Annotated in this window: 108 protein-coding genes and 1 riboswitch (2 of these 109 only partly in view); of the genes, 47 read left to right on the top strand and 61 right to left on the bottom strand. The window is 71.2% G+C overall.

All coding sequences use genetic code 11. The annotated features are described in order from the left end of the window. From ACZ7OU_RS41480 to ACZ7OU_RS41500, 5 genes are all read right to left on the bottom strand, one after another. Window positions 1–2,073, bottom strand: the 5' portion of a protein-coding gene (locus tag ACZ7OU_RS41480; protein WP_470259498.1) for a restriction endonuclease. It extends 153 nt beyond the left edge of the window; the window shows 2,073 of its 2,226 coding nt (coding positions 1–2,073); the start codon lies at window positions 2,071–2,073; the stop codon falls past the left edge of the window. 92 nt (window positions 2,074–2,165) lie between these two features. Then, on the bottom strand, window positions 2,166–3,395 hold the full coding sequence (locus tag ACZ7OU_RS41485; RefSeq protein ID WP_470259499.1) for a serine hydrolase domain-containing protein: 1,230 nt from the start codon (window positions 3,393–3,395) through the stop codon (window positions 2,166–2,168). A gap of 10 nt (window positions 3,396–3,405) precedes the next feature. Next, window positions 3,406–4,218: a siderophore-interacting protein gene (locus tag ACZ7OU_RS41490; RefSeq protein WP_470259500.1), complete on the bottom strand. Its 813-nt coding sequence runs from the start codon at window positions 4,216–4,218 to the stop codon at window positions 3,406–3,408. A 29-nt stretch (window positions 4,219–4,247) separates the two neighbouring features. Beyond that, entirely contained in the window at window positions 4,248–4,619 is a 372-nt protein-coding gene (locus ACZ7OU_RS41495) for a hypothetical protein (protein ID WP_470259501.1), read from the bottom strand. Then, window positions 4,616–5,032: an SgcJ/EcaC family oxidoreductase gene (locus ACZ7OU_RS41500; protein ID WP_470259502.1), complete on the bottom strand. Its 417-nt coding sequence runs from the start codon at window positions 5,030–5,032 to the stop codon at window positions 4,616–4,618. The genes ACZ7OU_RS41495 and ACZ7OU_RS41500 overlap by 4 nt, the downstream gene beginning before the upstream one ends. Window positions 5,033–5,114: 82 nt before the next feature. Between ACZ7OU_RS41500 and ACZ7OU_RS41505 the strand changes: the two genes are divergently transcribed. Then, window positions 5,115–5,819: a TetR/AcrR family transcriptional regulator gene (locus ACZ7OU_RS41505; RefSeq protein ID WP_470259503.1), complete on the top strand. Its 705-nt coding sequence runs from the start codon at window positions 5,115–5,117 to the stop codon at window positions 5,817–5,819. Here ACZ7OU_RS41505 and ACZ7OU_RS41510 read toward each other — a convergent pair. The 3 genes from ACZ7OU_RS41510 to ACZ7OU_RS41520 all read right to left on the bottom strand — a co-directional run bounded on the left by ACZ7OU_RS41510 (window position 5,816) and on the right by ACZ7OU_RS41520 (window position 8,448). Beyond that, window positions 5,816–6,736, bottom strand: coding sequence for an NADP-dependent oxidoreductase (locus ACZ7OU_RS41510; RefSeq protein ID WP_470259504.1), 921 nt, complete (start codon window positions 6,734–6,736; stop codon window positions 5,816–5,818). The two genes, ACZ7OU_RS41505 and ACZ7OU_RS41510, sit on opposite strands and share 4 nt — an antisense overlap. 63 nt (window positions 6,737–6,799) lie before the next feature. Continuing rightward, on the bottom strand, window positions 6,800–8,017 hold the full coding sequence (gene hemW, locus ACZ7OU_RS41515; RefSeq protein WP_470259505.1) for a radical SAM family heme chaperone HemW: 1,218 nt from the start codon (window positions 8,015–8,017) through the stop codon (window positions 6,800–6,802). Between the two features lie 14 nt (window positions 8,018–8,031). After that, the gene (locus ACZ7OU_RS41520) at window positions 8,032–8,448 is read right to left on the bottom strand and encodes a VOC family protein (protein WP_470245962.1); all 417 of its coding nucleotides are present in this window, start codon (window positions 8,446–8,448) and stop codon (window positions 8,032–8,034) included. A gap of 75 nt (window positions 8,449–8,523) precedes the next feature. On the opposite strand from ACZ7OU_RS41520, the gene ACZ7OU_RS41525 reads away from it, so the two are divergent. From ACZ7OU_RS41525 to ACZ7OU_RS41560, 8 genes are all read left to right on the top strand, one after another. Continuing rightward, window positions 8,524–9,099 carry a TetR/AcrR family transcriptional regulator gene (locus ACZ7OU_RS41525; RefSeq protein WP_470259506.1) on the top strand — a complete coding sequence of 192 codons (576 nt, stop codon included), beginning with the start codon at window positions 8,524–8,526 and terminating at the stop codon, window positions 9,097–9,099. Window positions 9,100–9,112: 13 nt separating this feature from the next. After that, window positions 9,113–9,247, top strand: a complete 135-nt coding sequence (locus tag ACZ7OU_RS41530) for a putative leader peptide (protein WP_360672267.1) — start codon at window positions 9,113–9,115, stop codon at window positions 9,245–9,247. A 106-nt stretch (window positions 9,248–9,353) separates the two neighbouring features. Next, window positions 9,354–11,042, top strand: a complete 1,689-nt coding sequence (locus ACZ7OU_RS41535) for a nitrite/sulfite reductase (protein ID WP_470259507.1) — start codon at window positions 9,354–9,356, stop codon at window positions 11,040–11,042. After that, window positions 11,039–11,194 carry an Insertion element protein gene (locus ACZ7OU_RS41540; protein WP_155545716.1) on the top strand — a complete coding sequence of 52 codons (156 nt, stop codon included), beginning with the start codon at window positions 11,039–11,041 and terminating at the stop codon, window positions 11,192–11,194. Before ACZ7OU_RS41535 ends, ACZ7OU_RS41540 begins: the two co-directional genes overlap by 4 nt. After that, window positions 11,191–11,886, top strand: coding sequence for a phosphoadenylyl-sulfate reductase (locus ACZ7OU_RS41545; RefSeq protein WP_470259508.1), 696 nt, complete (start codon window positions 11,191–11,193; stop codon window positions 11,884–11,886). Before ACZ7OU_RS41540 ends, ACZ7OU_RS41545 begins: the two co-directional genes overlap by 4 nt. Before the next feature lie 11 nt (window positions 11,887–11,897). Then, window positions 11,898–12,818 carry a sulfate adenylyltransferase subunit CysD gene (cysD, locus tag ACZ7OU_RS41550; RefSeq protein ID WP_360469894.1) on the top strand — a complete coding sequence of 307 codons (921 nt, stop codon included), beginning with the start codon at window positions 11,898–11,900 and terminating at the stop codon, window positions 12,816–12,818. Beyond that, complete coding sequence (locus ACZ7OU_RS41555) at window positions 12,818–14,080, top strand: sulfate adenylyltransferase subunit 1 (protein ID WP_470259509.1); 1,263 nt, start codon at window positions 12,818–12,820, stop codon at window positions 14,078–14,080. The genes cysD and ACZ7OU_RS41555 overlap by 1 nt, the downstream gene beginning before the upstream one ends. After that, a complete protein-coding gene (locus ACZ7OU_RS41560; RefSeq protein ID WP_470259510.1) occupies window positions 14,077–14,814 on the top strand; it encodes a sirohydrochlorin chelatase in 738 nt (245 codons plus the stop codon). Before ACZ7OU_RS41555 ends, ACZ7OU_RS41560 begins: the two co-directional genes overlap by 4 nt. A gap of 108 nt (window positions 14,815–14,922) precedes the next feature. On the opposite strand, the gene ACZ7OU_RS41565 is transcribed toward ACZ7OU_RS41560, so the two are convergent. Next, on the bottom strand, window positions 14,923–15,411 hold the full coding sequence (locus ACZ7OU_RS41565; RefSeq protein WP_470259511.1) for a hypothetical protein: 489 nt from the start codon (window positions 15,409–15,411) through the stop codon (window positions 14,923–14,925). 297 nt (window positions 15,412–15,708) lie between these two features. On the opposite strand from ACZ7OU_RS41565, the gene ACZ7OU_RS41570 reads away from it, so the two are divergent. Then, window positions 15,709–16,338 carry a cyclase gene (locus ACZ7OU_RS41570; RefSeq protein WP_470245953.1) on the top strand — a complete coding sequence of 210 codons (630 nt, stop codon included), beginning with the start codon at window positions 15,709–15,711 and terminating at the stop codon, window positions 16,336–16,338. Between the two features lie 85 nt (window positions 16,339–16,423). Beyond that, complete coding sequence (locus tag ACZ7OU_RS41575; protein ID WP_470259512.1) at window positions 16,424–17,197, top strand: enoyl-CoA hydratase family protein; 774 nt, start codon at window positions 16,424–16,426, stop codon at window positions 17,195–17,197. 3 nt (window positions 17,198–17,200) lie between these two features. On the opposite strand, the gene ACZ7OU_RS41580 is transcribed toward ACZ7OU_RS41575, so the two are convergent. The 3 genes from ACZ7OU_RS41580 to ACZ7OU_RS41590 are packed head-to-tail and all read right to left on the bottom strand — an operon-like array spanning window position 17,201 to window position 18,251. Further along, window positions 17,201–17,569 carry a barstar family protein gene (locus tag ACZ7OU_RS41580; protein ID WP_470245951.1) on the bottom strand — a complete coding sequence of 123 codons (369 nt, stop codon included), beginning with the start codon at window positions 17,567–17,569 and terminating at the stop codon, window positions 17,201–17,203. Further along, entirely contained in the window at window positions 17,566–18,036 is a 471-nt protein-coding gene (locus ACZ7OU_RS41585; RefSeq protein ID WP_470245950.1) for a guanyl-specific ribonuclease, read from the bottom strand. Before ACZ7OU_RS41585 ends, ACZ7OU_RS41580 begins: the two co-directional genes overlap by 4 nt. Before the next feature lie 11 nt (window positions 18,037–18,047). Next, entirely contained in the window at window positions 18,048–18,251 is a 204-nt protein-coding gene (locus ACZ7OU_RS41590; RefSeq protein ID WP_086676857.1) for a hypothetical protein, read from the bottom strand. Between the two features lie 59 nt (window positions 18,252–18,310). On the opposite strand from ACZ7OU_RS41590, the gene ACZ7OU_RS41595 reads away from it, so the two are divergent. The 3 genes from ACZ7OU_RS41595 to ACZ7OU_RS41605 all read left to right on the top strand — a co-directional run bounded on the left by ACZ7OU_RS41595 (window position 18,311) and on the right by ACZ7OU_RS41605 (window position 21,984). Then, a complete protein-coding gene (locus ACZ7OU_RS41595; protein ID WP_470259513.1) occupies window positions 18,311–19,276 on the top strand; it encodes a quinone oxidoreductase family protein in 966 nt (321 codons plus the stop codon). A gap of 137 nt (window positions 19,277–19,413) precedes the next feature. Continuing rightward, entirely contained in the window at window positions 19,414–20,445 is a 1,032-nt protein-coding gene (locus ACZ7OU_RS41600; protein ID WP_470259514.1) for an alpha/beta fold hydrolase, read from the top strand. A gap of 93 nt (window positions 20,446–20,538) precedes the next feature. Then, window positions 20,539–21,984: an amino acid permease gene (locus ACZ7OU_RS41605; protein WP_470245947.1), complete on the top strand. Its 1,446-nt coding sequence runs from the start codon at window positions 20,539–20,541 to the stop codon at window positions 21,982–21,984. Here ACZ7OU_RS41605 and ACZ7OU_RS41610 read toward each other — a convergent pair. The 3 genes from ACZ7OU_RS41610 to ACZ7OU_RS41620 are packed head-to-tail and all read right to left on the bottom strand — an operon-like array spanning window position 21,981 to window position 23,965. Further along, window positions 21,981–23,030, bottom strand: coding sequence for an NAD(P)H-dependent flavin oxidoreductase (locus ACZ7OU_RS41610; protein WP_470259515.1), 1,050 nt, complete (start codon window positions 23,028–23,030; stop codon window positions 21,981–21,983). The genes ACZ7OU_RS41605 and ACZ7OU_RS41610 overlap by 4 nt on opposite strands. Window positions 23,031–23,049: 19 nt before the next feature. Next, on the bottom strand, window positions 23,050–23,406 hold the full coding sequence (locus ACZ7OU_RS41615) for a nuclear transport factor 2 family protein (protein ID WP_470259516.1): 357 nt from the start codon (window positions 23,404–23,406) through the stop codon (window positions 23,050–23,052). A 49-nt stretch (window positions 23,407–23,455) separates the two neighbouring features. Continuing rightward, the gene (locus tag ACZ7OU_RS41620; RefSeq protein ID WP_470245944.1) at window positions 23,456–23,965 is read right to left on the bottom strand and encodes a MarR family winged helix-turn-helix transcriptional regulator; all 510 of its coding nucleotides are present in this window, start codon (window positions 23,963–23,965) and stop codon (window positions 23,456–23,458) included. A gap of 159 nt (window positions 23,966–24,124) precedes the next feature. Here ACZ7OU_RS41620 and ACZ7OU_RS41625 point away from each other — a divergent pair, with 159 nt between their 5' ends. Further along, window positions 24,125–25,897 (top strand): family 20 glycosylhydrolase, encoded by a 1,773-nt coding sequence (locus tag ACZ7OU_RS41625; RefSeq protein ID WP_470259517.1) that lies wholly within the window; start codon window positions 24,125–24,127, stop codon window positions 25,895–25,897. A 25-nt stretch (window positions 25,898–25,922) separates the two neighbouring features. Here ACZ7OU_RS41625 and ACZ7OU_RS41630 read toward each other — a convergent pair whose 3' ends face one another. After that, window positions 25,923–29,033 (bottom strand): NACHT domain-containing protein, encoded by a 3,111-nt coding sequence (locus ACZ7OU_RS41630; RefSeq protein ID WP_470259518.1) that lies wholly within the window; start codon window positions 29,031–29,033, stop codon window positions 25,923–25,925. A 177-nt stretch (window positions 29,034–29,210) separates the two neighbouring features. Between ACZ7OU_RS41630 and ACZ7OU_RS41635 the strand changes: the two genes are divergently transcribed. Beyond that, a complete protein-coding gene (locus ACZ7OU_RS41635) occupies window positions 29,211–29,657 on the top strand; it encodes a pyridoxamine 5'-phosphate oxidase family protein (RefSeq protein WP_470259519.1) in 447 nt (148 codons plus the stop codon). Window positions 29,658–29,683: 26 nt separating this feature from the next. Then, complete coding sequence (locus tag ACZ7OU_RS41640) at window positions 29,684–30,259, top strand: PH domain-containing protein (RefSeq protein WP_470259520.1); 576 nt, start codon at window positions 29,684–29,686, stop codon at window positions 30,257–30,259. A 10-nt stretch (window positions 30,260–30,269) separates the two neighbouring features. On the opposite strand, the gene ACZ7OU_RS41645 is transcribed toward ACZ7OU_RS41640, so the two are convergent. Next, window positions 30,270–30,839 (bottom strand): Uma2 family endonuclease, encoded by a 570-nt coding sequence (locus ACZ7OU_RS41645; protein ID WP_470259521.1) that lies wholly within the window; start codon window positions 30,837–30,839, stop codon window positions 30,270–30,272. A 132-nt stretch (window positions 30,840–30,971) separates the two neighbouring features. After that, on the bottom strand, window positions 30,972–32,822 hold the full coding sequence (gene lepA / locus ACZ7OU_RS41650) for a translation elongation factor 4 (protein WP_470245938.1): 1,851 nt from the start codon (window positions 32,820–32,822) through the stop codon (window positions 30,972–30,974). Window positions 32,823–32,937: 115 nt separating this feature from the next. Here lepA and ACZ7OU_RS41655 point away from each other — a divergent pair, with 115 nt between their 5' ends. Further along, window positions 32,938–33,558, top strand: coding sequence for a class I SAM-dependent methyltransferase (locus ACZ7OU_RS41655; protein ID WP_470245937.1), 621 nt, complete (start codon window positions 32,938–32,940; stop codon window positions 33,556–33,558). Here ACZ7OU_RS41655 and ACZ7OU_RS41660 read toward each other — a convergent pair. Next, window positions 33,555–33,929, bottom strand: coding sequence for a VOC family protein (locus tag ACZ7OU_RS41660; RefSeq protein ID WP_470259522.1), 375 nt, complete (start codon window positions 33,927–33,929; stop codon window positions 33,555–33,557). The two genes, ACZ7OU_RS41655 and ACZ7OU_RS41660, sit on opposite strands and share 4 nt — an antisense overlap. Before the next feature lie 23 nt (window positions 33,930–33,952). After that, window positions 33,953–34,816: a DMT family transporter gene (locus ACZ7OU_RS41665; RefSeq protein ID WP_470245935.1), complete on the bottom strand. Its 864-nt coding sequence runs from the start codon at window positions 34,814–34,816 to the stop codon at window positions 33,953–33,955. Window positions 34,817–35,148: 332 nt separating this feature from the next. On the opposite strand from ACZ7OU_RS41665, the gene rpsT reads away from it, so the two are divergent. After that, window positions 35,149–35,409 carry a 30S ribosomal protein S20 gene (gene rpsT / locus ACZ7OU_RS41670; protein WP_360672178.1) on the top strand — a complete coding sequence of 87 codons (261 nt, stop codon included), beginning with the start codon at window positions 35,149–35,151 and terminating at the stop codon, window positions 35,407–35,409. A gap of 72 nt (window positions 35,410–35,481) precedes the next feature. Here rpsT and holA read toward each other — a convergent pair whose 3' ends face one another. Then, entirely contained in the window at window positions 35,482–36,462 is a 981-nt protein-coding gene (gene holA / locus ACZ7OU_RS41675; RefSeq protein ID WP_470245934.1) for a DNA polymerase III subunit delta, read from the bottom strand. Between the two features lie 136 nt (window positions 36,463–36,598). Then, a riboswitch (SAM riboswitch) is annotated at window positions 36,599–36,732 on the top strand. Window positions 36,733–36,744: 12 nt separating this feature from the next. Here holA and thrC point away from each other — a divergent pair. Next, on the top strand, window positions 36,745–38,010 hold the full coding sequence (gene thrC, locus ACZ7OU_RS41680; protein ID WP_470259523.1) for a threonine synthase: 1,266 nt from the start codon (window positions 36,745–36,747) through the stop codon (window positions 38,008–38,010). Window positions 38,011–38,013: 3 nt separating this feature from the next. On the opposite strand, the gene ACZ7OU_RS41685 is transcribed toward thrC, so the two are convergent. The 7 genes from ACZ7OU_RS41685 to nadD form a co-directional block, all read right to left on the bottom strand. Continuing rightward, complete coding sequence (locus ACZ7OU_RS41685; RefSeq protein ID WP_470259524.1) at window positions 38,014–40,395, bottom strand: ComEC/Rec2 family competence protein; 2,382 nt, start codon at window positions 40,393–40,395, stop codon at window positions 38,014–38,016. Beyond that, window positions 40,392–41,114, bottom strand: coding sequence for a ComEA family DNA-binding protein (locus ACZ7OU_RS41690; RefSeq protein WP_470259525.1), 723 nt, complete (start codon window positions 41,112–41,114; stop codon window positions 40,392–40,394). Before ACZ7OU_RS41690 ends, ACZ7OU_RS41685 begins: the two co-directional genes overlap by 4 nt. 258 nt (window positions 41,115–41,372) lie before the next feature. Continuing rightward, window positions 41,373–42,230 carry a DegV family protein gene (locus ACZ7OU_RS41695; protein WP_470259526.1) on the bottom strand — a complete coding sequence of 286 codons (858 nt, stop codon included), beginning with the start codon at window positions 42,228–42,230 and terminating at the stop codon, window positions 41,373–41,375. A 4-nt stretch (window positions 42,231–42,234) separates the two neighbouring features. Next, window positions 42,235–42,963 carry a diglucosylglycerate octanoyltransferase gene (octT, locus tag ACZ7OU_RS41700; protein WP_470259527.1) on the bottom strand — a complete coding sequence of 243 codons (729 nt, stop codon included), beginning with the start codon at window positions 42,961–42,963 and terminating at the stop codon, window positions 42,235–42,237. Between the two features lie 3 nt (window positions 42,964–42,966). Continuing rightward, on the bottom strand, window positions 42,967–43,581 hold the full coding sequence (locus ACZ7OU_RS41705; protein ID WP_470245928.1) for a histidine phosphatase family protein: 615 nt from the start codon (window positions 43,579–43,581) through the stop codon (window positions 42,967–42,969). Then, window positions 43,578–43,973, bottom strand: a complete 396-nt coding sequence (gene rsfS / locus ACZ7OU_RS41710) for a ribosome silencing factor (RefSeq protein WP_470259528.1) — start codon at window positions 43,971–43,973, stop codon at window positions 43,578–43,580. Before rsfS ends, ACZ7OU_RS41705 begins: the two co-directional genes overlap by 4 nt. A gap of 59 nt (window positions 43,974–44,032) precedes the next feature. Then, on the bottom strand, window positions 44,033–44,626 hold the full coding sequence (gene nadD / locus ACZ7OU_RS41715) for a nicotinate-nucleotide adenylyltransferase (RefSeq protein ID WP_470259529.1): 594 nt from the start codon (window positions 44,624–44,626) through the stop codon (window positions 44,033–44,035). 174 nt (window positions 44,627–44,800) lie between these two features. On the opposite strand from nadD, the gene ACZ7OU_RS41720 reads away from it, so the two are divergent. The 5 genes from ACZ7OU_RS41720 to ACZ7OU_RS41740 all read left to right on the top strand — a co-directional run bounded on the left by ACZ7OU_RS41720 (window position 44,801) and on the right by ACZ7OU_RS41740 (window position 50,750). Further along, entirely contained in the window at window positions 44,801–46,912 is a 2,112-nt protein-coding gene (locus ACZ7OU_RS41720; protein ID WP_470259530.1) for a RecQ family ATP-dependent DNA helicase, read from the top strand. Between the two features lie 93 nt (window positions 46,913–47,005). Further along, a complete protein-coding gene (locus ACZ7OU_RS41725; RefSeq protein ID WP_470259531.1) occupies window positions 47,006–48,277 on the top strand; it encodes an MFS transporter in 1,272 nt (423 codons plus the stop codon). A 69-nt stretch (window positions 48,278–48,346) separates the two neighbouring features. Continuing rightward, window positions 48,347–50,068: an arginine--tRNA ligase gene (argS, locus tag ACZ7OU_RS41730; RefSeq protein WP_470259532.1), complete on the top strand. Its 1,722-nt coding sequence runs from the start codon at window positions 48,347–48,349 to the stop codon at window positions 50,066–50,068. Window positions 50,069–50,079: 11 nt separating this feature from the next. Then, complete coding sequence (locus ACZ7OU_RS41735) at window positions 50,080–50,469, top strand: PPOX class F420-dependent oxidoreductase (RefSeq protein WP_470245922.1); 390 nt, start codon at window positions 50,080–50,082, stop codon at window positions 50,467–50,469. Then, a complete protein-coding gene (locus ACZ7OU_RS41740; protein WP_470245921.1) occupies window positions 50,466–50,750 on the top strand; it encodes a putative quinol monooxygenase in 285 nt (94 codons plus the stop codon). Before ACZ7OU_RS41735 ends, ACZ7OU_RS41740 begins: the two co-directional genes overlap by 4 nt. On the opposite strand, the gene ACZ7OU_RS41745 is transcribed toward ACZ7OU_RS41740, so the two are convergent. Next, window positions 50,720–51,319, bottom strand: coding sequence for a TetR/AcrR family transcriptional regulator (locus ACZ7OU_RS41745; protein ID WP_470259533.1), 600 nt, complete (start codon window positions 51,317–51,319; stop codon window positions 50,720–50,722). The two genes, ACZ7OU_RS41740 and ACZ7OU_RS41745, sit on opposite strands and share 31 nt — an antisense overlap. A gap of 61 nt (window positions 51,320–51,380) precedes the next feature. Here ACZ7OU_RS41745 and ACZ7OU_RS41750 point away from each other — a divergent pair, with 61 nt between their 5' ends. Continuing rightward, a complete protein-coding gene (locus tag ACZ7OU_RS41750; protein WP_470259534.1) occupies window positions 51,381–52,094 on the top strand; it encodes an SDR family oxidoreductase in 714 nt (237 codons plus the stop codon). 239 nt (window positions 52,095–52,333) lie between these two features. Here the strand turns inward: ACZ7OU_RS41750 and proB are convergent, their stop codons facing one another. From proB to ACZ7OU_RS41775, 5 genes are all read right to left on the bottom strand, one after another. After that, entirely contained in the window at window positions 52,334–53,443 is a 1,110-nt protein-coding gene (gene proB, locus ACZ7OU_RS41755; protein ID WP_470259535.1) for a glutamate 5-kinase, read from the bottom strand. Continuing rightward, window positions 53,440–54,891 (bottom strand): GTPase ObgE, encoded by a 1,452-nt coding sequence (gene obgE, locus ACZ7OU_RS41760; RefSeq protein WP_470245917.1) that lies wholly within the window; start codon window positions 54,889–54,891, stop codon window positions 53,440–53,442. Before obgE ends, proB begins: the two co-directional genes overlap by 4 nt. A 109-nt stretch (window positions 54,892–55,000) precedes the next feature. Beyond that, complete coding sequence (gene rpmA / locus ACZ7OU_RS41765; protein WP_470245916.1) at window positions 55,001–55,261, bottom strand: 50S ribosomal protein L27; 261 nt, start codon at window positions 55,259–55,261, stop codon at window positions 55,001–55,003. 41 nt (window positions 55,262–55,302) lie between these two features. Then, window positions 55,303–55,617, bottom strand: a complete 315-nt coding sequence (rplU, locus tag ACZ7OU_RS41770) for a 50S ribosomal protein L21 (protein ID WP_003067132.1) — start codon at window positions 55,615–55,617, stop codon at window positions 55,303–55,305. Between the two features lie 160 nt (window positions 55,618–55,777). Continuing rightward, window positions 55,778–58,774: a translation initiation factor IF-2 N-terminal domain-containing protein gene (locus ACZ7OU_RS41775; protein WP_470259536.1), complete on the bottom strand. Its 2,997-nt coding sequence runs from the start codon at window positions 58,772–58,774 to the stop codon at window positions 55,778–55,780. Window positions 58,775–59,319: 545 nt separating this feature from the next. On the opposite strand from ACZ7OU_RS41775, the gene ACZ7OU_RS41780 reads away from it, so the two are divergent. Then, the gene (locus tag ACZ7OU_RS41780) at window positions 59,320–60,762 is read left to right on the top strand and encodes a S8 family peptidase (protein ID WP_470259537.1); all 1,443 of its coding nucleotides are present in this window, start codon (window positions 59,320–59,322) and stop codon (window positions 60,760–60,762) included. 68 nt (window positions 60,763–60,830) lie between these two features. Here ACZ7OU_RS41780 and ACZ7OU_RS41785 read toward each other — a convergent pair whose 3' ends face one another. The 7 genes from ACZ7OU_RS41785 to ACZ7OU_RS41815 all read right to left on the bottom strand — a co-directional run bounded on the left by ACZ7OU_RS41785 (window position 60,831) and on the right by ACZ7OU_RS41815 (window position 69,763). Continuing rightward, the gene (locus tag ACZ7OU_RS41785) at window positions 60,831–61,661 is read right to left on the bottom strand and encodes an ABC transporter permease (protein ID WP_470245913.1); all 831 of its coding nucleotides are present in this window, start codon (window positions 61,659–61,661) and stop codon (window positions 60,831–60,833) included. After that, window positions 61,661–62,467, bottom strand: a complete 807-nt coding sequence (locus ACZ7OU_RS41790) for an ABC transporter permease (RefSeq protein WP_470245912.1) — start codon at window positions 62,465–62,467, stop codon at window positions 61,661–61,663. The genes ACZ7OU_RS41785 and ACZ7OU_RS41790 overlap by 1 nt, the downstream gene beginning before the upstream one ends. A gap of 106 nt (window positions 62,468–62,573) precedes the next feature. After that, window positions 62,574–63,530: an ABC transporter ATP-binding protein gene (locus tag ACZ7OU_RS41795; RefSeq protein WP_470259685.1), complete on the bottom strand. Its 957-nt coding sequence runs from the start codon at window positions 63,528–63,530 to the stop codon at window positions 62,574–62,576. A gap of 30 nt (window positions 63,531–63,560) precedes the next feature. Then, on the bottom strand, window positions 63,561–66,860 hold the full coding sequence (locus tag ACZ7OU_RS41800) for a phosphodiester glycosidase family protein (RefSeq protein ID WP_470259538.1): 3,300 nt from the start codon (window positions 66,858–66,860) through the stop codon (window positions 63,561–63,563). 111 nt (window positions 66,861–66,971) lie between these two features. Next, on the bottom strand, window positions 66,972–67,691 hold the full coding sequence (locus ACZ7OU_RS41805) for a maleylpyruvate isomerase family mycothiol-dependent enzyme (protein WP_470259539.1): 720 nt from the start codon (window positions 67,689–67,691) through the stop codon (window positions 66,972–66,974). A gap of 52 nt (window positions 67,692–67,743) precedes the next feature. Further along, on the bottom strand, window positions 67,744–68,154 hold the full coding sequence (gene ndk / locus ACZ7OU_RS41810; RefSeq protein ID WP_470245909.1) for a nucleoside-diphosphate kinase: 411 nt from the start codon (window positions 68,152–68,154) through the stop codon (window positions 67,744–67,746). A gap of 61 nt (window positions 68,155–68,215) precedes the next feature. Then, window positions 68,216–69,763, bottom strand: a complete 1,548-nt coding sequence (locus ACZ7OU_RS41815; protein WP_470259540.1) for an alkaline phosphatase D family protein — start codon at window positions 69,761–69,763, stop codon at window positions 68,216–68,218. A gap of 124 nt (window positions 69,764–69,887) precedes the next feature. Here ACZ7OU_RS41815 and ACZ7OU_RS41820 point away from each other — a divergent pair, with 124 nt between their 5' ends. After that, entirely contained in the window at window positions 69,888–72,245 is a 2,358-nt protein-coding gene (locus ACZ7OU_RS41820) for a penicillin acylase family protein (RefSeq protein ID WP_470259541.1), read from the top strand. A 1-nt stretch (window position 72,246) separates the two neighbouring features. Here ACZ7OU_RS41820 and ACZ7OU_RS41825 read toward each other — a convergent pair whose 3' ends face one another. Both ACZ7OU_RS41825 and folC read right to left on the bottom strand, forming a co-directional pair. Further along, window positions 72,247–72,606 carry a DUF4233 domain-containing protein gene (locus ACZ7OU_RS41825; RefSeq protein ID WP_470246483.1) on the bottom strand — a complete coding sequence of 120 codons (360 nt, stop codon included), beginning with the start codon at window positions 72,604–72,606 and terminating at the stop codon, window positions 72,247–72,249. A 32-nt stretch (window positions 72,607–72,638) separates the two neighbouring features. Continuing rightward, on the bottom strand, window positions 72,639–74,294 hold the full coding sequence (gene folC / locus ACZ7OU_RS41830; RefSeq protein ID WP_470259542.1) for a bifunctional tetrahydrofolate synthase/dihydrofolate synthase: 1,656 nt from the start codon (window positions 74,292–74,294) through the stop codon (window positions 72,639–72,641). A gap of 74 nt (window positions 74,295–74,368) precedes the next feature. Between folC and ACZ7OU_RS41835 the strand changes: the two genes are divergently transcribed. Together ACZ7OU_RS41835 and ACZ7OU_RS41840 are read left to right on the top strand one after the other, a co-directional pair. After that, complete coding sequence (locus tag ACZ7OU_RS41835) at window positions 74,369–75,004, top strand: class I SAM-dependent methyltransferase (RefSeq protein ID WP_470259543.1); 636 nt, start codon at window positions 74,369–74,371, stop codon at window positions 75,002–75,004. Window positions 75,005–75,076: 72 nt separating this feature from the next. Next, window positions 75,077–75,937 (top strand): SGNH/GDSL hydrolase family protein, encoded by an 861-nt coding sequence (locus ACZ7OU_RS41840; RefSeq protein ID WP_470259544.1) that lies wholly within the window; start codon window positions 75,077–75,079, stop codon window positions 75,935–75,937. Here ACZ7OU_RS41840 and ACZ7OU_RS41845 read toward each other — a convergent pair. Together ACZ7OU_RS41845 and ACZ7OU_RS41850 are read right to left on the bottom strand one after the other, a co-directional pair. After that, window positions 75,921–76,697 (bottom strand): alpha/beta fold hydrolase, encoded by a 777-nt coding sequence (locus tag ACZ7OU_RS41845; protein ID WP_470259545.1) that lies wholly within the window; start codon window positions 76,695–76,697, stop codon window positions 75,921–75,923. The two genes, ACZ7OU_RS41840 and ACZ7OU_RS41845, sit on opposite strands and share 17 nt — an antisense overlap. A 1-nt stretch (window position 76,698) precedes the next feature. Continuing rightward, a complete protein-coding gene (locus ACZ7OU_RS41850) occupies window positions 76,699–77,460 on the bottom strand; it encodes an alpha/beta fold hydrolase (protein ID WP_470259546.1) in 762 nt (253 codons plus the stop codon). A gap of 74 nt (window positions 77,461–77,534) precedes the next feature. Between ACZ7OU_RS41850 and ACZ7OU_RS41855 the strand changes: the two genes are divergently transcribed. Further along, window positions 77,535–78,431: a LysR family transcriptional regulator gene (locus ACZ7OU_RS41855; RefSeq protein ID WP_470259547.1), complete on the top strand. Its 897-nt coding sequence runs from the start codon at window positions 77,535–77,537 to the stop codon at window positions 78,429–78,431. Between the two features lie 47 nt (window positions 78,432–78,478). On the opposite strand, the gene ACZ7OU_RS41860 is transcribed toward ACZ7OU_RS41855, so the two are convergent. Beyond that, the gene (locus ACZ7OU_RS41860; protein WP_470259548.1) at window positions 78,479–81,100 is read right to left on the bottom strand and encodes a valine--tRNA ligase; all 2,622 of its coding nucleotides are present in this window, start codon (window positions 81,098–81,100) and stop codon (window positions 78,479–78,481) included. Between the two features lie 56 nt (window positions 81,101–81,156). Between ACZ7OU_RS41860 and ACZ7OU_RS41865 the strand changes: the two genes are divergently transcribed. From ACZ7OU_RS41865 to ACZ7OU_RS41885, 5 genes are all read left to right on the top strand, one after another. Next, window positions 81,157–81,459 carry a hypothetical protein gene (locus ACZ7OU_RS41865; RefSeq protein WP_470245899.1) on the top strand — a complete coding sequence of 101 codons (303 nt, stop codon included), beginning with the start codon at window positions 81,157–81,159 and terminating at the stop codon, window positions 81,457–81,459. Between the two features lie 43 nt (window positions 81,460–81,502). After that, window positions 81,503–82,504, top strand: coding sequence for a hypothetical protein (locus ACZ7OU_RS41870; RefSeq protein ID WP_470259549.1), 1,002 nt, complete (start codon window positions 81,503–81,505; stop codon window positions 82,502–82,504). A 73-nt stretch (window positions 82,505–82,577) separates the two neighbouring features. Continuing rightward, window positions 82,578–83,015, top strand: a complete 438-nt coding sequence (locus tag ACZ7OU_RS41875) for a MarR family winged helix-turn-helix transcriptional regulator (RefSeq protein WP_470259550.1) — start codon at window positions 82,578–82,580, stop codon at window positions 83,013–83,015. Between the two features lie 80 nt (window positions 83,016–83,095). After that, window positions 83,096–84,397: an MFS transporter gene (locus tag ACZ7OU_RS41880; protein WP_470259551.1), complete on the top strand. Its 1,302-nt coding sequence runs from the start codon at window positions 83,096–83,098 to the stop codon at window positions 84,395–84,397. A 42-nt stretch (window positions 84,398–84,439) separates the two neighbouring features. Beyond that, entirely contained in the window at window positions 84,440–86,749 is a 2,310-nt protein-coding gene (locus ACZ7OU_RS41885; protein WP_470259552.1) for an FdhF/YdeP family oxidoreductase, read from the top strand. Here ACZ7OU_RS41885 and ACZ7OU_RS41890 read toward each other — a convergent pair. The 4 genes from ACZ7OU_RS41890 to ACZ7OU_RS41905 form a co-directional block, all read right to left on the bottom strand. Beyond that, window positions 86,737–87,312 carry a hypothetical protein gene (locus ACZ7OU_RS41890; RefSeq protein ID WP_470259553.1) on the bottom strand — a complete coding sequence of 192 codons (576 nt, stop codon included), beginning with the start codon at window positions 87,310–87,312 and terminating at the stop codon, window positions 86,737–86,739. The genes ACZ7OU_RS41885 and ACZ7OU_RS41890 overlap by 13 nt on opposite strands. A 299-nt stretch (window positions 87,313–87,611) precedes the next feature. After that, on the bottom strand, window positions 87,612–89,018 hold the full coding sequence (locus ACZ7OU_RS41895; RefSeq protein ID WP_470259554.1) for an LCP family protein: 1,407 nt from the start codon (window positions 89,016–89,018) through the stop codon (window positions 87,612–87,614). Window positions 89,019–89,075: 57 nt separating this feature from the next. Continuing rightward, window positions 89,076–89,207, bottom strand: a complete 132-nt coding sequence (locus tag ACZ7OU_RS41900; protein ID WP_470245892.1) for an MFS transporter small subunit — start codon at window positions 89,205–89,207, stop codon at window positions 89,076–89,078. Next, complete coding sequence (locus tag ACZ7OU_RS41905) at window positions 89,207–90,562, bottom strand: L-lactate MFS transporter (protein WP_470259555.1); 1,356 nt, start codon at window positions 90,560–90,562, stop codon at window positions 89,207–89,209. Before ACZ7OU_RS41905 ends, ACZ7OU_RS41900 begins: the two co-directional genes overlap by 1 nt. Window positions 90,563–90,665: 103 nt before the next feature. Here ACZ7OU_RS41905 and fdhD point away from each other — a divergent pair, with 103 nt between their 5' ends. Further along, on the top strand, window positions 90,666–91,490 hold the full coding sequence (gene fdhD, locus ACZ7OU_RS41910; RefSeq protein ID WP_470259556.1) for a formate dehydrogenase accessory sulfurtransferase FdhD: 825 nt from the start codon (window positions 90,666–90,668) through the stop codon (window positions 91,488–91,490). Here fdhD and ACZ7OU_RS41915 read toward each other — a convergent pair. Further along, entirely contained in the window at window positions 91,487–92,926 is a 1,440-nt protein-coding gene (locus ACZ7OU_RS41915; RefSeq protein ID WP_470259557.1) for a carotenoid oxygenase family protein, read from the bottom strand. The two genes, fdhD and ACZ7OU_RS41915, sit on opposite strands and share 4 nt — an antisense overlap. Before the next feature lie 73 nt (window positions 92,927–92,999). Here ACZ7OU_RS41915 and ACZ7OU_RS41920 point away from each other — a divergent pair, with 73 nt between their 5' ends. Next, the gene (locus tag ACZ7OU_RS41920; RefSeq protein ID WP_470245888.1) at window positions 93,000–93,707 is read left to right on the top strand and encodes a TetR/AcrR family transcriptional regulator; all 708 of its coding nucleotides are present in this window, start codon (window positions 93,000–93,002) and stop codon (window positions 93,705–93,707) included. Window positions 93,708–93,824: 117 nt separating this feature from the next. Further along, a complete protein-coding gene (locus tag ACZ7OU_RS41925; RefSeq protein ID WP_470246481.1) occupies window positions 93,825–94,757 on the top strand; it encodes an alpha/beta hydrolase in 933 nt (310 codons plus the stop codon). Window positions 94,758–94,904: 147 nt separating this feature from the next. Here the strand turns inward: ACZ7OU_RS41925 and ACZ7OU_RS41930 are convergent, their stop codons facing one another. From ACZ7OU_RS41930 to ACZ7OU_RS41960, 7 genes are all read right to left on the bottom strand, one after another. Then, entirely contained in the window at window positions 94,905–95,825 is a 921-nt protein-coding gene (locus ACZ7OU_RS41930; protein WP_470245887.1) for an anti-sigma factor RsbA family regulatory protein, read from the bottom strand. A gap of 53 nt (window positions 95,826–95,878) precedes the next feature. Continuing rightward, window positions 95,879–96,286: a hypothetical protein gene (locus ACZ7OU_RS41935; protein ID WP_470245886.1), complete on the bottom strand. Its 408-nt coding sequence runs from the start codon at window positions 96,284–96,286 to the stop codon at window positions 95,879–95,881. A gap of 50 nt (window positions 96,287–96,336) precedes the next feature. Continuing rightward, the gene (gene clpX, locus ACZ7OU_RS41940) at window positions 96,337–97,632 is read right to left on the bottom strand and encodes an ATP-dependent Clp protease ATP-binding subunit ClpX (RefSeq protein WP_155545639.1); all 1,296 of its coding nucleotides are present in this window, start codon (window positions 97,630–97,632) and stop codon (window positions 96,337–96,339) included. Window positions 97,633–97,861: 229 nt separating this feature from the next. Further along, window positions 97,862–98,515, bottom strand: a complete 654-nt coding sequence (locus ACZ7OU_RS41945) for an ATP-dependent Clp protease proteolytic subunit (protein WP_155545638.1) — start codon at window positions 98,513–98,515, stop codon at window positions 97,862–97,864. A 26-nt stretch (window positions 98,516–98,541) separates the two neighbouring features. Further along, window positions 98,542–99,147: a ClpP family protease gene (locus tag ACZ7OU_RS41950; protein ID WP_360470060.1), complete on the bottom strand. Its 606-nt coding sequence runs from the start codon at window positions 99,145–99,147 to the stop codon at window positions 98,542–98,544. A 138-nt stretch (window positions 99,148–99,285) separates the two neighbouring features. After that, window positions 99,286–100,677, bottom strand: coding sequence for a trigger factor (gene tig / locus ACZ7OU_RS41955; RefSeq protein ID WP_470259558.1), 1,392 nt, complete (start codon window positions 100,675–100,677; stop codon window positions 99,286–99,288). Between the two features lie 128 nt (window positions 100,678–100,805). Further along, window positions 100,806–101,396, bottom strand: coding sequence for a TetR/AcrR family transcriptional regulator (locus tag ACZ7OU_RS41960; RefSeq protein ID WP_470245884.1), 591 nt, complete (start codon window positions 101,394–101,396; stop codon window positions 100,806–100,808). Window positions 101,397–101,534: 138 nt separating this feature from the next. Between ACZ7OU_RS41960 and ACZ7OU_RS41965 the strand changes: the two genes are divergently transcribed. Further along, window positions 101,535–103,634, top strand: a complete 2,100-nt coding sequence (locus tag ACZ7OU_RS41965; RefSeq protein ID WP_470259559.1) for a fatty acid desaturase — start codon at window positions 101,535–101,537, stop codon at window positions 103,632–103,634. An 18-nt stretch (window positions 103,635–103,652) separates the two neighbouring features. Here the strand turns inward: ACZ7OU_RS41965 and ACZ7OU_RS41970 are convergent, their stop codons facing one another. Continuing rightward, the gene (locus ACZ7OU_RS41970) at window positions 103,653–104,231 is read right to left on the bottom strand and encodes a hypothetical protein (protein WP_470259560.1); all 579 of its coding nucleotides are present in this window, start codon (window positions 104,229–104,231) and stop codon (window positions 103,653–103,655) included. A 189-nt stretch (window positions 104,232–104,420) separates the two neighbouring features. On the opposite strand from ACZ7OU_RS41970, the gene ACZ7OU_RS41975 reads away from it, so the two are divergent. From ACZ7OU_RS41975 to ACZ7OU_RS41985, 3 genes are all read left to right on the top strand, one after another. After that, complete coding sequence (locus tag ACZ7OU_RS41975; protein WP_470259562.1) at window positions 104,421–105,959, top strand: sensor histidine kinase; 1,539 nt, start codon at window positions 104,421–104,423, stop codon at window positions 105,957–105,959. A gap of 4 nt (window positions 105,960–105,963) precedes the next feature. After that, window positions 105,964–107,862: an ArnT family glycosyltransferase gene (locus ACZ7OU_RS41980; RefSeq protein WP_470259563.1), complete on the top strand. Its 1,899-nt coding sequence runs from the start codon at window positions 105,964–105,966 to the stop codon at window positions 107,860–107,862. Between the two features lie 99 nt (window positions 107,863–107,961). Beyond that, complete coding sequence (locus ACZ7OU_RS41985) at window positions 107,962–108,519, top strand: GNAT family N-acetyltransferase (RefSeq protein WP_470245879.1); 558 nt, start codon at window positions 107,962–107,964, stop codon at window positions 108,517–108,519. On the opposite strand, the gene ACZ7OU_RS41990 is transcribed toward ACZ7OU_RS41985, so the two are convergent. Together ACZ7OU_RS41990 and ACZ7OU_RS41995 are read right to left on the bottom strand one after the other, a co-directional pair. Next, on the bottom strand, window positions 108,505–109,626 hold the full coding sequence (locus ACZ7OU_RS41990; protein WP_470259564.1) for a hypothetical protein: 1,122 nt from the start codon (window positions 109,624–109,626) through the stop codon (window positions 108,505–108,507). The two genes, ACZ7OU_RS41985 and ACZ7OU_RS41990, sit on opposite strands and share 15 nt — an antisense overlap. Then, window positions 109,623–110,681 carry a helix-turn-helix domain-containing protein gene (locus ACZ7OU_RS41995; RefSeq protein ID WP_470259565.1) on the bottom strand — a complete coding sequence of 353 codons (1,059 nt, stop codon included), beginning with the start codon at window positions 110,679–110,681 and terminating at the stop codon, window positions 109,623–109,625. The genes ACZ7OU_RS41990 and ACZ7OU_RS41995 overlap by 4 nt, the downstream gene beginning before the upstream one ends. Window positions 110,682–110,916: 235 nt before the next feature. Between ACZ7OU_RS41995 and ACZ7OU_RS42000 the strand changes: the two genes are divergently transcribed. The 4 genes from ACZ7OU_RS42000 to ACZ7OU_RS42015 form a co-directional block, all read left to right on the top strand. After that, complete coding sequence (locus tag ACZ7OU_RS42000) at window positions 110,917–111,534, top strand: hypothetical protein (protein WP_470259566.1); 618 nt, start codon at window positions 110,917–110,919, stop codon at window positions 111,532–111,534. Window positions 111,535–111,556: 22 nt separating this feature from the next. Next, window positions 111,557–112,219: a Crp/Fnr family transcriptional regulator gene (locus ACZ7OU_RS42005; RefSeq protein ID WP_470259567.1), complete on the top strand. Its 663-nt coding sequence runs from the start codon at window positions 111,557–111,559 to the stop codon at window positions 112,217–112,219. Window positions 112,220–112,299: 80 nt separating this feature from the next. Then, window positions 112,300–112,572 (top strand): hypothetical protein, encoded by a 273-nt coding sequence (locus tag ACZ7OU_RS42010; protein WP_470245874.1) that lies wholly within the window; start codon window positions 112,300–112,302, stop codon window positions 112,570–112,572. Further along, window positions 112,569–112,808 carry the start of a hypothetical protein gene (locus ACZ7OU_RS42015; RefSeq protein WP_470245873.1) on the top strand. 378 nt of this gene lie beyond the right edge of the window, so 240 of the gene's 618 nt are visible here — the first part of the coding sequence; the start codon lies at window positions 112,569–112,571; its stop codon lies beyond the right edge, outside the window. The genes ACZ7OU_RS42010 and ACZ7OU_RS42015 overlap by 4 nt, the downstream gene beginning before the upstream one ends.

A 112,808-nucleotide genomic window follows, 5' to 3' on the forward strand; every position in this document is an offset into this window, starting at 1 on the left:
GATCGCGATGATCGTTCCGATCGCGAAAAAGGCTGTGAACAGCCACAACGCGATCCGGACAGTCCATCGCCACGATGCCCGTCCCTTCGCCTTGTAGGACTGGGCGCGCACTTCCTTCGGGGTCATCAACCCCTGGGGTCGCGCCGGCGAACCAGTCGTCTGGGCCAGCCAGTGGCTCAGCACGTTCACATCACCGGGCACAAATCCTCGCTGGACCAGCGAGACCCAGACCTCGCGCAGCCCGGCCGAGAAGCCGAGCACGTACGAGGGCGTCGGAGTGAAATGCGATTCAAGCGTCTCCTCCGGAGCCGCGTAGGAGCCGAGGTGATGGGCGATCGCCGGGAGCCAGTCGGGCAAGACGGCTTGAGATGCCTGACCGGAGGCGATACCTTGCCAATACTCTCGCAGAGGCTTCAACCAGCGCGCAACATCGAAACTCACTTGCACGGCTCCTTCAAGGACGTGCAGCGGAAGCTTCTCCGCCAGAGCGATCGCTTCGCGCTCACCTCGACGGCGATCGGCGAGCCGCGCATCATCGGACACCGATTGAGCGCTCGACGCGGCACCGGAGCCGACTATAGGAGACGCTTCCACGACTCGTCGGCTTCTCTGCAGGACTTCGGGAACAGGCTTGGTCTCCCGCACAGCCGGAGCAGTACTTTCTTTGCCGGCGACGGCACCGGTCACCAAGTCAGGCGGCAGCCACTCTCCTTCAGCGCGCACGCACATCAGGGAAACTCGGCTCTTGCCTCCTGGACCACGATAACGAACTGCAACGTGAACGGAGGACGAAGAAGCCCTCGCCACTTGGCCGTCGAGCATCTCGATATCTTTAACTCGGCCGAGAAGAGCACTGTGCCCATTGCGGACGTCGGTCACCCACAGCGACGCGTCCTTGGCGAGCGATACGGTGTGCGAGGCATCGACCGCCACCGTCGTCACTGGATGCGAACTTGGCAGAGCCCATCGCCGCGGCGAATCACTTGCCTTCGATACCAGGACGAAGTCCGGTTCTCCAGCCAGGACCAAATCAGCATCGTTCACCCATGTGGCACCGGTCGCTGCAGCTGGATGGTAGGGAACTTCACGTTCGCTCTCCGTCCCGAGCCGGCCGCAGATCGCGATAACTGTGGCCGGCGCACCATGATTCTTGCCGACCGACCCTGGATCGAAGCACCACACCGCCCCTCGACTGTCGTGCACCAACTGCGCATTCTCGCTTGCGGCCCCACCCATAGACACGACTTCCACCGCGCCGTCCTCGCAACGCGCTACTCCGTGAGCACGGTGCACCACGACCGCGGTTCCGGATCGCAGCGCGGCGCCGTCGCAGCCGCTGACCGCTGCTGCCCAAGTGGCTGCGCGGTTCTCGAGGTCGACCGAGAAGACGCCATACTCCGCCGTGACGAGAACCTTGTCGTTGTGATCCGGAGAAATGCCCAGGCGCGTGGACTCGAAGTCGACCGCGCCTTCCTCGGCTCGGACGTGACCTGCCTCAGACGTGAAAGTCGGGAGACTCGGCATCTCTTGTTGGCCGAAACTCAAAACTGGCACCGGTGTCTTCTGGTCGAGAAGAGCGCGCAGCGGCGTGTAGGCGCTTCCGTCGAAGGAAGCCTTTTCGGTGACCAGATCCAGCAATTCCGCTGGTGGGACGAACCCACTGAGCATCGCCTCCCAGTGCTCCTGGTCCAAAAGAACCAAGTCCAGCCGCCTGCCCTTGTCGATCTCTTCGAGCGCAGCCGGGGTATACCCACCCATCGACAGGAAGACGCCGGTGACCCCCATCATCCGTTGTTCCACACGCCGCTGCAGCTTGGCGATGGGCCCGGTCGAAGTCTTGCGCTGCTCCCACTTGGCTTCGAGGATGAAGTGCCGTCCCGCATGTTTGAACGTCACATCGATTTCGCCCACGCTTCGCTGGTCCGCCTTGGCCCTGATACCGAACGCCGTGAACAACTCCGCGATCAGCCCGTTGAAGCGCTGACCGCGAGTCTGCCTTCGGTCCGGCGGCGACTGCGTCAACGTCGCGTATTCGCGGACCAACTTTCGCCAGTGGATCGGGTCTTCGAGCACGGGTCACACTTTGCCTCATCAGCACGTCCGCCAAAAGCGGTACCGGCTTGACCAGGTCAGCCGATACCGCCCGTCACCCGAATGGACGCCGATCAGTCCAGCAGTGCCTGGTAAACCAGCTGCCGCAGCTGCGACCGCAGCCGATACGTGCTCGACGGCAGCAGCTGCGTGTAGAACGCCACCGTCACGTCCTCGTCCGGATCCACCCAGAACGCCGTCGACGCCGCGCCGCCCCAGGCGAACTCCCCCGCCGACGACAACGTCCGTGCCTTCACCGGGTCCTCCAGTACCGAGAACCCCAACCCGAACCCGTGCCCGTCGAACGGCATCTCCGCGAACAACGGCCGGCCGTACTCCTCCAGGTCCACGTGGCCCGGCAGGTGGTTCGACGCCATCAGCGCCACCGTTCGCGGGGAGAGCAGCCGGACGTCGTCCAATGCTCCGCCGCGCAGCAACATCTCCGTGAAACGCCAATAGTCCGATGCCGAGGAAACCAGACCGCCGCCGCCGGAAAGGCAGTCCGGGCTGGACTTTCCGAGAGCGCCGAACGCTTCGTTCCGCGTAGCACGGCCGGTAGCGGGATCCGGCACGTACAGCGCGGCCAAGCGAGCGACCGAAGAAGCCACGAACCCCGTGTCCGTCATGCCCAGCGGCGTGAAGATCCGCGACGAGAAGAACTCGTCCAAGGACTGCCCCGAAACGACCTCGACGAGCCGCCCCAAGACGTCCGTCGCGATCGAGTAGTTCCACTCCGCGCCCGGCTGGAACAGCAGCGGCAGCGACGCCCACTGCTCCGAACACGCCGCCAGGTCCAGACCCGGCGGCGTCCCCCACTCGAACCCCGCCGCCCGGTAGATCGCGTCGACCGGGTGGCCGTGGTGGAAGCCGTATGTCAGACCGGCCGTGTGGGTCAGCAGGTGCCAGACGCGGATGGGCTGCGTAGCCGGTTCGGTCACCGGCCGCAGCGCCGAGCCCTTGACGAACACCCGGGGCGACGCGAACTCCGGCAGCCACCGCGAGATCGGGTCGTCCAGCTCCAGCAGGCCGTCTTCGACCAGCATCATCGCCGCGACGGACGTGATCGGCTTCGTCATCGAGAAGATCCGCCACAGCGTGTCGGTCTCCACCGGCGTGCCCGCTTCGACGTCGCTGTGCCCGCCGCTGCCGACGTGCACGATCCGGCCGTGCCTGCTCACCACCGCGAGCCACCCCGGTAGCCGTCCATCCTCGACGTACCGGTCGAAATGGGTGTCCATCCGGGAAAGCCGGTCCGCGTCGAATCCGGCTTCGGCCGGGTCGACGTCCACCTTGAGGTTCGCCATGTCGGCGAGATTACTTCTCGCGAGCCCGTTCGGCCGCTTTCTCTTCACGCCAGGCTTCGTCGTTCTTCCCGGCGCGCCAGTACCCCGAGATCGACAGCAGCTCACGCTGCATCCCGCGCTCGTCGAGCAGGTACCGCCGCAGCTCGCGGACGAACCCCGCCTCGCCGTGCACGAACGCCTGGACCACCCCGGAGCGCCACGGCAGCTCCCGCACCGCCGCGGCGACGTCGCCACCGGACGAGCGGTGCAGCCACGTGATCTGCGCGTCGGCCTTCGTGGAAAGCGGCTGCTGCTCGTCGGCGTTCTCGACGAGGATCACGGCGTGCGCCGCGACGCCCGCCGGGAGCGCTTCGAGCGACGCCGCGATGGCCGGCAACGCGCTTTCGTCGCCGGCCAGCAGGTGCCAGTCCGCCTCGGTGCCCGGCGCGTACGCGCCCCCGGGGCCGGACAGCAGCAGCTCGTCACCGGGCTGGGCCGCGGCCGCCCACGGGCCGGCGATGCCTTCGTCGCCGTGGTGGACGAAGTCGAAGATCAGCTCGCCGGCCTGCGGGTCGAACGCCCGGACGGTGTAGGACCGCATCCGCGGCCAGTGCTCCCGCGGCAGCGTGGCCCGGCACTCCTGGACGTCGAACGGCTCCGGGTACTCGACGCCCGGGACCTTGAACAGCACCTTCACGTACGCGTCGGTGAACTCGTTGGGCTGAAAATCGGCGATGCCCTCGCCGCCCGCGACGATCCGGATCATGTGCGGGGTCAGCCGCTCGGTGCGCAGCACGCGCAGTTTCACCGCGGGCCGTCCGGACCGCCGGGGTGCTTCGGCCATCGGCCAACTCCTCGCTCAGGTACTAAGGGTTACCTAAGCACCGTACGCGCAGATTCCGGCTCCTGGCCATCGGGCCGCCCCAGTTCTTCGATCATCCGGGCAAAACCGGCGGCTGTCTTCGCGCGGAACCCGACGAAGAACCGGTTGGCCAGCGGGACTCCCCAGCGTCCCCAGGTGGCCGCGTTGACCACGCGGTGCTCGACGCGCGCGCCGCCCGGATGGGGCGTGACGCGGTACTCCCCGCGGTACCACCAGCCGCCCTGCACCGCGAGGAACCCCCGTTCGGCGTCGACCTCCGTCCGCATCGGATGGCCGCCCCCGGTCACCCGACGCCGCACGTCCTCGAACACCTCGGCCGGCGGGCGCGCGACGACCCCCGACGCCTCCGCAAGCGTTTTCACCCGCGCGGATCCGATACGCGCGTGTTCTGGAACGCCGTGATCAGCCACTCGCCGTCCTCCTGGACGAGCACGAAGCTGACGGTCGACTCGCGGCCCGCGTCGGTGGTGTCCGCCCCGGTGACCGAAGAGCCGCCCCCGGCGACGACCACGGCGACGTCCGGACGGACGAACCGCACCTTCGCCGCCGCGCCGAGCTGCCCGGTCAGCTTGGAGCCCTTGAGCGGCCCCTCGAAGAGGGCCCGGTGCGAGCTTTCGATCGCTTCCCGGCCGGGGAAGTTGAGCCCGAAGAACGTCACGTAGTCCGCGTCCTCGGTGAAGAGCCGTCCGTACGCGGTGGCGTCGGCGGAGTTCCAGGCCTCGGTGAGGCGGCCGAGCACGGCGCGGACGTCGGCTTCGGCGGTGGTCGTGGTCATGAGATCCCCTTTTGCGAACGCTGTTCGTCTTACGAACACCGTTCTACATACGAACGGCGTTCGCGTCAAGTACAGTGTTCGCGTGACCGTTCCCCCACCGCCGTGGCGCAGCGCACCGCGCCGTCGCGCCGCGAAACCCGCGCTCTCCCAGGAGCTCGTCGTGAAGACGGCGTTGGAGATCTTGGCCAAGGAGGGGCTCGAAGCGGTCACGATGAGACGGGTCGCGCAGGAGCTGGAGACGGGACCCGCGTCGCTCTACGCGCATGTCGCCAACAAAGACGAGCTGGCGGAGCTGATGCTCGACGCCGTGCTCGCCGAAGCGCCGATCCCGAAGCCGGACCCGGCGCGCTGGGACGAGCAGGTGAAGGAACTGGTCCGCGGTCAGATCCGGGTGATGGTCGCCCACCCCGGCATCGCGCGGGTGGCGTGGGACATCGCCGTGCCGGTCACGCCCAGCTCATTGCGGCAGGGCGAGGCGATGCTGGCACTGCTGCGCGCGGGCGGCCTGACGCTCAAGCAGGCGACCTTCGCCGGCGACGCCCTGGCGCTCTACGCCAAGGCGTACGCCTACGAAGCCAGCGGCTGGACCTGGGGCGACATCGACGAAGCCGACACCGCGAAACGCGGCGAGCAGATGGTGGCGTACATGCGGTCGCTGCCGCCCGAGGCGTTCCCGAACATGCTGCACGTCGGCGAGTTCTTCTCCGCCGAGACCGCGACCGAACGCCTCGAGTTCGCCCTCGACATCTACCTCGCCGGCCTGAAAGTCGTGGCGGCCAAGAACTAGGGCCGCAGGACGATCTTGCCGCGCGTGTGCCGCTGCTCCAGCTCGCGGTAGGCGTCGTGCACCTCGGCGAGGGGATAGACGCGCGCGATCGGCACCTCGAGAAGTCCCTTGCCCACCAGCAGGCTCAGCTCGCGCAGCACCTCGGCCGACGCGCCGGCCATGTTGCCCTCGGTCTTGACGTTGTACTTCGCGGCGGCTTCGTAGTCGATGATCGTGTCGATCCGGCCGGGGTGGATGCCCAGGTGCAGCGCCAGGTCGACGTAGCCGGAGCCGAAGGTGTCGACGAACGCGTGCACGCCGTCCGGAGCGGCTTCCTTGATCCGCTCGAGGACGCCGTCGCCGTAGGAGACCGGGACCGCCCCGACCGAGCGCAGCCAGTCGTGGTTCGCTTCCCCGGCCAGGCCGATCACCGTGGCGCCGGCCAGCTTCGCGAGCTGGACGGCCAGCGATCCGACCCCGCCGGCCGCACCCGAGACGACGACCGTGTCCCCCTCGCGCGGGCACACCGCGGCCACCGCGGCGTAGGCGGTGGTGCCGGCGACGAACAGCGAGCCGGCGGCCTCCCACGACACCCCGTCCGGCCGCGGCGTGAGGTCCGAAGCCTCCGCCACGACGTAGTCCGCGTGGCTCGATCGCGTGTGGACGAAGCCGATCACCTCGTCGCCGACCGCGATCTCCTCGACGCCTTCGCCGAGTTCCGCGACGACGCCGGCGAAGTCGCTGCCCTGCCCGGACGGGAACGTCGCCGGGAACCGCTCGTGCAGGAGCCCGCGCCGGATCGAAGCCTCACCCGGGTTGATCCCGGCGGCGCGGACCTCGACGAGCACCTGCCCCCGTCCCGGTGCCGGCCGCGGCACGTCCTCGACCCGCAGGACCTCCACGTCGCCGTACTCGTCGAACCTGATCGCGCGCGCCATGGGCCCTCCTGGAAAAGTCGTTGCTCTATACAAGCAACCAGGAGGTCCCCGGATTTAATCCCGTCAGCCCGCGAGCCGCCGCACGACGCCGTCGGCCAGCAGCCGTCCGCGGTCGGTGAGCACCGCGCGGCCGCGGGAGTCCAAAGCGGCCGGATCGAGCAGGCCCTCGGCCGCCGCCGCTCTGGCCTCCGCGAGGCCCGGCTCATCCAGGACGTCGAGCGGAAGTCCTTCGGCGACACGCAGTTCGAGCATGATCCGCTCGAGGTGCTGGTCGTCGTCGGTGAGCACCTCGCGCCCGCCCGCGGGCGACTCGCCGGCGGCCAGCAGCGCGGTGTAGCGCGCCGGGTGCTTGACGTTCCACCAGCGCACGCCGCCGACGTGGCTGTGCGCGCCCGGCCCGGCGCCCCACCAGTCGTCGCCGCGCCAGTAGCCGAGGTTGTGCCGGCAGCGGGCGGCGTCGTTCGCCGCCCAGTTCGACACCTCGTACCAGCGCAGCCCGGCCGCCGACAGCGTGGCGTCGATCATTTCGTAGTCCGCGGCCAGCACGTCGTCGTCCGGCGCGGGCAGCTCCCCGCGGCGCACCCGGCGGGCCAGCGCCGTGCCCTCCTCGACGATCAGCGCGTACGCCGACACGTGGTCGACGCCGGCGGCCAGCACGGCGTCGAGCGTCGCGAGGAGATCGTCCGGGCGCTCGCCGGGCGTGCCGTAGATCACGTCGAGGTTCACGTGCTCGAACCCGGCCGCGCGCGCTTCGGCGGCGGCCTGGCCCGGCCGGCCCGGGGTGTGCACGCGGTCAAGGATCTTCAGCACGTGCCGCGCCGCCGACTGCATGCCGAGCGAGACGCGCGTGTAGCCGGCTTCGCGGATCCCGGCGAAGAACTCCGGCGACGTCGACTCCGGGTTCGACTCCGTCGTCACCTCGGCGCCCGGGGCGAGCCCGAAGACGTCGCGGACGGCGTCGAGCACCGAGCCGAGGCCCTCGGCGCCGAGCAGCGACGGCGTGCCGCCGCCGACGAACACGGTGTCCGCGGCGGGCGGCACGACCAGGACCTTCGCGGCCAGCTCCAGCTCGCGCCGCAGCCCTTCGAGCCAGGACTGCGGCGACGAGCCGGAGTCGAGCTCACCGGCCGTGTAGGTGTTGAAATCGCAGTAACCGCAGCGTGTCGCGCAGAACGGGACGTGCACGTAGACCCCGAAGGTTCTGCTGCCGAGCCCCTTCAGCGCGCTCTCCGGCAAGGCCGGATCGATCGAGGTGGCGGAGTCGGAACGCAGTACGGGCACCCTCGAATTGTCCCCTACGACGCCGGGAGGTTCGCCGCCGCCCAGTCCGGGTCGAGCGGGATCATCTCGATGACGTCGAGCAGCACACCGTTCGGATCGGCCACGTAGAAGTGCCGCTGACCGAACGCCTCGTCGACGACCGGTGTGACGAGGTCGACACCCGCGTCCACCAGCCGTTTCGCCTCGGCCGCGGCGTCCTCGACGACGAGCCCGAACATCAGCCCCGCCGTCTCCCGCGCCCGGTAGGCCGGCGGGACGGAGTCGTGCCCGCGCTGGACGAAGCTGATCTCGTAGCCGGGCGCACCGGCGTTGACGCTGGCGAACCAGTCCAGCTCGACCGTGACCGGCAGCCCGATCACGTCCCGGTAGAAGCGGGTGGTCGCGGCGACGTCGTCGACCAGGTACCCCGCCCCGAACCCCTTGACCTGCATCGCCAGTTCCTCTCCGTCAAACCACTGTACCTGTAGTACTCTAATCATAGTGGTTTGAGTCGGCAAGGAGGATTCGTGCGGCAGAACACCGAACGGCGGACGGCGCTGACGGACGCGGCCATCGAGGTCCTCGCCCGCGACGGCGCGCGCGGGCTCACCTACCGCGCGGTGGACACCGAGGCCGGCGTCCCGCCCGGGACGACGTCGAACTACTTCCGCGACCGCGACCAGCTGCTGGCCGAGGCCGGCGATCGCGTGCACGTCCGGCTGTCCGCACTCGAGGAGGTCATGGCCGATCCCCGCGCCGAAGAGCCGTCGACCGGGCGGGTCGCCGCGCTGCTCGGCGACGTGATGAGCCGGCTGACCACCCGCCGCAGCTCCTACCTCGCCCTGCTCGAACTGCGCCTGGAGGCGAACCGGCGGCCCGGGCTGGCGGCGGCGCTGACCGCGACCGTGCGGGAGAGCTTCGACCTCAGCGTGGGCTTCCACGAAGCCGCCGGACTGCCCGGCGGACGCGACGACGTCCTGCTGCTCTATCTGGCCCTGACGGGACTGACCGTCGAGCGGTTGACATTGCCCGAGGCGTTCGCGGAGTACTCCGATGCGCAGGTCGTGGGCCTGCTGGTCGACCGCATTCTCCCAGGCGAGTGACCCTTCTCCCACCATGCGGGCACCCCTGGACCACATTGTGGACGCGTGGCACGCTGACGCCGTGACTCATGCCGGTGTTCTCCTCGTGGCGCGCCGCCACGTCGACCTCCTGCGGGTCGCCAGCGCCCTCTGCGTACCCGTTCGCTGACTCCCGTCGCCACCACCTGCCACGAATTCTGGACAGCCGGCGCCGGAGGCCACCCGCGAGCCGGTGGTCCTCCGCTGCCACGAAAAGCCTCTCGGAGGACGCCGCCATGGCCACGCCCCAGACCCCCGCCCGCCCCGCGCGCGTCAAGCAGAAGCGCGGTGAAGGGCAGTGGGCGCTCGGTTACCGGGAGCCGCTGAACCCGAACGAGCGGTCCAAGAAGGACGACCACCCGCTCAACGTGCGGGCGCGGATCGAGAACATCTACGCCCACCGCGGGTTCGACTCGATCGACCCGGGCGACCTGCGCGGCCGGTTCCGCTGGTTCGGCCTCTACACCCAGCGCAAGCCGGGCATCGACGGCGGCCGCACCGCGACGCTGGAGCCCGAAGAGCTCGACGACCGCTACTTCATGCTGCGGGTCCGGCTCGACGGCGGCGCGCTGACCACCGGCCAGCTCACCGTGCTGGGCGAGATCTCGCAGGCCTACGCGCGCGACACCGCCGACATCACCGACCGGCAGAACATCCAGTACCACTGGATCCGCGTCGAGGACGTCCCGACGATCTGGGCCAAGCTCGAAAACGCCGGCATGACGACGATGGAGGCCTGCGGCGACAGCCCGCGCGTCATCCTCGGCTCGCCGGTCGCGGGCATCGCGGCGGACGAGGTCATCGACGGCACCCCGGCCATCGACGAGATCAAGCGCCGCTACATCGGCAAGCCGGAGTACGCGAACCTGCCGCGCAAGTTCAAGACCGCGATCTCGGGCCAGCCCGACGTCGCCCACGAGATCCACGACATCGCCTTCGTCGGCGTGAACCACCCCGAGCACGGCCCCGGCTTCGACCTCTGGGTCGGCGGCGGCCTGTCCACCAACCCGATGCTCGGGCAGCGCCTGGGCGCCTGGGTGCCGATCGACGAGGTGCCCGACGTCTGGGAAGGCGTCATCTCGATCTTCCGCGACTACGGCTACCGGCGGCTGCGCTCGCGGGCCCGGATCAAGTTCCTGGTCAAGGACTGGGGTGCGGAGAAGTTCCGGCAGGTGCTGCAGGACGAGTACCTCAAGCGGGAGCTGATCGACGGCCCGCCGCCGGTCGACCCGGCCGTGCCGATCGACCACGTCGGCGTGCACCCGCAGGTCGACGGCAAGTTCTACCTCGGCGCCGCGCCGATCGCCGGCCGCGTCTCCGGCGGCACGCTGGTCGCCGTGGCCAAGGCCGCCGAGCGGGCCGGGTCGGGCCGCGTCCGGCTCACCCCGCAGCAGAAGCTCGTCGTGCTCGACGTCCCGAAGGAGCAGGTCGAGACGCTGCAAGCCGAGCTGGCCGAGCTGGGCCTGGAGACGAAGCCGTCGCCGTGGCGGCGCAGCGTGATGGCGTGCACCGGGCTGGAGTTCTGCAAGCTCGCCATCGTCGAGACGAAGGCCCGCGCGCAGCAGCTCGTCGCGGACCTGGAGAAGTCCCTCGCGGACATCCAGGACGGCCTCGACACGCCGGTGACCGTGCACCTCAACGGCTGCCCCAACTCCTGCGCGCGGATCCAGACCGCGGACATCGGCCTCAAGGGCCAGATCGTCACCGACGCCGACGGCAAGCAGGTCGAAGGCTTCCAGGTGCACCTCGGCGGCGGGCTCGGCCTCGACGCCGGGTTCGGCCGGAAGCTGCGCGGCCACAAGGTGACCTCGGGCGAGCTGACCGGGTACGTCGAGCGCGTCGTGCGCAACTACGTCACCGGACGCGAACCCGGCGAGCGGTTCGCCCAGTGGGCCGGGCGCGCCGACGAGAGCGCCCTGCAGTGACCTCCACCGAGCGCGCCGTGCCGTACCACTGCCCGTACTGCGGCGACGAAGATCTGCGGCCGGAAGAGAACGGCGGCTGGCTTTGTTCCGCCTGTCGCCGGGTTTTCTCGGTCAAGTTCCTCGGACTGTCCCTTCCGGAGGTGTCCCGATGACCGCCACTGCCGACTACAAGACGCTCGCCGAGCGCGCGTCGAAAGAACTCGCCGAAGCGACCGCGGACGAGGCGATCCGCTGGACCGTCGACACGTTCGGCGAGGACTTCATCGTCGCGTCCAACATGCAGGACGCCGTGCTGATCGACCTCGCGACGAAGGTGAAGTCCGATGTGGACATCCTCTTCCTCGAGACGGGCTACCACTTCCCGGAGACGATCGGCACGCGCGACGCCGTGCAAGCGGTCTACCCGGACGTGAAGATCGTCAACGCCCAGGCCGAGCAGAGCGTCGCCGAGCAGGACGCCGAATACGGCGCCAAGCTGCACGACCGCGACGCCGCGCTCTGCTGCAACCTGCGCAAGGTCGTGCCGCTGCGCAAGACACTGGCGAACTACTCGGCGTGGGTGACCGGCGTCCGCCGCGTCGATGCGCCGACCCGCGCGAACACCCCGATCGTCACCTGGGACGACCGCAACGGCCTGGTGAAGATCAACCCGATCGCCGCGTGGACCGACGACGAGTTCAACGGCTACATCCGGGACCACTCGATCCTCGAGAACCCCCTCGTCTCGATCGGCTACCTCTCGATCGGCTGCGGACCCTGCACGGCTCGCGTGGAACCGGGTCAGGACCCCCGCAGCGGCCGGTGGGCCGGGCAGAGCAAGACCGAGTGCGGACTGCACGGCTGAGGAAGGGACGCATGACGACCTTGGAGCCCGCGACCGATGCGGCACAGGACAACCTGGCGGCTTTGGAGTCCGAAGCCATCCACATCTTCCGGGAGGTGGCAGGCGAGTTCGACCGCCCGGTGATCCTGTTCTCCGGCGGCAAGGACTCGACGTTGCTGCTGCACCTGGCGATCAAGGCGTTCTGGCCGGCGCCGGTGCCATTCCCGCTGCTGCACGTGGACACCGGGCACAACTTCGACGAGGTCATCGAGTTCCGCGACCGCGTCGTCGAAAAGCACGGGCTGCGGCTGGTCGTCGCGAAGGTCCAGGACTGGATCGACGACGGGCGGCTCGAAGAGCGGGCCGACGGCATGCGCAACCCGCTGCAGACCACGCCGCTGCTGGACACCATCGCGGAGAACAAGTTCGACGCCGTGTTCGGCGGCGGCCGCCGCGACGAGGAGCGCGCCCGGGCGAAGGAGCGGATCTTCAGCCTCCGCAACGCCTTCGGCCAGTGGGAACCGCGCCGGCAGCGGCCCGAGCTGTGGAACCTCTACAACGGCAGGCACCGCCCGGGCGAGCAGGTCCGCGTCTTCCCGCTGTCCAACTGGACCGAGGCCGACGTCTGGAACTACATCGCCCGCGAGAAGGTCGAGCTGCCGTCGATCTACTACGCGCACCAGCGCGAGGTGTACCTGCGCGACGGGATGTGGCTCGCCGAAGGGCCGTGGGGCGGCCCGCGCCCGGGCGAGGAGGTCCGCGAGCGGACGGTCCGCTACCGGACGGTCGGCGACGGCTCGTGCACCGGGGCGATCGAGTCCACCGCGGCCACCGTCGAAGACGTCATCGCCGAAGTTTCGGCGTCGCGGCTGACCGAACGCGGCGCCACCCGCGCCGACGACCGGATGTCCGAGGCGGCCATGGAAGACCGCAAGCGTGAGGGGTACTTCTGATGAGCTCGCTGCTTCGCCTGGCCACGGCCGGAAGCGTGGACGACGGCAAGTCCACTTTGGTCGGCCGGCTGCTGTACGACACCAAGTCGGTGCTCGCCGACCAGCTCGACGCGGTCACCCGCGCGTCCGTCGACAAGGGACTGTCCACACCGGACCTGTCGCTGCTCGTCGACGGCCTGCGCTCGGAACGCGAGCAGGGCATCACCATCGACGTCGCCTACCGGTACTTCGCGACGCCGAAGCGGTCGTTCGTGCTGGCCGACACGCCCGGGCACGTGCAGTACACGCGCAACACGGTGACCGGCGCGTCCACCGCGCAGCTGGCCGTGCTGCTGGTCGACGCGCGCAAGGGCGTCATCGAGCAGACCCGGCGGCACGCGGCGGTGCTCGCCCTGCTCGGCGTGCCGCAGCTGGTGCTCGCGGTGAACAAGATCGACCTGGTCGGCTACGACGAGGCGACGTTCACGGTGATCGCGAAGGAGTTCGCGACGCACGCCGAAACGCTGGGCTACCCCCAGGGCTCGGTGCTCGCGATCCCGGTCTCGGCGCTGGAGGGCGACAACGTCGCGACGCGCTCGGAGCGGACGCCGTGGTACTCCGGCCCCAGCCTGCTGGCGCACCTGGAGGACGTGCCGGTCGCGCCCGACCCGCACGACTCGGCGCTGCGCTTCCCGGTGCAGTACGTGATCCGCCCGCGCACGCCGGAGTACCCGGACTACCGCGGCTACGCGGGCCAGATCGCCGCGGGCACGGTCCGCCCCGGCGACGAGATCGTCGTGCTGCCGCAGGGCATCCGCAGCCGCGTCGAGCGTATCGACACCGCCGACGGCCCGCTGGACGAGGCCGGCGCCGGGACGTCGGTGACGCTGCTGCTCACCGACGACATCGACATCTCCCGCGGCGACCTGATCGCCGCCGCGGACGCGCCGCCGCGGGTCACCGACGAGATCACCGGCACGCTGTGCTGGCTGTCGTCCAAGCCGCTCAAGCCGGGCGCGCGCGTGCTCGTCAAGCACGGCGCCCGCACGGTGCAGGCACTGGTCGGCGAGCTGCACGCGCGGTTCGACGAGCAGAAGCTGTCCAGTGTGGACGCTCCGAACTCGTTGGAGCTGAACGACATCGGCCTGGTCACCTTGACGCTGGCCGAGCAGCTGAGCGTCGACGACTACGGCGACAGCCCGCGCACCGGCGCGTTCCTGGTGATCGACCCGAAGGACGGCGACACCCTCGCCGCGGGCCTGGTGGGTGAGCGCTTCTCGTGACGCCGCCCCTGGTCGCCGTCGCGCACGGCAGCCGTGATCCCCGCTCGGCGTCGACCGTGCGGGCACTCGTCGACGTCGTGCGCGCCCAGGCGCCCGGGGTGCCGGTGCACGAGTCCTTTCTGGACCTCTCGGCGCCGCTCGTCACGGACGTGTTGCGAGGGTTGTACGCATCGGGCCACCGGTCGGCGGTCGTGGTGCCACTGCTGCTCGGCAGCGCGTTCCACGCCCGCGTCGACCTGCCGGCGCTGATCTCTTCGGTGACGGCTTCGTGCCCGGGCTTCCGCATCGAGGTGTCGGACGTGCTGGGCGCGGACCCGGCCCTGGAGGCGGTGGCCCTGGACCGGCTGGCGTCCGCTCCTCGCCGGCGCGGGACGGGTGTGCTGCTCAGCGGAGTCGGCTCGTCCAACGCGTCGGCGAACGCGGTCGTCGCCTCCCTGGCCGCGCGCTGGGAAGAGCGGCTGGGTGTCCCGGTGAGCGAGGCCTTCGCGTCGGCCGCCCAGCCGGACATCCCCGCGGCCGCCGCCCGGTTGCGCGCCCGCGGCGTGCGGCACCTGGTCGTGGCGTCGTGGTTCCTCGCGCCGGGCCTGCTGCCGGACCGCATCGCTCGGCTGGCCCGCGAGGCGGATCCGAGGGCGTTCATCGCCGAGCCACTGGCCGACGACCCGCGCGTCGCCGACGTCGTCATCAGCCGGTACGCCACCGCGATGAGCGGACTGCTCCGCCAGTACGCGTAACCCGCCGGCGGTGCCATGCCGGACGTAGGGCGGCTGATCGTCATGAGCGTGGTGCCGGTCCAGAGCCGCTGGATCAACTTCCCCGGGTCCGTGTTCGCGTGGCATTTCTCAGCCGCGGTGTCGGCAAGGGGCGTACTGGTCGAGCGCTTGGCGTGCCGCCTCCGTGTCTTGGCGGTACATCGGTTCGAAGGCGAACCCGCGGTGTTCGCCGGGTTTGAGATGTGCTTTCGATTCGGCGGCGGCCTTGAGCATCGTGTCGACGTCGGCCTTCACCTCGGGCGGGGCGGTCTTCGCCAGTTCGGCGCCCGCGTCGGCGATCACGTCGGCTTGCCGGGTGAGTTCGGCGATCCCGGGCGCTTTCCGGCCGTTGCCTTCATCGGGCCGTACGGTTCTGGCCAGGTCGGCGCTGAAGTGGATCAGCAGGAAGGAGAATTCCTGCAACTGTCCGCACAAGGCCTGCTGTGCACCGTCGGGGGCCGGTGAGGTGCTCGCGGTGGGTGCCGCGCTGCTCATCGGAGGCGGTGGCGAACCGGCTGTGCAGCCGGCGAGCGCCGTGGCGACAGCCAGTGCCACTGCCGATCTGCCGAGCGTGTGCACGAGATGACTCCTCGGTCCGTCGGTCTGGTACGACGTATTTACCCAAAGAGCGCTGGGAGGGGTCCCGGACCGCAGGTCAGTGTGCGCCGCTTCCCGGCGGGCTGAACCACTTTCGGTAGCGCAAGGCGATCACCCGGAGCCCACCACCGCCAGAAGGCGAGTCTTTTTCACATTTCTGGTGACGCTGCGCGCATGGGAACGGTAAATCCTTGACGTGCTAGTTAACTTGCCGGTAACTATCTAAGCGCTGCGCGGCTTTCTTCTCTCCCCTCCAAAACCGCAGGTAGATGGATACAAGTGAAAGCACTTCACCTTTCCAAGCTCGGCGTCCTGGTCGCGGTCGCGGCCCTCCCGATCGCTCTCGCCGCCCCGGCTTCGGCGGCCACCACCGTCGCGTTCGACTGCCAGGCCGACGCCCCGATCGTCGGGCCGCAGCAGGTGTCGCTGAACCAGGACGCCGACGTCACGGCACCCGCCACGGTCGCCCCCGGCGGCGCGTTCGACGTCGTCATCGACCCGGCGCCGAACACCGTCCCCGGCGACGTCAGCGGGAACAAGGTCAAGAACATCAACACGTTCGCGCTGAAGTTCCCGATCCCGGCGAACTCCACGTACGTCGGCGCGGACCTGGCCGGCGGCTCCGGGCTCGGCTCGACCCCGCCGACCATCGCCGTCGCGAACGGGGTCGCCACCCTGAGCTTCCCCGGCCCGATCGCCGGCGGCGCCACCTTCGAACTGCCCACCGTCACGGCGCACCTGACCGCCGGCCAGTCGGGCACGATCGAGACGAAGCTGTCCGGCACGAGCTACAGCGACCCGGGCCTGACGTTCAAGGCGGTGGCGAGCACGATCATCGGCGACATCACCGCGCCGACGGCCTGCTTCCCCAACCCCAGCCCGGTCTTCACGACGACGACCATCGGCTGACGTCCGGGCCACCCCGTGGGTCCTCACCCACGGGGTGGCCCGCGTAACACCGGTGGCGCGCGGTGAGTGTGCAAAGGTGTCGGTCATGGCTGACGAACTGGTGCACTACGACGTGGTGGGCGGCACCGCCACGATCACCCTGGACTCCCCGCACAACCGCAACGCGCTGTCGGCGCAGCTGCGTCGCGAGCTCTCCGACTCGCTGGCGAAAGCGGCCGCCGACGATGCCGTGCGGGTCATCGTGCTCACCCACACGGGTCCGGTGTTCTGCGCGGGGATGGACCTCAAGGAGGCCCGCGGCGCCGGCGCGGGCGACCAGGGCGTGAACGAGTTCCCGAAGATCCTCGAGCAGCTGTGGACCAGCCCGAAGCCGGTCGTCGCCCGGCTGGCCGGCCCCGCCCGCGCCGGCGGCATCGGCATGGTGGCGGCGTGCGACATCGCGGTGGCGGTGCCGGAAGCGACGTTCGCCTTCTCGGAAGTCCGCATCGGCGTCGTCCCGGCGGTCATCTCCCTGACGGTCCTGCCGCGGCTGAACGCGCGTGCGGCGCACGAACTCTTCTTGACCGGCGACACCTTCGACGCGCGCCGCGCGGTCGAGATCGGCCTGCTGAACTCGGCGGTCCCGGCCGAAGAGCTCGACGCCGAAGTCGCCCGGTTCGTGAAGGCGCTGGCGGCGGGCGGGCCGACGGCGCTGGCCGAGACGAAGGCGCTGCTGAGCCGTCCCCGCCCGGCGACGCCGTCCGAGGGGTTCGACGAGATGATCGGGCTGTCGGCGAAGTTCTTCGCGAGCGAGGAAGGCCAGGAAGGCATCCTGGCCTTCGCCCAGAAGCGCAAGCCGAACTGGGTCCCGCAGGACTGAGGCTCAGGCGTCCGGCAGCACGACCGTGAGCCGCCACGAACCCGCGCTGCGCCCGCTCGGCCCGAGCGCGCGCTGCGCGTCCGAAAGCACGCTGCGGATCGCCAGGTACGTCTTGGGTTCGGTCCTGCGCAACGCGTCCGAGCCCGGCCAGATCAGCACGTGCTCCCCCGGCGGCAGCCAGGACAGGTCGGTCAGGCAGTCGTAGAGCGCGTCGAGGTTGTGGCCGAAGTAGTCCGGAAAGGACAGTGCGGCGGCGAACGCGCTCAGCGTGCTCGCCTTGTCCACCGTCGGGTGCGAGTTCACCAGGTGCGGGTACGCGCCCCTCGCGAAGGCCTCTTCCGCGGCGGCCTTCGCCTGCTCCGAGGCGCTCATCGGGCCGGGTCCACGACGACGAACGACCCGTAGTGGTCGCCGGTGTAGTACAGCTCGTGGGCCTGGCCCGTGATCAGCCGCCGCGCGCCGCGGTCGGCGCTGCCGGGGGTCTTCACGGTGTACTCGTGGTAGTAGCCGGACTTCTTGCCGGGCAAGCGCTTCTCGCGGTTTTCGAACACGACGTCGTCGTTGCGCGGGTACGGGTACGGCCCGCCCTTTTCGATCAGCTTCCACGTGTCGCCTGCCTGCGACGGCAGGGTCGTCAGTGCCTTGACCGGCAAGCCGGAGTCCGCGCCCGGCACGGCCGCGCCGCCCTTGGCCGGCGCGCTCGCCGACGTGCCCGGGGTGCCGCTCGGGCCGGGGGTCGCCGGGGAGCCGTCGCCGACGGCGTCCTTGACCAGCCAGCCCCCCAGCACCAGCACGAGGAGCCCGATCAGCGCGGCGGTGATCCGCCTTCGGTTGAACATGGTGCGCCAGCCTAGGACGGGGTGTCGGAGCGGTCGTCGTCACGCCCCGGTGCGAGCCTGCGGGCGAAGAGCCCGACGAGCTTGTCGAGCACCCACGCGGCGGCCAGGCACAGCGGTACGACGACCACCATGACCAGCACGAACTGGACCGGGAACCAAGCCTGGGCGAGCCACAGCTCGACCCCGTCCCACCAGTCGGCAAGCCCGTTGAACACGGTGTGAGCCTACGCGCGCTCCACTGCTGCCGCGCTTCAGGGGCGGTACGTTGCAGGACATGTTCGCCGTGTACGCGCAGGAACCCAACGCCGAAAGCCCCCTGGACTCGCTCGTCGTCGGCGAGCGCCCCGAACCCGACGTGCCGGAAGGCTGGGTCCGGGTGCACGTCAAGGCGGCCAGCCTCAACATGCACGACCTCTGGACGCTCCGCGGCGTCGGGATCAAGCCCGAGCAGTTCCCGATGATCCTCGGCTGCGACGGCGCCGGGACCCTCGACGACGGCTCCGAGGTCGTGATCCACTCCGTGATCAACGCGCCGGGCTGGCAGGGTGACGACACCCTCGACCCGAAGCGGACGCTGCTCACCGAGAAGCACCAGGGCACCTTCGCCGACCAGGTGATCGTCCCGGCCCGCAACGTCGTGCCGAAGCCCGCCGCGCTCAGCTTCGCCGAGGCCGCGACCATGGGCACGGCCTGGCTGACCGCCTACCGGATGCTCTTCGTGAAGTCCGGGCTGCGGCCGGGCCAGACGATGCTCGTGCAGGGCGCGTCCGGCGGCGTCTCGACGGCGCTGGTGCAGCTCGGCCGCGCGGCCGGGTTCCGGGTCTGGGTGACCGGCCGCAGCGAGGAGAAGCGCGCGCTCGCCTCGAGCCTCGGCGCGCACCAGACGTTCGAGTCCGGCGCGCGGCTGCCCGAACGCGTCGACGCCGTGTTCGAGACCGTCGGCAAGGCAACCTGGTCGCATTCGGTCAAATCGCTCAAGCCGGGCGGGATCATCGTGGTCTCCGGCTCGACCAGCGGGCCGGACGCGGGCGCGGAGCTGCAGCGCGTCTTCTTCCTCCAGCTGCGCGTCGCCGGGTCGACCATGGGCACCCGCGACGAGCTCTCGGACCTGCTCGCCTACCTCGACCTGACCGGGGTGCGGCCCCAAATCGGCGCCGAACTGCCCTTCACCGAGGCCCCTAAGGGGTTCCGGGCGATGCTCGACGGCGACACCGCCGGCAAGATCGTCTTCACCCGCTAGACCCCCGCTGAGCTGGGCGGATCGTCTTGTTCCGCCCGGCTCGGCATTAGGTGAATCCCTAACGTACTCAGTTCGAGATCTGGTCGTTAGCACCTGAATTCGACCAAAACCCAATGGTCGCAAGGTATTCTGTAGTCATGACCGCGACGAAGCGGCCCGACTCGGCTGGACCGGGCGGCCGGTCCAGCAGCGACCCGGACCCGATCCGGGTCTCCTTCCGGCGCTACGCCGGTGTCCGCACCCGCGTCCTGGAGGTCGGGGACGTCGCCGGTGACCCGGAGCTCCCCCGCCGTTCCCTGCGCCGCCGTGCGGCCACGCCGCACCCGCGGCCGAGCGCACCGCGGCTGGTGCTGCTGCACGGCTACTGCGACAGCGCCGACACGTGGCGCCCCGCTCTGGAGCAGCTCGCGGCCGCCGGGATCCCGGCGGTCGCGGTCGATCTGCCCGGGTTCGGGGACGCGCAGCCGCTGCGGCCCGGCCCGATGCTGCCGCAGCTCGACGCGTTCACCACCGCCGTCGTCCGCGAGCAGGCCGTGCTCGGCTCGGTCGTGCTGGCCGGCAACTCCCTCGGCGGCACCATGAGCCTGCGCGCGGCCCAGAACAGCCGGCTGCCGATCTCCGGCGTCGTGTCCATCGCCGCGCCCGGGTTCGTCGACTCCTGGCTGATCCGGACCGTCGCGCGCTACCCGTTCCCGCTGCGGCTCTACTCGGCGCTGCCGGTCCCGGTACCGGGGTTTCTGGTGCGCAAGGTCGCCGAGCAGCTCGTCCCGCGGCTGCTCTACGCCGACTCGACGGCGGCCGACGCGATGCAGGTCCAGCGCTTCACCGCGCTGTTCCCGGACTACCGCGCGACCAAGAACCGGCTGGAGCAGGCCCGGCAGCTCGTCGCCGAGCTCGCCGACGCCTACCGCCTGGACTCGGTGAAGGTGCCGCTGCTGGTCGTCGCGTGCGGCAAGGACAAGCTCGTCACGGCCGCGTCCGGGCGGCAGCTGCACACGCTGGTGCCGCACAGCCGCCTGCTGGTCCGCGAAGACTGGGGGCACTGCCCGCAGCTCGACGACCCGGTGGAGATCGCCGAGCTGCTCACCTACTTCGCGGCGAGCGCGGTCCGGACCACCCAGGCCAAGCGCGCGGTCGAGGCCGTGAGCGAGGACACCGCGGCGGGCTGAGCGGCTCACGCTGTCTTCACACCGAGATCGCGGTAGGTTCCGGCGTTGGGTCCGTGATCCGGATCCGTCCACCGCGACGTTCGGGAGACGATGATGTCCGCTCCAGTGGGTGCCGGCTCCGGCATCTTCCGGCGCAAGCCGATCGACCAGATCCAGGACACCTCGGAAGAAGGTGGCCTGAAACGGACTTTGGGTCTGTGGCAGCTGACCGCCATCGGTATCGGCGGCATCATCGGCGCCGGGATCTTCGCCCTCGCCGGCAGCGTCGCGCACGGCGACGACTCGGCGGGCATCCCCGGCGTCGGCCCGGCCGTGCTGATCTCGTTCCTCATCGCCGGCGTCGCGAGCGCCGCGGCCGCGTTCTCCTACGCCGAGTTCGCGGGCCTGATCCCGAAGGCCGGTTCGGCCTACACCTACGGGTACGCGGTGCTCGGCGAGGTCGTCGGCTGGTTCATCGGCTGGGACCTGCTGCTGGAGTACACCGCGATAGTGGCGGTGGTGGCGATCGGCATCTCCGGCTACTTCAGCTTCCTGCTCGGCCAGCTCGGCCTCGACCTGCCCGCCTGGATGCTCGGCGCGCCCGGCACCGGCCCGGGCCACAAGGTCGACCTGTTCGCCGCGCTCCTGTGCCTGCTGATCGCGTTCCTGCTCAACCGCGGTATCCGCAGTGCGGCCCGGTTCGAGACGGCGATGGTCGGGATCAAGGTCCTGATCGTGCTGGTGGTCATCCTGGTCGGCTTCTTCTACGTCAAGACGGGCAACTACACGCCGTTCGCCCCGGCCGGCTTCGGCGGCGCGGTCACCGGCGCGGCCACGGTGTTCTTCGCCGTCTTCGGCTACGACGCCATGAGCACGGCCGCGGAGGAGTCGAAGGACGCGCAACGGCACATGCCGAAGGCGATCCTCTACTCGCTGGCCATTTCGATGGTGCTGTACGTCCTGGCCTGCCTGGTGCTGACCGGCATGCAGAAGTACACCGAGATCGACCCGAAGAGCGGCTTCTCGACGGCGTTCAAGTCGGTCGGCCTCTCCGGGCTGGCCACGGTGATCGCGATCGGCGCCATCGTCGGCATCCTCACCGTGCTGTTCACGTTCCTGATGGGCGCCACGCGGGTCGGCTACTCGATGAGCCGCGACGGCCTGCTGCCGCCGTGGTTCGGCAAGACGAACGTCAAGCGGCAGGTGCCGAGCCGGATGACGTGGCTGCTCGGCGGTGCGTCCGCGATCATCGCCGGCGTGCTGCCGATCGGCGAGGCCGCGGAGCTGACGAACATCGGCATCCTGCTCGCGTTCGTCGTCGTCTGCGTCGCGGTGATCGTGCTGCGCTACAAGCAGCCGGACCTGCCGCGGACGTTCAAGACACCCGGCATGCCGGTGGTCCCCGCGATCGGCATCGTGTTCTCGATCTGGCTGATCACGTTCCTGCAGCCGGAGACCTGGATCCGGTTCGCCGTCTGGTTCGTGCTCGGCATGATCGTCTACTTCGCCTACAGCAAGCGCCACTCGCTGCTGAACCGCACCGGCGGCTCGGACAGCTAGCGGATGCGGTCGAGGCGTGCGGCGGCGTCGCGCGCCTCGACCTTCAGCCGCTCGAGGATGACGGCGGCCGACGCGTCGTAGGCGAGCGGGTAGGTCTGGCCCGCCCACAGCGAGATCGCTTCCGGGTCGCCGGCCTTCGCCGCGGCCTTGCGCACCGGCCCGGCGAGGCTGTTCAGCTGCGGGTAGGCCGCGGGCGCGCCGTCGGAGAGCGCGTCCATGAACCTGTTGACGAGCCCGCGCGCCGGGCGGCCGCTGAAGGCGCGGGTGAACGCCGTCTCGCGCTCGGCCAGCGCCAGGGCCTTGCGGTGCGCCTCGGACGTCCCGGCTTCGTCGGCGCGCAGGAAGACCGTGCCCAGCTGAGCGGCGACGGCTCCCGCGGCGAGCACGGCGGCGACGTCCGCACCGTGCACCAAGCCTCCAGCCGCGATCAGCGGCAGGTCGACGTGGGCGGCGACGAGCCGCAGCAGCGCCAGGACGCCGTATTCGGCACCGCCGCCGGGCCGGTTCGCGTCGTCGGTGAACAGGGAGCGGTGGCCGCCCGCTTCGAAGCCCTGCAGGACGAGGGCGTCGGCGCCGAGGTCGGCGGCCCGATGCGCGGCCTCCGGGGTGGTCACGGTGACGACGACCGCGCTGCCGGCTTCGTGCAGCCGGACGACGTCCGAGGGCGACGGCGGCCCGAAGGTGAACGACACCACGGGAATGCGCTTCTCGAGCACGACGTCCAGCTTCGCGGGGTACGCGTCGTCGTCCCACTTCGGCTCGCCGAGCTCGACGTCGTATTCGCGGGCGAAGGCCTGCAGACGCTCGCGATGCGCGGAGACGTCGGCGCCGGTGTCGGGCTGGGGTACGAAGAGGTTGACGCCGAACCCGCGGCCGGTCAGCTCCCGCGTGCGGTCGATCTGCGCGGCGAGCGCCGCGGGCGTGAGCATGCCGGCCGAAAGGAAGCCGAACCCGCCGGCCTCGCCGACCGCGGCGACCAGCTCGGGGGTGGTCGGCCCGCCCGCCATCGGAGCGGCGATGACCGGGAACGTCAGCTCGTCGAACATGCTCCCGAGCGTAATCGCCTCAGCCCGGCAGCAGCATGGTGTAGAGCTTCTTGATGCGCCCGTCCTCGACGAGGGCGACATCGATCCCCCGCGCGACCGGCGGCGCGCCCTCGGGACCGAACGCCCAGGCCAGGTGGCCCAGGTCGTGGTTGACCAGCACCGGACCGGCCGCGGCGAACACGAAGCCCGGCGACTGGTCCAGCAGCCCTTTGGCCTTGGCGTTCAGCTCGTCGTGCCCGGTCGCGGTGCCTTCGGGATCGGCGAAGACGACGTCGGCCGCGTAGGTCGCGGCGATCGCCTTCGCCCGTCGCTCGTCATCGCGCTCGTTGAAGACCGCCAGCAGATTGGCTTCCATCAGTTCGGCCACCGTCGCCATCACTACCTCCCGGGTTCGCCGCCATATTACGTGACATGTCACGCAACTGTCAGGGGTGGTCTTCCGGCCGCGGCAGGGTGCCGTTCCCGACGAGCCGGTCGTAGACGCGATCGAGCAGCGCTGTCCACTGCGCCAGCTCGCCGGGCCCGAGGGCGTCCAGGAACGCCTGGCGCACGAACCCGACGTGGTCCGGCGCGGCCTGCCGCAACGCCTCCCAGCCGGCTTCGGACAGCACCACCTCCGTGGCCCGGCGGTCGTCGGCGGCGGTCCCGGTCTCGACCAGCCCGCGCTCCCGCATCCGCTTCAGGTGGTGCGACAGCCTGCTGCGCTCCCAGCCGATGCGGATCGCGAGGTCGGTCACCCGCATCCGCCCCTCGGACCCGCTCGTCAGCGCCACCAGGACGTGGTAGTCGGCGAGCGAAAGACCGCTGTCGGCCCGCAGCTGCCGGTTCAGCTCGTAGTCCAGGCGCAGGTGCACCTTCATGTAGGCGTACCAAGCGGCCGTTTCGGCCTCCGACAGCAGCGCGAACGGCGATCCCGGCACGAAGTCCCGCGTCACGGCACGAGCTTAACCACCCAGACTGGTCTAGACCACGACCGCCGAAAATGCGACGATCCGGGCAGGTGCGACGGCGATGTCGTGCCCATCCCGCCAGGAGGTCCCGGTGAAGACATCCCGAGCGCGGCGCTCCGGCCGCGCGTCAGACGAGGAGGCCCGGTGAAGACGTCCCCCGCGCGCCGCCTCGGCCGCGCACTCGCCGTGCTGGCGCTGATCGGTGCCAGTGCGACCGCCGCCCAGCTGGCGCCCGCCGCGGCGGCCACCCCGGCGCTGCAGTCGATCGTGCCCGTGCCGGCGTCGGTGACCCCGGCGGCCGGGATCACGTTCCCGCTGGTCTCGACGACGAAGATCGTCACCGAGGCCGGGTCGGCGCCGGCCAAGGACGTCGGAACCTACTTGGCCGGGGTGCTGCGGCCGTCGACCGGCTTCGCCCTGCCGGTGTCCGACGCGCCGGCGACCGTGCCGTCCGACAGCATCGCGCTGCTGCTGAGCGGCGCGCCCGCGTCCGTCGGCACGCAGGGCTACCAGCTCGTGTCGACGGCGTCCTCGGTCACCGTGCGCGCCCAGACGGCCGACGGGCTCTTCGCCGGCGTCCAGACGCTGCGGCAGATGCTGCCGGGCCGGGTGGAAAGCCCGGCCCTGCAGACTGGGCCATGGAGCATCCCGGGCGCGACGATCGTCGACTACCCGCGGTTCGGCTACCGCGGCGCGATGCTCGACGTGGCGCGGCACTTCCACCCGGTGTCGACGGTCAAGCGGTACATCGACGAGCTCGCCCAGTACAAGATCAACAACCTGCACCTGCACCTCGCCGACGACCAGGGCTGGCGCATCCAGATCGACAGCTGGCCCCGCCTGACGACGTACGGCGGCAGCACCCAGGTCGGCGGCGGCGCGGGCGGCTACTACACGAAGGCGCAGTACACGGACATCGTGAACTACGCGGCTTCGCGCCACATCACGGTGATCCCGGAGATCGACATGCCGGGGCACGTGAACGCGGCGCTGGCGTCGTACGCGGAGCTGAACTGCAACGGGGTGGCCCCGGCGCTGCGGACGGACACGGCGGTCGGCTACAGCTCGCTGTGCATCTCGAAGGACATCACGTACACGTTCATCGCGGACGTCCTGCGCGAGCTGGCGGCCCTGACCCCGGGCCAGTACATCCACATCGGCGGCGACGAGGCCCAGTCGACGTCGGCGGCGGACTACGTGACGTTCGTGAACAAGGTCCTCCCCCTGGTCGCGGCGACGGGCAAGTCGGTGGTGGGCTGGCACGACATCGCGAAGGCCGCGCTGCCGGCGTCCGCGGTCCCGCAGTTCTGGGGGACGACGACGTCGAATTCGGGCGTCTCGACGGCGGTTTCCCGCGGCAGCAAGGTGATCCTGTCGCCGGCGAACAAGGCGTACCTGGACATGAAGTACAACAGCTCGACGCCCATCGGCCTGTCGTGGGCGGGCTACATCGAGGTCCAGGACGCGTACGGCTGGAACCCGGGCGCGTACCTGTCGGGGGTCGGCGAGTCGGCGGTCCGCGGAGTGGAGTCCCCGTTGTGGACGGAGACGGTGGTGACGCCTTCGGACATCGACTACCTGGCGTTCCCCCGCTTGGCCGCGCACGCGGAGCTGGGCTGGTCGCCCTGGTCGACGCACGACTGGACGGCATTCCGGACCCGGTTGGGCGCCCAGGCACCGCGTTGGGTGGCCCAGTCGATCAACTTCTACCGGTCGTCGCAGGTTTCGTGGGACACGGGAGGGACGACTCAGCCGGGGACGTGCACGGACCCGGCTTGGAGCGCTTCGCAGGTGTACACGGGCGGAAACGTGGTGTCGCACAACGGCCACAAGTGGAAAGCGGGCTGGTGGACGCAGGGCGAGGAGCCGGGAACAACAGGCCAGTGGGGAGTGTGGACCGACAACGGCGCCTGTTGAGCAACCCTGGTCGGCCCCGGCGCCCTCACACGAAGGCGTCGGGGTCGTCCAGTTCCAGATCCTGGAGCAGGACCAGGAGGCTGTTGTCGTAGTCCCGGTCTTCTTTCTTCGCCAGATCCTCCAACTCGGACAACTGCGTGCCGAGCCAGCCGCGGGGAACACGGCGTGCGATCAACGCCAGGAGCCACAGGACGTGGACGCGGTACCGATGCCGCTGGTCGATGTCGCTCGGCGCGAAGCCGTGCGCCGCGAACTCCCAAGCCACCTCGAACGCCTGGGTCAAGGCGTCCATGTCGGCGGGACCGGTCGCCGTCAGCCAGAGGGCGATCAGCGCGTGCGCTCCGGACACCGGTCGCGGCCGGCCGCCGACGTGGTGGAAGGTGAACACGGCGGCGCTGAGGTCATCGTGGAACGGATCGAGTGCGTGCAGGACGACTTCGTCGTCGGCCTCGCACTGGAACCGTCCTTGGTTGCGGAGGTAGCCGTAAGTGCCCTCGTACCAGCCCAGACCCTGGTACGGCTCGCCCGGCCGTTTCGGGTGGCCCGGCCAGTACCGGCCGTAGGTCCAATAGGTATCCGGGCTCCAGGTGCCCGCCGAATGGATCGGGACGACGTACGCCGTGCGGCGCTCGCCGCGCCAGTCTCGCTCCACCGTGAACCGGTGGATGAGCCCCTTCCAGCCCTCTCCGGGTAGCTGCGAACGCCACAGCAGCGTCAACCGGCGCCAGGCGTCGATCGGTTCGGCGGCACCGGGAAACAGATCGTCGACACAGAGCCGTCCGCTCACGAGGACGAGCAGGATGGTCAGGTTGACCGAATACGCCGCGTGCCGTTCCGGCTGCGTCGCCGGCCTCGGCCGGTAGCCGGCGAAGGCATCGCTGTGCCGGAGTTCGAGTGCCTGCCGCACCAGGGAAAGGAGCAGCTCCCGCAGCACCGCGCGATCGGCATCGGGGACAGCGGCCAGCCGCTCCCCGATGAACGAGACGGTGGTTTCGCGCATGACCAAGGGGGCGAACGAAAGCAGCGCGTACAGGAAGGAGTCTTCGAGTACTCCGGGGCGGCCCCGGTGGGCCATCGTCCGGGCCGCGGCGGTCAGGTCGCCCAGCTCTTCCGTGACGAGACGGCCGACCAGGTATTCCCCGAAAGTCGCGTGGAGGAACTCGTAGGTGCGCAGCCGCCGGTCGTCCTGGACGGCCTGGGTTTCGTGGATGAAGTAGAAGCGGCCGAACATCAGCTGGGCCGCGGTCAGCGCGGCCCGCAGGTCCGCGGTGGGCCGCTGCGGAGAGGTGAGCAACGCCGCGAGATCGGCGTCCAGCTCCGCCTCGGTGACCCACTGGCGGGTCCGGTTGAACATCGCGAACGCGGCGACCGACAACCGCAGCAGTTCTTGCTCGGTGGCCTGGCGGAACTCCGCGGGTGTCAGGCCACCTCCGGACTTGAGGACTTCCCTCGCGGCGAACCGGGCCAGCAGCTGTTCGTACAGCTCGGCCTGTCCGAGCGCGGCGTCGTGGTGCTGCAACGAGTTGTCGTCGGCGTCGTAGAGCGCCAGCATGAGCAGCATCAGCGGCTGGCCGGCGAGCTCGGCGTGCGGCGCCACCACGGCCGCGGTCAACGGGCACAGACCACTGTCGGAGAAGTAGGTGGCGTTGCCGCGGTTCCACACGTCGAGCCACTGCCCGACCTGGTCGGCGTCGAAGGGCTCCAGCCGCACGGCGATCATCTCGTAGGCGGGACGCGCGCGGTCGGCGACCGCCGTCCGGCTGGTCACGAGCACCACGACCGGCCGGCCGAGGGCCGCTTCCCGACGCTGGAACTCGGCCACCCGCTCCAAGTAGTCGGACTGGCTCGCGCCCGTGGCCTGGAGCAGTTCGTCGAAGCCGTCGAGGAGGATGACCGGGAGCGCGCCCGCGGCCTCGCGGGTCAACGCGGGCCAGGTGTGGTCCTCGCCGGTCGCGACCCGCACCGCGTCCTCGATGTGGCTCTGCAGGTCGGCTTCGACGCGCACCTCGCGGAGCACGACCCGCACCACGAGGTATTCGGCCGTCGCGAGCCGCGCCGCGAGTATCTGCGTGAGGATCGACTTCCCGGCGCCGGGCTGGCCGAGGACGAGCAGCGGAGCCCGGGTCGCCTGCGGCGCGGTCAGGTGGCCGACGAGGAACGCCGGGAGGTCGTCGCGCACGTCCCGCTGCAACCACCAGCGCTCGGACGCGACCGGATCGGAGGCACCGATTTCGGCGACGCGGAACCGTGGCGTCACGTAGGCGTCTGCCAGCGTGGGGATGTTCAGGCCGGCGGGGACGTCTCGGATCGAGATCATGGGCCGGTCGAGGGCACCGCGGTGGGCGAGCCGCAGCGGGTGCGCGCCTGGTGGCGCGCTCGCGAGTCCGGCGAGGGCGCGTTCCAGCCCCGCGAGACCGGCGCCGAGGTCGCGGACCGCCGCACGGGTCGCCTGGTGGTCCCGCAGACCGGCCCAGAACGCGAACTCGGGGAACTCGACGGCCAACCGCCGGTAGTGCGCTTCGTACCGGGTCACCGCATGGGCGTTCAGCTCGGCGAGCCGGCGCTCGAACCGCCCGCGGCCGGTCTCGTCCAGGAGCTCCCAGCCGGCCAGCCCGGTCAGGAAGTCCCGGGTCCGCGCCGCCAGCTGCCGGTAATAACGGTCCAAGCTCCGGAGCACGTCTTCATACGGCTGGTGCGGCGCGGGGATCGGGATGTCGTCCTCCACCACCGCGGCGAGCAGGCGATCCAACCGCCTGGCCGTGTGCGGGCTGTGGAGCGCCACCCGCAGCTGGTCGGCGCGGTCGAGCCGGAGGTCACGCAGTTCCGGAGGAAGCTTGATCTCCGACAGCACCTCGAAGAAGGACGCGAGCACCGCGACCGCGTGCGCCGCGGTCAGCCGATGAGTGCGATCGGCCCGGCTCAGGCCGCTCAGCCGATCCCGCAGGCCCGAAGCCAGAACGCCGGTCAACCGGGCGAACTCGGCCTTCGGATCGAAGAGGCCGAGCGCGAAGTCCGCGCCCGCGGCTGCCGCGGCCAGGAGCACTCCGCCGGCGAGCTTGTCGAGCGCGGCGACCGTCCGGTTGTCAGCGCCGCCCAGGAGGCGAACAGCGTCGCGAAAACACAGGCCTCGTGCCATCGTCCCCCCTCGGTGTCGAACCAGGAGATCGCCGGTGGGTGCCGCGCCGCAACGCGCCCGCTCGACGGTCACCCGAACGCCGCGCGGGGAATGGTGCCGGGCTGTGCGGACGGTCAGCACCGCACTTCAGCCGGTGAAAGCGGAACACCCGGTCGGCCCGGCGGGTTAGGTTGGGGCATGAGCGTTGATCTGGAGCAGGTTCGCACGCTGTCGCTGCGGGAAAATGGCCTGGCCACCGTTGCCACGACGCGGGGCGATGGCACCGTTCACTCCTCCGTTGTCAACGCCGGTGTCTTCGATGACCCGGTGACCGGTGCTCCGGGCGTCGCCTACGTCGCGGTCGGCAAGGCGCACAAGCTCCTGTTGCTGCGGCGGGCCGGGCATGCCACCGTGACCTTCCGCCGCGGCTGGAACTGGGTCTCCGTCACCGGTGCCACCCACCTCGTCGGGCCGGACGACCCCGACCCCGCCTTCGACCCCGCCGGCCTGTCGAAGCTCCTGCGTGACGTCTTCGTCGCCGCCACCGGTACCCACGACGACTGGGACGAGTACGACCGCGTGATGGCCGACGAGCGGCGGGTCGCGGTGTTCGTGACGGCCGACCGGATCATCGGCAACCCCTGACCCGCCCGGACCCAGGAGCCGACCCGTTGTCCGAGTCCCCCGCCCGCGTCACGACGCCCGTCAAGGTCCTGGTCGGCGTGCTTCTTGTCGCCGACGCCGGCTTCGGCGCCGCACTCGTCTCCGGTCTGGTGCGCGGCCTCTCGCCGTGGCTGATCGGTGGCGCCTACGCCGCGACCGTGCTCCTCGCCGTCGTGGCCTTCCAGCTCTCGCGCGCCCGCAGGCTCAAGCGCGGCCTCGCCGGCCTGCAGGACCTCACCGTCGGCGACGAAGGCCTCCGCGTGCCCGCGGGCACGCTCAGCACGCGGCTGATCCCGTGGTCGCAGATCGCCGACGTCTCGACGCGCCGTTCGGCCCGCTTCGGCGACGGCTTCCTGCGCGACGCTCTCTGGGTCGACCTGGTCACCGGCGAAGGCGTCGAGAGCTCGGTGCAGCGCTACGCACCCCGCGGCCGCCTCGCCCCGGCGCCGCCCCAGCGACGCCAGTTCGACCAGACGGCGATCCTCGACCCGGCCCTGTTCGACGCGGTGGTCGACCGGCTGCGGAAGGAGCTGCGAAACCGGCAGCTGCACGCCCAGCTGCGCGGCACACCCCGCATCCGCTGAGCCGCCGCGGTCAGCCGAGCCGGCCCAGCAGCTCCCGCGGCACGATCCGCACCGGGAACGGCCGCTCGACTTCGAGCACCTCGTCGCCCGCCGCCTTGGCCACCTGCTGGTAGCACCCGTCCTCGTCCAGCTCGAACACGGTCAGCGAGGGATCCCCGGGATCGATCACCCAGTAGCTGGGGGTGCCGAGCCGCTCGTAGATCGCCTTCTTGGTGTTGAGGTCGTGGATCGCCGTGCTCGGCGAGAGCACTTCGACCGCGAGAACCGGCGGCACCGGGAGATCCTTCTCGGTGAAGTCTTCGTCCCGGCCGACCAGGACGTCGGGTTGCAGCTCGATCTTGTCACCGTGGTGCACCGCGAACGGCGCCCCGACGACCTCGAACTGGGGCGGGCACGAAGCCTCCAGGACGCCGTGAAGTCGGTAGGCGATCTTCTGGTGTCTCAGGCCGGGCGCAGGGCTCACGACGAGCACCCCGTCGATGAGCTCGTAGCGTCGGCTGTCATACGGGATCCCCTCGAGGTCGCGCACCGTCAAGGGGCCCGAATCGGTGGGATGCTCGCTGTCCGCCATGGCCGTCATGGTGCTCTCCTTTCGCTCTTCGCACCAGAGCGAACCAGACAGCACCGACAGAAACCGCGTCGAACACGGGTTCGGCGCCCACATTCACTCGGAGGCGTGGATATGGGCGCCACTGTCACATCAACGTGACACTTACTTCTTGTTCTTTCCCGAGTCCTCAGTGGACAGTGCGGCGACGAAGGCCTCCTGCGGGACCTCGACCCGGCCCACGGTCTTCATCCGCTTCTTGCCTTCCTTCTGCTTCTCCAGCAGCTTGCGCTTACGCGAAATGTCACCGCCGTAGCACTTGGCCAGAACGTCCTTGCGGATCGCGCGAATCGTTTCGCGGGCGATGATCCGGGCGCCGATGGCCGCCTGGATGGGCACCTCGAAGTTCTGCCGCGGGATCAGCTCGCGGAGGCGGTTCACCATGCGGTTGCCGTAGTTGTAGGCGTCGTCCTTGTGCACGATCGCGGAGAACGCGTCCACGCCCTCGCCCTGTAGCAGGATGTCCACCTTGACCAGGTCCGCCGCCTGCGTGCCGGCCTCTTCGTAGTCCAGCGACGCGTAACCGCGCGTACGCGACTTCAGCGTGTCGAAGAAGTCGAAGATGATTTCGCCCAGCGGCATGTTGTAGCGCAGCTCGACCCGGTCCTCGGACAGGTAGTCCATGCCGAGCAGCTGGCCGCGCTTGTTCTGGCACAGCTCCATGATCGTGCCGATGAACTCCGACGGCGCCAGGATGCTGACCTTGCTGACCGGCTCCAGCACCTTGTCGATCTTGCTCCCGGTCGGCCAGTCCGACGGGTTGGTGACGTGGATTTCCTTGCCGTCGTCCAGCACCACGTCGTAGACCACGTTGGGCGCGGTGGAAATCAGGTCGAGGCCGAACTCGCGCTCGAGCCGGTCGCGCGTGATCTCCAGGTGCAGCAGGCCGAGGAAGCCGCAGCGGAAGCCGAAGCCGAGCGCCACCGACGTCTCCGGCTCGTAGTCGAGCGCGGCGTCGTTCAGCTGGAGCTTGTCCAGGGCCTCGCGCAGCTCGGGGTAGTCGGAGCCGTCCACCGGATACAGTCCGGAGTAGACCATCGGCTTCGGTTCGCGGTAGCCCGCCAGCGCTTCCTTGGCGCCGTGGCGTTCCGACGTCACGGTGTCGCCGACCTTCGACTGCCGGACGTCCTTCACACCGGTGATCAGGTAGCCGACCTCGCCGACGCCGAGCCCCTTGCTGGCCTTCGGCTCCGGCGAGATGATGCCGACTTCCAGGAGCTCGTGGGTCGCGCCGGTGGACATCATCTTGATGCGCTCGCGCGGGGTGATCTTGCCGTCGACGACGCGGATGTAGGTGACGACGCCGCGGTAGGTGTCGTAGACCGAGTCGAAGATCATCGCGCGGGCGGGCGCGTCCGCGTCGCCCTGCGGCGCCGGGACCGACTTCACGACCTCGTCGAGCAGCGCGCCGACGCCCATGCCGGTCTTGGCCGAGACCCGCAGGACGTCGTCGGGCTCGCAGCCGATGATGTGGGCCAGCTCACCCGCGTACTTGTCGGGGTCGGCCGAGGGCAGGTCGATCTTGTTGAGCACCGGGATGATCTGGAGGTTGTTCTCCAGGGCGAGGTAGAGGTTGGCCAGCGTCTGGGCCTCGATGCCCTGCGCGGCGTCGACCAGCAGGACGGCGCCCTCACACGCCTCCAGCGCCCGGGAGACCTCGTAGGTGAAGTCGACGTGGCCGGGGGTGTCGATCATGTGCAGGACGTGGTCCTGCCCGTCGACCTTCCAGGGCAGCCGGACGTTCTGCGCCTTGATCGTGATCCCGCGCTCGCGCTCGATGTCCATCCGGTCGAGGTACTGCGCGCGCATGGCCCGCTCTTCCACGACGCCGGTGAGCTGCAGCATGCGGTCGGCCAGGGTGGACTTGCCGTGGTCGATGTGCGCGATGATGCAGAAGTTCCGGATGAGCTCCGGAGGCGTGAAGGTGGTGTCGGCGAACTTGTTGAGCGCTGTCACTCGAATGAGTCCTCGGAAAGTCGGGGATGGCCACCTCTATGCTCCCATGCCCCTCCGGGTGCCAGTGGGGGTCATCCCCGATGCGGGTGTTCGTGATCCGTGGTGCCCTCGAAGTATGAGCACATCGCACCAGCCGGCACCCCCTCCCCAGCCGGAGACCAGCGGCTTCGCCCGCGTTCTCGACCGTGCGTTCGGTCACCCCTCCGGTCCGCTCGGCCGCCTCGGCGGCTGGGTGATGGCGCGGGGCAACGCCGCGACCGAGCAGCGCATCGTCGACCTGGCCCGGATCGAGCCCGACGAGACCGTCCTGGTCGTCGGACCCGGCCCCGGCGTCGGCCTGGACGCCGCCGCGCGGCTGGCCGGGCGCGCCCTCGGCGTCGACCCCTCCCCCGAGATGCTCGGGCTCTGCCACGAGCGCTGCGGCGACCGCGCTGAGCTGCGGGAAGGGTCGGCGGCGCACACCGGCGAGCCCGACGGGTCCGTGGACGTCGTGCTGACCGTCAACAACGTCATGCTCTGGGACGACCGCGCGGCCGGGTTCGCCGAGCTGTTCCGGGTGTTGCGCCCCGGCGGTCGGCTGCTGCTGTCCGCGCACGAGAAGTGGCTGCCCGTGAGCAGGCACGTCCTGGCCGACGAAGCCGCCGGAGCGGGCTTCGCCGACCTGCAGACGTGGACCTGGGACCCGCCCGGCTTCGCCGCGCTGGCCGCGCAGCTGCGCGCCGTCAAGCCCGCCTAGCGGGTGTCCACGCGGATCGGGTGGCCCTCGGGCACCTCGACCAGCACGATGCGCGTGCCGTCCGGGTCGGCGATCCAGGCCTCGTCGAGGCCCCAGGGCTCGCGCTGGGCGTCGCGCACCGGCTCCAGGCCCTTCGCCTTCAGGTCGGCCATCGTGGCGGCCAGATCCCGGACCTGCAGCCAGAGCACCAGATCGGGCGACGAGCCCGTCTCGCCCCGGCCGGAGACCTCCAGGGAGCCGTGGCCGAGGAAGAACACCATGCCGCCGGGGAACTCGCGCTCCACGGCCAGGCCGAGGGTGTCGCGGTAGAACGCCGTCGTCGCGCCGGCGTCGCGCGGGCGGACGATCAGCCTGCTCTTCAGGACTTCCATCCGACCATCCCTACCGGACGCGCTCAGGCGGCCGCAATCGCGGCGATGCCCGACAGCACGATCACCGACCCGGCGAGCCGCCGCACGGCGTCGCGTTCGCCCAGCACCAGCCACGCGGCGAGGCCGCCGAGCACGATGCTCAGCTCGCGGGCGGGCGCGACCAGGCTGACCGGCGCCATCGTGAGGGCGAACAGCACGAGGATGTACGCGACCGGCGAAAGCACCGCGACGACCAGCACCTCGCGGCGCTGCTCGCGCCAGATCCGCGTCACCTCGGCGCGGCCGGCCAGTGCGCCGGGCACGAGCAGCACGCTCTGCAGGATCGAGCCGAGGCCGAAGTAGACGACCGGCGGCACGCCGAGACCGGTCACCGAGTGCGCGTCCCAGAGGGTGTAACCGGCGATGACGGCGCCGGTCAGCAGGCCGTAGAGGATGCCGGCCTTGACCGCGTGCGGGTCGCCGCCCTTGCGGCCGGTGCTGATCACCAGCACCCCGGCGACGACCAGGAAGGCGCCGAGCAGGCCGAGCCAGCCGGGCCGTTCGCCGAGCACGAGGACGGCGGCCAGCACCGACAACAGCGGCCCGGTGCCCCGCGCGACCGGGTAGACGACGGAGAGGTCGCCGACGCGGTACCCGTGCTGCAGCACGATGCCGTAGGCGATGTGCAGCACCGACGTGACCACGGCGGCCACCAGCCAGCTCCACTGTGGACGTTGCGGTTCGACGACCAGCAGCACGACCGTCACCGGCAGGAGGATGACCGCGGAAGCGGTGTAGTAGAGCCAGACGAACTGGGTGCCGCCGGAGGAGATCCGCTTGGCGGCCAGGTTCCACGCGGCGTGCACGACCGCGGCGACGAGGACGAAGGACAGGGCGGTGGTGTTCATGGGACCCTTCGGGTTTTCGCGCGCGCGAAAACCGGGTCCTCCAGGCTTTTGCCCCGTCAGATGAACGACCGGCCGTCCGGGCCCGCCGACGGTGCCGCTCGGACCAGACCCGCCGGTCCTGGTTGTGTACCGCGAGATGCCTGCGGACCGGCGACGGAACCCTAGGCACTACCGCGGCCCACCGTACTCCCGGTGCCGGACGTCCGCGGTCCGGCTGTTAAAGTTGCTTCTCGCTGCCCGTGCGGCATTCCGTCATGGAGGAAGCCCGCTCTCCGAGTGGGGCCAATTCAGCGCGGCGGCGAATCTCACCGAGTGAAAGAGGAGTTGCCCCTATGGCCAACATCAAGTCGCAGATCAAGCGCATCACGACGAACGAGAAGGCGCGTCTGCGCAACCAGGCGATCCGGTCCTCGGTGAAGACCGCGATCCGCAAGGTCCGCGAAGCCGCCGAGGCCGGCGACAAGGCCAAGGCCGTCGAGCTGCAGCGCGACGCCGCCCAGAAGCTGGACAAGGCCGTCTCGAAGGGCGTTCTCCACGCCAACCAGGCCGCCAACAAGAAGTCGGCGCTGGCGAAGCGCGTCAACGCGCTCTGAGCTGGTTGATTTCCGGCTGTTCGATTTCCCAGAAAGCCCCGGCTTCGGCCGGGGCTTTCTTCATGTCCGGGATCAGCGCTCGCCCTTGGCGGCCGCCACCTGGAGGACCGCGCGCTCCAGCGCGTAGCCCGGGTCGGCCGCCACGCCCTTGACCTCGGCGTTCAGCCTCGCCACCACGCGCATCGCCGTCGCCAGGCCGTCCTGGTTCCAGCCGCGGACCTGGCCCTGCGCCTTGCGGATCTTCCACGGCGGCATGCCCAGCTCGCCCGCCAGCTGGTTCGGGTTGCCCCGGCCCGCGCCGGAGACCCGCGCGATCGTGCGGACCGCGTCGGCCAGTGCGTCCGCGACCAGGACGTGCGGGACGCCCAGCTGCATCGCCCAGCGCAGCGACTCCAGTGCCGCCGAGCGATCGCCGCTCACGGCCTTCTCCGCGACCGCGAACCCGGTCACGTCCGCGCGCCCGCGGTGGTAGCGGCGGACCGCTTCGGCGTCGACGGACCCACCGGCGTCCGCCACCAGCTGCGTCGCCGCCGAGGAGAGTTCCCGCAGGTCGGAGCCGACGGCGTCGATCAGCGCGGCGACTCCGGCCGGGTCGATCTTGCCGCCCGCACGGCGCACCTCGTGCCGCACGAACTGCTCGCGCTCGGCCGGCTTGGTCATCTTCGGGCACTCCGTGACCTCGGCGCCGGCCTTCTTCAGCACCGCCGGGAGCGTCTTGCCCGCCTTGCTGCGCCCGCCGCCGGTGTGCACGACGACCAGCACGACGCCGTCCGCCGGGTCCTTCAGGTAGGACGCCACGGCGTCGGCCAGCTCCTGCGAGATGTCCTGCCCCGACTCCAGGACGATCACGCGACCCTCGCTGAACAGCGACGGGCTGACGAGTTCGGCCAGCTCGGGGGCTGTGAGATCGGACACCCGGACCCGGGTCAGCTCGGCCGTGGCGTCGAGCGCGCGCGCCGCGGCGAGCGTCTCGCGGACGGCGCGCTCGATCAGCAGTTCTTCCTCACCCAGGACCAGGTGCAGCGGGGCCGGGGCGGTGGCTTGGGCGGTCACGGGAGGATCCTCTCACTTGCGGTGTCGTGCGCCCGCTCCGGTGATGTCGAGCGGCCGGCATGGCACGGCCCGAGCGCCATGTCGTACGGTGTCCTCGAGGCGGCGCGCAGTTTGGCGCGCACCGACAACCGAATACCGCTCATCCAGAGGGGCAGAGGGAACGGCCCGACGAAGCCCCGGCAACCGGCGTACAGCCCGTCATCCCGCATTCGCGGGGTAGCTGACGACCACGGTGCCAATTCCGGCCCGCTTCGGCGGGGCAGATGAGGAAGGAACCTCGCGATGACCGCCACCCTCGGAACGACCTCCACCACGAAGACCCCGGATCTCGGTCCCGCCGTCGAGCTGGTGTCGAAGGAAGAGGGCCACCGGCAGCCGCTCGCGCCGGAGTTCGTCTCCGCCGAGGACTTTTCGCCGCTCGAGGTCGCTTACGACTTCGGCCGCGTCCGCCGCGAAGACATCGAAGCCGGCCCCAAGAACATCTGGCGCTACAAGAAGCTCCTTCCGGTTCCGTCGAACATCGAAGAGATCCCGAACACCGAGCCCGGCGCGACCCGGCTGATCCGCGCCGACCGCCTGGCCAAGGAGCTCGGCCTCAAGCGCCTGTGGGTCAAGGACGACACCGGCAACCCGACGCACTCGTTCAAGGACCGCGTCGTCGCCGTCGCGCTGGCCGCGGCCCGCGAGTTCGGCTTCGAGGTGCTCGCCTGTCCGTCGACCGGCAACCTGGCCAACGCGACGGCCGCCGCCGCGGCCCGCGCCGGCTGGCGGTCGGTCGTGCTGATCCCGAAGACCCTCGAGCGCGCCAAGATCCTCACCACCGCGGTCTACGACGGCGACCTGATCGCCGTCGACGGCAACTACGACGACGTCAACCGCCTCGCCACCGAGCTCGCCGGCGAGCACCCGAAGTGGGCGTTCGTGAACGTGAACGTCCGGCCGTACTACTCGGAAGGCTCGAAGACGCTGGCCTTCGAGGTCGCCGAGCAGCTGGGCTGGCGCATCCCGCCGCAGATCGTCGTGCCGATCGCCTCCGGTTCGCAGCTGACCAAGGTGGACAAGGGTTTCCGCGAGCTGGGCCAGCTCGGTCTCGTGGACGCCAGCCCGTACAAGGTGTTCGGCGCGCAGGCGACCGGCTGCTCGCCGGTGTCGGCCGCCTTCCGCGCCGGCCAGGACGTGGTCCAGCCCGTGAAGCCGGACACGATCGCCAAGTCGCTGGCGATCGGCAACCCGGCCGACGGCCCCTACGTGCTCGACATCGTCAACCGCACCGGCGGCGCGATCGAGGACGTCACCGACGAAGAGGTCGTCGAAGGCATCCGGCTGCTGGCCCGCACCGAAGGCATCTTCACCGAGACCGCCGGCGGGGTCACCGTCGCGACGGCGAAGAAGCTGATCGAGACGGGCAAGCTGGACCCGGACGCCGAGACGGTCCTCCTGATCACCGGCGACGGCCTCAAGACCCTCGACGCGGTCGAGAACCACATCGGCCCGAAGGCGACCGTGGCGGCTTCCGCCAAGGCCGTGAACGAGGCGCTCGGCTACTGACGCTCACCGCCGGGGCGGGCCACGCGGCTCGCCCCGGCGCGCTACCGCCGGCCCGGCCGGGTCGCCGACCACGGCCGTATCACCATCCACATCGGTCCGGGTCACCAATGCTCCCAACGCTTTCAGGCTGTCCATTGTGGACTTGTTCGGGTGCCCGTAGGTGTTGCCGGCGCCCACGCTGACCAACGCCACCCGCGGCGCCACCGCCGCGAGGAACGACGGCAGCGAGTAACGCGAACCGTGGTGAGGAACCTTCAACACCTCCGCCTTCAGGTCGTCGCCGTCGGCCAGCAGGTCGGCCTGGGCCGCCAGCTCGACGTCACCGGTCAGGAGTACCCGGCCGGCCGGGCTTCGCGCTCGCAAGACCACCGAGCTGTTGTTGATCGTCGTGCCGTCCTGCTGCCCGGCCGAGCGCTCCGGCACGTAGCGCGGGCCGAGCACGTCGAGCGACAGCCCGGGCCACGCCAGCCGCTCCCCCGGGCTCAGCTCCACCAGCGGCACGCCCTGCCGCTTCGCCTCCGCGGCGACCTGCCGCCACGCCCACTCCGGCGCCCGCCCCGGGCCGACGGCGATCCCGCCGACCGCCCGGCCGTCGAAGACCGACGCCAGCCCGCCGATGTGGTCGGCGTGCAGGTGGCTCAGCACCAGCAGCGGGATCCGGTCGACCGCCAGCCGGTGCAGGCACTCGTCCACCGGCCCCGGCTCGGGTCCGGTGTCCACGACGACCGCGCGTCCCGGCTCGGCGGTCGCCAGCACGACCGCGTCGCCCTGCCCGACGTCGCACTCGACCATCGCCCAGTTCCGCGGTGGCCACGCCGGCGCGAGCACCCGGACCGGCACGAAGATCAGCAGCGCGCCGACGACCAGCACCGCCAGCACCAGCCGCACCCGCCGGCGCCGGGCGGCCAGCACCAGCACCACCAGGACCGCGGCGGCTAGCAGCCCACCCGACCAGCCGCCGGGCCAGGCGACAACCGCGCCGGGAGCCCGCGCGCCCTGACGCGCCACGGTGATCAGCCACCGGGCCTCCGGGTCGGCCAGGTGCACCAGGACCTTCCCGGCGCCCGGCCACCAGGGACCGAGCACCGTCGCCAGCAGGCCGAGCACCGTCACCGGAGCCACCACGGGCGCGGCGAGGACGTTGGCCAGCACCGAAACCAGGCTCACCGACCCCGCCATGCCCGCGATGACCGGCGCCGTCACGAGGAAGGCGGCCAGCGGAATCGCCAGCCCGTCGGCGAACCCCGGCGGGACGCCGCGACGGGCCAGCGCAGCGGCCCAGCGTGGCGCGACGAGCACCAGCCCGGCCGTGGCGAACACCGACAACGCGAACCCGAAGTCCGTCGCCATCGCCGGATCCGTCACCACCAGCACGCACACCGCGAACGCCAGCGCGGGCAACGCCGAGCCTCGCTTGCCCAGCGCCAGAGCCAGCAACGCGACCGCCGCCATCACCCCGGCCCGCAGCACGCTGGGCTCCGGCCCGACCAGCACGAGGAAGCCGGCCAGGCACGCGCCGGCCGCCACCGCCGACAGCCGTGGCCCGAGCCGCAGGAAGCGCAGCAGGAGCAGCACCGCGCCACACGCCACGGCGAGGTTTCCCCCGCTGACCGCGGTCAAGTGGGCGAGCCCGGCGGTGACGAACTCCTGCTCGACCCGCGGCGACAACCCGCTCGTGTCGCCCAAGACCAGCCCAGGCAGCAGGCCGCCGGGTTCCTCGGGCAGGACCTGGCACAGGTCGTGGAGTCCGGCGCGCAGCCCGGCCGCGGTCCGCTGCCACCACGGCGCCGGCCCGAGGTCGCCCGGCGGGCCGCGCACGGACAGCACCGCGACGGTCAGGTCCGAGCCGCGTGGCGCCATCAGCAGGCCGCTCGCCGTCACGTCCTGGCCCGGCAGCAATGACGCCCACTGCGCGACCGGCGCCAGGAGCAGGACGCGTCCGGACGACGTGACCGGCCGGCCGTCGACCGACGCCGTGCGGACGTCGGCGGTCAGCACCACCGACCGGGCACCGGCCTGCTGATCGGCATAACCCGCGCCGCGCACGGGCTTCGGACGCTCGGCGACGACGACCCGCACCGACGCGGGGAGCCCGTCGGCCGAAGCCGCGCGGAGGTCGTCGCGTTGCGCGTCCCGGATTCGCCAGGCGACCGGGCCGGCGGCGGCGAGTCCGAGCACCAGCAGGGCCGCGGCCGCGCCGAGCGCCCGGGGACGCCCTCGCGCCCGCCAGAGCACCAGTCCGGCGAGCACCGCCGAGGCGAGGCCGACGGCGACGGCCGTCCACCAGCCCAGCAGCAGGCCGCCGAGTGCGGCGAGCCAGCACGCCAGCGCCGCCGGGACGAGCCGCAGGTCCTGCCGGGTGTCGGTCGTGGGGAGGGTGCTCATCCGACCGTCACCTGCTCGCGCAGCTTTTCGAACTTGCTCTCCCCGATGCCGGAGACGTCGCGCAGTTGCTCGACCTTCGCGAAGCCGCCGTGCTCGGTGCGCCACTGGACGATCCGCTGGGCCGTCACCTCGCCGACGCCGGGCAGTGTGTCCAGCTGGTCGGCGCTCGCCGCGTTGAGATCGACCTTGGCGGCCGCCGGAGCACCGGCGGCCACGGCGGCGGGTGGTGCCGGGATCCCGACCGCGAGCTGCTCCCCGTCGGTCACCCGGCGGGCGAGGTTGAGCGCGCTCAGGTCCGCGCCGGGCTCGGCGCCGCCCGCGGCCCGCAGGACGTCCGCGACGCGGGCGCCCTGGACCACGGTGACGAGGCCGGGCGACCGGACGCGGCCGATCACGCTGATGACGAGACCGGCCTGGGGCGCCGCCCGGGCCGGCACTTCGCTCGCCGGTTTCGCGCTGGGCAGCGACGGTGGTGGCTCGGGTACCGGCGGGCCGCCGAAGAGCGCGACCGCACCGAGGACGATCACCACGACCGAGACGAGGACGCCGGCGAACGCCCACCGGCGGCGGCCGGCCCCGGCTGCTCCACCGGGCAGCCAGCGCCGGACCAGCCGGCCGCCGGGCCCGACCGTGCTCGCGTCGGGCGAGAACTGGTCGGCCAGCCAGGCGAGCCGGTCGTTGACGGGAGGGCCCGGATCCCGGGCGGGCTGCTCGAACACACGATCGACGTTAGGGCTCGCGGGGCGGCGTCCGACAGGGGTGCCGCCGCGTCCTGTGGACAACCGGGGTGCTGTGGACGGATCCACCCCGCCCGGGCCGGAACGGCCGTTTCCGTCGTACCCGGGTGGCATGCTGGAGGGTTCGGCGCGCCGGCGCCGGTGGTGGGCCGCGCGCGTGACCGAAGAGGACGAGCGGAAAGGGCCCGTCGCGGGGAAGGTGCCCGTCAGCGCATCCGGCCGGCGTCTCCGGTCACCGCACTAGCCGCGGGACGGGACCGTCCGCTGGACGACCACGCCGAGCACCCCCGGCCCGGTGTGGGCCCCGATCACCGCGCCCAGCTCGGAAACCACGCAGCCCGCCGACCGCGGCACGGCCTCTTCCAGCCGGTTCGCCAGCTCGACCGCCCGCTCCGGCGACGCGAGGTGGTGGACCGCCAGCTCGACGTCGTCGTCCCGCGCGGCCTGGGCGGCGAGCTCGACCAGCCGCGCGAGCGCCCGGTTCATGGTGCGGACCTTCTCCAGCGGCAGGATCCGGCCTTCGGACATGTGCAGCACCGGCTTCACCGCCAGCGCCGTGCCGAGCAGCGCGGCCGCCGGGCCGATCCGGCCGCCGCGACGCAGGTGGTCGAGCGTCTCGACGACGAACAACGTCGACGAACAGGCCGCCGCGGTCACCGCCGCGGCCTCGACTTCGGCCGCCGAAGCCCCGGTGGCCGCGGCGGCCGCGGCGTGCAGCGCGGCGAACCCGAGCCCCATCGCGGTGGTGCGCGAGTCGACCACGCGGACCCGATCCGGCCCGACCTCCTGCGCCGCCAGCACCGCCGCTTCCCAGGTGCCCGACAGCTCACGCGAGAGGTGCACCGAAACGATCGAGTCCGCGCCGCCGTCGAACGCGGCGCGATACTCCGCGACGAACTCCGTGGGCGTGGGCCGGGACGTCGTGACGATCTTGCGCTGGCTCATCGCCTCGGCGACCGCCGCCGGGCCGGTCTCGACGCCGTCGAGGGAGACCACGCCGTCGACCAGGACGTGCAGCGGCACCACCCGGACCGCGTGCCGTTCGGCGAAGCCCTCCGGCAGGTGGGCGGTGGAATCCGTGACTACGGCGACCGACACGCCGTCAGCCTACGTGGCCGGGGGTCAGCACCGGCGCCATCAACACGGACATCGCGTCGCCCACCGCGGCGTGACCCTTCCAGCCCCAGTGCATGCCGTCGGGGTTCCCCTCGCCGCTCAGGACGTGCTCTCCGACAACGGCTTCGAGGTCCAGCAACGGAATTCCCGCTCGCGCCCCCCAGGCCTTCATCGCGGCCTCCGCGGCCGGACGCGCGGTGTGCACGCCGCCGTAGGCCGCCGCCCGGTGCACCGAGGGCAGCATGCTGAAGATCGGCAGCTCGGGCCGCAGAACGCGCAACGCACCCACCGCCGTGTCGAGGTACTGCACGGTGAGCTTGGCCGGCAACACCGTGGGACGGCCGCGGAGCGCGACCGACAACCGCGGCTGTGCGGCGAGATAAGCCTTGCGCACCACGCGCCGGACCGGGTCGGGCCGCAGGTACTTCAGCCCCGTGCGCAAGTAGGTCGGCAACGGCGAAGGCAGCGTGTCCATGCTGCCGACCGCCAGCACGACCGCGTCGACGTGGTGCAGATCGGCCCACACGCGCGGGTCGCCGGTCAGCGACCACCAGGCGTCGCGGGCGGTCCAGCCGATCCCGGCGACCAGGTCGGCGGTGCCGCCGAGGGCCGCGGCGGCGACGTTGGGCCACAGCCGCGGTTCGTCCGCGGCGCAGGGTCCTTCGGGACCGTGAAAGCTCAGCGAATCGCCGAACACGAGCAGGCGCGGCCCCATCGGCTAGCCGTGCATCCCCGCGTTGTAGGCCTGCAGCCGCCACTTCCCGTCGCGCGCGCCCAGTTCGACCCAGTGGCAGTTCGAGATCCCGCCCAGCGACGGCCAGGTCTCCACCGGCAGGTTCAGCAGCCGCGCGGTGAGCGCGGTGATCAGGCCGCCGTGCGCGGCCAGCAGCACGGTGTCGCCCACCGAAGAGTTGGCCTGCTGCAGGTCGGTGACGACTTCGCTCGCGCGGTCGGCGACGTCGAGGCGGTTCTCGCCGCCGGGAGGCGCCCAGGTCGCGTCCTTGCGCCAGCGGTCGCGCTCACCGGGGTAGGCCGCGTCGACCTCCGCGCCGGTGAGCCCCTGCCATTCGCCGAGGTGCGTCTCGCGCAGGCGCTTGTCGATCCGCAGCGGGACGCCGATCGCGTCGGTGAGCACGGTGGCCGTGTCGGTGGCGCGGCGCAGGTCGGACGCGATGACGAGGTCCGGGGAGAACCGGGCCAGCGCGGGGACCGCGAACCGGGCCTGGTTCCAGCCGACCGGCGTCAGCGCCGAGTCGAGGTGACCCTGCATCCGCCCGGCGGCGTTGTAGTCCGTCTCGCCGTGGCGCCAGAGCACGAGCCGCCGCGGGCTCACGGGACGTCCGGGTCCTCGTCGGCGGGCACCTCTTCGAGACCGGCCACCTCGATGCGCGGGCAGTCCTTCCACAGCCGCTCGAGGCCGTAGAACGAGCGCTCCTCGACGTGCTGGACGTGCACGACGACGTCGACGTAGTCGAGCAGGACCCAGCGGCCCTCGCGGGCGCCTTCGCGGCGGACCGGCTTGTGGCCGCTCTCCCGCAGCTTCTCTTCGACGTTGTCGACGATCGCGCCGACCAGGCGCTCGTTGGACGCGGAGGCGAGGACGAAGGCGTCGGTGATGACGAGCTGCTCGGACACGTCCAGCACGACTACGTCGCTGGCCTTCTTGTCCGCCGCCGCGTGTGCGGCCGCTACGGCCAGCTCTCGTGCCTCGGACGTGGCTGCCACGGTGCTCCTTCACAGATCGGGTTCGCCCGAGAAGAGTACCCGCCGCGACCAGGAGCGCTTCAGTCGCTCTTCCGGTAGAGATCCTTCTTCGCGATGTAGCGGACGACGCCGTCGGGGACGAGGTACCAGACCGGCTCCCCGCGCTCGACGCGGTCGCGGCAGCCGGTCGAGGAGATCGCCATCGCGGTGACCTCGACGAGGCTCACCTTGCCGCTGGGCAGGTGGTGCGAATTGAGCCGGTAGCCGGGCCGCGTGACGCCGATGAAGTGCGCGAAGTCGAACAGCTCGTCGGCCTTGTGCCAGGTCAGGATCTGCTCGAGCGCGTCGGCGCCGGTGATGAAGTAGAGCTGGTCTTCGGGGTACTCGGCGTGCAGGTCGCGCAGGGTGTCGACGGTGTAGGTCTGGCCGGCGCGGTCGATGTCGACGCGGCTGACCGAGAAGACCGGGTTGGACGCGGTCGCGATGACCGTCATCAGGTAGCGGTCCTCGGCCTTGGTCACCTGGCGGGCGGTCTTCTGCCACGGCTGCCCGGTGGGGACGAAGATCACTTCGTCGAGCCCGAACCGGGACTGCACCTCGCTCGCCGCGACGAGGTGGCCGTGGTGCACGGGGTCGAACGTGCCGCCCATGACCCCGATCCGCCGTGGTGACATGACTCGGGAGCCTATACATCGCGCGCGCGAGGCGTCGGGTGCTGTTCACCACCTCGCCCGACCCGGGCAATGTCTGTGATTCAGGTCACATAACCACCCGTATTCGTCACGAACGGTCCGTTCGCGACGCCGCCGATTCCCGGTTCGTCGGTGCCATGGGGTAGACGTGGGGACGTGGACACGACCAGCACCACCCCAGCCCTCCGCGACCGCGCCGAGACCCTCCTCCGGGCCCTGGCCGGTGACTCGGCGAAGCTGCGCGAAGACCAGTGGACGGCCATCGAGGCCCTGGTCGCGCAGCGGCGTCGCGCACTGGTCGTGCAGCGCACCGGCTGGGGCAAGTCGGCGGTGTACTTCCTGGCCACGGCGCTGCTGCGGGAACAGGGCAGCGGGCCGACGGTCATCGTCTCGCCCCTGCTCGCCCTGATGCGCAACCAGATCTCGGCGGCGGCCCGCGCCGGGATCCACGCGGCGACCATGAACTCCGCGAACCCGCAGGAGTGGGACCAGGTGCAGGCCTCGGTCGCGGCCGGCGAGATCGACGTCCTCCTGGTCAGCCCCGAACGGCTGAACAACCCGGACTTCCGCGACAACGTCCTGCCGAAGCTGACCGCGAGCACCGGGCTGCTGGTGGTCGATGAGGCGCACTGCATCTCCGACTGGGGGCACGACTTCCGGCCGGACTACCGGCGCCTGCGCACGCTGCTGGGCGACCTGCCCGACGGCGTGCCGGTGCTGGCGACCACGGCGACGGCGAACGACCGCGTCGTCACCGACGTCGCCGAGCAGCTGGGCCTCGGCACGGGCACCGACACGCTGGTGCTGCGCGGCACCCTCGACCGGGAGAGCCTCCGGTTGTCGGTGTGCCGGCTGCCGACGTCGCAGGCGCGGCTGGCCTGGCTCGCCGAGCACCTGGCCGAGCTGCCCGGGTCGGGGATCATCTACACGCTGACGGTGGCGGCGGCGCACGACGTCGCGTCGCTGCTGAAGGACCGCGGCTACCCGGTGGCGGCCTACACCGGCAAGACCGACCCGGCCGACCGGCAGGCGGCCGAGGACGACCTGCTCGGCAACCGGGTCAAGGCCCTGGTCGCGACGTCCGCGCTGGGCATGGGGTTCGACAAGCCGGACCTCGGGTTCGTCGTGCACCTCGGGGCGCCGTCGTCGCCGATCGCGTACTACCAGCAGGTCGGCCGTGCCGGGCGTGGCGTCGAACGCGCCGAGGTCGTGCTGCTGCCGGGCGAGGAGGACAAGGCGATCTGGGCGTACTTCGGGTCGCTCGCCTTCCCCGACGAGCTGCGGGTCACCCAGGTGCTGAACACGCTCTCCTACGCCGACCGTCCCCTTTCGACGGCCGCGCTCGAGCCGTCGGTGGAGCTTTCCCGGTCACGGCTGGAAATGGTGCTCAAGGTCCTGGACGTCGACGGCGCGGTGCGGCGCGTGAAGGGCGGCTGGACGAGCACGGGCGAGAACTGGGAGTACGACCGCGGGCGGTACCGGCGGGTCGCGGAGGCCCGGCAGCGCGAGCAGGACGCGATGCTCGGGTACCTGGCGGCCGACGGCTGCCGGATGGAGTACCTGCGGCGCCAGCTCGACGACCCCGAGGCGGCGCCGTGCGGCCGGTGCGACAACTGCACCGGCAAGTACTGGGACACGACGGTGGCCGACGACGTCGCCGAGGCGACCCGGGAACGGCTGCAGCGTCCCGGCGTCGAGGTCGCGCCCCGGAAGCAGTGGCCCACCGGGATGTCCTCTTTGGACGTTCCGGTGTCCGGCCGGATCTCGGCCGACGACCAGGCTGAGCCGGGCCAGGTGCTCGGGCGGCTCACCGACGTCGGGTGGGGCAACCGGCTGCGGGAGCTCGTCGGCGCGTCGGCGCAGGACACTGACGTTCCCGAATCGGTGTTCAAGGCCTGCGTCCAGGTGCTCGCCGGGTGGCAGTGGACGGAACGGCCGGTCGCGGTGATCGCCGTCCCGTCGGAGACACGGCCGCAGCTCGTCTACAGCCTGGCGACGCGGCTGGCCGAGGTCGGCAGGCTGGACTTCCTGGGCGCGCTCGACGCGGACGGGCCGCCGCCACGTCAGGCCAACAGCGCGCAACGGCTGGCCGACCTGTGGCGGCGGATGAGCATGCCGGCCGACCTCGCGGCGACGTTGCCGGCCGGGCCGGTCCTGCTGGTGGACGACGTCATCGACACCGGCTGGACGATGACACTGGCCGCGCGGCTGCTGCGGCGGGCCGGGGCGCCCGCGGTGCTGCCGTTCGCACTGGCGAGCACCGCCTGAGGAGGCCGACAGGAAACGGAGCAGTCGGGATCTTTCGCACCGCGAACGAATGTGGCAAAGTCCCGTCCACCTTCGGGGGACGTGGAGGCTGCCATGACCGTGCAGGTCCGGCACCGGCTGCCGGTGCGCAAGCTGTTCGCGGCGAGCGCAGGCAACGCGCTGGAATGGTTCGACTGGACGATCTACGCGACGTTCAGCATCTACTTCGCCGGCGCGTTCTTCCCGGCCGGGAACGACACCCTGGCCCTGATCAACACGTTCGCCACCTACGCGCTCGCGTTCTTCTTCCGCCCGCTCGGCGGAGTCCTGCTCGGACGCTTCGCGGACACGCGCGGCCGCAAGCCCGCCATGATCCTCACCATCCTGCTCATGGCGGGCGGCTCGGTCGCGATCGGGCTGCTGCCGACGTTCTCGCAGGTCGGCTGGCTGGCGCCGATCCTGCTGCTGCTCGCCCGCATCGCGCAGGGGCTGTCGCTCGGCGGTGAGGTGTCGAACGCGTCGGCCTACCTCGGCGAGATCGCACCGCCGGAACGCCGGGGCCGCTACTCGGCGTTCTTCTACATCTCGACCGGGACGGCCGTGCTGATCGCGACCGTGCTCGGGTTCGTCCTGGCCCGCGCGCTGGACAAGGCGCAGCTCGCGTCCTGGGGCTGGCGGCTGCCGTTCCTGCTCGGCGGCGTCTTCGGCGCGGTCGGGCTGTGGCTGCGCCGCAGCCTGGCCGAGACCGAACTGTTCGAGCAGACGAAGGCCAAGGCGCGGAAACTCGAACGGCCACTGCTGACGACGTTGACGCACCACCCCAAGGCCGTCGGCAGGCTCGTGGGCTTCACGATGCTCTCGACCCTCTGCTACTACACGTTCTTCAGCGCGCTCACGTCGTTCGCGGTGAAGAACCGGCACGCCGACGCGGACGCCGTGTTCTTCGCACTGTCCGTCGGCACGGCGCTGTTCATCGCCCTGCAGTACCCGATGGGCGCGCTCGCGGACCGGGTCGGGCGGAAGCCGCAGCTGCTCGTCTGGTCGGGGGCGACCGCGGTCGTCGTCGTGCCGCTGTCCACGTTGATCGGGCCGGGCATCGGCGGCCTGCTCGTCGTGTTCTGCGTCGGGCTCGGGCTGTACACGGCGATGACGTCGATCGCGCCGGCGATCATGAGCGAGCTGTTCCCGACCGAACTGCGCGGGCTGGGGATCGGCGCCTGGTACAACCTGACCGTCGCGATCTTCGGCGGCACCGCCCCGCTGCTCATCACCGTCTTCGGCACGATCTCGCCGACGCTCTACTTCTGGTACGTCGCGGCCGGCGCGGCGATCGCGTTCGCCGTCATCCTCACGCTGCCCGAGACCAAGGGCAGCGAGCTGCGGTAAACCCTTCGTCACCGGCCGGTCACGCTCGCTACGCTGCGCACTCCGAAGCCGAGCCGAAGGAGGGACACCGTGCAGCACGCCGACGTTACCGAGGAGCTGGCGCGCCGCGTGGTGGCCGCCGCCGGCAAGGCACTGGACGTCGAGCTGACGCCGGAGCAGGCGCTGATCCAGGCGTCGCCGCGCGAGGGCGTCGACTACCAGGGCAACCTCGCGATGAGCCTGGGCAAGCGGCTCGGCCGTCCGCCACGCGAGGTCGCGACGCTGATCGCGGGTGCGCTGGAACTGGACGGAATCGCCGACCCACCCGAAGTCGCCGGGCCGGGGTTCCTGAACTTCGTGCTGCGCAAGGAATGGCTGGAGACGCGCACCGCCGCGCTGCTCGGCGATCCGCGGCTCGGCGTGCCCGAAACGACTGCGCCACGGCGGATCGCGCTGGACTACAGCAGCCCGAACGTCGCGAAGGAGATGCACGTCGGGCACCTGCGCACGACGGTGATCGGCGACGCGCTCGCGCGCCTGCTGCGGTTCGCCGGCCACGAAGTGCTGCCGCACAACCACCTCGGCGACTGGGGCACGCCGTTCGGCATGCTCATCGAGCACCTCCTCGACGTCCCGGCCGGGCATCGCGCCATCGCCGACCTCGACGCGTTCTACCGCGAAGCACGGCAGAAGTTCGACGGCGACGAAGCGTTCGCGACGCGGGCACGCGAGCGCGTCGTGCAGTTGCAGAGCGGCGACGAAGAAACCCTGGCCGTCTGGCGGGAGCTCGTCGCGGAATCGACGCGGCACTTCGACGAGGTGTACGCGTTGCTCGGCATCACGTTGACCGACCAGGACATCTACGGCGAGAGCTTCTACAACCCGTACCTCGCGACGGTGGTCGACGACCTCGAGCAGGCCGGGCTGACCGAGATCAGCGACGGCGCGGTCTGCGTGTTCCCCGACGGCTTCCGCAACCGCGAGGGCGACCGGCTGCCGCTGATCGTCCGCAAGCGCGACGGCGGCTACGGGTACGCCGCGACCGACCTGGCCACCCTCCGGTACTGGACGGCCGAGCGCGGCGCGACGGACCTCCTCTACGTCGTCGGGACGCCGCAGGCGCAGCACTTCGCGATGCTGTTCGCCGTCTGCCGCGCGGCCGGCTGGCTGACCGGGCACGCCGAGCACATCGGCTTCGGCACGGTGCTGGGCGCGGACGGCAAAACCATCCGGACCCGCTCCGGCGACACGGTCAAGCTGGCCGACCTGCTCACCGAAGCCGTGACGCAGGCCGCCGCGGTCGTCGCCGAACGCAGTGAGCTGGACGCGGCGGGGCAAGCCGCAGTCGCGCGTGCGGTCGGCATCGGCGCGGTCAAGTACGCCGACCTGTCCGGCGACCGCGAACGCGACTACGTCTTCGCCTGGGACCGGATGCTCGCCAAGGAGGGCAACACCTCGGTGTACCTCCAGTACGCGCACGCGCGGACGCGGTCGATCCTGCGGAAGGCGGGCGGGCTTCCCGGCGGCGTCGAAATCACGCTGGAAGCGCCGGCGGAGCGGGCTCTGGCGCTGAAGCTGTTCAGGTTCGGCGAAGCGCTGAAGGCCGCGACAGACGGCTACGCGCCACACAAGCTCTGTACGTACCTGTACGAGACGGCCGTCTCGTTTTCCCGGTTCTTCGAGGAATGTCCGGTCCTGAAAGCGTCCTCATCGGACCTGCGCGCGTCCCGGCTGAGGTTGACTACGCTGACGTCGACCACGCTCGCGCTCGGGCTCTCGCTGCTCGGCATCGAAGCGCCCGACCAGCTCTAGCGGAGATCACCTTGGAACTGCCCGGCGACCTGCTCGCGCTGCTGCGCGAGCCCAGCCTCTGCTTCCTGTCCACCCTGATGCCGGACGGCTCGCCGCAGCTCACCCAGACCTGGGTGGACACCGACGGCACGCACATCCTCGTCAACACCGTGCGGGGACACCAGAAGCAGCGCAACCTCGAGCGCGACCCGCGGGTGGCGCTCAACGTCGCCGACCGCGAGCGGCCGTCGCGCTACTACGCGATCCGCGGGCGCGTGCTGGAGATGACCGAGGACGGCGCGGTCGAGCACATCGAGAAGCTGGCGCAGCGGTACCTCGGCGGCCCGTACCCGTGGTGGGGCGGCCGGGACCAGACGCGGCTGCTGCTCACGATCAAGCCGGATCGGATCAACCCGACGTGATCATCGTGGCCGGCTGGCTCGCCGTCGCTCCCGAGAGCCGTGACGCCTACCTCGACGACTGCGGCGAAGCCGTCCGGCTGGCGCGGGAAGCGCCCGGCTGCCTCGAGTACTCGCTGGGTGCCGACCTGCTCGATCCCGGCCGGATCACCGTGTACGAGCGCTGGGAGTCCGATGAGGACCTGGAGCGCTTCCGCGGGTCCGGGCCGTCGGACGAGCAGGCCGTGCAGATCCTCGACGCGTCGGTGGCGCGTTACCGGATTTCGGCGGTCGAGGCGCCGTGATCGGCCAGTAGCGCCACCAGCTCACCGGCCAGGCCACGGCCGATCGGCTCCCGCGTCGCGAGGAGCCGGTACCAGAGCGTGCCGAACACGACGTCGATCACCGTGCGGGAGCCGACTTCCGCCGGCAGCTCGCCGCGCTCGCGGGCGCGGTCGACGATGGTGCCGAGCGCTTCGCGGCGGCGGTTGAGGAAGTCCTCGCGGAACCGCTTGCCGAACTCCGGGTCGATCTGCGCCTGCGCCATCAGCGCGCGCAGCGTGTCCGCCACCTGCGCTTTTTCGCCCAGCTCGAACGTGCTGTCCAGGAAGCCGGCGAGGTCGGCGCGGAACGTCCCCTCGTCCGGGATCGGGACGTAGAGGTCCGCCTTCGTCGCGAGCGCGTCGAGCAGGACGTCGGCCTTCGACGGCCACCAGCGGTAGATCGTCTGCTTGCCGACGCCGGAGCGCGCGGCGATGCCCTCGACGGTCAGCGTGCCGTAGCCCGCCTCCGCGACCAGGTCGAGCGTGGCGGCGAGGATCGCCAGCCGGCTCTGTTCGCTGCGCTTGCGGCCGGGACGGGACTGGTCGGTCATGGGATCCGATGGTAGCGTCGATTTCGAAACGAGACGTACCGGTTCGAAATGGGGAACGAGCATGAGCATCGCACTTGTCGCCGGCGGCACCTCGGGCATCGGCCTGGCGACCGCGCGGCGGCTACGCGAGCGGGGTTACGACGTCCACGTCACCGGGCGTGGCAAGGAACGCCTCGACGACGTCGCGGCGAGCGACCCGTCCTTGACGGGACACCAGGCCGACGGCGGGGACGCCGCGGCGATGGCCGCGCTGGCGTCGTCGCTGGGGACGGTCGACGTGCTGGTGGTGAGCCTGTCCGGCGCCGAAGGGATGGGGCCGATCGCATCGCTGGATCTCGACGTGCTGCGCCGGGCCTTCGACGCGAAGTTCTGGGCACACCTGACGACGATCCAGGCGGTGCTGCCGCACCTGGCCGCGGACGGGTCGATCACGCTGCTCGGCGCGATCAGCGCCCACGCGGCGATGCCGGGGACGGCGGGCATCGGTGCGCTCAACGCGGCGGTGGAGGCACTGGTCAAGCCGCTGGCGGTCGAACTGGCGCCGCGGCGGGTGAACGCGGTTTCGCCGGGCGTCGTCGACACGGCCTGGTGGAGCGGCTTCCCGCCGGAGGTGCGCGAAGGGTTCTTCGCGCAGACGGCGGCGTCGATCCCGTCCCGCCGCGTGGCGACGGCGGACGACGTGGCCGAGGTGGTGGCGCTGGCGGCGACGAACCGCAACCTGAGCGGCACCATCCTGGAAGCCGACGGCGGCGCGCGCTTGGTTTCGGTCGGCTGAGGTCCGACGCGGCGGGGCATCACCCGTGATCAGCGAGGCATCACACGTGACTGGAAGGGCATCACACGTGATCAGCGAGGCATCACGCGTGATTGAAGGGGCATCACGCGTGATTGGGGAGTCGACACGCGTGATTGGAGGGTCGACACGGTGATGCCCGCCGGATCACGCGTGATGCCCGCCGAGTCACGTGTGATGCCCGTGGGATCACGGGTGATGCCTGCGGGGGCACGCGGGGGTTAGGGGCGGAGGGGGACGAGGTCGTCGGCGTGGACTACCTCGCGGCGTTGCTCCGGGGGGAGTTCGGGGGTTGAGCGGCCGATCAGGTCGGGCAGCTCGGTCGCGTCGAACGCCACCACTCCGCGGGCCACCGCGCGGTCCTTCGCGTCGACCAGGTCGACCACGTCGCCCGCCTGGAACTCGCCATCCACGCCCGTGATGCCCGCCGCCAGCAGGGAGCGGCGGCGGCGGACCACCGCCGTCACCGCGCCGTCGTCCAGGCGGAGCTTGCCCGTCGTGTCCGCCGCGTAGCCGAGCCAGAAGCGGCGGGCCGACAGGCGGGTGTCCGCGGGGGCGAACGCCGTGCCCGGGGAGGCGGAAGTCAACGCGGCGGAGGCTTCCGACGCCGCCGCCAGCAGGACCGGGATGCCCGCGCCCGCCGCCGTGCGGGCCGCCGCCAGCTTCGACACCATGCCGCCCGTGCCGAGGCCGGAGCTGGACATGCCGACCGAGATTCCGTCCACATCGGACTCCGAGAGGACCTCGGTGAGCTTGCGGGTGGCGCCGTCGCGGGGGTCGCCGTCGTACAGACCGTCCACATCGGACAGCAGGATCAGCGCGTCCGCGCCGATCAGGTGGGCCACCAGGGCCGCCAGGCGGTCGTTGTCACCGAAGCGGATCTCTTCCGTGGCCACCGTGTCGTTCTCGTTGACCACCGGGACCGCGCCGAGCGCGAGCAGCCGCGAAAACGTCCGCTGCGCGTTGCGGTAGTGCGACCGGCGGACGACGTCGTCGGACGTCAGCAGTACCTGGCCGACCGTCAGCGAAAACCGGCCGAACGACTCCGCGTACGCGTGCGCCAGCGCCAGCTGGCCGACGCTCGCCGCCGCCTGCTGGGTCGCGAGGTCCTTCGGGCGCTTGCCGAGCGCGAGCGGGGCCAGCCCGGCGCCGATCGCGCCCGAAGACACGAGCACGATCTGCGTGTCGGCCGCGACCCGCGCGGCGATCGCGTCGACCAGCGCGTCCAGCCGGACCGCGTCGAGCCCGCTGCCCGCCGTGGTCAGGGCCGACGAACCGACCTTGACCACCAGCCGGCGGGCGGCCGCGATGGCTTCGCGCGTGCCACTCACGCGTCGAGGTCCAGGTCGTCCTCGTCCGAACCGTCGCGCCGGATCCGGCGGGCTTCCTTGCGCTCGGCCGCGCCGACCCGGTCGTGGTTCTCGAGGCGGACATCGGTGCCGCGCCCGGACAGGTGCATCGCGACGCTCGGCGTCGACGGCTGCCACTCGAACTGGACGTCGCCGATGGTGACCGGGCTGCCCGGCCGCGCGCCGAGCTTCGCCAGCTTGTCTTCGACGCCGAGGCGGTTGAGCCGGTCGGACAGGTACCCGACGGCCTCGTCGTTGCCGAAGTTGGTCTGGCGGATCCACCGCTCCGGGCGGACGCCGCGCACGACGAACGCGCCCTCCTCCTCGGGGTCGAACTCGACGGTGAACCCGGTGTCGTCGACGGCGAGGGGCCGCAGCACGATCGTCTCCGGCTCCAGCACGGGCTGCGCCTCGCGGTACTCCTCGACGACCGCCGCGAGCGCGAACGTCAGCTCCCGCAGGCCCTTGCGCGACGCCGTGGAGACCTCGAACACGCGCAGGCCCCGGGCTTCCAGCTCCGGCCGGACGAACTCGGCGAGCTCGGCGGCCTCCGGGACGTCGATCTTGTTGAGCACGACCACGCGCGGGCGCTCCTCGAGCTTCCCGCCGAGACCCGGGGTGTACTGGGCGAGCTCGGTTTCGAGAGCGTCCACATCGGACAGTGGGTCGCGGCCCGGCTCCAGTGTCGCGCAGTCGACGACGTGCACCAGCACCGCGCACCGCTCGATGTGGCGGAGGAAGTCGAGGCCCAGGCCCTTGCCCTCGGACGCGCCGGGGATCAGGCCGGGGACGTCGGCCATCGTGAAGACGGTGTCGCCGCCGGTGATCACCCCGAGGTTCGGCACCAGCGTGGTGAACGGGTAGTCGGCGATCTTCGGCTTGGCCGCGGACAGCACCGAGATCAGCGACGACTTGCCGGCGGACGGGAAGCCGAGCAGGCCGACGTCGGCGACCGAGCGCAGCTCCAGCACGAGGTTGCGGGCCTCGCCCGGCTCGCCCAGCAGCGCGAACCCGGGCGCCTTGCGCGCCTTCGAGGACAGCGACGCGTTGCCGAGGCCGCCGCGGCCGCCCTGCGCCGCGACGAACGTGGTGCCCGGGCCGATGAGGTCGGCGACCATCTCGCCGTCTTCGGTGAACACGACGGTGCCGGATGGCACCTTCATCACCAGGGTCTCCCCCGCCGCGCCCGCGCGGTTGCCGCCCTGGCCCATCTTGCCGCTGCCGGCCTTGGCGTGCGGGCGGAAGTGGAAGTCGAGCAGGGTGTGCACGTTCGGGTCGACGACCAGCAGGACGTCGCCGCCGTTGCCGCCGTTGCCGCCGTCCGGGCCGCCGAGGGGCTTGAACTTCTCGCGGTGCACCGAGGCGCAGCCGTTCCCACCGTCACCCGCGGTCAGGTGGATGACCGCGCGGTCCACGAACCGGGACGCCATGACTTGCCTCTTTCATTCGCGAGCAGGGATCACACAAAACAAACGAGGGGTGGCACCGGATATTCCGGTCCCACCCCTCGTCAGAGGTCTAGCGTCGAGAACCGAAGACTCAGGCCTCGGCTGGCACGACGATGTTGATGGTCTTGCGACCACGCTTCTCGCCGAACTTGACCGCACCGGCGGCCAGGGCGAACAGCGTGTCGTCGCCGCCGCGGCCGACGTTCACGCCGGGGTGGAACTTGGTGCCACGCTGGCGGATCAGGATCTCGCCGGCGTTGACTTCCTGGCCGCCGAAGCGCTTGACGCCGAGGCGCTGCGCGTTCGAGTCACGACCGTTGCGGGAGCTGGACGCACCCTTCTTGTGAGCCATGGCTCAGCCCTCTTTCTGAAAAAGCAGATCCGGAAAAGTTCTTACAGGGAGATGGCGGTGACCTCGACGCGGGTCAGCTTCTGCCGGTGACCCTGACGCTTGTGGTAGCCCGTCTTGTTCTTGAACTTGTGGATCCGGATCTTCGGACCCTTGGTCTGCTCGACGACCTTGCCGGTGACCGAGACCTTCGCCAGCGCGTCGGCGTCCGTGGTGACATCGCCACCGTCGACGTACAAAACGGCGGGGAGGATGTGCTCGGTGCCCGGCTCGCCCTCGAGCTTCTCGACCTCGACGACGTCGCCGACGGCCACCTTGTACTGCTTGCCGCCGGTCTTGACGATCGCGTACGCCGACACGGAAGTCTCCTGCATTACTCGACAATGGGTGGGGGCCCGCGCGATCGGCCCACCTCTGGGAGGCGGTCCTGCACTCGCGCAGCGACCTGCTCTGGTGGCAGGCCGTACTACAGGTTACGTGGGGTGCCCCGGTGCGTTACCACCGGGGTCCCCTAGTCGTTCACTGGCTCTGGTCGGACGCGTGCACCGGCGGACCCGCCGGACGCGACGCGGTCCGGCGCGACCGGCGCCGGGTGGGACGCGTGGCGGGCTCGGGCACCTCGACGTCGGCGGCCTCGACGGCCTCGGTGGCCTCGGCGTCTTCGGACACGGCGTCGGTGACCGGCTCTTCCACCGGCTCCGGCGCCGAGGTCCGCTCGACCGCGGGCTCCTCCTGCGGCACCGGGACCTCGTCCGCCTCGGTGGTCACCGGGACGTCCGCGACCTCGGTGGCCGGCTCGGCGACGGCCTCCCGACGCGTCTCTTCGACGGCCTCGGCCGGGTCGCCGGCCTCCGGGACGTGCCCGTTGCCGTTCACCGCGCCGTGGTCGTGGTCCTTGGCCACCTTCGAGGCGTTGGCCATCGCCGCCACCGCCGACGCGACGGACGCGCGCTGCTCCGGCGGCGGGACCGCGTGGACCTCGGCCTTGGCGGCCTCGGCCTGCTCCTTGACCTCTTCGCCCTTGCCACGGCCACGCGACCGGCGGGAGCTCTTCTCCCCGCCGCCGCCACCGCCGCCGCCGTTTCCGCCGCCGTTGCCGTTCCCGCCGTGGGAGTGCGAGCCGCCGCCCGTGCGCTGCACCTCGGTCGAGACGAGCACGCCCCGGCCCTTGCAGTGCTCGCACGGCGTCGAGAACGCCTCCAGCAGGCCGGTGCCGATCTTCTTGCGGGTCATCTGCACCAAGCCGAGCGAGGTGACCTCGGCGACCTGGTGACGCGTGCGGTCGCGGCCGAGGCACTCGGTCAGGCGGCGCAGCACCAGCTCGCGGTTGGACTCGAGCACCATGTCGATGAAGTCGATCACGATGATGCCGCCGATGTCCCGCAGCCGGAGCTGGCGGACGATCTCCTCCGCCGACTCCAGGTTGTTGCGGGTCACCGTCTCTTCGAGGTTGCCACCCGAACCGGTGAACTTGCCGGTGTTGACGTCGATGACCGTCATCGCCTCGGTGCGGTCGATGACCAGGTAACCGCCCGACGGCAGCCAGACCTTGCGGTCGAGGGCCTTGGTGATCTGCTCGTCGATCCGGTGGTCGGCGAACGCGTCGGCGGTGCCGGTGTAGCGCTTGACGCGCTCGGCAAGCTCGGGCGCGACATGGCTGACGTAGCCGTTGATGGTCTCCCAGGAACGGTTGCCCTGGATCTCGAGCTTGGTGAAGTCCTCGGTGAAGAGGTCACGCACGACCTTGACCAGCAGGTCCGGCTCTTCGTAGAGCATGGTCGGCGCGCCGCCCTTCTTGCCGGAACCGGCGGCGGCCTTCTCCTTGATGACGTCCCACTGCGCCTTCAGGCGGTCGACGTCGCGGCCCAGCTCCTCCTCGCCGATGCCCTCGGAGGCGGTGCGGATGATGACGCCCGCGTCCTCCGGGACGATCCGCTTGAGGATGTCCTTGAGCCGGCGGCGCTCGTTCTCCGGCAGCTTGCGGGAGATGCCGGTGGCGCCACCCGCGGGCACGTACACCAGGAAGCGGCCGGGCAGCGAGATCTGCGTGGTCAGCCGGGCGCCCTTGTGCCCGACCGGGTCCTTGGTGACCTGGACCAGCACGGAGTCGCCGGTGGAGAGCGCCTGCTCGATCTTGCGGGCCTTGCCCTCGAGACCGGCGGCGTCCCAGTCGACCTCACCGGCGTACAGCACGGCGTTGCGGCCGCGGCCGATGTCGATGAACGCGGCTTCCATGCTCGGCAGCACGTTCTGGACGCGGCCGAGGTAGACGTTGCCGACGATCGAGCCGGAGCCCGACTGCGTCACGAAGTGCTCGACCAGCACACCGTCCTCGAGCACGGCGATCTGGGTCGAATCGCCCTTCTCGAGGACGACCATCGCGCGGTCGACCGCTTCGCGGCGGGCGAGGAACTCGGCCTCGGACAGGATCGGGGCACGGCGACGGCCCGCCTCGCGGCCGTCGCGGCGGCGCTGGCGCTTGGCCTCCAGGCGGGTCGACCCGCGGACGCTGCGCACCTCGTCGCGCGCCGGGCGCTCGCGCTCGGCCTGCTCGGCCTTGGCCTGGCGGACGTGCGTGACGGTGTTGGGCGGGTCGTCGGTGGTCTCGGCGTCTTCGCCGTCCGAGCCCTTGCGGCGACGGCGGCGGCGACGGCGCTTGCTGCCGCCCTCACCGTCGTCGCTGTCGTTGTCGGACTCGTCGCCGGCGCCTTCGGGCTCCTCAGTGGCGTCCGATTCGTCCTTCGCGGCCTTTTCGTCGCCGTTGCGGGAGCGGCGGCGCGCGGGCGGCTGCTGCTCCTCGGCCTGGCCGTCGTCGCCTTCGTTCTCGTTCTCGTCGCTGCCGTCGGTGCCCTTGCCGCGGCCACGGCCACGACGGCCGCGGCGGCGACGGCGGCGGCTGTTGGCGTCGTCACCGTCGTCGTCACCGGAGTCGGTGGCCGGCGTGGTGTCCTCGGCCTCGTCTTCGTCGGCTTCCGGCTCGGGCTGCGGCTTCGCCTTGGGCTGCGCCGGCGGCTGCGGCTCCGCGAACGGGTCGGCCGGCTTGCGGGCCGGCTTGGTGGCCGCGGGCTCCGGCGGCAGGAAGACCGGCGACGGCGCGGCGAACACCGGCAGGTGCGCACGGGTCTTCTGCCGCGGGCGCGGCTTCTCGGCCTCGGCGGCCGGCACTTCGGGCACCGCCGGAGCGGCCTTCGCCCGCGTGGCCGGCGCCACCTCGACATCGCCACCGGAAGCCGGGGCGACCTCGACGTCACCGCCGGAAGCCGGCGCCGCCTCGACGTCGCCGCCCGAGAAGGCCTCGGCGACCTTGTGCGCCACGTCCCTGGTCACGCTCGACTGCGCGCTGCGCACGCTTTCGCCCAGCTCGGTGAGCTTGGCCATGACGTCCCGGCTGTTCTTCTCGAGCAGCTTGGCCAGCGCGTGCACCCGGATCCGGGCAGGCAGGTCGGCCAGTGGACCGCTCGCGGGTGTGGCGGGATTCCCGCCGGTGTGCTCGGCGGGTGTTTCCGCGTTCGACATGTGTCTCCTCCGCCCCCGGGCGCGTCTGCCGATGTTCACCGGCAGGGACGCGGCCGCGCAGGGGCCCCTTTCTGTTCGTTCCGCCGTGGTGGTCACCAGCGACGGGAATCCTGGCCCGACAACCGGGCGCCGCACCACCGCCTCGGTGGCGCGCAACCCGGTCAAAGGTCTGCTCGGCGTTGTGCGTTGGGACTCGCGGCCCCCGGGCCGCCCACCACGTCGTCCAGCCACCCGGCTCGCGGGCGGCGACGCGCGTCGCGGGAGTTCGCGCACCTCACCGGGCCACAACACCGCAGGCAGCACCTCTCACGTGCGCCCCGCGGCCCGGTGGCCTCCCCGAGTATCCCACACCGGGTGACTGCTCCGTCGTACTCGGTACCTCCGCCCACGCCGCCGGGCGCGCCGCGGCGCGTCCCGGACGCACCGGCCGGGGGAACTTGGCCGCAGCGCTTGTCCGCCGGGCACGGGGTGGCTACCGTGCGGCTCGGGGTGACCGGGATCTCGCGTGCCGGCACCCGCGGTTCCTGCATCCGGTGGGAGGTCCGGTGTCCCTGCTGGCGCGGCCCCTGCGGGCGGCCGTGTGCACCGTCCTGGTGCTTTCGGGATGCGTCACCGCCGGTCCCGCGGCGGCCGACGAGCCCTCCTGCGGTCACGGCCGGAACCTGCGCTTCGTCGTCACGTTCGACCGCGGCACGCCCGAGTCCACCGCCCGCGCGCGCGTGACCGGCGCGTGCGGCGCCACCACCGTCTACTACCCGCAGATCGCCGTCGCCGTCGCCACCTCGGGCGACCCGGACTTCGGCGGGCGGATCGGGCTCGACCGGGCGTTCAGCGCCCAGGCCGAGCGGCTGGCCGCGCAGCGCGCCACCGAGGTCAAGCCGCAGCCCGCGCGGGCGACGCTGCCGGTCACCGACCCGGCTCGCGTGCCCACCGCGGACCTGAGCGACCGGCAGTGGGACATGCGGATGATCAACGCGGGCCGCACCCCGGGCGGGTCGGAAAGCCCGGCCGTTTCGCGCGGCAGCCGCGACGTCGTCGTCGGCGTCCTCGACTCCGGGATCGACCCCGGCCACCCGGACCTCAGCGGTGCCCTCGACCGCGACGACTCCGCCGGCTGCCTGACCGGCGCCCCCGACCGGTCGCCGTCGGCCTGGGCGCCGACGACGTCGGTGCACGGCACGCACGTGGCGGGGATCATCGCGGCGGCCGACGACGGGCACGGCGTGACGGGCGTGGCGCCCGGGGTCAGGGTGGCGTCGGTGAAGGTGATCGACGACCGCGGTTACGCCGACCCGGAGGCCGCGGTGTGCGGGCTGATGTGGGCGGCGGCCCGGCACATGCGGCTGACGAACAGCAGTTTCTTCGTGAACCCGTGGACGCTGTCGTGCATCCGCGGCGACGACCGCGGGGTGGTGCACGAAGCGCTGGCCCGCGCGGTCGAATACAGCACGTCGGCGGGCACGTTGAACGTCGCGGCGGCGACCAACGAGGCCGTCGACCTGACGCCGTCGGCGCGGTCCGGCTCGCCCGCGGCGGGTTCCGGCTGTGAGGCGCTACCGGCCGCGCTGCGAGACGTCGTCGCGGTGTCCGCCGTCGGCTCGGACCGGGTGAAGGCGGGCTACAGCTCGTACGGGCTCGGCGTGATCGACGTCACCGCGCCCGGCGGCGAGATGGGCGAGTGCGTGCTTTCGACGGTGCCGGGCGGGTACGCGCCGCTGTGCGGGACGTCGATGGCCGCGCCGCACGTCACCGGAGTGCTGGCGCTGCTGGCGTCCGCGCACCGGGACGCCGGGCCGCGGCAGCTGCGGCGGACGCTGGACGCCCAGGCGATGCCGATGCCGTGTCCGGCCGACTACGACCTCACCGGCGACGGGACCCAGGACGCCTACTGCGCGGGGTACGAGGGCTTCAACGGCTTCTACGGGCACGGGATGGTGGACGCGCTCGCCGCCGTCGCGCCGCGGGGACGGCCCGACCCGGCCCGCTGAGCCGCACGCGAACGGATGACACGCGTACCCGGGCGGACGACACGCGTACCTGGATGGACGACACGGCGTCAGGTCAGGAGGAGCTTCGCGATGCGGCGCGTCGAGGCCCAGAGGCCGACCGCGCCCAGGACCAGCAGGTAGGCCAGGTTGACCAGCATGCTGCCGGACAGCAGGCCCGTCGCGAGGCCGCGCATCAGCTCGATCGCGTGGTAGAGCGGGAGGCACCGGACCACCCACTGCAGCGGCTCCGAGTACACCGACAGCGGGAAGAACGTCGTCGCGAACAGGAACATCGGCATCAGGGCGAGGGCGATGTAGTCGAACTGGGCCGTCGACTTCAGGAACGTCACCAGCGCCATGCCGACCGCCGAGAAGGCCAGCCCGACCAGCAGCGCCGCCGGGACCATCAGCAGGGCCCACCACGACGTCAGCAGCCCCATCGCCGCCGCGATCGCGAGGAACGCCACCGCGTAGACGCCGCCGCGGGTCATCGCCCAGCCGATCTCGCCGAGTGCCACGTCCAGCGGGCCGATCGGCGTCGCCAGCATCGCGTCGTACAGCTTCGCGTAGCGCAGCTTGAAGAACAGGTTGTACGTCGACTCGAAGACCGCGCCGTTCATCGCCGACGTCGCCAGCAGCGCGGGCGCCACGAACGCGACGTAGCCCATCGGGCGGCCGTCCGGGCCGGCCACCTCGGTGACCAGCTTGCCGAACCCGAGCTGGAAGGCCAGCAGGTAGAGGAACGGCTCGGCCGCGCCGGACACGAAGATCAGCCAGCTGGCGCGGGACACGCGGACCGACCGCTCGACGAGCATGCGGGCGCGGCCCGCGTACAGCCCGGGCGGCAGGATCCGCAGCAGCAGCCCGGCTCGCGCCGGTGGTGCCTGGACGCTCACCATCAGACCACCAGCCTCCGGTAGAAGGCCCGGTGCGCGAGCGCCCACCCGGCCGTGAACAACGCCGCGAGCACCGCGAAGTGGCCGAGCATCGCCCAGCCACCGACTCCCCCGACGCTCACGCCGCGGGCCAGCTGCGTGCCGTGCCACAGTGGGGAGAGCCAGGCCAGCCAGCGGATCGCGCCCGGCAGCTGGGCGATCGGGAAGAAGGTGCCGCTGAACAACGTCATCGGCATCAGGACGAAGCGGAAGACCACGCCGAACCGCTGGCCTTCGTCGTACGTCCGCGCCGCCATCGCGGCCACGGGCGTGCTGCAGGCGAGCCCGGTGACGGTGCCGGCGACGATCACCAGCAGCACGCCGGGCCCGGTCCAGGCGCCGAAGAACAGCGCGACGACCGCGTAGATCGCGCCCGCCAGCGTCAGCCGCAGGGCCGACCAGATCAGGTGGCCGCCGAGCACCTGGCCCGGCGACACCGGCGTGGCCGTGACCGCCAGGTAGTCCTTCTGCCACTTGAACCCGGACAGCACCGGGTAGCTCGATTCGCCGACGGCCTGCTGCGCGGCGCCGGCGGCGAGCAGCGCCGGGGCGATGTACTGCAGGTACGAGAGCCCGCCGGTGACCTCGCCCGGCTTCACCTGCGACCCGAAACCGAGGCCCATCGCGGCGAGGAACAGCACGGGCTGCAGGCCGGTCGAGTACAAAGTGGACAGCCAGTGGCGGCGGTACCAGGTCCAGTACCCCTCGACGCGCAGCCAGGCGCCGTGCCAGCTGCCGACGACGCGGCCGGTGGATTCGACGGTGGTCATGGCCGCCTCCCGCCGGCGGCGCGCGCGAGGGTGGTGACGGGCACCCGCGAGGCGGTGCCGGCAGGGGCACAGCCGATCGGGAGCGGTGCGCTCACTTCGTTCCCCATCAGTCGACCAGCGTCCGGCCGGTCAGGCGGAGGAACACGTCCTCCAGGGAACTGCGGCGCACCAGGCTCGACAGCGGCCGCACGCCGCGCGAGTGGGCGTGTTCCAGGGTGGCCTCGCCATCGTCGCTGTAGAGCAGCACCCGGTCGGGGAGCACCTCCACCCGCTCGGCCAGCCCTTCGACCTGCTGCGCCGCGGCCACTTGCTGCCCAGAGGCGAACCGCAGCTCGACGACCTCACGCGTCGAGTACCGGCTGATCAGCTCCGAAGGCGAGCCCTCCGCGGCGATCCGGCCGTGGTCCATCACGACCAGGCGGTCGCACAGCTGTTCCGCCTCGTCCATGTAGTGGGTCGTGACGATCAGCGTCGTGCCCTGTTCCTTGAGCCGGAACAGGCGGTCCCACAGCAGGTGGCGGGCCTGCGGGTCGAGGCCCGTCGTCGGCTCGTCGAGCAGCAGCAGCTCCGGGTCGTTGACCAGCGAGCGCGCGATCGTCAGCCGGCGTTTCATGCCGCCCGACAGCGGGTCGACCTTGTCGGCCGCGCGGTCGGTCAGCTGCGCGAACTCCAGCAGCTCGTCCGCCTTGCTTCGGGCGGCCGCCCGCGAAAGCCCGAAGTACCGGCCGTAGATCAGCAGGTTCTCCCGGACGGTCAGCTCGACGTCCAGGTTGTCCTGCTGCGGCACCACGCCGAGGCGCGCGCGGATCCGCGGCCCGGCCGCGTCCGGGTCCAGCCCCAGCACGCGGAGGTCGCCGTCCGTGCGTGGCGACACGCACGCGATCATCCGCATGGTCGACGACTTGCCGGCGCCGTTCGGGCCGAGGAAGCCGAACGCCTCCCCGCGCCGCACCTCGACGTCGATCCCGCGCACGGCCTCGAACTCGCCGAAACGCTTCACCAGCGCCTTCGCCTGCACCAGTGCCGGTTCCCGGTCCTCCGATTCGTCCACACCCCCGACCATACGAGCGGGCACCGACAAAAACCGAACGGTTTAGCTATGGACGGACACGAGCAGCGACTGCGTCACCCCGTTGACCGTCACCGAAAGCCTCGCGACCCCGGGTCGCAAAGCCGTCAGGACGCCGGAAGCGGAGTCGAAGGCCACGACGCCCCCGCTCACCGTCCAGTCCGCGCTCACCGGGTACGAGACGGGCACGTCCCGGATACCTTGCCGCAGGGTCGCGCGGACGTCGGCTCGCTCCCCGCGCGCCAGCGACGTCGGCCCGGACAGCGTCAGCGAGTCGACGTTCGGCCGCGTCTCGAAGCGCACCGGCTGGGCGCGGTCGGCCGGGTCGACGCGCAGCAGCGTCCAGCCGACGAACCCGCCATCGCCGGGTGCGGCCGCGGGCGCCTTGCCCGAGTTGCCGTTGACCAGGTACGGCACGCCGTCCACCCGCGACAGCGAGAACACGCCGGCGTGCGAAGCCACCGAAGCGGCCGGCTTGCCGGACGCCTGCTCGAAGCCGGTCAGCCACTGGGTCAGCAGCGTGGCTTCCTTCCGGTCGCCGAGCTGGGAGTTCCCGGTCGGGCTCGGGTCCTTCACCGGGTGGTGCATCGCGACGACGACGCCGCGGATCGACCGGTCCTTCGCCGCCGAATCAAGGGCGTCCCGCAGCATCCGGACCTGGTCGAACCCGCCCGCCCGCAGCGAACCGCGGGAGGAGTCCATCAGCACCAGCCGGATGCCGTGCACGTCGACGACCTGGTGCGTCACGCCGAACGCGGCCTGGAAGTTGGCGAGGCCGTTGCCGCCTTCGGCCTCGTGGTTGCCCGGCACGTAGTACCAGGGCACCTTGCCGTCGAGCTCTTCGGCGATCACCTGCTTCGCCAGCACGAAGTCGGGCGCCGTACCGCGGTCGACGAAGTCGCCGTTGATCAGCACCAGGTCCGGTTTCGCCGCGACGGCTTCGCGCAGGGCGCGGCGGGCCTGGGCGACCAGCGGGCCGGCCGGGTCGTCCGCGGTGAACTGCGCGTCGCTGACGACCGCGACGCGCAGGCCGCCGGCCAGGGTGCCGTCGGTGACCAGCGCCGGGTCGTGCGGGGCCGGGTCGCCCGGCACCGCCGTCGTCGGCGCCACCTCGAAGGTCAGGTCGTCGAACACGAGGTGACCTTCGTACTGCTGGTCCGGCACGTTCTCGACGGCGTAGAAGCGCGCCAGCCGCTGGCCGTCCGGCAGCCCGGCCGGGACCGCGGCGGTGACGTACCGCCAGCCCGTCCAGTCGACGCTCAGCGACAAGTCCACAATGGACGCGACGTTCGCGGCGTCCCGCAGTTCGGCCCGCAGCCAGGCACCCTTGCCGTCGCCGTTCACCCACAGCCCGATCTTCTGCGTGCCCGCCGGCACCGCAAGCGCAGTCGACGGCGTCACGTACGCGGCGCGCGTCGCCGTCGTGCCGGTGAGCCGGTAGTCCAGCGCGAGCCCGGCGCCGCCGTCGCGCCCGGGCGCCGCGGACAGCGCCGCGCCGACGACCGCCGGGAACACCGTGGCCGTCCAGCCCGCCGGCCCGTCCAGCGGGGCCGCGACCTGCGGCACGGTGCCGACCGAGGCGGCCAGGTGCGTGGTGAGACCGGCCGCCGTCGCGGTGATGGCGGAGGCTCCGGACGCCGTCAGCGCGGTCACCTGGTAGCCGTCACCCGACGGCTCGACCCGCACGACGGAGTGGTCGTAGTCGAGCTTGACGTCGTCGGGTTCCAGCCAGGTGCCGTAGCCGTCGGCGTCGTAGCCGTAGACCTCGAACGTGCTCTTGGCACCCGCACCGGACAGCGCGACCTGCTCGGTGCTCGTGCCGAGCCGGACCGGCTTGCCCAGCACCGAAAGCGCCGTCTTGCCCGAAGCGCGGCCGGCGCGCGCGACGACGTCGACGCCGCCCGCGCCGTGACCGGTGACGACCCCATGGGTCACGGTGGCGCGCCGGGGGTCGGAGGTCGTCCAGCGGGGGTCGGCGGCGACCGCGGCGCCGGTCTCGTCGTGGCCGTCGGCGACCAGGTGCCGGGTCAGGCCGGCCAGCACGCGGTTCGCGTCGCCGGTCGCGACGGCCGGCGTCGGCGAGAACGCCGTGAGCCTGCCGCTGCCCGGCACGGTCGCGAAACCGATCCCGTTGGGCACCAGGCGTTCCCCGCCGTCGGACGGCGCGTTGCGGACGCTCGGCGCGGCCTCGCCCTCGTTGCGCGCGAGGAGCGTCGACGAGCCACCGCCGTCGAGGTTGATCGCGTCGTCGGCGCCGAGGCTCTTCATGTGCCGCGCGAGCTCCAGCTCGGTCATCCCGCGGCTGTCGGCCTGCCGTCCGTCCACAGTGGCCAGCCAGAGGCGCTTGCCGTCGGCGGAGAAGCCGACCGCCGTGCGGGGGTGCATGGCGACGTTGTCGACCGGCTGCACGACGCCGTCGCGGAGCAGGACTTCGTTGCCGCCCACGGCGACCGCGATCTTCCCGGCGTCCGAGCGCGGCGCGTACGTGACGCCGACGGCGTCGCCCGGCTTGAGCGCCGCGAGGGCGTCCGCCCCGGCTTCGCGGGCCAGCAGGAGCGTGGTGCCGGCCGCGATGGGGCCGGCCGCGGGCTGCGGGCGCACGCTCGTGACCACGCCGTCGCGCAGCTCCATTTCGAGCACCCGGGACGCGCCGGCCACCGAGGTCGCGCGGCCGGAAGCGCCCCACAACGGCGTGTAGACGCCGATCGCGTCCGGGCCGAGGACCGGGCTGTTGAAGTTCGTCGCCTTCACGGTGCCGCCGGGCAGCGTGACGCTGGCTTCGAGGAAGACCGAAGCCAGCCGCGCCTTGCCCTCGTCGGTGATCGCGGCGGTGTAGTTGTGGCCGGCCGCGGGCGCGGTCTGCAGCTGGCCGTGGTCGATGCCGACGCCGATCGGCGCGCCGGTGGCGTTGATGTCGAAGAAGTCGCCGTTCACGCCGGCGACCGCGCCGGTGCGCGCGACCTGCTGCGAGAGCGGCGTGCGCGCGGACACCGTGCCAGGGCTCAGGTAGGCCGGCTTCAGGACCTTGCTGCCCAGGTCGACGGCGAGGGTGTCGCCGCGGATCCAGCCCGCCGGGTCGAACCGGTCGAACTGGGTGAGGTTCAGGCCGGGCGCGACCTCGGTGGTCGCGCTGCCGGTGACGAGCCCGTCGTTGGGGTCCGCGGCGGCGAAGGCGGCCGGGCCCTGGTGGTCGGACGACGCGGCGGGCGCGGCCTCGACCGGCGGCGTGCCGAGCGGCGCCCGGAGCGGATCGGCGTGGGCGGGAACGGCGAACGCCGTCGCGACCAAGGCGACGAACGGCAGCACTACGCGTGACTTCTTCACCAGGTACCCCAGTATCGAGTGAGAGTGAGCCCGACCAGCACAGCGCAGCGGCACGGCCGGCGGAAGGCTTCCCGGTGAACGCCGCCTGAATGGTCTAGAACAGCTACCGGGTCAGGCGGTGAAAGGGGCCTTGAGGAGCTGGTCGGCGATCGTGGTGTCACCGCTGACGCTCGGCGGGGTCGCCGTTCGCTTCCACAGGTGCAGCAGGAGGTCCCGGGCCGGCGCCTCGGCGGTCGCGGCGGGTTCGGTCGCGGGGCCGAGCGCGGGCGGTTCCCCCGGGTGCAGCGTCCAGGCGTCGCCGGTGTCGGTGGTGCGCAACGCGAGGGGCGCGGCCAGCGACGGCGCAGTGTGCCAACGCGTGACCCGCGGGAGCCAAGCGGTCAGGACCTCGTCGACGCCGTCCGCGGCCACGGCCGGGTCGAGCGCGTGGTCGCTGCCCGCGTCGGCGAGGTGGACGGCGGTTTCGTGAACCTGGCGGCGGAACCAGAACGCCTTGGTCTTCTCGGTGCCGCCGAAGTGCCAGCACCGGTCTTCGGGGGTGGCTTGTTCGAGAGCGTCGAGCAGCAGGTCCGCACTTTCGCGGTACCAGGACGCGAGATCGGCGGCCGCGCCGGCCGCGAAGTTCTGCGGCTGCACTTCGCCGGTCTGGACGACGGTGGCGGCCCAGCGGTGCACGTTCCCGAGGTGGGTGCCGAGGTCGGCCAGCGTCCACCCGGCGCAGTCGGGCACCTCGGCAGCCGGGTCACCGGTGCGCAGCCGCTCGGCGAACGCGCTGGTCAGCTCGCGCAGCACCGGCAGGTACTCGCGGGCGGGGAACGGCATCGTCGTCACGGGTGCTCCTGGGGAGAACCGGGGCCACGCGCGGGCGTGGCCCCGGTGCCGGTCACAGGTCGGGGAACCAGAGCTTCAGCTCGCGCTCGGCCGACTCCGGCGAGTCCGAGCCGTGGACCAGGTTGTACTGGGTCTCCAGCGCGAAGTCGCCGCGAATGGTGCCCGGGGTGGCCTTCTCGACCGGGTCGGTGCCGCCGGCGAGCTGGCGGAACGCGGCGATGGCGCGCGGGCCCTCGACGGCGAGCGCGACCAGCGGGCCCGAGGTGATGAACTCCAGCAGGTCGCCGAAGAACGCACGCTCCTTGTGCTCGGCGTAGTGCTCCTCGGCCAGTGCCTGCGGAACGGTCCGCAGCTCGAGGGCGGTGAGCTTCAGGCCCTTGCGCTCGATCCGCGAGACGACCTCGCCGACGAGGCCGCGCGCGACGCCATCGGGCTTGACGAGGACCAGCGTGCGTTCAGTCACGACGGAATTTCTCCTTGGTACGGGGGTGCGTGTCGGTGCGCGTGAGCGTAGCCGACCGTGTTCACCGGCCCTGCGGGTGCAGCTTCTTCGACCACAGCGACGCTCCCGTGGCATCCCGGAGATCCACCGTCAGGTCACCGCTCCCCGCGTCGATGTTCAGCTCGCCGAAGTGCTGGAAACCGTCGATCGGGGCCGTGTTGGCGACCGGCGGGGCGTGGACGAACACCGCCTCCGGGCCGAACGTCGGGTCCAGCGCGTTCGGGCCGAACGCGCCCGCGTTCAGCGGCCCGGACACGAACTCCCAGAACGGGTCGAAGTCCTGGAACGCCGCCCGGTCCGGGGAATAGTGGTGCGCCGCCGTGTAGTGGACGTCCGCGGTCAGCCAGACGACGTTGCGGACGCGGCGGCGCTGGATCTCCCGCAGCACCCAGGCCAGCTCCGTCTCGCGCCCGCCCGGCGCGCCCGGCCGGTTGTTCGCCACGGCTTCGATGTCGGTGCCGTCCGGGACGACCAGGCCCAGCGGCATGTCCGCCTGGACGATCTTCCAGGTCGCCGTGCTGCGGCCGAGCGCGTCGGCCAGCCAGCGGGCCTGCCGGTCGCCGAGGATGTAGCCGGGTTTGGTCTGGTCGGCCGTGTTGGCGTTGCGGTAGGTCCGCATGTCCAGCACGAAGATCTCGGCGCGCGAGCCGTATTCGAAGCTGCGGTAGACGCGGCCGTCGACGGCCTGGCGCGAGTCGATCGGGTGCCACTCGTGGAAGGCCTGGTAGGCCCGCGGGGCGAGGACGTCGACGCGCTTTTCGGTGTAGGCGGGGAGATCGAGGATCTCGCCCGGGTACCAGTTGTTCAAGACCTCGTGGTCGTCCCACTGGGCGTAGACCGGCACCTGCGCGGCGAAGCGCTTGAAGTTCGCGTCGAGGCGGTTGTACGCGTGCTGGCCTCGGTACTCGTCGAGGGTCTCGGCGACCTTGGACTTCTCCGCCGTGACGACGTTGCGCCACGTGCGGCCGCCGGGCAGGGCGACCGTCTCCGTCAGCGGGCCGTCGGCGTAGACCGTGTCGCCGCTGTGCAGGAACAGGCCCGGGCGGCGGGCGGCCATCGCCGAGAAGATCGTCATGCCGCCCAGGTCCGGGTTGATCCCCCAGTTCTGGCCGACGACGTCGCCCGACCACAGGATCCGGGTGTCGCGGCGGCCCACCGGCGCGGTGGCGAACCGGCCGGTCAGCGGCTCGCTCGTGGTGCGCCCGTCGAGGGACTCCGCCGTGACGCGGTAGTGGTACTCGGTACCGGGCGCGAGGCCGGCGACGCGGACCTGCCCGGTCCCGCCGGTGGCCGGGCCGGCGAGCGGGCCGGGCACCCGGCGGGCGTGCCGGAACGAGGGGTCGCGCGCGATCTCGACGACCAGCCGCGACGGCCGGTCGGCCCGCGACCAGACGATCGCCGAGCCGGGCGTGACGTCGCCGGACTGGACGCCGTGGGTGAGCACGGGCCGGCCGGCGCGCACGAGCGGAGTCGCGGCGAACGCGGCCGACGGCACCACGAGCGTGGCGGCGGCGCCGGTGAGACCGGCCTTGAGCAGCGTGCGGCGGGAGTGGTGGGTCGGTTCGGTCATGCGCGGTTTCTATCCCGCCGCGGCCAACGCAGGTTTGCGCCCGGGTGAACGACATCCCCGGGTTTTCCCCCATGTCCGGCCGTCGTCTCCCTCGGTAGCGTGGCGATCACGACAAGGGGGTCAGATGAGACCATTCAGGAAGAGCCTGGCGGTTCTGACAGCGGCACTCACCTTCACCACACTTTTCACCGCCGTCGCGGAAGCAGGCGAAGACGGCCATGCGAAGGCCGTCCTCCGCTACACCGAACACGGCATCCCGCACATCGTCGCGAAGGACTACGCCGGGCTCGGCTACGGGTACGGCTTCGCGGCGGCGACCGACAACGTCTGCGAGCTCGCGAACATCTACCTCACGGTGAGCGGGCAGCGATCGAAGTACTTCGGCCCGGAGGGCGGCGGCTACCCGTCGCTGTCCGAGGCGGAGAGCAACCTGCACAGCGACCTGTTCTTCCAGCGGATCAACGACTCCCACGTCGTCGACCGGCTGGTCGCGCAGCCCGCGCCGCTGGGGCCGCGCCGGGAAGTCCGCGAGGTCGTTTCCGGCTACGTCAAGGGGTTCAACGCCTACCTCGCGCGCACCGGCCGCGCCGGTATCTCCGACCCGGCCTGCCACGGCGCGGACTGGGTCCGGCCGATCACCGAACAGGACTTCTACCGGCACTACTACGCCATCGCGATCACCGGTGGCCAGGGCGTCGTCACCGAAGGGCTGTTCACGGCGCCGCCGTCCGGCGCGACGCCGGCCCCGGGCACCGGCGGGCAGCTGTCGGCGAAGGTGGCGCAGGCGCTGAACGGCAGCGGGCTCGGCAGCAACGGCATCGCCGTCGGCGCGGACTCCACCGCGGCCGGCCAGGGCAGCGTGCTGCTCGGCAACCCGCACTACCCGTGGCAGGCCGGGCGCCGGTTCTGGCAGAGCCAGCTGACCATCCCCGGCCGGCTCGACGTCGCCGGCGCGAGCCTGCTCGGCATGCCGTTCGTCCAGATCGGGCACACCGCGGACGCGGCCTGGACGCACACGGTGTCCACGCCGGTCACGTTCGGCCTGTTCGAGGTGCCGCTGAAGGCGGGCGACCCGACGACGTACCTCGTCGACGGAAAGCCGGAGAAGATGACGTCCCGCGACGTCACCGTCCAGGTGCGCCAGGCCGACGGCTCGCTCAAGCCGGTGCGCCAGACGTTCTGGTCCACCCGGTACGGGCCGGTGATGAGCGACTTCCAGGGCATTCCGCTGCCGTGGACCACGAAGTCGGCGTACACCGTGCGCGACGCCAACGGCACGAACATGCGCGGGCTCAACACGTGGTTCGAGCTCGACCAGGCGCGCAGCACGGCGGACATCGTCGGCACGCTGAGCCGCACGCAGGGTGTGCCGTGGGTCAACACCATCGCCACCGACCGGGCGGGCAACGCGCTCTACGCCGACATCCAGGTCGTCCCGCACGTCACCGACGAGCAGGCCGGAGTCTGCAGCACTCCGTTGGGACGGCAGACCTTCCCGGAGGTCGGACTGGCCATTTTGGACGGATCGAAGTCGTCGTGCCAGTGGGGTTCCGACCCCGGCGCGCTCGAGCCGGGCATCTTCGCGCCGTCGCGGCTGCCGCGTCAGCAGAGCCGGGACTACGAGCTGAACACCAACGACAGCGCCTGGCTGGCCAACGCGAAGGCGCCGATCACGGGGTACCCGCACATCGTCGGGGACATCGGCACCGAACGGTCGCCGCGGACGCGGGAGGCGCTGCTCACCGCCGAGAAGGGCGGCTTCACGACGGACTCGATGAAGAAGATGCTCTTCGCCGACCACAGCCTGTTCGCCGACCTGACGGCGGCGGACCTGGCGAAACTGTGCGCGTCCTTCCCGGGCGGGCAGGCGCCGTCGTCGTCCGGCCCGGTCCCGGTCGGGCCGGCGTGCTCGGCGATCGCGAACTGGGACCACACGTACACGCTCGACACGCGGGGTTCGCTGCTGTTCCAGCGGTTCGCCGCCCGGCTGGGCAACGTGGACCGCTTCTCGGTGCCGTTCGACCCGAAGGCGCCGCTGACCACGCCGAACACGCTCAACGTCGCCAACGCGGACGTCCGGGAGGCGTTCGGGGACGCGTTGGTGGAGCTGCGCACGGCGGGACTCGCGCCGGACGCTCGCCTCAAGGACGGCCAGGCAGTCACGCGCAACGGCGAGCGCATCCCGATCCACGGCGGCCCGGGCTTCCTCGGCGTGCTGAACGTGATGACGCCGGTGTGGGACCCGGCGCGCGGCAACGTCGAGGTCCAGCACGGATCCAGCTACATCCAGGTGGTCGGCTTCCGCGGGCGCGCGTGCCCGGACTCCTCGACGGTGCTGACGTACTCGCAGTCGGCTAACCCGAAGTCGCCGTACTTCAGCGACCAGACGGAGCTCTACAGCCGGGGTCAGTGGGTGAAGGAACGCTTCTGTGAGGCCGATATCCTGCGCTCCCCCGCGTTGCGGGTGGTCGTCCTGCGGTAGGTCAGGGCTGAGGCAGCTGCTGGCTCGCGAGGGTGCCGGCCGCCATGCGGCGGGCGACGTCCTTGCGCAGCCACAGCAGCCACAGCCAGATCGCCAAGAACACCACGCCCAGCACCGCGATCGCCGGCAGCCAGAACACCAGCGCGATCAGTACCACCTGCAGCGCGAGGATGACCGGCACCGCCCACGGCTTCTTGACGAACCCGCACGTCACCACCAGCACCAGCGCGACCGCCAGCACCGTCCAGCCGGTGCCCGTGCTGATCCCGCCGCCGAGCTTGTTCACCACCGGCAGCGCCAGGGCGACCGTGATCGCCTCCATGATCAGCGTCCCCGACATCACGCCGCGGAAGCCCTTCATCGGGTCCTTCGGTTTGGGCGTCTCGTTCGAGGTCACGCCGGCTCCTTCCCGAACAGAGTGCGCGTCTCGCCCGCGGTGACCACCGAGCCGGTGACGAGCACGCCGCCGCCCGCGAGGGGCTCTTCGGGGTCGTCGGTGGTCTCCACCAGCGCGATCGCCGTCTCGATCGCCGTCTCCAGGTCGGTCTCGGCGACCACCCGGTCCTCGCCGAACACCGAGATGGCCAGCTGGTTCAGCTCCTCCAGCGGCATCGCGCGCGGCGAGGAGTTGCGCGTCACGACGATGTCGGACACCACCGGCTCCAGCGCGTCGAGGATGCCGTGGGCGTCCTTCTCGGCCATCACGCCGACCACCGCGACCAGGCGGCGGAAGGCGAACTCCTCGGCCACGGTCGCCGCGAGCGCGCGGGCGCCGTGCGGGTTGTGGGCCGCGTCGATCATCACGGCGGGGGCCGCGCGGACCCGCTCGAGCCGGCCCGGCGTCTCGACCTCGGCGAACGCTTCGCGGACGGCCTCGATGACCAGCTGCTTGTCCTTGCCCGCGCCGAAGAACGCCTCGACCGCGGCCAGCGCGAGCGCGGCGTTCGCGGCCTGGTGGGCGCCGTGCAGCGGCAGGAAGACGTCGTCGTAGACCCCGCCGAGGCCCTGCAGCTTGAGCAGCTGCCCGCCGACGGCGACCTCGCGCTCCAGCACGCCGAACTCGCTGCCCGCGCGGGCGACCGCCGCGTCGACCTCGACGGCACGTTCCAGCAGCACCTTCTGCACCTCGGGGTCCTGCTCGGCGATGACCGCGACCGAGCCGGCCTTGATGATGCCCGCCTTCTCGCGCGCAGCGCCGAGGATGTCCGGGCCGAGGTACTCGACGTGGTCGATGCCGATCGGCGTGATGACCGCGACGTCGGCGTCCGCGACGTTCGTGGCGTCCCAGGCACCGCCCAGGCCGGCTTCGATGACCGCGGCCTCGACCGGCGCGTCGGCGAAGGCGGCGAACGCCATCCCGGTGAGGATCTCGAACTTGCTCATCGCGACGCCGTCCGCGGCGGCACCGTCCACCATGGCCACGTACGGCGCGATGTCGTGCCACAGCTCGGCGTAGCGCGCGGCGGAGATCGGCACGCCGTCGAGCGCGATCCGCTCGGTGACCAGCTGCAGGTGCGGGCTGGTGTAGCGGCCGACGCGCAGGCCCATCCGGGTCAGCAGCGCGTCGATCATCCGGGCCGTGGAGCCCTTGCCGTTCGTGCCGGCGACGTGCAGCACCGGGTAGCCGCGGTTCGGCTCGCCCAGCAGCTGCGTCAGCGCGGAGATGCGGGTCAGCGACGGCTCGATCTTCGTCTCCGGCCAGCGCTGGTTCAGCTCGGCCTCGACGGCCATCAGCGCACGGCGGGCCTCGGGCCCGTCCTCGGCGCTGTGGACCTCGGGGGCGCCCTGGTCGTCGAGCTCGTGGAGCTCGGTGTCCTCGGGCACGGTCAGGTCGGGCACCGGGCCGGTGGCGAGGTTGTCGCCCAGCTGGCCGACGCCGCCGATCCCGCCGCGCGAGCCGCCACCGGCTTCGAACGCGGTGTCCCGCGCGTCCAGCTCGGGGTCGTGGTCGTCCGAGTCCTCGTACCCTTCGGCACCCAGCTCGTCGACGCCCGCGAAGCTGTCCAGATCCGACAGGTCCGGCTTTCGACCTGTCTCATCCTGCGGCACTGAATCTCCTCCGGCCTGGGGTTTTCGCACTTGCCTTCCGAGTCTACGTGCGACGGAGGTGGCACTCTCGACGCATGCCGTTCAACCACAACGACCACTACCACCCGCTGCTGCTGGACCAGCTGCCGCCCGGGCCGGGGATCGCGCTGGACGTCGGCTGCGGCACCGGCCGGTTCGCGCGGCGGCTGGCCGCGACCGGCATGGCGGTGGAGGCGGTCGACGTCTCGGCCGCGATGGTCGAGGCGGCGGCGGGCCTCGGTTCGCCGGGACCGGGCAAGATCGTCTACCGGCAGGCCGACGTCACCACCGACGCCCTGCCCGACGGGCACTACGACTTCATCTCGTGCCTCGCCTCCCTGCACCACATGCCGTTCGAGACGGTCGCCAAGCTGCGCCGCGCCCTGGTGCCCGGCGGCGTGCTCGTGGTGCTCGGCCTGGCGAAACCGAGCACGCCCGCGGACTGGGCGCGGGCGATCGCGGCGGTCCCGGTCAACGCGCTCGCGCGGCTGGTCGTCTACGCCGGCGAGCGGCTGAACGGCGGCGGCGAGGACGGCCCGCGGGCCCCGGTCGTCGACGACTACCCGACGCTGGCCGAGGTGCGCCGCGAGGCGGCCCGGCTGCTGCCCGGGAGCACCGTCCGGCCGTTGCTGTTCTGGCGCACGCTGATCACTTACCGTGAGCACGGCGACGGTGACCCGACTGAGGAGTGAAGTCCGCCCCCTCGCCGTCCGGCGCTCGCTAGATGTGGAAGCAGCGATTCCGCCAGCGAGAACGAGGTCTTCATGCGCATCCCCCGGCTGCTCACCGCCGTCCTCTCGGCAGCCATCCTGCTGCCGGCTTCGGCCACCGCCGCGTCCGCGGCGAGCATCGGCAGCTACGTCGCCCTCGGCGACTCCTACACCTCCGGGCCGTTCATCCCGGTCCAGCGGCTCGACCCGCTCGGCTGCGGGCGGTCCACCGCGAACTACCCGTCGGTGCTGGCCGCGGCCCTGCACACCCGGCGGTTCACCGACGTCAGCTGCGCCGGCGCGGACACCACGAACATGACCCGGCCCCAGGGCGTGCCGTTCAACGGCACCAACCCGCCGCAGCTGGGCGCGCTGCGGATCGACACCGACCTGGTCACGCTCGGCATCGGCGGCAACGACTACGACGTGTTCGGCAGCCTGATCTCGACCTGCCCGGACCTGCGGGCGAGCGACCCGACCGGCAGCCCCTGCAAAGAGCACTTCGACGGCTCGATCGCCCCGGCGATCGACAACATCGGGCCGCGGGTCGAGGCGGTGCTGGCCGCGATCCACGAGCGGTCGCCGCGGGCGAGGGTGCTGGTGGTCGGCTACCCGCGGATCGCGCCGGCGTCCGGCTACTGCCCGGACGTGCTGCCGTTCGCCGACGGCGACTACGCGTGGCTGAACAGCGTCGAGGAGGCGCTGAACCGGACGCTGGCCGACGCCGCGGACGCGGACGGGAAGGCGGAGTTCGTCGACACCTTCGGCCCGTCGCGCGGCCACGACGCCTGCGCGCGCGGCGGTTCGGCGTGGATCAACGGCAAGGACCAGAACGTCTTCGTGGCCGCCGCCTACCACCCGCTGAAGACCGGGATGGCGGGCATCGCCGCGGTGGTGCTCAAGTCCCTGCGCTGAGGAACTCCAGCGCGATCCGGGCGAACTCGTCCGGCAGCTCGGCCGGGGCACCGTGCCCCGCGTCGATCTCGGCGGCGCGCGCGTCCGGGATCGCGGCGACCAGCTCCCGCTGCTGGTCCGCCGTGATCAGCCGATCGTGCGCGCTGCCGAGCACCAGCACCGGCGCGGTGATCCGCCCGAGCACGGGCCGCAGGTCGACGCCGCGGTCGGCCTCGATCTGCCGGTCCGTGCCCGGCTCGATCATCGTCTCGAGCGTCTTCACCAGCTGTTCGTTGCTCTCCGCGGTGGCCTGCTCCCAGTAGCGCGGGCCGAAGGCCATCAGCGGGAGCATCCGGGCGAAGCTCCCGGTTCCGAGCAGGTCGAGCCAGTAGCGGAACTCGGCGTCCTGTCGTGTGTCGGTGACCGGCCACGCGGCGTGCAGCACCGCTTTCCGGACGCGGTCCGGGCGCGTGCCGGCCAGGTGGGCCGCCACCACGGCGCCGAGCGAGTGTCCGACGACGTCGGCCTGCCCGATGCCAGCGTGGTCCAGCACGGCTTCGGCCTGCGCGGCGAGGTCTTCGATCCTGATCGGGCCGCCGTCGTCCTCGGTCAGGCCGGAGCCGGGGAAGTCGGGGGCGAGCACGGTGTGGCCATGCGCTTTCGCCGTCAACGGTCCCCATTGCTCGCGGGAGGCGGCGGTGCCGTGCAGCAGGAGCAGGGCGGGGCCGTCGCCGGTCCGGTCGTAGTGGACGACGGTGCTTCCTTCTCGGGCTTTCGGCATTTCAAGCGATCTCGCGGAGGGCGGCGGTGAACGCGCGGGGGTCCTCCTGGTGCGGGATGTGACCGCAGCCGGCGAGGACGCGCACCCGGGCGCCGGGCGTCTCGGCGGCGCAGGCGCGCGGGACTTCGAGGGGGATCTGGGTGTCCACTTCGCCGTGGAGGTAGGTGATCGGGACCTTGAGGTCCTTCAGCCGGGGCCGCGGGTCGTAGGTGGTGATCTCGGTGAAGAGCGCGTCGATGTGGACACCGGAGTCGAGCAGCTGGCGGACGGTCCAGTCGACCAGCCCGGGCGAGGCCTTCGGGCCGAACCAGCCGGGCACCCAGCCGGCGACGGTGCCGAACCGGTCGTCGACGAGGTTCTCCCGCAGCTCGCGCACGGTTTCGAGCATGCCGGCGCTCGGCCAGTACCCGGGGCTGTCGACGGCGACGACGTGCTCGACCAGCTCCGGGCGCGCGAGCGCGAGTTCGGTGGCGAAGACCCCGCCCATGCTGGACCCGACGACGACCGGCTTGATCTCCAGCAGCTCGATCACGGCTTCGAGGTCGGCCACGGCACCAGCGATGGTGTTGCCGTCGAGGGGGCGGTCCGAGCGGCCGCACCCGCGCCAGTCGAGGGTGATGACGCGGTGGTCGCGCACGAGATCGGGCAGGCACGACCCCCAGACGCGGCCGCTGGCGCCCCAGCCGTGCAGGAGCAGCAGGGCCGGGCCGGTGCCGGCGTCTTCGTAGTAGAAGCGGGTGTCGTTGACGGTTGCGTAAGGCATGCCGTGAGCCTGGTGGCCGGGTTCGCGCTTTTCGATGGGCAGTCCGCTCTTACACTCATCACGAACACTGATGAATGGGGCCTGAGGTGGAGCTGCGGCAGCTTCGGTATTTCGTTACGGTGGCCGAGGAGCTGCACTTCGGCCGCGCGGCGGAGCGGCTGCACATCGTCCAGCCGGCGGTGAGCCAGCAGGTCCGGCGGCTGGAGCGGTCGCTGGGCGTGTCGCTGTTCACGCGGTCGACGCGTTCGGTGGTGCTGACGGAGGCGGGACAGCGGTTCCTGCCGCACGCACTGGCGGTACTGGCGGCGGCCGAGCGGGCTTCGGATTCGGTGTCGGAGTTCCGCGCTTCGAAGGCCCTCCTGCGACTGGGCACGAGCGAAGGCCTGGGCGATCGGCTGGACGTCCTACTGGGAGCGTTCGCCCGTCTCGCGCCGTCGGCGTCGTTGGAGCTGCTCCACGCCCCGACGGCCGAGCGGCTGCAGCGAGTCCGCGACGGATCCCTGGACGCGACCATCGTGCGGGGCTCGTGGCCGTCGTCGGGTCTCGACTTGACTCCTTTGTGGACGGACGAGGTGATGGTGGCTTTGCCCGCGTCTCATCCGTTGGCTTCCGCTTCGGAGGTCTCTTTCGCTTCGCTGGCTTCGTTGCCGGTGCGGCTCAGTTCGCGGGCGCGGAACCAGCCGTTGTACGACCTGGTGGTGTCGTGCTGCCGCGCGGCGGGGTTCGAGCCGGTGCTGGGAACGGAGTTCACGACGGCGCAGGACACGTTGGGGACACTGGGCTTCGGCCGTCCACACTGGACGGTGTTCTACCGGGCGCACGCCAATCTGCTGCCGGTGCCGGGGGTGGTTTTCCGGCCGTTGGTGGAGCCGTCGCCGCGGATGCAGACGTACCTGGCCACGCCTTCGGACCGGCGGGTGACACCGGAGGCGGTCGCCCTGATCGAAGCGGCACGGTCCATCGACACATGACAAAGCCCGGCACTCCCGAAGGAGCGCCGGGCTTTGGTCAAACAACCTCAGGAAGCCGGCAACGCAGCCAACCGCGCCGTGATGCGGTCGATGTCCGAGGCCGCCGTTGTCTTGCGCGTCTTGATCTTCTCGATCACCTGGTCCGGGGCCTTGGCGATGAACGCCTCGTTGCCCAGCTTCGCCTCCGTCTGGGTCAGCTCCTTCTCCGCCGCCGCCAGGTCCTTCTGGAGCCGCTTGCGCTCCGCCGCCACGTCGACCGTGCCCGACAGGTCCAGCTCCACCGTCACCACGCCGTCCGCCAGGGCCACCTCGAGGGACGCGCTCGCCGCGAACTCCGGCGACGGCTCCGTCAACCGGACCAGTGACCGGACCGCCGGCTCGTGACCACCCGCGTAGCCCGCCAGGCGGGTCGCCACCTTCTGGCCCGGCTTCAACCCCTGGTCGGCTCGGAAGCGGCGGATCTCCGTCACCAGCTTCTGGACGTCCGCGATCCGCGCGTCGGCCACAGTGTCCGCGTAGCCCTCAAAAGGAGCGGGCCACGCCGCGACGACCAGCGACGTGCCGCCCGTCAACGCCGTCCACAGCTTCTCCGTGATGAACGGGATGAACGGGTGCAGCAACCTCAGCACCGTGTCCAGCACGTGCCCCAGCACCGATCGCGTCGCCGAGACCCGAGCGTCATCTCCTTGGTACAGCTGGACCTTCGCCAGCTCCAGGTACCAGTCGCACAGCTCGTTCCACGTGAACTGGTAGAGCGCGCCCGCCACCTTCGCGAACTGGAAGTCCTCGAACAGGCCGTCCACTTCGGACACCAGCGCGCTCAGCCGCCCCAGGATCCAGCGGTCGGACTCGGTCAGTTCGCCGGCAGCGGGCAACGGAGCAGCGACCGAAGCCCCGTTCATCATCGCGAACTTCGTCGCGTTCCACAGCTTCGTGCAGAAGTTGCGGGAGCCCGCCGCCCACTCGTCGGCCAAGGCCATGTCCGCGCCCGGGTTCGCGCCGCGGGCCAGGGTGAAACGGGTCGCGTCCGCGCCGTACGCGTCCATCCACTCCAGCGGGTCGATCACGTTGCCGCGCGACTTGGACATCTTCTTGCCCTGCGCGTCGCGGATCAGGCCGTGCAGGTACACGTGGTCGAACGGCTGCTTGCCGTCCATCTGGTGCACGCCGAACATCATCATCCGGACGACCCAGAAGAACAGGATGTCGTAGCCCGTCGACAACACACTGGTCGGATAGAACTTTTCCAGATCCGCGGAAGACGAAGGCCACCCCAGCGTCGACATCGGCCACAGGCCCGAGGAGAACCACGTGTCCAGCACGTCCGGGTCCTGCGTCCAGCCTTCACCGGTCGGCGGCTGCTCGTCCGGGCCGACGCACACCACTTCGCCGTCGGGGCCGTAGAACACCGGGATCCGGTGGCCCCACCACAGCTGGCGCGAAATCGTCCAGTCGTGCATGTTGTCGACCCAGTCGAAGTAGCGCTTGCCCAGCTCCGGCGGGTGGATCTTCGTGCGGCCGTCGCGGACCGCGTCGCCGGCGAGCTTGGCCAGCTCCTCGACCTTGACCCACCACTGCAGCGACAGCCGCGGCTCGACGACCGTGTCGCAGCGCGAGCAGTGCCCGACCGCGTGCACGTACGGGCGCTTCTCGGCCACGATCCGGCCGGCCTCCCGCAGCGCGGCCACGACTGCCGGGCGCGCCTCGAAGCGGTCGAGACCCTGGAACGGCCCCGGCGCCGTGATCTCGGCGCGCTCGTTCATGATCGTCAGCATCGGCAGGTCGTGGCGACGGCCGATCTCGAAGTCGTTCGGGTCGTGCGCCGGGGTCACCTTGACCGCGCCCGTGCCGAACTCGGGGTCGACGTGCTTGTCGGCCACGATCGGGATGCGGCGGCCGGTCAGCGGCAGCTCGACCTCGGTGCCAACCAGGTGCGCGTACCGCTCGTCGTCCGGGTGGACGGCGACCGCGGTGTCGCCCAGCATCGTCTCGGCGCGGGTCGTCGCGACCACGATCGCGTTGGCGCCGTCGCCGTAGCGGATCGACACGAGCTCGCCGTCGTCGTCGTTGTGGTCGACCTCGATGTCCGACAGCGCCGTCTGGCAGCGCGGGCACCAGTTGATGATCCGCTCGGCGCGGTAGATCAGGCCCTCGTCGAAGAAGTTCTTGAACACCGTCTGGACGGCCTTCGACAGGTTCTCGTCCATGGTGAAGCGCTCACGCGACCAGTCGACGCCGTCGCCGAGGCGCTTCATCTGGCCGAGGATCCGGCCGCCGTACTCGGCCTTCCACTCCCAGACGCGCTCGACGAACTTCTCGCGGCCCAGGTCGTGGCGCGAAAGGCCCTCGCCGGCCAGCTGGCGCTCGACGACGTTCTGCGTCGCGATGCCCGCGTGGTCCATGCCCGGCAGCCACAGCACCTCGTAGCCCTGCATGCGACGGCGGCGGCTCATCGCGTCCATCAACGTGTGGTTGAGGGCGTGGCCCATGTGCAGGGAACCGGTCACGTTCGGCGGCGGCAGTACGATCGAGAACGGCGGCTTCTCCGACGTGGCGTCGGCCGTGAAGTACCCGGCCGCTACCCAGCGGTCGTACATCGGTGCTTCTTCGGCGGCCGGGTCCCAGGCACCCGGAAGGTCGGTGGTCTGCTGCGGAGCGTTCTCGGTCACAATGGACAAGTCTACGAACCCGTCACGGCGGGTCACCCAGGGGGAAGGCACTCGGGATGGCAGAGCCTCAGCAGCCGCAGGATCCGGACGACCGGCGCCTGGAGACGCACCCGGACCTGATGAACCCGGACTGGCAGCAACACGCCGAGCGGGACGCCTGGCTGGGCGCGAAGAAGGAGCTGAAGAAGCGCCGCAAACGCGAGCGCCGCGCCGGTGGTCACCAGCAGCCGGGGCACAGCCGCTGGCCCGGTGTGCTGGCGCTGCTCCTGGTCGTCGTCCTGGTCGTGGCCGCGATCACCGTGCACCAGATCCAGGGCATCGGCGTCAACGAGGACCCGTTCCTGTTCTTCGGCTCGTAACGCTTCGCCCCCGCCGTCGATGATCAGGCATCGACTTTGGGGGATGAATCACGTGGACGACGAAAACCTGCTCGATTCCCACCCGGACCTGGCGGATCCGGAGTGGCGCAAGCACGCGCAGACGGACGCCTGGCTGGGCGCGAAGAAGGATCGCAAGCAGGTCCGCAAGCAGCGGAAGCGCGGCCCGCGGAAACCGCGGCGGCGCTGGTGGATCTTCGCCGTTTTCGTGGCGATCCTCGGCGTGACGACCGCCGGGATCGTGCTGGCCGGCCGCCGCGCCCCGGCTCCGGCCGCCGCGCCGAACCCGACGTCGGTGGCGCAGTTCGCCCACGTCGACCTGGCGCACCCGTACGCGAACACCCCCGCCGACACCTGGCCGAAGGGGCTGGACGGCATCACCTCGCCCGCCGCGGCCGCCGTCGGCGCGTTCAAGGCCGACGCCGTCGCGGACGCCTACGCGAAGGTCCGGCAGGCCATCACCGCCGCCCACCTCGACGCCGCGGTGTTGTTCGCCCACGACCCGAAGGCCTACCTCGCGCTCTTCGCGCCGGACCAGCGTGAGCAGCTCGCGCCGCGGCTCACCGAGAAGCCGGGGAAGGACAAGGCCGGCTTCGACTCCTACCTGACCGAGATCGCCGACGGCTACCACCTGCTCGACGCGGGTCCCCGCTCCTTCGGGACGCTCACCGCGCACGCCGGCGACAAGCCCGGCGAACTGGCCGTCGACGCGAAGTACGTCATCGCCTTCGCCTTCGACAACGTCCACCCCGATGCGCTGACCAGCCCGAACGAGATCGTCAGCTTCCTGCGCGTGGACGAGACCTACGTCGTCGCCACCGGCTCCGGCGTCGCCAAGACCAGCCACGGGCTGTGGATCGACGGCGGCCGGAGCGCGACGTCGGCGGTCGGCTGCGCCGACGCCCGGGAGGGCCTCCTCGCCCCCGGCTACGCGAACCCGCCGGGTCCGCCCACCGACGGTGACCAGGACGCGCCCGGCTACTACGACCCGAAGTACCCGGTGCCGACCCTCGACGGCTGCCACTGACCCACGCGCACTCCCGACCGGGGGTGCGTCACATCCAGATGCACAGTCTGGACTGTACAGTTAGACTGTGTGCATGGGCGAAGTACCCGCACACGTGGCCGAGAGCGCCGGCTGGATCCGCGCCGTCGTCGCGCAGCTGCACCGCCGGCTGCGCCACGTCGACAACGCCGGCATCCTGACGCCGTCGCAGTCCGCCGTGCTCAACCGGCTCCATCGCGAAGGCCCCGCCACCCAGGGCGAGCTCGCGGCCGCCGAGCACGTGCGGCAGCAGTCGATGGCCTCGACCCTCGGCGTCCTCGACGAGCTGGGCTACCTCACCCGCACCCCCGACCCGGCCGACCGGCGCCGCGTCGTCATCGGCCTGTCAGAGACCGGCTCCGACACGGTGCGCGGCATCCTCCAGCACCGCGACGAGTGGCTGGCCCAGGCGCTGCTGGACGCCCTCTCCCCCGCCGAGCTCGAGACCGTCACGCGCGCGCTGCCGCTGCTGCAGCGCGTCGCCGAACACTGAAGTCGCCCACCACTGAAGGAGCGCTCACGAGCACCGTCACCGCCCCCGCGAAGTTCGGCACCCGCCTGGTCACCCCGCTGGTGGCCGGCGCGGTCCTCAACCCGATCAACTCGACCCTCATCGCCGTCGCGCTCGTGCCGATCGGGCAGAGCTTCGGCGCCGGCCCCGGCCAGACGGCCTGGCTGATCTCGGCGCTCTACCTGGCCACCGCGGTCGGGCAGCCGGTGGTCGGGCTGCTGGTCGACCGCTACGGCGCGCGCCGCGTCCTGCTCGGCGGCGCGGTGCTGGTGATCATCGCGGGGATCGCGGGCATGATCCCGCTCTCGGTCGGCTGGCTGACCGGTGTGCGGGTCGTCCTCGGCCTCGGCACGTGTGCCGGCTTCCCGGCCGCCATGGCCGTATTGCGTCATCACGCGGAAGCGAGCGGCCAGGGCGTGCCCGCGCGCGTGCTGTCGGTGCTGTCGATGTCCGCGCAGACCGTGATGGTGATCGGCCCGACGCTGGGCGGGCTGCTGATCGGCCTCTTCGGCTGGCCGGCGATCTTCGCCGTGAACATCCCGCTCGCCGGGCTGTCGCTGGTGCTGGCGCTGCTGTGGGTGCCGAAGGACGATCGCGGCGAGCGCACCGCGAAGCCGATCGACGTCCTGGGCATCGCGCTGTTCTCGGCGACGCTGCTCGCGCTCCTGTTCTTCCTGATGGACCCGGGCACCGAGCCCTGGCTGCTCGCCGTCGTCGCGGCTTTCGGCGTCGCGTTCGGGCTGGTCGAGCTGCGGCGCGACGACCCGTTCCTCGACCTGCGGATGCTCGCGGCCAACCGGGCGATCCTGCGGACCTACCTGCGGCAGGCCCTGAGCTTCATGGCCATCTACGCGATCATGTTCGGCTACGTTCAATGGCTCGAAACCACGCGGCAGCTGTCCGAGGAGGCCGCCGGGCTGATGCTGCTGCCGATGTCGGGCACGGCGGTGTGCGCGGCCGCGTTCTCGGGGCGCGGCTCCGGCATCAAGGCGCGGCTGGTCACGGTCGCGGTCGCGCTGGTCGGCGGCTCGGCACTGCTGCTGCTCGTCCACGACGGCACGTGGACCGCCGCGCTGCTGGCGCTGGCCGCGCTGTTCGGCCTCGCCCAGGGCCTCACCAGCGTCGCGAACCAGACGACGCTCTACCGCGAGGCACCCGCCGAGCAGATGGGCACCGCGAGCGGCCTGTTCCGCACGGCCCAGTACCTCGGCGCGATCGTGGCCTCGACGCTGATCGCGCTCTGCTACGGCCCGCACGCGGACTCGGCCGGGCTGCACCGGCTGGCCGTCGCACTCGTCGTCATCAGCGTTCTCCTGCTCGCCGTCACCCTCTCCGACCGCGGGCTCCGCGCGACGAAAGCCTGACCCCTGTTCGCGCGCGCGGTCATCGAGGCGCACGATGAACACATGACTCGTGAAGCGCCGGCGCAGGACGTGGACGAGACCCGCCTCGAGGTGGGCAAGCCGAAGGGCTGGGCGGCCGGGATACCCGGGGTGGCCGTGTCCCTCGCGCGCAGCGTCGAGCAGATGGGCACCGGCCGGACCGTCAAGGCGCTGCGGCTGCTGAACCAACGTGAGGGCTTCGACTGCCCGGGCTGCGCGTGGCCGGAACCGCGTGAGGTCGACGGCGAGAAGCGCAAGCTGGCCGAGTTCTGCGAGAACGGCGCCAAGGCCGTCGCCGAGGAGGCCACGAAACGACGGGTCGACCGCGAGTTCTTCGCGAAGCACCCGATCGAGGACCTCCGCACCAAGACCGACTACTGGCTCGGCCAGCAGGGCCGCGTCACCGAGCCGTTCGTGCTCCGCGAAGGCGCGACGCACTACGAGCCCATCTCCTGGGACGACGCTTTCGAGCTGGTCGCCGGCGAGCTGAAGGCCCTCACCGACCCCAACGAGGCGATCTTCTACACCTCGGGCCGCACCAGCAACGAGGCCGCGTTCCTCTACCAGCTGCTCGTGCGCTCGTTCGGCACCAACAACCTGCCGGACTGCTCCAACATGTGCCACGAGTCCTCGGGCGCGGCGCTGGCGGCGACCACCGGCATCGGCAAGGGCTCGGTGAGCCTGGCCGACATCCACAAGGCCGACCTGATCGTCGTCGTCGGGCAGAACCCGGGCACCAACCACCCGCGGATGCTCTCGGCGCTCGAGGAGGCCAAGGGCAACGGCGCGCGGATCATCGCCGTCAACCCGCTGCCCGAGGCCGGGCTGATGCGGTTCAAGAACCCGCAGAACGTCCGCGGCGTCGTCGGCAAGGGCACGCCGCTGGCCGACGAGTTCGCCCAGATCCGCCTCGGCGGCGACCTCGCGCTGTTCCAGGCCGTCGGGCACCTGCTGCTGACCTGGGACGAGGAAGCGCCCGGCGCGATCGTCGACCGCGACTTCGTCGAGCGGGTCACCGACGGCTTCGACGACTACGCGAAGCACCTGCGGGAGATCGACTGGCCCGAGGTCGAGCGCGCCACCGGGCTGCCGCGCGAGCAGATCGAGCGCGTCGCGCGGATGATCGCCTCCTCCGAGCGGACGATCTACTGCTGGGCGATGGGCCTCACGCAGCACAAGCACGCCGTCCCGACGATCTCGGAGATCGCGAACCTGGCGCTGATGCGGGGGATGATCGGCAAGCCGGGCGCGGGCCTGTGCCCGGTGCGCGGGCACTCGAACGTCCAGGGCGACCGGACGATGGGCATCTGGGAGAAGATGCCGCAGTCCTTCATGGACGCCCTCGCCGCCGAGTTCGGCATCGAGGTGCCACGCGAGCACGGCTTCGACACGGTCGACGCGATCCGGGCGATGCGCGACGGCGGCGGCAAGGTCTTCTTCGCCGTCGGCGGCAACTTCGCTTCGGCGACCCCGGACACGGAGGCGACCGAGAAGGCGCTCGAGTCGTGCTCGCTGACCGTGCACGTCTCCACGAAGCTGAACCGCTCCCACGTCGTCCACGGCCGCACCGCGCTGGTCCTGCCGACGCTCGGGCGCACCGAACGCGACGTCCAGGCGAGCGGCGAGCAGTTCGTCACGGTCGAGGACTCGATGTCGCAGGTGCACACCTCGCGCGGGCGCCTCAAGCCGGCGAGCGAGCACCTCCTGTCCGAGGTCGCCATCGTCTGCCGGCTGGCCGAGACGCTGTTCGGCGCCGGGCACGCGGTGCCGTGGCGGACGTTCGAGACCGACTACGACCTGGTCCGCGACCGCATCTCCCGCGTCGTGCCGGGCTGCCAGGACTACAACCGCCGCGTCCGCGAGCCGGACGGGTTCGTGCTGCCGCACGCGCCGCGCGACTCCCGCGAGTTCACCGGCACCGCCAACGGCAAGGGCAACTTCACGGTCTCGGAGCTGGAGTACCCGCAGGTGCCCGAGGGCAGGCTGCTGCTGCAGACGATGCGCAGCCACGACCAGTACAACACCACGATCTACGGGCTTTCCGACCGCTACCGCGGCATCGAGAACGCCCGCCGGGTCGTGCTGGTCAACCCGGACGACATCGCCGCGCTCGGCCTGACCGACGGCGCGATGGTGGACCTGGTCTCGGAGTGGCGCGACGGCGACCGCCGCGCGCCGTCGTTCCGGGTGGTGTCCTACCCGACGGCCCGCGGCTGCGCGGCGGCCTACTTCCCGGAGGCCAACGCCCTGGTGCCGCTGGACTCGGTCGCGGAGAAGTCGAACACGCCGGTGTCGAAGGCGATCGTGGTGCGGCTCGAGGTTCAGCCCCGGTAGTCGCGCTGCAGCGTGTTGGTCATGTCGGTGACCACGGCCTGGACGTTGTCGAGGGTCGCCGGCGGGATCAGCGCGGCCTCGGTGCCGCCGTCGGCGATGGCCAGGCTGAGCACGACGTTCCCGGTGCGCACGGCGGCCCACTGCTCGGAGAACCCGGCCTCGTCGCCGACGTCGGTGGCGAGCCGGACCCCCGAGTGGTCGCCGAGCGCGTCGGTCATCAGCTGGGTGGCCTTGGTCGCGCCCTCGCCCGGGTCGGAGTCGGTGAACCGCACGACGGCGATCGTGACGAGCCGGTAGTCCTGCATGTTGGGCTTGCCACCGCCGAGGTCGCGGGCGAACAGGCGCTTGCAGCTGGTCAGGTCGTTGCCCTCGGTGGAGCGGTCCTGGGGGACGACCTTGGCGTCGGCGGTCTTCACCGAGTCGGCCGGGACCTCGACGGTGCCGGGCGCGAGCCGGTCACGCGCGTTCGAGCCGGGCAGCTTGCAGGCGTCGATCGAGTCGGGGTAGTGCGCCGAAGTGGACGACGACTGGCACCCGGCACAAAGAACGGCGGAAGCGAGCACCGGAAGGAGCCACCCTCCGCGGGCAACGCTGCTACGCATAGGTTCCGGACTTTCCGTATTTCCTGAAATTGACTTTCCGGTTCGCCACCGGTCTGGTGATCTTTTCCGGTCCGCCGCTCGGTGCTGCCGTCGACGGTCACCGCACACTGCCTCACCAGGGAGGCAGCGTCAAGACCAGTCACCCCGGTGGTCCGCCGTGGTCCGGTCGGCGGAAAACGGAAACGCGGTACTTCGCGGAAATTCCTGGCGCAATTTCGCGGAACCCGATGAAAGGCCGGGCTTTCGATTGGCGCGCGCGATCAATTCACGCAGACGACCCCGTCCGAGGTGATCGGCTCGTCGCCGGCGGCCGGGGCGCCCCCGCCACCGGTCGTCCCCGGGCCGGCGTACACCGACCCGAGCACCACCTCGATGTGGCCCGCCGGCACCGCCGCGGACTCCTCTGTCGACAGCCCGCCCAGCAGCTTCGCGACCTCCGCGCCCCGCTGCGCGAGGTCGGCGCCGAAGCGGACCAGGGACGTCCGCCGCGAGGCGGTGTTGCCGGTCGTGCCCTTGGTGAATCCGTGGTCCCCCAGGAAACCGGCCACGCGGGCGGCGAGACCGCCCTTCGGGCTCGCGTTGGAGACGTCGACCGTGACCGGGGCGGCGGCCGGCGTCTTCGGCGCGGCGGACCCGATCAGGTCCGCCGCGAAGGCCTTCACCGCCGCCGGGTCGACCTGCACGGCCGTGGCGTGGGGGTTGTCCGTGTCGTACCGGTAGTCGCGGTTGACGACGGGGATCGTCTCGAACCGGATCCCGCCCCCGCTGACCCCGCGCATCTGCGCGACGAAGTCGAGCAGGTTCCACGAGTCGTCGAGCACCACCGAGCGCTTGACGGCGCCGATGAGGTCCGAGAGCTTCCCGGGGTTGGCCAGCGTCCCCGCCGACAGCACCTGCCGGGCCAGCCCGGAGAGGAACACCTGCTGGCGCCGGACGCGGGCGAAGTCGGTGCCCGGGAGCCCGTCGCGCTGCCGGACGAAGGCCAGCGCGTCGGCGCCCTGGATCCGCTGCGGCCCGGCCGGGAAGTCCGCGCCGGAGTTCTTGTCCTTGGTGGCTTCCTTCAGGCAGACGTCGACGCCGCCGACCGCCTGGCTGATCTCGTAGAAGCTGAGCAGGTTGACCTCGGCGTAGTGGTCGATCTTGACGCCGGTGAGGCCCTCGACCGCCTGCCGCGTCCCGCGGCGCGCGGCGGTGAGGGCGGCCTGGTCGATCTTCGCTTTGTCGGTCTCCCCCGCGTCGCGCCGCCGCTTGGCTTCGGCGGCCTTCGCGCGCCCGAACGCGGCGTTGATCTTCCCCTTCCCGCCGGGCATCGACACGTAGCTGTCGCGCGGGATGGAGAACGCTTTCACGTCGTGGGTGCCGTTCGGGATCCGCAGCACGATGAGCGTGTCGGTGAGGTCGTCGCCGTTGGCCCCGGCCCGGAGCTCGCGCAGGACCTCCGGGGAAAGCGGTTGCCCCTGGTCGTTGGTCCGCGAGTCGCGGCCGACGAGCAGGATGTCGAGCGAGCCGTCGGCGGGCTGTTCCCCGGGCGCGGTGCCGCCCTCGGCGTCGATGACGCTGTCGCGCGAGACGTCGTCGAGGGCGTGGAGGTTCGTGTAGCCGTAGGCGGTACCGCCCAGGACGGCGAAAGCGAGCCCGGCGACGGCGATCTTCCCCAGTAGGTGCACGTCCTACCGACGCCGCCGGGCCCGCTCCCGCTGCACGGGTGACTCAGCTCACAAGGGCTACCCGAAGAGCTGCACCAGCTTCAGGAACAGCTGGTACACGCCGTAGGCGAAGGGCAGCACGACCCACGCCCAGGCGAGCACGATCAGCGGCACGCGGTTCGTCCCGGTCTCCTGGGGCTGCTCGCTCATCACGCCTCACTCCTCGCGGCCGCGTCCGAGGTGACGGGCTCGTGGAACTTCGCCTTCACCGGCCGCACCAGCTCGTTGGCCACGAAGCCGACCACCAGCAGGCCGATCATGATGTAGAACGACAGCTGGTAGAGCGCCGGGCCGGACTTGCCGGCCGACTTCTCGTTGTCGGCGATCGCGTTGACGATCAGCGGGCCGAGCACGCCGGCCACCGACCACGCGGTGAGCAGCCTGCCGTGGATCGCGCCGACCTGGTAGGTGCCGAAGAGGTCCTTCAGGTACGCCGGGATCGTCGCGAACCCGCCGCCGTAGAACGACAGGATCACCATCGCGCACAGGATGAACACGACCTTCGAGGAGTTGTCCGTCAGCGCGATCACCAGGTACAGCACCGCGCCCACGCCGAGGTAGGTGCGGTAGATGTTCTTGCGCCCGACCAGGTCCGAAGTGGACGACCAGACGAACCGGCCGAGCATGTTGCACAGCGACAGCAACGCTACGAACCCGGCCGCCGCGGCCGTGCCGACCGGGGTCGAGGTGTTCTTGAAGAAGTCCACGATCATCGGGGACGCCTTCTCCAGGATGCCGATGCCCGCGGTGACGTTGAAGCACAGCACGACCCACAGGAGCCAGAACTGCGGCGTCTTGATCGCGTTGGCGGCCGAGACGTTCGCGGTGCTGATCATGGCCTTGCCGTGGTCGGTCTTCGGCTCCCAGCCGGCCGGCTTCCAGTCGTCGGCCGGCACCCGTACGAGCAGCCAGCCCATCGACATGAACGCCGCGTAGACGACGCCGTGCACCAGGAACGCCGTCGCGATCGTGCCGGTGGTCGGCGAGGTGCCGAGCATCGACGACGACCACGGCGACGCGATGAGCGCACCGCCGCCGAAGCCCATGATCGCGATCCCGGTCGCCATGCCGGGGCGGTCCGGGAACCACTTGATGAGCGTGGACACCGGCGAGATGTAGCCGATGCCGAGCCCGACGCCGCCGATCCCGCCGTAGCCGACGACGACCAGCCAGAACTGCCCGGTCGCCACGCCGAGCGCGGAGACGAGGAACCCGGTGGCGAAGCAGCACATCGAGACGAACATGGCCCAGCGCGGGCCGTTCTTCTCGACGAGCGTGCCGCCGAACGCCGCGGAGAGGCCGAGCATGACGATGCCGAGCTGGAACGGCAGCGAGCTCTGCGTCCCGTTCAGGTGCATCGTCTTCTCGAGCGGCGTCTTGAAGACGCTCCACGCGTAGGCCTGCCCGATCGACAGGTGTACCGAAAGGGCCGCCGGCGGCACCAGCCAGCGCGTCCAGCCTGGTGGTGCCACGATCCGGGAACGGTCCAGGAAGCCGAGAGCCATCGGATCCCTCCGTAGAGTGGGGATGATGGAGGGAATGTATTACTAAATACCCGGTGTTGCACCATGCGAGTGTCAAACTTTCCGGCGGAGAAGGGTGTGGGTCATGGGCAGGGTGACCGTGCGGAGGCCGGTGCGGAAGATCTCCGCGACCGGCGACCGGCGCCGTCCCGACGCGCTGGCCGCCGAAGAGCCCCTGGAACTGCGCGTCGGCGGCAAGGCGCTGGCGGTCACGATGCGCACGCCCGGGCACGACGTCGAGCTGGCCCACGGCTTCCTGCTGTCCGAAGGGGTGATCGGCGGCCGCGAGGACATCGCCGTCGCCCGCTACTGCGACGGCGTCGACGACCAGGGCCGCAACACCTACAACGTGCTGGACATCGCGCTGGCGCCCGGCGTGCCGCCGCCGGACACCGGGGTCGAGCGCAACTTCTACACGACGTCGTCGTGCGGGGTCTGCGGCAAGGCCGCGCTCGACGCGGTCAAGCTCAAGACCCGCTTCTCCCCCGCCTCGGCCACGTTCACGGTGAAGAGCGAGACCCTGTCCGCCCTGCCGGACGCCCTGCGCACCCGGCAGAAGGTGTTCGCCAGCACCGGCGGCCTGCACGCGGCGGGCCTGTTCACCCCGGACGGCGAGATCGCCGTCGTCCGCGAGGACGTCGGCCGGCACAACGCGGTCGACAAGGTGCTCGGCTGGGCCGTCCTCGAGAACCGGATCCCCGCGCCCGGGTACGGCCTGCTGGTCTCCGGGCGCGCGTCGTTCGAGCTGGTGCAGAAGGCCGCGATGGCCGGGATCGGGCTGCTGGCCGCGGTGTCCGCCCCGTCGTCACTGGCGGTCGAGCTCGCGGAAGAGAACGGCATGACGCTGATCGGCTTCCTGCGCGGCGACTCGATGAACCTCTACACCGGCGACCACCGCCTGCTGACCTAAACCGACTCGACCCAGTTGCCGTGGAAGCCGTTGGGCACGCGGTCCGGCAGGTGGATCGCCGCGACGGTCTCCAGCGTGCCCGCGTCCAGCAGCGTGAGATCGCTGCGCTGGGACGCGGGGTCGAAGACGAAGCCCATCAGGACGCCGTCGTCCTCCGCCGCGTCCGCGTGGGACGGGACGAAGACGAACTCGCCCGGCTGCCGTCCCGCGCCGAACGCGCGCTCCTGCCGTGAACCGGCGTGGAAGTCGTGCTTGAACAGGGAACCGCCGGGGGTCGCGCCGCCGTCGGCCGACATCGAGTAGCCGAAGCGGTGGCGCCGGCCGACGAGCCGCTCGTCCACCCTCGGGAACTCCTGGCCGCGGTCGTCGAGCCGCTCCTCCAGGACCTTGCCCGCGGTGAGGTCGACGGTCCAGCGGTCCAGCGTCGGGCCGCCCTCGTCCGGGCCGTGCAGCTCGGTGTCGAACATCTTCGGGTGGCGGACGATGTCGAGCACGATGCTGTCACCGTCGTCGTAGGCGTTGAGCGGGTGGAAGACGTAGCACGGCTCGACCTCGAACCACCGGACGTCGCCGTTGCCGCCTTCGCGCGGCATGACGCCGATCCGCGCCGGGTACTTCGGGTCCCAGCGGTACGGCAGGCCGCCGTTCGCGCCGATCTTGCGGGCCATCATCGCGGTCACCGGGTCCGGCACGCGGACCTTGCCGACCATGGCCGAAAGGACGAGCTTCGCCGGCGCCCGCAGCGCGCCCGGCACGTTCGCCGCGACCGCCATCTCCGCGTTGAACGTCACCGGCAGGTCGTAGAACACGACGTGCTTCTCGGTCAGCGAGAAGTCGTGCATCATCGGCGACCCGGTGACCTCGACGTCGACCGTGCGGCGGGCCCGGCCCTGCGCGTCGATCACCGAGTACTGGACCTTGTTGCCCATGCCGAAGGAGTACGACACGGCGTGCAGCTCGCCCGTGCGCGGATCGCGCTTGGGGTGGGCCGTGTAGCCGCCGGGCAGCGTGCCGTCGAAGTCGCAGCGGCCGACGGTGTCGAGCTCCTCGGTCAGCTCGTAAGTCGGCGCGCCCGCCTCGACCAGCGCGAAGGTCCGGCCGGCGTGGCCGATGACGTTGGTGTTGGCGCCGAGCGCGTCCAGCCCGCAGAAGCGGCTCGCGTCCTCGCCGTTCAGCGTCGCCGTGACGGCCGGGTTGCGCACCCAGCGGTTGCGGTACCACTCGGCCTTGCCGTCGCGCAGGCGCACGCCGTGGACCATGCCGTCGCCCATGAACCAGTGGTAGGCCGCCGGGTCCACCTCGGACAGCGGGTTGGGCCCGTTGCGCAGGTAGCGGCCGTCGAGGAACTCGGGGATGCGCCCCGTGACGGCCAGCTCGGTGATCGTGTGCTCCCGGCTCACCGGGGCGAAGTTGCCTTCGAGGAACTTGTTGCCCATGCCTGACCCCTCCGAAGCTGCCATAACTTGGTTATGACACCATTTATAACAGGGTTATGAGATACTGGCAAGCATGAGCCCGAAACCGCGTGCGACCGACGTCAAGGAGCGGCTCGTCGAGGCCGCCATCCGGCTGCTCGACGACGGCGGCCCCGAAGCTCTGCAGGCCCGCAAGCTGGCGGCGGAGGTCGGCGTTTCGACGATGGCCGTGTACACGCACTTCGGGGGCATGACCGCGCTGGTCGACGAGGTGGCGCGCACGGGGTTCCTGCGGCTCAGCGCGTGCCTGGCCGAGGTCGGCGAGACCGGCGACCCGGTGGCGGACATCTTCAGCCTGGCCCGGACCTACCGGCAGGCGGTCGCCGAGCAGCCGCAGCTGTTCGCGGTGACGTTCGGCCAGTCCGCGCCGGGCGGCAAGCGGGCGACTCTGTCGGATCTCACCACCGAGGAGGGCCGCGAAGCCGCCCAGGAGGGCCTGGAGGCGTTCGAGCACATCGTCCGGGCGACCGAGCGGGCCATCGAGGCCGGCCGGTTCCGGCCCGCGGACAAGTACCAGGCGGCCGCGCAGCTGTGGAGCGCGCTGCACGGCTTCGTCACGCTCGAGGCCTCCGGCCACTTCGGCGCCGGTGAGCAGGGCATCGACCACATTTTGATACCCCTGGGGATCACCATGGCGGTGGGTCTCGGGGACACTGTGGAGCGGGCGGAACACTCGACCGAGGCGGCCAAGGCGGCTTGGCGGGCGAAAACCCGAAACGCCGGGCAGGGTGGGAACGACTAACCCGGCGAACAGGGACGTGAGGGGAACGCGGAGCGGGTGCGCGGCGTCCTAGGAGCAGCAGGCGGGGGACGGAGACAGGTGAACGAGGAAAACGGGGAGCGACCTCCGGGCGAGCCCTTGGTCCCGGAGACGGCCGGGGCGGCCGCGGTCCGGGACGCACGGCGGTGGCTGTCGCGCCGGTCCGTGCTGATCGCGGGCGCGTCCGGGCTGGCCGTGGGCGGCCTGGCCATCGGCACCGCCACCGGCAAGCTGCCGTTCAGCCAGGCGCTGCAGCGGACGCTGGGCGTGACGTCGTCGAACCCGACGACCCAGCTGGGCAGCACCCGCGTCGAGCGCGTCTACTCCCAGGCCCGCGGCCGGATGGTCGACCTGGTGTTCATCCTGCCGTCGAAGACCCCGCCCAAGGGCCTGCCGATGTCGCTGATGCTGCACGGCCTGCACGGCAACGCCCGCAGCGCGGCCCCGACCGGCACGCTCAAGCAGCTCTCCAGCGACGTCGCGCGCAAGGCCGTCCCGGCGTTCGGCTTCGTCGCCGTCGACGGCGGCGACAACTACTGGCACGAGGTGCACCCGGGCGACGACCCGATGGCGATGCTGCTGGAGGAGGTCCCGCAGTGGCTGCGGGCCCGCGGCTTCGCCGGCGACACCGGGCAGCCGTTCGCCTGCACGGGCGTGTCGATGGGCGGGTTCGGCGCGCTGGTGTACACGCGCCGCCGCGTGGAGCGGCGCCAGCCGCCGGCCGCGGTCGCGACGCTGGCCCCGGCGCTGATCCTGTCCTGGCAGGAGATGGCCAAGCGGCACATCTTCACGGGCCTGAACGACTGGACCGCGCTGGACCCGCTGCGGCACATCGACGCGACGAAGACCGTGGCCAACGGCATCTGGTGCGGCACGGAGGACCCGTTCATCACGGGTGTCCGCCGCTACATCGACGCGGCCCACCCGGTGGTCGCCCACACGGCCCACGGCAAGCACGGCGACCCGTTCAACCGGACGGTGGTGCCGAGCCTGATCAGCTTCCTCGGCAAGCAGGTCCCCCGCAAGGACTGACCCGCCCCGGACGACACGCGTACTCAGCCGGACGACACGCGTACCCCGATGGACGACACGACCCGCTCCTGCGCGAGGTGCCGTGTCGTCCGCCCAGGTACGCGTGTCGTCCGGTCAGGTACGCGTGTCGGCCGTTGGGGTACGGGGTCAGCAGGTGAAGTGGACGCGGGTCGTCGTGCGGCCCGGGACCCAGTACGTGCGGACCAGGTCCGCCAGGCGGTTGACCAGCAGCAGGCCGCGGCCGCCCAGCGCGGCCGCCGTCGGGGGGATCCGGCCGGCCAGGGGTTCCGTGATCGTGCCCGTGTCGGTGACCTCGCCGACCACCTGACGCTCGTCGGCCCACAGCCGGAGCACGCCCGCGCCGCCGCCGTAGAGGATGCTGTTCGTCGTCAGCTCCGCGATCGCCAGGGTGAAGTCGTCCCGCCGCGGGCGGCGCAGGCCGTGGCGCGCGGCCCAGATCTCCGCGAACCCGCGCAACGAGGCCAGCTGCCCGATGTCGAACTTCCGCTCGATCGCGGCCGGCGGCGGGTCGAGCGGCCGCATGAGCTCCACGCGGGCGCCGTCCGGGTCGAACCGGGAGCTGACGAGCGGCCCGGCCGGTCCCCGCACCTCGGGGTGGGTGCGCTCGGCGTCGGCCAGCGCGTCCGGCGAGAGCGACGCGGTGTCGTACGGGCAGAGCACCGCCAGGTCCCGCCCCACGAGAGCGTGGTTGATGAGCGCCTCGTGCAGGACGCACTCCGGGTACTCGGCGCCCGTGCGGTCGCTCCACAGCGGCTCCGCCACGATCCGCACCGGGCCCGCGTGCTCACCGGCGAAGGCGAGCAGGACCGTCGGCAGGATCGCGCCGGGGTTGCGGCCCACCAGGCACATGTCGGTCAGCCGCACCTCACGGGCACGGGCTTCCAGGGCCTTCTCGATGAGGAGGAGATTGCGCGCCGGAACGGCCACGGCCACCGGTTCGCCCCGGTCGAGACCTTCGAGCAGGAACGGAACGACGCCGTCCAGGTACTCACTGTCACCGCGGTAGAACAGTGCCGGATGCCGAACCGGTCTCAGGGCACCTACCACGGGACCTTGCTACCCGGACACGGCCCGGCGCAAACCCATCGGACGGAGGAAGTTCACTCCACCCAGCGGCCGACGACCGAGATCAGCCAGAAGCCGACCAGGGTCGCGAGGCCGAACAGCAGCACCCAGTTGACCAGCGGACGCCGCTCGGTGACCCCACCGGCTCGCCAGAGCGCGTACCCCGCGACGACGAACAGCGGCAACGGGATCAGGGGCAACGGCGACAGGCGGGCCACCACGGCCACGACGCACACGCCGGCGCACACGGCCAGCACGCCCATCAGCACCCGGTTCAGCCACGGGTACCGGTCGAACACGGACGCGATGACGCGTTCGCTCAGCTCGCGGAACCCGAGGACCGGTCCGGCGGGCACCGGCTCCGGCTCGGGTGGCGGCGGTGCCTGCACGCCACCGGCGGGGGCGGCGCCCCCGCCGGTAACCGGCATAGAGTCAGCAGTCATTCAGCTTTCCTGTCGGGTCTCCGGGCCGGGTGGCCCGGAGACGCCCGGCCTCAGGCCGACTTCTCGCCGCGCTCGCTGCGCGTGCGCCTCGTCGGCTGCCGGGCGACGATCGTCGGGTTCACGTTCTCCCGGACGGTCTGCTCGGTGATCACGACCTTCGCCACGTCGTCGCGGCTCGGGATGTCGTACATGACCGGCTGCAGCACTTCTTCCATGATGGCACGCAGCCCGCGGGCACCGGTCCCGCGCAGGACCGCCTGGTCGGCGATGGCCTCGAGCGCGGTCTTGGTGAACTCGAGCTCGACGTTGTCCATCTCGAAGAGCTTCTTGTACTGCTTCACCAGGGCGTTGCGCGGCTGGGTGAGGATGCTGACCAGCGATTCCTTGTCCAGGTGGTTGACCGTCGCCACGACCGGGAGCCGGCCGATGAACTCCGGGATCAGCCCGAACTTGATCAGGTCCTCGGGCATGGTGTCGGAGAAGACGTCGCTCTCCTCGATCTCGGACTTCGTGCGGATCTCCGCGCCGAAGCCGAGGCCACGCTTGCCGACCCGCTCGTTGATGATCTTCTCCAGCCCGGCGAACGCGCCGGCCACGATGAACAGCACGTTCGTCGTGTCGATCTGGATGAACTCCTGGTGCGGGTGCTTGCGGCCGCCCTGCGGCGGCACCGAGGCGGTGGTGCCCTCGAGGATCTTCAGCAGCGCCTGCTGGACCCCCTCGCCGGAGACGTCCCGCGTGATCGACGGGTTCTCGCTCTTCCGGGCGATCTTGTCGACCTCGTCGATGTAGATGATCCCGGTCTCGGCCCGCTTGACGTCGTAGTCCGCCGCCTGGATGAGCTTGAGCAGGATGTTCTCGACGTCTTCGCCGACGTACCCGGCCTCGGTCAGCGCCGTGGCGTCCGCGATCGCGAACGGCACGTTCAGCAGCTTCGCCAGCGTCTGCGCGAGGTAGGTCTTGCCGCACCCGGTGGGGCCGAGCATCAGGATGTTCGACTTGGCCAGCTCGACCGACTCCTCCTTGGAGTCCTTCGGCCCGGCCTTGTCGTCCGCCTGGATCCGCTTGTAGTGGTTGTAGACCGCTACCGCGAGGGTCCGCTTGGCGTCGTTCTGCCCGATGATGTACTGCTCGAGGAACTCGTGGATGTCGGCGGGCTTGGGCAGCTCGTCGAGTTTGACGTCGCCGGCTTCGGCCAGCTCCTCCTCGATGATCTCGTTGCAGAGGTCGATGCACTCATCGCAGATGTAGACCCCGGGGCCGGCAATGAGCTTCTTCACCTGCTTTTGGCTCTTCCCGCAGAAAGAACACTTCAGCAGGTCTCCGCCGTCACCGATCCGTGCCATGGCCGTTGACCTCGTCCCCTCCGGCGCGGACTGCCGCGCCTGACGTGTGTTGCGACGGTGCGACCCCCGGTCACGAACGACCGAGTGGAGCCTCACGCATTGCCACTGACGGTACCCGTCCGATGCCGTGGGCGGGAACACCCACAGGCTCCGGGAGCACGTCAGAGGACGACCCTAAACCAGAGTGCCGGTGTATGTCGTCTCCTCGACACACACCGGCCTGGCGGATCTACAGAGCCGAGGCCTTCCGGTACGGGAGCACCTCGTCGATGATTCCGTACGCCTTGGCCTCGTCGGCGGTCAGGATCTTGTCCCGCTCGATGTCGGTCCGGATCTGGTCGGGGTCCTTGTTCGTGTGCTTCGCCAGGATGACCTCCATCTGGCGCCGCACCCGCTGGATCTCGTTCGCCTGGATCTCCAGGTCGGAGACCTGGCCGTACGTGCCCTCGGTGGCCGGCTGGTGGATCAGCACCCGGGAGTTGGGCAGCGCGTAGCGCTTGCCCGGGGTGCCGGCCGCCAGCAGGACCGCGGCCGCGGAGGCGGCCTGGCCGAGGCAGTACGTCTGGATGTCCGGGCGGACGAACTGCATCGTGTCGTAGATCGCCATCAGCGAGGTGAACGAGCCACCCGGCGAGTTGATGTACAGCAGGATGTCGCGGTCCGGGTCCTCGTGCTCGAGGTGCAGCAGCTGGGCCATCACGTCGTTGGCCGACGCGTCGTCCACCTGCACGCCGAGGAAGATGACGCGCTCTTCGTACAGCTTGTTGTACGGGTTCGACTCCTTGACGCCGTAGCTGGTGCGCTCGACGTACGACGGGAGGATGTACCGCGACTGGGGTGTGTTCGGAGCCCGGAAGTCACCCGGGAGCCTGAAGTTGCTCATGATCGAGTCTCCTGTGTGCTTCGCGCTCAGTTCGAGCCCGGACGGGCGATGTCGGCGGTGAGGACGTGGTCAACGAACCCGTAGTCCTTCGCCTCCTGCGCGGTGAACCAGCGGTCGCGGTCGCCGTCCGCGATGATCTGCTCGACCGTCTGCCCGGTCTGGTCCGCCGTGATCCGGGCCAGCTCCTGCTTCCACTTGTTGAACAGGTCGGCCTGGATCGCGATGTCCGACGCGGTGCCGCCGACACCGGCCGACGGCTGGTGCATCAGGATGCGCGCGTGCGGGAGCGAGTAGCGCTTGCCGGGCGCGCCCGAGGAGAGCAGGAACTGGCCCATCGAGGCCGCCATGCCCATCGCGTAGGTCGCGACGTCGGGGCGGATCAGCTGCATGGTGTCGTAGATGGCGAACCCGGCGGTGACCGAGCCACCCGGCGAGTTGATGTAGAAGCGGATGTCGGACTCGGCGTCGTCCGCGTCGAGCAGCAACAGCTGCGCGGTGATCCGGTTGGCGATCTCGTCGTTCACCTCGGAACCGAGGACGACGATGCGCTCCTGGAGCAACCGCTCGAACACCGAGTCGGTGAGGGTGAGCCCTGCGGTGCCGGACCGCGCCTCGGGCGTGTGCTGCGTCACGTCTGCCTGCCTTTTCGCCGGCGACGGCCCCGTGGTGACGGCCGCCGCTGTCGTTTCAGATGCTTGAGATCTTGCAACCGACCCTAACGAACTTGGGCGGCGCAGAATGCCTGACACCGCCCAAGTTCGCTCACAGCTTCACTCCGCCGGAGTCTTCGCCGCCTCGTCGGTGGCCTGCGTCTCCTGGGTTGCCTCGTCGCCGGCCGGCTCCTCGGCGCCGAACAGCTCCGAGAGGTCGACCTCGGCACCCGAGCCGTCGGTGACGGTCGTCTTCCGGACCACGGAGGCGAGCGCCTTGCCGCGGCGGACGTCGGCGTAGATCGCGGTCAGCTGGCCGGACTGCTGGGCACGCTGGACGTACTCGTCCGGGCTGATCCCGAAGCGCTGGGCCTGGTAGATGATCCGCTCGGTCAGCTCACCGTCGTTGACCGAGACCTCTTCCTTGTCGGCGATGGTGTCCAGCAGCAGCTGCGTGCGGACGGCCTTCTCCGACTCGGTGCGGGTCTCCGCGTCGAACTCCTCCAGCGTGCGGCCTTCGGCCTCGAGAGCCTGCGCGAACTGGGCCTCGTCGTGGTCGAACGGGTGGATCGCGTCGTGCTTGCGGTTCTCGATCTCGGAGTCGAGGACCTTCTCCGGGATCGGCACCTCGGTGCGCTCCAAGAGCTCGTCGAGCACCTTGTCGCGCGCCTGGACGCCCTGCTGCATCTTCTTGACGCGGCCGAGGCGCTCGCGGAGGTCGCCCTTGAGCTCCTCGATCGTGTCGAACTCGCTCGCCATCTGGGCGAACTCGTCGTCGGCCTCGGGCAGCTCGCGCTGCTTGACCGACTGGACGGTCACGGTCACCTCGGCGTCCCGGCCGGCGTGGTCGCCGGCGACGAGCTGGGTGGTGAACGTCTTGGTCTCGCCGGCGTTCGCCCCGACGATGGCCTCGTCGATGCCGTCCACGAGCTGGCCGGAGCCGATCTCGTAGGACAGCCCGCTGGTGGCGGCCTCCTCGACGGCCTCGCCGTCGACGGTCGCGGCGAGGTCGATCGAAACGAAGTCGCCGGTCTCGGCCGGGCGCTCGACGCCGGTCAGCGTGCCGAAGCGGGCGCGCAGCTCGTCGAGCTGCTCGTCGACCTCCGCGTCGGTCAGCTCGACGTCGTCGACGGTGATCGCGAAGCCTTCGAGGTCGGGCAGCTCGATCTCCGGGCGCACGTCGACCTCGGCCGTGAACTCGAGGACGTCGCGGTCCTCGAGCTTGGTCACGTCGAACTCGGGGTTGCCGAGCGTGCGGACCTCGTTCTCGCGAACGGCCTCGATGTACTTGGCCGGGATGGCCTCGTTGACGACCTCGTCGAGCACCGGGCCACGCCCGATCCGGCTTTCCAGGACGCGAGCGGGCGCCTTGCCGGGCCGGAAGCCCGGGATGCGCACCTGCTGGGCGATCTTGCGGTAGGCGCGGTCGAAGTTGGGCTTCAACTCGTCGAACGGCACCTCGACATTGATCTTGACTCGCGTCGGGCTCAGCTGCTCGACGGTGCTCTTCAAGGTCTTCTCCTCGAGCGGTAACGATTGTGTAGGACAATCCTGCGGAAATGGGCCCGGCAACGTGCAGACCGGGACGTCCGAGTCTAGGCCAGTGGCCCGCGCCGCCGGGGCGGGGGCCACCTGCGGCGTCACGAGCCGAGCATGCGGCCGATCACCCAGCGCATCTGGCCGCTCGCGTGCTCGGCCGAGCCGCTGGGCTGCACCAGGTGGGAAAGCAGCAGCCGCATGAACGCCTCCACCGCCACCGCCCACTCCGACGGCGTCAGCGAAACCTCCGGGTAGCTGCGGGCGAAGACCGCCGCCACCGACTCGACCGCCCGGCCCAGGACCGCCTCCGGGCGGGAGGTCAGCAGCGGGAGGAAGTCGTCGCGGCCGTTCTGGGCGCCGCCGAGGGCGATCTCCACCAGCGGGTTGGCGTGCGCGGCTTCGAGGCTGTGCTTGAACGCCGCCGTGACGCCGTCGACCGGACGGCCCGGGTGCGCCGCGACGTCCGCGTTCACGCGCTCGACGAAACGGTCGGTCTCGCTCAGCATCAACGCCTTGGCGAGCTCGGCCTTGGAGCCCAGTTCGTTGTAGACGGTCTGCCTGCTCACGCCGACCCGCGCGGCCAGCTTGCCCATCGTCACGGCGGCCCAGCCGTCGGCGCGGATGACGTCGGCCGCCGCGGCCAGCAGCTTCTCCCGCGTGCGTGCCGGGACCGGGTGGGTGACCGCCTTCACACGGCGAGCGTACCCGTGGGTTCCGTTCCGCTGGCCGACACCTTTTTTCGAAGCCTGCTGCAACGTTTACAAACCCGGATGAGTTGTCTACGGTGACTCCCGCCTGGCCAGGAGCTTCTCGACCGAGGAGACCGCTCGATGTCCGTCGCCGTCACCGAGCCGCAGGGTTCCGTCACAGTGGCGGCGCCCGCGACCGGGATGGTCGCCGCCCACGCGGTGCCGTCGCCCCGGATCGCGCTGCCCGCCGTCTCGGTTCCGGTCCTGCTGCTGTTCGCCGGCGGCGTCGCACTCTGGGGTGCCTCGACCTGGCTGCTGCTCGCCGGGCTCGCGCCGCCGGTCGTGACCGTGGTGCTGAACACCGTCGTCACCTTCGCGATGTACACCGTGGTGCACGAGGCGGCGCACCACTCCGCCGGGAAGCTCACCTGGGTCAACGAGGTGCTCGGGCGGCTGGCCGTCCCGTTCGTCGCGGCGTACTCGGCGTTCCCGTCGCTGCGGTACGTCCACGGTGAGCACCACCGCCACACCAACGGGCCGGCCCACGACGACCCGGACGCCTGGACGTCGCGGGGCCCGCGCTGGCAGCTGCCGCTGCGTTGGCTGACCCTGGACGTGGCGTACGCGCGTTGCTACTTCGCCCGGCTGCGGGGCCGGCCTCCACAGGAGCTGGCCGAGGCGCTGGTGGTGCTGTCCGCGGCGCTGTCGGCCGGGGTGGGACTGGTCGCGACCGGCCACGGCGCCGAGCTGCTCCTCGTGTACCTGCTGCCGCAGCGGCTGGGGCTGGGGCTGCTCGCCTGGTCGTTCGGCTGGCTGCCCCACCACGGCCTGCCCGCCGAGGGGCCGCACGGCCGGTTCGGCACCACCCGCGTGCGCATCGGCCTCGAGCGGCTGCTCACCCCGGTGCTGCTGGCCCAGAACCTGCACCTGGTGCACCACCTGCACCCCGCCGTCCCGTTCCACCGGTACCGGCGGGTGTGGCTCGAGAACCGCGAGGCCTACCTCGCCCGCGACGTCCCGATCAGCACGGCGTGGGGCCGGGACCTGACCGCGGAGGAGTACCGGATGGCCGTGGGGCTGGAGTCCGCACCCGACGTCGCCGTGCCCGCGCCGGCCCCGCCCCCGCTCGGGCCGAGCCGGTTCCACCGGCTGCGCGTGCGCGAGATCAGCCAGCTGACCGCCGACGCCGTCGCGATCACGTTCTACGTCCCGCCCCAGCTGGCGGGCGAGTTCCGGTTCGTCCCCGGCCAGCACGTCGCCGTTCGCGCGGTGCTCGACGGGCAGCCGGTGCGCCGGACGTACTCGATCTGCGCGCCGGCGGACGCCGGTGAGCTGCGGATCGCGGTGAAGCGGCGGCCGGGCGGGGCGTTCTCCGGGTTCGCGACCGGTGCGCTGGCCGTGGGCGACTTCCTCGACGTGCTGCCGCCGTCGGGAGGGTTCACGCTCACACCCGACCCTGCGCGGACCGCGCACTACGTCGCGCTGGCCGCGGGCAGCGGCATCACGCCGGTGCTGTCCATCCTGGTCAGTGCGCTCTCCGCCGAGCCGCACAGCCGCGCGACCCTGTTGTACGTCAACACTTCCGGCGCGACGACGCTCTTCGCGCGCGAGCTGAGCACGCTCGCCGAGGGCTTCGGCGGCCGGCTGCACGTCGTCCACTACCGGACCGACGAGCGCGACCCGGACCTGCACGCGCACCGGCCCCGGCAGTTCGACACGCTCGGCGAGGCGCTCGCGATCTCGCACGAGCGGTACCAGCGCGGCCGGCTCGACGGGACGCGGCTGCGCGCGATGCTGCAGAACCGCCTGCACCCGGCGAAGGTCGACGAGTGGTTCCTGTGCGGGCCGCGCGGCCTGATGGACCTGGTCCGCCGGACGCTGGCCGACGCGGACGTCCCGGACGAGAACGTCCACTTCGAACTCTTCCGCGGCGCGGCACCCCTGCGCGACCCGGCGGGCGCGCCGGCCCGGGTGGCGGTGACGCTGGGCGGCGCGACGACGTCACTGGCGGCGGACGCCGGGGAGACCGTGCTCGACGTGGCGCTGCGAGCAGGACTCGAGGTGCCGTACTCGTGCACGGGCGGCGCGTGCGGCACCTGCCGGGCGACCCTGCTGCACGGCCAGGTCGACATGGACGTCCGCTACGCGCTGACGGTCGACGACGTGGCGGCGGGCCGGATCCTGACGTGCCGCTCCCGCGCCACGACCCCGGAGGTCGCGGTCGACTACGACCGCCGCTGACCCCCGGGGCCGCCGTCGTCAGCCGGTCTGGGTGGGCGCTCCCGACGGCGGGGTTCCCTGACCGCCGCCCGGCTGCTGACCCTGGCCACCGCTTGCGCCGTCGGTGACCGATGTCGCCGTCGCCGTGTCGCCCGACTCCGTCGCGACCACCGTCACCGTGTCGCCCGTCGCGAGGCCCGTCGCCTGCGCCGACGTGATCGTGTACGTCTTCGAAAACCCGTCCTCGCTCTTCGCGGTCAGCGACGTCGCGCTCAGCGCCGTCACCTCTCCGGTCTGCGTGATTTTCGTGACGTAGCCGCCGTTTCCGTCCGAGGACACGTACTCGCCGTGCAACGCCGAACCCAGGCCGCCCGCGCCGCCCTGCATGCCTCCCGGTCCGCCCTGCATCCCGCCCGGGCCGGCCTGCGTGCCGGTCGAGGCCGAAGACGAAGACGAAGCCGCCCAGACCGCCGCTCCCCCGCCGGCCACGATCACGGCCGCGACGGCGCCCGCCGCGATCTTCTTGCCCGGCGACCAGCCCGGCTTCGGCGGCGTGCCCGGAGCCGGCGCCGCGCCCCACGTCTGGTCCGGAGTGGACGGTGCCTGCGGTGTGGTCATGGTGTTGCTCCTTAACGAGATGCTTCGGTGCGATCCACGGTGGGGCCGCCCGCTGTGTGCGGACTGTGCTTGCCGTCAGCCGTTCCTGTGACCGGAGGAACTCCGACATCCGCGACCGGCCGGTCACCGCACAGCCGCCTCACAGGCAGCACACAACCCGCACACACGGCGCGGACGGACGCTTTGTCCATGGCCGCGCGAACCGTCCCGCCGCACCCCAGCCGGGGGCGCCTTTCGCTGCGCGCGAAACTGACCGGCTCGATGGTCGTGCTGCTCACCGTGGTGTGCCTGATCGTCGGCGTGGTCAGCGAGCTCGCGCTCGACCTGTTCCTCACCCGCCAGATCGACCAGCAGCTGTCCGCCGCGGCGACGCGCTCGCTCGTCTTCGCGAGCAACGCCCGGCCCCCGGACGCGGGTCCGCAGCCCGACGACCAGTCGGGCGAACACCCGCTCGGGCAGAACGTCGGCACGGTGAGCGGCACCTTCGACGGGCAGCGGCTCGTCCACGACGACAGCATTTCCGAGCACGGCTCGCGCCTGAACCTCACCGCGGCCCAGCAGGCCGTCCTGTTGTCGGTGCCCACCGACGGCAAGCCGCACACGATGTCCGTCGACGACCTCGGCGAGTACCGCCTGATGGCGCTGCCGGTCGTGGGGACGTCCGACGTCGTGGTCACCGGCCTGCCGCTGAAGCCGGTCACCGACACGCTGCTCACGGTCGGGCTGATCCTCTTCGGCGTCGCCGCCGCGGGGGTGCTCGGCGCGGCCTTCCTCGGCGCGTTCGCGGTCCGCCGGACGCTGCGGCCGCTCGACCGCGTCGCGGCCACCGCCGGGCGCGTCACCGAGCTGCCACTCGACCGAGGCCAGGTGGCGCTGTCGATCCGCGTCCCGGAGTCCGACACCGACCCGCGGACCGAGGTCGGCCAGGTCGGCTCGGCGCTGAACCTGATGCTCGGCCACGTCGCGCAGGCACTGGAAGCCCGGCACGACAGCGAACTGCGCACCCGCCAGTTCGTCGCGGACGCCAGCCACGAGCTGCGGACGCCGCTGGCCGCCATCCGCGGGTACGCCGAGCTGGCCGCCCGCGGCAGCTCGCTGGTGCCGCCGGACGTCGCGCACTCGATGAGCCGGATCCAGTCCGAGGCCGTCCGGATGAGCGCGCTCGTCGAGGACCTCCTGCTGCTGGCGCGGCTCGACGCGGGCCGCCCGCTGGACGTGCGCGACATCGACCTCACCCGGCTGGTCGCCGATGCCGTCGGCGACGCTCGCGTCGCCGGGCGCGAGCACCGGTGGCTGCTGGAGCTGCCCCCGGACCCGGTGCTCGTGTTCGGCGACGTCCAGCGGCTGCACCAGGTGCTGGCGAACCTGCTGGCCAACGCCCGCACGCACACCCCGCCGGGCACCGCGGTGACGACATCGCTGGCCCGCTCGGCCGACGGCAGCGCCGTGCTCACGGTGACCGACAACGGGCCCGGCATCGCGCCGGACCTGCTGCCGGACGTCTTCGAGCGGTTCGCCCGCGGCGACTCGTCGCGGTCCCGCACCGCCGGCAGCACCGGGCTCGGGCTGGCGATCGCGTGCGCCGTCGTCGTCGCCCACCACGGCACGATCGAGGTGCACAGCCGTCCCGGCCGGACCGAGTTCGCGGTGCGCCTGCCCGTGGCCGTGCCCGCACAGCGAGTGCACAGCATCGGCACAACGCTGCCCCAGCTGGAGACCGGAAGCTGAGCTCATGACCGCACTCGCGTCGCGCGAAACCGTCGTTACACCTCCCTCGCCGCCCGCTCGCCGGACCTGGCACCGGCCCGCGCTCGCCGTGCTGCTGCTCGGCACGGCCGTCCTCTACCTGTGGGGCCTCGGCGCTTCCGGCTGGGCCAACGCCTTCTACTCCGCCGCCGCGCAAGCCGGTTCGGAAAGCTGGAAGGCGCTGTTCTTCGGTTCCAGCGACGCCGCGAACGCGATCACCGTGGACAAGACCCCGGCCGCGCTGTGGGTGATGGGCCTTTCGGCGCGGGTGTTCGGCGTCAACGCGTGGAGCATCCTGGTGCCGCAGGCGCTGATGGGCGTCGGCTCGGTCTGGCTGCTGCACGCGACGGTCAAGCGGACCTCCGGCCCGGCCGCCGGGCTCGTCGCGGGCCTGGTGCTGGCCCTGACCCCGGCGGCGGCGCTGATGTTCCGGTTCAACAACCCGGACGCGCTGCTCGTGTTGCTGCTGGTCGCGGGTGCCTACTGCGTGGTCCGCGCGCTCGAGAAGGCGAGCCCGCGCTGGCTGGCGCTGGCCGGCGTCGCGGTCGGGTTCGGCTTCCTGGCCAAGATGCTGCAGGCGTTCCTGGTGCTGCCCGCGTTCGCGGTGGCGTACCTGGTCGCGGCGCCGGTGTCGCTCGGCAAGCGGCTGCTGCACCTGCTGGGCGCGCTGGGCGCGACGCTGGCCGCGGCCGGCTGGTACCTCGTGGTCGTCGCGCTCTGGCCGGCCGCCGACCGGCCCTTCATCGGCGGGTCGCAGGCGAACTCGCTGTGGGAGCTGGTCTTCGGCTACAACGGCTTCGGCCGGATCACCGGCGACGAGGTCGGCAGTGTCGGCGGCGGCGGGGGACGCGGCTGGGGCTCGACCGGCCTGACCCGCCTGTTCGGCAGCGAGATGGCGGGCGGCATCGCCTGGCTGATCCCGGCCGCGCTGCTCGCGCTGGGCGCCGGCCTGTGGTTCACCCGCCGCGCACCGCGCACCGACCGCTCGCGGGCGGCGTTGCTGCTGTGGGGCGGCTGGCTGGTGGTGACGGCGCTGGTCTTCAGCTACATGGGCGGCATCATCCACCCGTACTACACGGTGGCGCTGGCCCCGGCGATCGCGGCGCTGGTGGGCACGGCGGCGGTCCAGCTGTGGCGGCTGCGGACGCGTCCGTCGGCGTCCGGCCTGCTGAGCGGTGGCGTGGCACTGACCGCGCTCACCACCTACCTGCTGCTGTCGGACTCGTCGTGGCAGCCGTGGCTGGCGCCGACGGCGCTGGTCGGCGGGTTGCTGGCGGCGGTGGCGCTGTTCTTCGCGTCCCACCTGACCCGGTGGGCGGCCTCTTCGGTCGCGGTGCTGGCGCTGGTCGTGCTGCTGTCCGGCACGGGCGCGTACACGCTGGCGACCGCCGCTACGACGCACGACGGGGCGATCCCGTCGGCTGGTCCGTCCTCGGGCTTCGGCGGCCGTCCCGGCGGCGGGTTCGGTGGCGGGTTCGGTGGTCCCGGCGGCGCCGGCGGCGGTCGTGGCGGCGGCCCGGGTTCGCTGCTGAGCACGACGCTCCCGGGCGCCCAGCTGACGGCGTTGCTCCAGCAGGACGCGTCGAAGTACACCTGGACGGCCGCGACGGTCCTTTCGAACGCGGCCGCCGGCTACCAGCTGGCGAGCGGCGCGCCCGTCATGGCGGTGGGCGGCTTCAACGGGACCGACCCGTATCCGACGCTGGAGCAGTTCCGGCAGTACGTCGCGAACGGGCGGATCCATTACTTCCTCGGCGACGGCATGACGATGCAGGGGTCGACCGGCTCGGACGCGGCCCAGCAGATCGCGGAGTGGGTGGCCTCGACGTACCAGTCGTCCACGGTGGACGGCGTGACCGTCTACGACCTCACCGCGGGCAGCTGACCGGCGCACCGACGAAAGCAGGGTCCGGGCCCGCTGACCTGGTCAACTCCGGGCCGCCTCCGGCACTATGGAAGGACCCGGAGAACGGAGTCGCTGCAGATGACCGAGCCCCACGTATGGCGGGCCCGATCCGCAGACCTGCCTCCCTTCGCCGCAGCCCTCGGCGACGGCGGATTCCTCATCGATCGATGGCTGCGCCAGCGGAAAGACCGGGGAGTCCTCTTCTTCGCGTGGCTCGGTCCCCGTCCCGCCGGCGCCGTGTACCTGTGGCTGGAGGAGGCCGAGGAGCCACCGATCCGGCGGCACCTGCCGGGCGTCCCCCTGCTCACCCACCTGCAGGTTCACCCCGAGCTGCGCAACCGCGGCGTCGGCGCGGCCCTGGTCGACGCGGTGGAGGACCACCTCGTCGAGCTCGGCCACGAGCGGGTCGCCCTGGCCGTCCGCACGGACAACCCGGCCGCGGCCCGCCTGTACCGCCGCCTCGGCTACGAGGACTGGGGCCACGGCATGGTCACGTGCTACGCGCAGGTGAGGCTGCCGAACGGCGGCGTCCTCGAAGTCCCGGAACGCTGCCACGTCCTGGTCAAAGACCTGGCCGTGATCACGCCGGCGCCGCGGGGCGAGCTGGGCACGATCGGCGTCTCAAGCCGGTACTGACCGGCTGCCCGGGGTGGCCGCGTCCAGGGTGGCCAGCGCACCGTCGATCCCCAGGCCGCCGCGGTGGTCGCGCCGGAGCTCGCGGATGTGCTCGCGCCACCGCACGCAGTCGCTCTGCCAGGCCCGCAGGTAGCGGACGCACATGTGCGGGGTGATCAGGTGGCTGCGCCCGATCGACGCCTTGAGCGCCGCGACCATCCTGGCCCGCTGTCCCGGTTCGATGTCCGACGCGAGCACCCGCTCGATCGTCGTGCTGATGATCCGGCGCCGCTCGGGCAGGAACTCGCTCCAGTACCGTTCGTCGGCCTGCGCCAGGCCCCGCCCGTTGTCGAGGAGGCCGAACACGCCCTCCGCGAGGGTGTCGCCCAGCTCCTCGCCGCGAGCCCGCCGGGGGTCGTTGTACGGGTCGTAGTCGTACTGCCAGGCGGTCCCGACGACGGCCGATGGCCGCAGCCGCAGCCCGTCGAGGAGGAAGAACCAGTCCTCGTTGTAGATGTTCGGGAAGAACGAGGAAAACGCGGCTTCGCCGACGACGAGCGCGCCCCCGCCGATGAACACGTCCTGGCTGGCGCCGACCTCACGGAGTGCGTGGCAGACCACCGAGTTGTCCTTCATCCCGGCGTTAGCCAGGCCGACGACCGGGTGGTCGGCGAGCAGGCCCGCCGCCGCCTTCAGATCGCCCGGCTGCGGCAGGACGATGTCGTCGTCGAGGAAGACGATCCGCTCCCACCCGGCGAGGATCGCGAGGAGCAGCCCGAGGTTCCGCTTCAGGCTCGTGTCGACCTTCCGGTGGAACTTGCCGAACTTGAGCAGGTTGTCGGTGGAGAATTCGGGGACGATCCCGGGGGGCAGCAGGTCGACGTCGACGGCCGTCACCCGGACGCCCTGCCGTTTCGCGGCCAGCGCCGCGCTCGAAGCGTTCGCGCGCATGCTGCACAGGAGAACCAGGTGGGCGTCCAGGAGCTTCGCCGCGTTGATGGCCTGTTTCAGGTACGCCGCCGGACGTCCGTTGGGCACGATGATGGCGTCCACGGTCGCGCACGGGGCTTTGGCCGAGTCGAAGTGGGTCAGCAGGTCCTGGTGCGACCCGTGCTGCCGCGCGTTCACCCGGCGGCCTCGGGCCACTCGTGGAGGCGGTTCTCCTCGACTGTCCAATCGGGAGTCAGGCCTTGCCCTCCGACGACGGGCACGCGGCTGATGATGCTGTACGACTCTTCGCCGCGGAACCGCTCCCGTAGGTAGGCCGTGTTCCGGTCCAGGAACCGGGCGTCCGTCAGCGCCCTCACGGCGCCCAGCGTTCCTCGACCGTACATACCATTGCATACGGTCACAGTGCGCTTTCGGTTGAACGGAGATACGCCCCGATAGAAATGCGCGACATCTTCCAGCAGGTGTTCCTGCTCGTCGAGCTGCGGCTCGATGAGCCTCGACCGGCCGTTCTCCTCGACCCGGAACCCGCCGTGCGCGCCCACCGCGTCCCGGGCGACCTGCGCGACCGGGAGAGCCAAGCGCTCGATCACTTCCCGCGTCGCGATATTGAAGTCGACTCCGCCGAGCAGGACCAGGTGGCTCGTGTAGTCGTCGGGGTCGAGCGTGTCGCTGGTGCGGAAGGTGACCGGGCTTTCGGGGTTGCGCGCCCGGATGTGCCCGTACAGCTCGATCAACGCGTCGGGGTCCGCGTAGGTGTAGAGCGACACGAAGTCGGCACTCTCGGGGTTCGCGTAGCTCAGGTGCCGGCGGTACATCTCCGGGAGCTGGGCGCAGACGATCGTGATGCGCTGGTCGGGATCGTCGAAGGTCCAGAGGTCGGCCACGGCGGCCTTCGACGGCTCGGGTTCGTTGCCTTCACGGAGCCACAGCAGATCGTCCAGCAGTTCCTTGCGCCGATCCCGCTCTTCGTCCGTCAGATCTTCGAGTGAAAGGACTCGAAGAGACTCTCCGTCCCACGAGCGTCGCGTCGCGAACAGCGTCGCGTACGCCTCCAGCCGCCGGACCGGTGGGCGGGTCGGCTTGTCGGCGTTCTCCCACGAGGAGATCAGCGAGACGCTGACCCCGCCGAACGCCTGGGCCAGGTGAGCCTGCGTGAGCCCCGCGCCGGGCCACTGCTCCTCGCGCAGCCCCTTGAGGCGACGGGCGAGCGCCCGCGGCGCGACTGAGGACACGGCCTCCGCCACCCTTCAGTAAATTTCAGTAGTGCCGAGAGTGGTGTGATAGTACTCCCCGTAGCTAAAGTCACGGTCGTCGACCCGCCGCAGCTGGGACTGAAACGTTACGTCTACCCGAAATCCCTGGCACCAAACGGGTAACACCGATTCATCTCTGTTGTTCCAGGGTACTCCAGCCTCTACAGTAAAGTTGACTGAACTTCAGTTGACACCTGAAGGCAGGGAGCGGGCCATGGACACTTCAGCTGACATACCCCGGCACCGGGCCATCGTGGCGGTCGACATCGAAAAGTCGACCGAGCGGACGAACTCGGTGCGGACCCAGCTCCGTAATGTCCTCTTCCAGCTCCTCGACGAGGCCCTTGCGGCCGGCGGGATCGGCAAGAAGCACCGCGACCCGTTCGTCGACCGCGGCGACGGGGCCCTGTGCCTGATCAAGCCCTTCGACCAGCTGCCGAAGACGCTCCTGCTCACCACCGTCGTCCCCGCGCTGGGCGACCTGCTGGACAAGCACGCCGAAAGCCACCCCGAGCTCGCCTTCCGGCTGCGCGTCGCCGTGCACGCCGGTGAGGTGCACCGCGACTCGCGCACCTCCTACGGCGAGGACGTCGACATCGCCTGCCGGCTGGTCGACGCGCCCGAGCTGAAGCGGCGGCTGCGGGAAACGACCGCGCCGCTCGCGCTCGCCGTCTCGCAGGAGATCCACCGCGCCGTCGTGCGGCACGGCTACCCCGGCATCGACCGGGCCGCGTTCACCCAGGCCGTCCACATCAAGCTCGGCGAAGAACGGCTCCGGGGGTGGCTCCACACCCCTGAAGCCGGTGCGCCGGAGGAGGGACTGACCGCGTAGCACCGGAAGTGAGGTGGGGACCGTGGAACAGACCGGATTCTGGGCCGAGCTGGCCCCGGCCGATCGCCGGGTGCTGACGGAGTCCGCCACGCGGCGCTCCTACCCGCGCGGCGGGACCCTCTGCCGGGAAGGCGACCGCTCCAGCGTCGTGCTGGTGCTGCTCGCCGGGCACGTACGGATCGTGCACGGGACACCGGACGGGCGCGAGGTCGTCGTCGGGGTGCGGAGCACGGGAGACGTCATCGGCGAACTCGCCGCGATCGACGCTCAGCCGCGCTCCGCGACCGTCGAGGCCCTCGACGACGTGGAGGTCCTGGAGGTGCCGGGGGATCGCTTCGCCGCGCTGTGCCGGACGCGGTCCCGGATCTCCTGGGCGCTGCTGCTCGTGCTGTCGACGCGGCTGCGGTCGGTCGGCCGGCAGTGGCTGGAGGTCGGGGGCGGCGCCGCGGCGCGGCGGGTGGCCGCGCAGCTGATGCAGCTGGCCGTCCAGCACGGGGTGCCCCACGGGCGGGACATCCGGATCGCGGTCCCCGCGACGCAGGCCGAGCTCGCGATGACCGCGGCGATCTCCCGCGAATCCTGGGCGCGCGCGACGCGCGAACTGCGGCGTCAGGGCGTGATCAGCACCGGCAGAAAACAGGTGACGATCCACCGCCTGGCTGAACTTCGACGACTGGCGAGCTGAATACGCGTCTTCTGTGTCAGCTGACACAGAAGACGCGGCGAGCCGGAGGTTTCCTGGATCACGGGCAGAGGAGGGCATTCATGGACCCCTACATCACCGCACCGCGCCAGAGTCGCTGGCGGCGAGGCGTCTACGCGGCCGGACTGGTCATCCCGTTCACCGCCACGCAGGTCTGGGCACTGCTGGTGCTGCTGCGGCTGGCGCCGCTCGACGGTCTGGTCGGCCAGGCTTTCTGGCTGGTCCTGCTGGGTTCGGTCGTCGCGATCTGGGCCGGCTGGCGCTGGACCTACAAGCTCGGCCGGGACCGCGACCGCAGGCCCGAGCCCGCCCCGAAGACCCGGATCCCGACATGACGCCCGGGCTGGCGATCGTCGCGGCCCTCGTGGCCGGCATCGCCGCCGGACGTCTCTCGCGCCACCTCGGCGGCTTCCTCCGCCGCCGGCTGACCGGAAGGAACACCGAAATGACCAGCAGGCAAGCGTCGTTCGCCGCCCGGCTCTACCACTGGCGGTGGGAGATCCTGGCGATGACGCTGCTCCCCTACGCCCTGGTGACGTTCGCCCTGTGGGCCGGCGCGCTGTGGACGTCG

It is taken from the genome of Amycolatopsis sp. NPDC114505, assembly GCF_055633615.1.

Bases quoted from the DNA above. Each gene is read 5' to 3' on its own strand.
- ACZ7OU_RS41485 (WP_470259499.1), bottom strand. From the start codon at position 3,395: ATGGCGAACCTCAAGGTGGACGTCGACCCGGCCGAAGCCGGATTCGAC.
- ACZ7OU_RS41490 (WP_470259500.1), bottom strand. From the start codon at position 4,218: ATGGCCGAAGCACCCCGGCGGTCCGGACGGCCCGCGGTGAAACTGCGC.
- ACZ7OU_RS41500 (WP_470259502.1), bottom strand. From the start codon at position 5,032: ATGACCACGACCACCGCCGAAGCCGACGTCCGCGCCGTGCTCGGCCGC.
- ACZ7OU_RS41510 (WP_470259504.1), bottom strand. From the start codon at position 6,736: ATGGCGCGCGCGATCAGGTTCGACGAGTACGGCGACGTGGAGGTCCTG.
- ACZ7OU_RS41520 (WP_470245962.1), bottom strand. From the start codon at position 8,448: ATGCAGGTCAAGGGGTTCGGGGCGGGGTACCTGGTCGACGACGTCGCC.
- ACZ7OU_RS41530 (WP_360672267.1), top strand. From the start codon at position 9,113: ATGCGGGCACCCCTGGACCACATTGTGGACGCGTGGCACGCTGACGCC.
- ACZ7OU_RS41535 (WP_470259507.1), top strand. From the start codon at position 9,354: ATGGCCACGCCCCAGACCCCCGCCCGCCCCGCGCGCGTCAAGCAGAAG.
- ACZ7OU_RS41545 (WP_470259508.1), top strand. From the start codon at position 11,191: ATGACCGCCACTGCCGACTACAAGACGCTCGCCGAGCGCGCGTCGAAA.
- cysD (WP_360469894.1), top strand. From the start codon at position 11,898: ATGACGACCTTGGAGCCCGCGACCGATGCGGCACAGGACAACCTGGCG.
- ACZ7OU_RS41555 (WP_470259509.1), top strand. From the start codon at position 12,818: ATGAGCTCGCTGCTTCGCCTGGCCACGGCCGGAAGCGTGGACGACGGC.
- ACZ7OU_RS41575 (WP_470259512.1), top strand. From the start codon at position 16,424: ATGGCTGACGAACTGGTGCACTACGACGTGGTGGGCGGCACCGCCACG.
- ACZ7OU_RS41580 (WP_470245951.1), bottom strand. From the start codon at position 17,569: ATGAGCGCCTCGGAGCAGGCGAAGGCCGCCGCGGAAGAGGCCTTCGCG.
- ACZ7OU_RS41585 (WP_470245950.1), bottom strand. From the start codon at position 18,036: ATGTTCAACCGAAGGCGGATCACCGCCGCGCTGATCGGGCTCCTCGTG.
- ACZ7OU_RS41595 (WP_470259513.1), top strand. From the start codon at position 18,311: ATGTTCGCCGTGTACGCGCAGGAACCCAACGCCGAAAGCCCCCTGGAC.
- ACZ7OU_RS41600 (WP_470259514.1), top strand. From the start codon at position 19,414: ATGACCGCGACGAAGCGGCCCGACTCGGCTGGACCGGGCGGCCGGTCC.
- ACZ7OU_RS41605 (WP_470245947.1), top strand. From the start codon at position 20,539: ATGTCCGCTCCAGTGGGTGCCGGCTCCGGCATCTTCCGGCGCAAGCCG.
- ACZ7OU_RS41610 (WP_470259515.1), bottom strand. From the start codon at position 23,030: ATGTTCGACGAGCTGACGTTCCCGGTCATCGCCGCTCCGATGGCGGGC.
- ACZ7OU_RS41615 (WP_470259516.1), bottom strand. From the start codon at position 23,406: ATGGCGACGGTGGCCGAACTGATGGAAGCCAATCTGCTGGCGGTCTTC.
- ACZ7OU_RS41630 (WP_470259518.1), bottom strand. From the start codon at position 29,033: ATGGCACGAGGCCTGTGTTTTCGCGACGCTGTTCGCCTCCTGGGCGGC.
- ACZ7OU_RS41635 (WP_470259519.1), top strand. From the start codon at position 29,211: ATGAGCGTTGATCTGGAGCAGGTTCGCACGCTGTCGCTGCGGGAAAAT.
- ACZ7OU_RS41645 (WP_470259521.1), bottom strand. From the start codon at position 30,839: ATGACGGCCATGGCGGACAGCGAGCATCCCACCGATTCGGGCCCCTTG.
- ACZ7OU_RS41655 (WP_470245937.1), top strand. From the start codon at position 32,938: ATGAGCACATCGCACCAGCCGGCACCCCCTCCCCAGCCGGAGACCAGC.
- ACZ7OU_RS41660 (WP_470259522.1), bottom strand. From the start codon at position 33,929: ATGGAAGTCCTGAAGAGCAGGCTGATCGTCCGCCCGCGCGACGCCGGC.
- ACZ7OU_RS41665 (WP_470245935.1), bottom strand. From the start codon at position 34,816: ATGAACACCACCGCCCTGTCCTTCGTCCTCGTCGCCGCGGTCGTGCAC.
- rpsT (WP_360672178.1), top strand. From the start codon at position 35,149: ATGGCCAACATCAAGTCGCAGATCAAGCGCATCACGACGAACGAGAAG.
- thrC (WP_470259523.1), top strand. From the start codon at position 36,745: ATGACCGCCACCCTCGGAACGACCTCCACCACGAAGACCCCGGATCTC.
- ACZ7OU_RS41685 (WP_470259524.1), bottom strand. From the start codon at position 40,395: ATGAGCACCCTCCCCACGACCGACACCCGGCAGGACCTGCGGCTCGTC.
- octT (WP_470259527.1), bottom strand. From the start codon at position 42,963: ATGGGGCCGCGCCTGCTCGTGTTCGGCGATTCGCTGAGCTTTCACGGT.
- nadD (WP_470259529.1), bottom strand. From the start codon at position 44,626: ATGTCACCACGGCGGATCGGGGTCATGGGCGGCACGTTCGACCCCGTG.
- ACZ7OU_RS41725 (WP_470259531.1), top strand. From the start codon at position 47,006: ATGACCGTGCAGGTCCGGCACCGGCTGCCGGTGCGCAAGCTGTTCGCG.
- ACZ7OU_RS41745 (WP_470259533.1), bottom strand. From the start codon at position 51,319: ATGACCGACCAGTCCCGTCCCGGCCGCAAGCGCAGCGAACAGAGCCGG.
- ACZ7OU_RS41750 (WP_470259534.1), top strand. From the start codon at position 51,381: ATGAGCATCGCACTTGTCGCCGGCGGCACCTCGGGCATCGGCCTGGCG.
- obgE (WP_470245917.1), bottom strand. From the start codon at position 54,891: ATGGCGTCCCGGTTCGTGGACCGCGCGGTCATCCACCTGACCGCGGGT.
- rpmA (WP_470245916.1), bottom strand. From the start codon at position 55,261: ATGGCTCACAAGAAGGGTGCGTCCAGCTCCCGCAACGGTCGTGACTCG.
- ACZ7OU_RS41775 (WP_470259536.1), bottom strand. From the start codon at position 58,774: ATGTCGAACGCGGAAACACCCGCCGAGCACACCGGCGGGAATCCCGCC.
- ACZ7OU_RS41785 (WP_470245913.1), bottom strand. From the start codon at position 61,661: ATGGTGAGCGTCCAGGCACCACCGGCGCGAGCCGGGCTGCTGCTGCGG.
- ACZ7OU_RS41790 (WP_470245912.1), bottom strand. From the start codon at position 62,467: ATGACCACCGTCGAATCCACCGGCCGCGTCGTCGGCAGCTGGCACGGC.
- ACZ7OU_RS41795 (WP_470259685.1), bottom strand. From the start codon at position 63,530: ATGGTCGGGGGTGTGGACGAATCGGAGGACCGGGAACCGGCACTGGTG.
- ACZ7OU_RS41815 (WP_470259540.1), bottom strand. From the start codon at position 69,763: ATGACCGAACCGACCCACCACTCCCGCCGCACGCTGCTCAAGGCCGGT.
- ACZ7OU_RS41820 (WP_470259541.1), top strand. From the start codon at position 69,888: ATGAGACCATTCAGGAAGAGCCTGGCGGTTCTGACAGCGGCACTCACC.
- ACZ7OU_RS41825 (WP_470246483.1), bottom strand. From the start codon at position 72,606: ATGAAGGGCTTCCGCGGCGTGATGTCGGGGACGCTGATCATGGAGGCG.
- ACZ7OU_RS41835 (WP_470259543.1), top strand. From the start codon at position 74,369: ATGCCGTTCAACCACAACGACCACTACCACCCGCTGCTGCTGGACCAG.
- ACZ7OU_RS41840 (WP_470259544.1), top strand. From the start codon at position 75,077: ATGCGCATCCCCCGGCTGCTCACCGCCGTCCTCTCGGCAGCCATCCTG.
- ACZ7OU_RS41845 (WP_470259545.1), bottom strand. From the start codon at position 76,697: ATGCCGAAAGCCCGAGAAGGAAGCACCGTCGTCCACTACGACCGGACC.
- ACZ7OU_RS41850 (WP_470259546.1), bottom strand. From the start codon at position 77,460: ATGCCTTACGCAACCGTCAACGACACCCGCTTCTACTACGAAGACGCC.
- ACZ7OU_RS41855 (WP_470259547.1), top strand. From the start codon at position 77,535: ATGGGGCCTGAGGTGGAGCTGCGGCAGCTTCGGTATTTCGTTACGGTG.
- ACZ7OU_RS41865 (WP_470245899.1), top strand. From the start codon at position 81,157: ATGGCAGAGCCTCAGCAGCCGCAGGATCCGGACGACCGGCGCCTGGAG.
- ACZ7OU_RS41870 (WP_470259549.1), top strand. From the start codon at position 81,503: ATGAATCACGTGGACGACGAAAACCTGCTCGATTCCCACCCGGACCTG.
- ACZ7OU_RS41875 (WP_470259550.1), top strand. From the start codon at position 82,578: ATGGGCGAAGTACCCGCACACGTGGCCGAGAGCGCCGGCTGGATCCGC.
- ACZ7OU_RS41885 (WP_470259552.1), top strand. From the start codon at position 84,440: ATGACTCGTGAAGCGCCGGCGCAGGACGTGGACGAGACCCGCCTCGAG.
- ACZ7OU_RS41900 (WP_470245892.1), bottom strand. From the start codon at position 89,207: ATGAGCGAGCAGCCCCAGGAGACCGGGACGAACCGCGTGCCGCTGATC.
- ACZ7OU_RS41905 (WP_470259555.1), bottom strand. From the start codon at position 90,562: ATGGCTCTCGGCTTCCTGGACCGTTCCCGGATCGTGGCACCACCAGGC.
- fdhD (WP_470259556.1), top strand. From the start codon at position 90,666: ATGGGCAGGGTGACCGTGCGGAGGCCGGTGCGGAAGATCTCCGCGACC.
- ACZ7OU_RS41915 (WP_470259557.1), bottom strand. From the start codon at position 92,926: ATGGGCAACAAGTTCCTCGAAGGCAACTTCGCCCCGGTGAGCCGGGAG.
- ACZ7OU_RS41920 (WP_470245888.1), top strand. From the start codon at position 93,000: ATGAGCCCGAAACCGCGTGCGACCGACGTCAAGGAGCGGCTCGTCGAG.
- ACZ7OU_RS41935 (WP_470245886.1), bottom strand. From the start codon at position 96,286: ATGACTGCTGACTCTATGCCGGTTACCGGCGGGGGCGCCGCCCCCGCC.
- clpX (WP_155545639.1), bottom strand. From the start codon at position 97,632: ATGGCACGGATCGGTGACGGCGGAGACCTGCTGAAGTGTTCTTTCTGC.
- ACZ7OU_RS41945 (WP_155545638.1), bottom strand. From the start codon at position 98,515: ATGAGCAACTTCAGGCTCCCGGGTGACTTCCGGGCTCCGAACACACCC.
- ACZ7OU_RS41965 (WP_470259559.1), top strand. From the start codon at position 101,535: ATGTCCGTCGCCGTCACCGAGCCGCAGGGTTCCGTCACAGTGGCGGCG.
- ACZ7OU_RS41970 (WP_470259560.1), bottom strand. From the start codon at position 104,231: ATGACCACACCGCAGGCACCGTCCACTCCGGACCAGACGTGGGGCGCG.
- ACZ7OU_RS41975 (WP_470259562.1), top strand. From the start codon at position 104,421: ATGGCCGCGCGAACCGTCCCGCCGCACCCCAGCCGGGGGCGCCTTTCG.
- ACZ7OU_RS41980 (WP_470259563.1), top strand. From the start codon at position 105,964: ATGACCGCACTCGCGTCGCGCGAAACCGTCGTTACACCTCCCTCGCCG.
- ACZ7OU_RS41985 (WP_470245879.1), top strand. From the start codon at position 107,962: ATGACCGAGCCCCACGTATGGCGGGCCCGATCCGCAGACCTGCCTCCC.
- ACZ7OU_RS42000 (WP_470259566.1), top strand. From the start codon at position 110,917: ATGGACACTTCAGCTGACATACCCCGGCACCGGGCCATCGTGGCGGTC.
- ACZ7OU_RS42010 (WP_470245874.1), top strand. From the start codon at position 112,300: ATGGACCCCTACATCACCGCACCGCGCCAGAGTCGCTGGCGGCGAGGC.